Origin of the sequence: Paenibacillus sp. EKM211P, from assembly GCF_011066175.1 — a bacterium.
Classification (GTDB): domain Bacteria; phylum Bacillota; class Bacilli; order Paenibacillales; family Paenibacillaceae; genus Paenibacillus; species Paenibacillus polymyxa.
In genome coordinates, this window is the sequence record NZ_JAAMNS010000011.1 from 1 (window position 1) to 115,343 (window position 115,343).

Below are 115,343 nucleotides of genomic sequence, written 5' to 3' on the forward strand. Positions count from 1 at the left end.
ATCGGGATGTAGCTCAGCTTGGTAGAGCACCTGGTTTGGGACCAGGGGGTCGCATGTTCAAATCGTGTCATCCCGATACTAATTTGCGGGTGTAGTTCAATGGTAGAACTCCAGCCTTCCAAGCTGGTAGCGTGGGTTCGATTCCCATCACCCGCTTTATATAGATGAAAGAAGAGATGGCTTATGCCATCTCTTCTTTTTGTATTTATTAAACTATTGTTACCCGTTAGAGTTCCTGTAAAACGGGTAATTTGTCATTTGAATCAAAACGAGTGTTTCGGTACGATGAGGGCTGTTGCACTGGTTGACCTTGGCTAATATTTATTTTTGTCTTCCATTTTCGCTCTAAAAGGTTTGTAGAAGGCACGAATGTCTTGAGCTAAGAGCTCAGGCTCTTCCATGGCAGTAAAATGTCCGCCGCGATCCATTGAAGTCCAGCGAGTTACATTTAGGTTGCGCACTGCCCATTCTTTAGGCGGTAACAATATATCTGCTGGGAATAATGCAATTCCGGTTGGTACTTTTATGTAGCCCAATGGCGGCAAAGAATGTGAATTTTCATAATACATACGTGTTGAAGACCCAATTGTATTAGTAAGCCAATAAATCATGATATGTGTAATCAGTTCATTCTCGCTAAATCTTTGCCGGAGGTCACCATTACTATCACTCCAAGCACGAAACTTTTCAACAATCCAGCCAGCTAAGCCCGCGGGTGAGTCAGAAAGTCCATAAGCAAGAGTCTGGGGACGTGTCGATTGAAGTGACATGTAACCACCTTCATGAGAAATCCATTCTAAAGCATTTTTCTTGTAATGCATCTCTTCTTCTGAAAGTGTTACCTGTTCATGTGATGTAAGGAGATCTTTTATAATACCAATATCAGTTAGGTGGATTCCATATAAAAGATCAGGATGGTTTGATGCCAGATATCTTGTAACGCCTGAGCCAATATCTCCGCCCGCAGCAGCAAATTTTTTGTATCCTAATTCTTCTGTCATTAATTTAGCCCACATTTCGGAAACACGATAATTGTTGATGCCAGGACGATCAGGGCGACTAGAGAACCCAAAACCCGGTATTGAAGGGACTATAACATCAAAAGAATCCTCAGGATCACCGCCATGGCTGACTGGATCAGTAAGTAGGGGGATGATTCTTTGGTAACGAAGGTAACTGTCTGGCCATCCATGAGTAAGAATAATGGACAGTGGGTTAGATCCTTTACCACGTTCATGTACAAAGTGTACATCAATCCCGTCGATATTGCAGCAAAACTGGGAAAGGCGGTTCAACTGAGCCTCTTGGGTACGCCAATCATACTGGTCACGCCAATACGAAACGAGAGACTTCAAATAATTAAATTCAGTTCCTCGATCCCAACCAGAGTCTTTTAATTGATCTGGCCAGCGGATGTGATGTAGTCTGTATGTTAGATCATCAAGGATTTCATCAGCGATGTGAATATAAAAACGTTCAACAGCCATTATGATTCTCTCCCTTCTTTTGTTATGTTACACCGCAATGATATCCCTAGAACTTCTGTAGTACAATGCCATAAATGAAGCATCTAACTATACTATTTGATAGGTGACTACTATGCCACAAATTGACCGACACAAAAAACGTTCTGTAAACATTGAATTTGTCGCAGTGGAGGACTTTAGTACTCTTCCTTACCCAGGGCGTCTTACTCTGATTTTAATTACGTCTGGAACTATGAGTGGGGTATTAAACGAACATCCGATATCTATTGTTGCACCAGGTGTTCTCTGCTTGGCTGAAGATGATGATATGCAAGTTGTTGAGAAACATAATGTAGCTGCGCAATCCTTTAGTTTTCACCTCGAATTTCTTAACACATTAACGCATTCCGAAACGCAAGGTTACTTCCCAACTGCTCCAAGAATACAAACAGGTCTTTCACTTTTTCAACGTGACCATCTATATGCAGGTGTACCCCGTGTAACTGAAAAAGCATATCCGCTTTTATTTGAATGGTTTTTTGTACTTGGTATGGAAGTGCAGGCACAAAGCGATTCACGTTGGGTATGCAGAATAAAAAAGTACCTTATACAAATTTTGGGGTTGCTTGAGGATTTAAATCAGAATAGTGAACGGTCACCCGTTGATTTAGCTTTAGAATATATACACACTCATTACACGAGAAAGATTTCTTTGGAGGATTTGACGAATTGTGCTCATTTGAACCGTGTAACTCTTAATAAGCTGTTTCAGGAAAGATGCGGAAATACAGCAATAGGTTATTTACTTTCGCATCGTTTGAAGGTTGCATGTGATCTTTTAACACATACAGATATGAAGCTTAATGATATAGCACGCGCTACTGGATTTGAGTATGATACTTACTTTATCAAGAAATTTAAAGCTAAAAAGGGGATTTCGCCTTCGAAGTACAGGAACAGCTCTCGTAAGTTCGCCACTGCTCAATAGAAGATAAAGCCGGATCAATATAAAGTCGGGATTTGAGCATATGACAAGTTAGTAGCAGTGTAGAATGCAGGAGTCAAGGCCAGAGCAGACATCTGACCTCCTGTATTCACAAGCTATTGGCATGCTGCTCATAATCAGTCACTTTAAAACCGAGATTATTGAGCACATAAGCAGGTTCGCTGAGAGGACTACGAGCCTCTAGATAGACTAAAAAGACCCAAAAGACACGGTCTCCAATATGGGAGAACGGGTCTTTTGGCTCTACACAGCAATATGCACGTTAAATATCTGTTGGTCAGATGCGGACTTCCGTCTCGTCTGGAGCGAACTGACGATATTGAAAATACATACGAAGCCGCCAGTGTAACAACGTCCCGAAGGCTAGGATGAAAAATAGCCCTGCTGTTTGCGGAATGGTAATGTAATGCTGAATAAATTCATGCAGCAGCAATCGGACGATCAGTAGGCTGATCAGGATAAAAAAGAAGGTGCGCGAGCGTTGCACGAAAACCAGCCCTTCTTGCAACTCAAATTTAGTGCTGCGGATCAACGGGTAGGAAAAAATAAACCAGCCGACCAGAAAAGCGCCCAGCGCCCAAAGCCAGGGAACCCGTACTTCCGGTACCACGAACATCATAAAACCGGTGCTCATGCCGAGCGGAGGAATGATGATTTTTTTGGCATTAATCGGGCGATGACCTGTCTTCATACGGATGAAAATAGCCGATATAGCGATTAAGATCATACCGAAAGTTGCGCCATATTGCAGCAATGGGGTGCTGATATGAAACATGGACTGGCCCCCTCTATAAGGAATATAAGCGTTATTGGACAGACTGCAAACCTTTTACATTATAGCACATATGCAATGGATATATTTAGTTACAGTCTTTCCTCCGGCAAGCGGATTATACGCCTCTTGGTGGTCACCGGCCCTATAATCGGGTCTCTTTCATCTTATGCGAGTTCTGTTGCTTGTACCTCTCCCGTAGCTGATTTTTTCTCCTGACGTATGATATAACCCATCGCTACAATAATAAGGATAAAAGCAATGAGTGCGAGCAAAGGAATGGTGATGAAATCCAGCCAGTTCAGATAATCCTGTTCACAGGATACTCTACCGCAAGCCGTCGAAGTTTGCGTGGCTGCTTTGGCGGCTGCATGGATACGCTGAATGATAAAATGATAGGCCGAAATCGCACCTCCAATGATAGCTAACGGCATAACGTAAATCCGTATTTTTGTGTCACCTCGAAAATATGCGATTCCGAGTAGAAGGGTCAGGGGATACATCAGAATACGCTGAAACCAGCACAGTTTACAAGGTTCATATCCCAAGATCTCGCTGAGATACAGGCTGCCCAATGTCGCCACACAAGCTACTACCCAGGCGGCAAATAAAGCAATATCCGTTTTTTTAAACGATCCGATCATAGTAACGCTCCTTTTTAAATTCAAATGAGAACAGTATGAACTCATCGTGTCTTGTCCCATCGGCAGGCATTTGCCGATATGCATGTCTTTATCCGTATTGTACTGTATTTTGAGTGCGGGGTCATACTTAAACATATTGACATCATTCACTATCATTTTTATAATTGCAGTAGTTTGGGAAGTTAATGAAGATTCAAGATATATATTAAGAAATTAGGAGTGTGCCCAGAATGTCGAGCAGCCGGAAAAATGAAACCTTATCTGTTATTAGTGAAAGACACGCGGTAAAAAGCTATGTAAAGGATTTTAAAATGCCAGAGGAAGATCTGGAAGCAATCTTGACTGCCGCGGTAGAAGCTCCTTCCGCATGGAACCTTCAACATTGGAAATTCCTCGTTATCGAAAGCGAAGCAGACAAACAAAAATTGTTGCCTATCGCCTACAACCAAGGTCAAGTAGCAGAGAGCTCTGTTACGATTGCCGTACTGGGTGATCTGGAAGCGAACCGTAATGCTGTCATTTATGATCAAGCGGTAGAAGCAGGCGCATTGCCAGCGGAAATCCGTGACGCATTGGTAGGACAAATCAATGGCGCGTACCAAAACCCGCAGGTAGCTCGCGATGCAGCGATTCTGAACTCTGCTCTTGCAGCACAAAACATTATGCTGGCTGCTAAATCTTTGGGCTACGATACTTGCGCAATGGGCGGATTTATTCCAGCACAATTGATCGAGCAATTCAATATTCCGGCACGTTACCTGCCAACCATGCTTATTAGTGTAGGTAAAGCACAAGTACCAGCACGTCCATCAGGACGTTTCCCACTGTCTGACGTTGTTGTAAAAGGCAGCTTCTAAGACGAATAGTGAATATAAAAGGGTGTTCCTGCAACCATTGTGGCGAGGAACACCCTTTTTTTACGTCGTTTTGAACTGTCAAAATCCTTTTATTTCGTACCTCGTTTAGTCTGAGCGTTTGGACACGAGATACACCAGTTCCAGCGTCAGGATCGGTAGAAAAACAGAAGCTGGATAGGCTAGATAGCGCGGCTCCCACTGCGGCTTGAACTTATCCTTGAAGCGTCGGAGCCCCTGGAAGCCGTAAAAATGTCCCCCGTATTGAAAAACGAGTCGAGCCAGCTTTTCCTCGCGCAGTGCCTTTTCGCTTTGTCCTACCTGGGACAGCGGTGCCATGCCCAGATTAAATGTCGTATATCCACTCTCCTTGGCCCACTCGATGACCCGTGTGAATAAGTAATCCATCGTTCCATTGGGTGTGTCAGGCAGGTGACGCATCAGATCGATAGAGACCGTCTGCCCATGATCATAGGCAGGGGCCATCGTGGCAAAAGCAATAACCTTCCCTTCAGAGTCTTTCAGCAATGCAATTGGAGCCAACTGAAGGTAAGGTTCTTTGAACCAGCCGAGTGAATATCCCTTCTCCTTGCGCCCGTCCAGCCAAATATCCGAAATATGACGCATCTCCTCAATCAATGACGCCTCTAGAGGAGGCTGGATCATTTCGAATGAATAGCCTTCGCGGTCAAAGCGATTTTTGGCGCTTCGCAGCGCCTGATTGCTTTTGCCCGTTAGTGTAAAGGACTCCAGCGGCACGAGCGCTTCCTCGCCCAATTTAAAAAAGCGATAGCCGTTCTCGTGATAGATGGACAAATATTCCGGTGATGCTTGATAAAATACAGCCGTCAAAGCATAGCGATCCGCAAACCGTTGGAATTCCTGAATGGCTTCACTCACACGTTCCTTTGGACCGAGGGGGTCACCTAATACAATCAGTTTGTCCCGACTGCGAGCATAGGGGAGAACTACCTGTTCGTCCTTGGTCCAATACAGATATTTATCGCCGAGAAAAAGCATATGAGAAACGAGATTACCACCCTGTCGTTCCAAAAATTCTTTTAGCTTAACCAGCTCCAGTGCGTCGGGTAGATTGCTGATGCTACGTTGAGGACGAAGAAAGAAATACACCGTCAAGAATACCCATGCCAAAATCAAACTAAATACGGCTGTAACTCCGTAATCGCTGCGGTTCATAAAAAAGTCCAGGTGGACCTTGGCATGCAAATGACGCATAAATGGAGTATTGGAGCCTGCCCCGATTATAAAATAAGCACCAGTTACGAGTAGAGATAATCCGCCCCATATTAAAATGTTGTGCCGATTCAGCGGCGCACTGACCCGATAAAATCGTGAACGCGAAATCCACAGCATTAACGCTACGAACAGCAAAAATAAGGCTTCTTCAAAATCCAGACCTTTCGTGAAGGTGAAAATGGCTCCTGTCAGCAGCAGTATCAATGTTAGCCGCAATGCTCTGCGAATACGCAGAGAAATTCCGTGGGACAAAACGACAAGCATAATTCCGATGATGACCGAGATTTCATGCGATAAGCGCATAACGGGTAGAGTGAGCAAATGTTCAGCAAAACGGAGCCGATACAGTAGACCAGGCGTAGCGGCCGACAACAGAAGCACTACGCCAGAGATGAGTACCAGCTTGCCAAGCGCCCACACCCCCAGATCGGCTAAAAACCGAAATTGACCAGGCCAGCCCCATACCTTCTGCCAGGCATTCAGGGAGTAATCCCAGCCTGTCTCAGCGAGCTGGCTCAGGCGCTCGTTACGCGGGATCATTTCCAGCGCGGCTAATACCAGGCCGATGAGCCACGGAATGATGAAATAAAAGACGCGAAAGACCAGCAGCACAGCCAGCGCCCGGTCCGAGTTGGCTCCTGCCATTTGCAGCCCAAGCAAGGCAATAATATCGAATGCGCCGACGCCTCCGGGTGCAAGACTGATTAACCCTGCAATTGCGGCTATCACATAGATACCGAACACAGCATGGAGCGGCAGCTCATGGAGCAAGTGCGAGCCGATCCATGCAAAGGTAAGACCAGCCAGCAGCCATTCCAGCAGAGAGGCGCCAATGGAGGCAGAGATGGTGAACCAGGAGAGCTGTCCTTCTCCCTTGTTGAACCATGTGGCATACCTTTTGGAGCGCTGCATGATCAGAAATAGAGGCAGGTAAAGTGCCATTCCCCATAGCGCCCAATGAAGCCATGGGTGAGCATCCAGCACAGGCTGCACCGGATACAGATGGACAATAGCACCCCAAGCTAGCAAAGATAGTCCGGTAATGACGACAGGCGAAAGAAATACGACTGCCGAGGTAATGACACCCAATGGCACACCGCTCTTTTTATACAGCACAGTGCGCAGTCCAGCTCCCGTAAAGCCTGCAAAGCCGAAGACATTATTGAAGGTATTGGAGATCCAGGCGTACCGAAATGTCGTTCCAGGCTTGACCTGAAGCTTGAAATGATGCCTGATTACATAATCGTAAGCACTCATAGCAGCCACGGCTACCAGTGAGAACAAGCCAATTTCGATGAGAAACGTGGCATCCATTCGCCGTAGCTCATGAAGCATCCGTGCCAGATTAAAGTCTTTTAGCTCTCGTCCAGCCTCCCATATAATAAAAGCCAGTACAGCCAGCGGTAGCAAAATACGCGTCAATCGCTGCCTGTAGATGGTCATCATATACTGTACGATTTTAAAGGATTGGAACGGTTTGTGATTTGAATTCATAGATTCACCTGCTTGAAAAGGATAAGATTGAGACTGATAATGCGCAAAAACTTCCTGCCCAAATAAAAGGCTTCGTTATATTATACCTGTAATAATAGCTTGAATAACAACAGAAGGGTTACGAAATGGGAGTTCAGATTGATTGCTGTAAATAATTCCAATATAATGATGGAATACCTAGTAAATTGCTTGGCAATGGAGCTGACTGAACATGAGTATATGGGATCGCAATCTTTTTATACGTCGATTGGAGCTATTGTGGCCTCCAGATGCTGACAGGAGCCAATACCCTTTTAACTTAAAGGCTCTTCAACAGTGGAATGAACTCAAATTCCATCCTTCCGTTACCTATATTGTTGGAGAAAACGGTGTAGGTAAATCAACGCTTATGGAGGCAATCGCGGTCGCGTGGGGTTTTAATCCAGAGGGTGGCACTAAAAATTTCAACTTTTCTACACAAGCCACGCATTCCTCGCTGCATGAGCATATTCGGTTGGTGAGAGGGGTTGAAAAACCGAGGGATGGCTTCTTTTTCCGGGCGGAGAGCTACTATAATGTGGCGACTCATATTGACGAGCTGGATCGAGAAGGAGGAGGGCGACCCATTCGGGATTCGTACGGGGGGAAGTCGCTGCATGAGCAGTCGCATGGCGAGTCTTTTTTTGCTGCATTTGTGCATCGGTTTGGAGGACAAGGATTGTATATTTTGGATGAGCCAGAGGCAGCGCTATCGCCTTTGCGTCAGATGGCCATGCTTGCCCGGATTCATGAGCTCGTGCAACAGGGATCACAGTTTATCATTTCTACCCATTCCCCCATCTTGATGTCTTATCCAGATTCGGTCCTGTATCATCTGACACATGAAGGGATCGACACACGGACGCTGGAGGAAACCGATCATTATATCATCACCAAACAATTTCTGAATAACAAGGAAAGGTTATTGCAGGAGCTATTCGAAGATTCACCATAAGGATATAGTAAGTTTGGTAGTATCCACTTTGATGAGGAGGAAACCGTATGAGTTCAAATCTCGATGTAGTTATTCAGCGGATATCGGCTTTCAAGGTAGCAGCGCTGACTGCGCAAGCCCCTTTTGCCGAATTGGGTGATGAGGTACGCAGACAGTGGCAACAAGTGCAACAGAACGTCCCAGAGAACCACTCAGGTCGTCTGGACGCGGATATGGGCTATGTGTTAACTCCCCAATGGACAGTTGTTGAGGAGAACGGAAGTACTGCGGTCAAGGTGGGCGTTAAAGTGTCCTCGTGGAATGAAGTACCGGATAGTCTTGAACGCATCGAGGTGCCTGAAGGAGAGTATGCAGTGACCCGTTTTCAGGGAGATCGGGAACGATTAAATACGATCTATGATGACCTATTTGCTTGGTTGGATCGTAATGGCTATGAGCGTAATACGACAGAGGGGGTATATTGGATCGAGTCGAATCGGCTGAAGCCGGTGAACCCTTTTGATATTCCATCCGCAGAAATTCAGAAATTTGATTATGATATTGCGATCGCTATTGTACAAAAATAAAGGATGGTGAAACGTTATAAGAGGGACAACCTCATGATTTAGTGGTTGTTCCTTTTTGCTACCTTGTCAAAGGTAACATTCAGGGTTATCGGAAGTATTTTATGATTGTTATTTGTCTCCCGCTCTATTAATATAATGAAGAGTTTTGCGGAAATGGTTGCAAAATAAGAAATTCGTATACGAAATAAAGAACCTGAGGAGGACAAAACGCAACATGTCGGATTCACAACAGTTGAAAATGGGGCCGCTCGTCATTTTGATGATTAATATGTTTATTGCCATGCTGGGGATTGGACTCATTATTCCGATCCTCCCCAAGTTCATGGGTTCCTTGGGAGGCAGTGGTGAAACGGGAGGCTATCTGGTTGCCGTGTTTGGCTTGACCCAGTTTATGTTTTCGCCGTTAGCTGGGGAATGGTCCGATAAATACGGACGTAAAAAAATGATTATTATCGGTTTGGTCATCATGACGGTATCTTCTGTATTGTTTGCGATTGGCAACTCGTTGACGATGCTGTATATTTCCCGTTTGCTCGGAGGCGCAGGAGCGGCATTTATGATTCCTCCAATGATGGCTTATATTGCCGACATCACAACCGTCCATAACCGAGGCAGAGGAATGGGGCTGTTGGGGGCCGCTATGTCGCTTGGTTTTGTGATCGGTCCTGGTGTAGGCGGTCTGCTGGCAGATATCTCACTTCGTACACCCTTGTACGTTTCGGCGGCGGTATCCGGTTTAGCGGCACTGATTTCATTGATTTTACTGCCCGAAACCCTGTCGTTGGAGAAGCAGTTGAAGTTTCGAAATGTTAAGGTGAAAAGAGACAATGTGATTAAACAATTTGCGCTGTCTTTCCGCAAGCCGTACTTTATGTTGCTGATTATGATATTCACGTTAACTTTTGGCCTGACGCATTTTGAAACGATGTTTCCGTTCTTTGTAACAGGCAAGTTTCATTACAATGAACGTGATATTGCTATCATTATTACGGTAGGTGCATTGGTCGGGACCGTGATTCAAGCTGCGGTCATTAGTCCGATGTTGAACCGTTTTGGTGAAAAAGGTGTGATTATCGGTTCTTTTCTGTTTTCCGCGATTTCCCTTGTGCTTATGCTGCTCTCAGGGAACTTTTATTATGTACTCGGAGTATCACTTATCTTCTTTACCGCTACATCGTTGCTGCGACCAGCCATTAATACGGCCTTATCCAAAATGGCAGGAGATGAGCAGGGAGTTGCAGCCGGGATGAACAATGCTTATATGAGTATTGGTAATATTCTGGGACCTGCGCTTGCGGGTACATTGTTTGAGGTGCATATCAATTTGCCGTACATTTTTGGGGCGGTCATTCTCATGCTTAGTTTGGGGCTGGCTGTAAAATGGAAAAGTAGAGATACGCAATCCACAGCGGTTTAACGTTATTTTCTCTGTAAACATAGTCTCTTTTGGTGTGAACTGTGACGTTCTTATGAACCACAGATTTCAGCGGAAGAGGCTATTTTTTTGCATACATAGCCACTTGTTAATGAAACGGCAGAATCTTGGGTAATAATGCATGATAAGTTTATAACCAGATAAAAAGTAGAACTTAAAAGTCGGATAACTTGTGAGTAATACGCTAAAAGGAGCTGAGATCGGATGGAAGAGCGGAATGAGCAGTTATTTTTTATAGGAACTTATGCGTCTCGTGAGGAAAGAGGAATTTATATAGGCTCTTTGCATACGGACAATGGTGATTTGCGTATGGTTGGAGGTGTGGAAGGAATCGAGAGACCTTCTTTTCTGGCACTGGATCCGAATGGGGCGAAGTTGTATGCTGCCAGTGAAACAGACCAAGGCGAACTGTACACATATCAGGTGAACACCCAGACGGGGGAATTACATCCTTTGGATCGAAAAGGAACGGAGGGAGCACATACTTGCTATGTATCCGTAACAACAGATGGACGCTATGTGCTGGCTTCTAACTATTCTGGGGGCAATGCCTTTGTATTCCCTGCAACAGAAGCTGGAGGGTTGGGAGACATGTCGGGGCAGGTTCAGCATACGGGGTCAGGGATTCGCCAGGACCGCCAGGATGCGCCACATCCACACTCGATTATTCCTGATCCTTCAGGACAGTATGCTATGGTATGTGATCTGGGGCTGGATCAGATTATAGGTTATCGTTTGACAGAGGATGGGAAATTGGTAACCCACCGTGAGACAGATTTGCCACCTGGTTCCGGCCCACGTCATCTGGTTTTTCACCCCTCGGGTCGATATGCCTTTGTTGCCAATGAATTGAATAATACCGTCGCTGTGTTTGGTTATAACGAACGTAATGGTAAGCTTACCTTGCTGCAAAGTCTGTCCACACTGCCAGAAGGCATTATCGATGTAGAAAATACAGCAGCGGATATTCGGATTACACCCTGTGGACGTTTTCTGTATGTATCCAATAGAGGACATGACAGCATCGTACTCTACCATGTCGATCTAGACAGCGGGAAGCTGAAGACGATTGAATGGGTCGAGAGTTTCGGCAGTACGCCGCGTAACTTCAACATCTTGTCTGGTTATTTGCTAGTGGCGAATCAGGAGGGAAACAACATTGTATCCTTTGCGATCCATGAGGATGATGGACGGCTGACCCGAACGGGATATGTATTGGAGGTTCCTTCACCGGTATGTATTGAACCTGTACGTTAATTACACAGCGCATGGCAAAAAAGGGTCGAAGGACCAGTAAAAGAGGATAAAGTAAAACACGGCGCTTTGTCTCCCAAGAAAGGCATGGGCAAAACGCCGTGTTCAGGTTTTGAAGGAGTCTAATGATTACTTGCTGCTCTCGCCAGCTTCTACCGTTGCTGTTTTGGTATGGTTTTCCGCAGGTTTGTAGTACAAACGGAACAGGATATCCTGGTTATAGTTACCGAATCCGGTACCGAACAGGGTTACCCCTCCAATATGCTGGGCATCATCCAAAATAGCGATACGGAATTTCCATTGCTTCTGGTCAATCAGCACGTCGCTTAGAGTCACATCGGATATCTGCTTGCCATCCATAAACGTGCCTTCAGACGTAACGCGAAGTCTCTTAAGTAGGCCATACTGATTGATAAAATCAGGCCACCATGAAGGTGTATATTTACCACGATTATCCCCAAAATCCCCTGGACTGGTCCAAGTGCCCAAATTCACATCATTTAGGAAAAACGTGATGTCTGAAGGCCAATTATCATTGGTAAATGGGGCTTCTGATGATAATTCCATTGAAATTTCCAGTTCCTCAGCTTTTTGACTGGACAATAGGAAATTCGGCACTTTATAATCCATATACCCTTGGCTAAACCACAGAATTTTGGAATTGAAGCGCTCAGGGTCCAAGAATGAACGAGGCTCATCAAATTCTCCGATAATCTTTTCGACGGTGGCTAGACCGCAGGTGGACTGAATCTCAAAATCTGTAAAGTGTCCGACGGAAATCTCCGTCTGATGAAATTGCCGTACATCCTGCTGATAGCGTGGCATGGCGATTTCAATTTTGTCCGTAGCCAATGAGCATACTTTCTGAACCCCGCCTCGTCCGGGCAGCATTTTAGTCGAAATAATGGATGCCCTTTCCAGTTTCTTGACATGCATTGTCATAATCGCACTACTGAGTCCCAGCGCTTCCGCTAGCTCACGTATATTCATCGGTTTCTCCGCAAGCAGAACAATCATATTCAGCCGAACCTCACTGGCCAGCGCTTCATAAACGGGAAGTGATTTTTCAGAAATGTCCAGTTGCATAATTCCTCCAATTCTAACGCACATCATAAATTGATGGTAGTTTAACATATATGGATTTTTTTCAATATTCATACATATAAAACGATATGATTTACATTTATATAAACAATATACCCTTTCCTTGATCGCTGGCACAAGCCTAACCCGGCAAAAAGCCAAAAATTGTTCAAAAAACAGGACACCCCATGAACTCTTTCTGTGTGTGTTGGGATGTCCTGTGATGGTATGTGATTTGCGGGATGTATACGGGATCTATTTCAGGCGCACCTGGTGTTTAGGACCGCATATGTTCATCAGCCACAGAAGAATCAGCGGTTGTATCTTTGTCAGTTGTGTGTAATTCCTGGTGCTGCGAACCATCGGACTTCATCAAGCCGGGATGACCCACATAAGGACGATCACTTCGCGAGCGGCCTCGGGTAAGTCGGAAGCCAATCAAGAACAGCACAAGCTGTACAGTCAGTATGTAGGGAGATGCTTCTGGCCCGAGCCACTGAAACAGGGCGACAACGGCGATGACCATGCACAACAGACTTGTTGGGAAATGGGATGCCGTCACGTCCAGATCATTTTGTCTACGCAGGGTCATCAGCCGATAGACATACAGCAAGGCGATTAAGCCAGAAACGAACCTTATCCATGCATACCCTATAAGCCATGAGGCAGAATGTGTGGTGTCGGGTAGACTAACATCGACATGACTGTAGGTTATCAGTTCTATAACCAATCTTGAGATTAACCAGACCATTCCCGCCAGCGCCAGCGGACCGGCCGCTGGGCGCAATAGTTTCCATAATGCTGTTCCCCAGCCTGGAGCATGGGATTCCAGTAGAACAAGTCGTCGTTCCTCGATCAGTTTGTTCATTTCACGCTCCAGTGATTTGAGAAGCAATTCCCGGCGGAATGGATCACATTCCCGAAGGGATGCTTGAACCTGCTCTTGAAGGTGAGGGGTCAAATAGGGGGCGGCCTTAGCCTCCTGAAGAGCATGGATTAGTCCATTCTGGTGCTGCTGCTTTTCACTGTTGTTGATCGCGTTCTGGGTAGCCGTTTGGAGATAACCAGCTAACCGGCCATAGATACGCAGTGATTCCTGTAATTCTTCGAGCCGCTGCTGACGCGAATTGCGAAGCTGGGCTGCACTGTGAACATACAGCCATACCAATAAGGATAACGCCAGCAGGAAGGCGATCAGACCGGGTGAGATATATGCGGCTAATGCCGCGAAGTCCGTCGGGGACACCCGCAATCCCTCCTTCCATTGTTCTTTCTACACTATTGCACAGACCACACAGGCATTTCAAGGGCTTGTATATCTCTAAACCAAGAACTATGAAGTATTTTTTGGTAAAATAGACAAGATTACAGCAGGAAGGAAGATTCGGCATGAATAAAAAAATTGAATTTGCAACAGAACATCATGAGACATCGAATCAACCGTACGAGCTGCTTCGCGTAGATTACGCCATTCCAGCCGTCGAGGAATATCGGGCTTTACGCAAGGAGGCTGGTTTATCGCAAATTACGGAAGAAGCGGCAGCTAAGGGCCTGCCGAACAGCCTATTTGCTGTAACGCTACGTCTTGGACAGGAATTGATCGGGATGGGCCGGGTGAGCGGTGATGGCGGTGTGTTTTTTCTGGTTACGGATATTGCAGTCAAGCCTTCCCATCAGGGGAAGGGCTATGGGCGTAAGCTTATGGAAGAGATTATGGAGTATTTGAGACGGGAGGTTCCGGCGGGCAGCTTTGCAACGCTGATTGCGGATAAGCCAGCCGACCGGTTATATGCGCAGTTCGGCTTCCAACTGGTCAGTCCGGGGTCAGAAGGGATGTACTGGCGCCAGCCGGGGGGACTGTAAGCTGAAATCCTGTACGAGTTTGAGCTGGTTATAAAACGGATAATTAACAGTAAGAAAATTATAGATAGGAAGAAGGCAACTTAATATGAAAGTAATTATTTTTGGAGCGACAGGAACAATTGGCAAAGCGTTAGTAAAGGAAGCGATCAAGCGTAAGTATGAGGTGACGGCGGCAGTGCGCGATCCGCAACGAGTGACGGAGCAAAGTGAATATTTGACGGTGGTTCAGGCGGATATTCTAAACCCGAATTCCGTTACAGAGGTAGCCAAAGGGCACGATGCTATCATTAGCGCCTATGGTCCCAAGTTTGGAGCTGAGGAGGAACTGCTCGAAGCAACTCGTTCTTTACTGGAAGGAACACGGCGTTCCGGCGCGGAGCGCATACTTGTCGTTGGCGGAGCGGGCAGTCTAAAAACAGAATCCGGTGAGCGTCTCATGGATACCGCTGAGTTTCCGGAGGAAGTGAAGCCGCTGGCGGCTGCGCACGCTGATGCCCTGGAGCTGTACCGTGCTGCGGATGTAGACTGGACCTATTGCAGTCCTGCCGGAATTATTGAACCAGGTAAACGTACAGGACAGTTCCGTATTGGCTTGGATCATTTGGTGGTTGATGAATTAGGTCATAGTCGCATCTCCGTCGAGGATTATGCGGTAGCCCTGATTGATGAGTTAGTAGAAGGGGAATTTGTCAATTCCCGCTTTACAGTCGGATATTAATCAACAGGGATGGCTATATGGGAGGCGAAAAAGCATGTATATGGTGACCGCCGAACAAATGCGGCAACTGGATCGGTACACGATTAACAAGCTGGGAATCCCGGCCCTGACCTTGATGGAAAATGCCGGGCGAGCAGTAGCTGACGAGGTACTGAAGCTTTGTGCTGAGAGACGTGAAACAAGCGATGGCATAAATGTGGTCACACACACAGGACCGGGGGATGTACCAGGACATGGCGGTGTTATACGGACGGATTCATCGAGCGATGGGCTATATGCCGTACGTGAACGAGCACACTGGTATATCCTCGTAGGTAAAGGCAACAACGGCGGTGACGGACTGGTGGCAGCCCGCCATCTGACCGATGCAGGTCTGCGCGTCACCGTTGTGTATGCCGAACCGCCTGCAAAGCTACGCGGTGAAGCGGCTGCCCAGCGCGATATCATCGCGGCGCTGGGTATCCCGGTTATCCTCTATGGTCGGGATAACCTCGACCTGCGCGGTGCCTCTGGCATCGTCGATGCCCTGCTGGGCACAGGCACGCAAGGTCCACCGCGCGAACCTTACGCCTCGCTGATTCGCGAGGCTAATGCCAGCGGCGCGCCGATCGTGTCGGTAGACGTGCCTAGCGGACTCGACGCCGACACAGGTGCGCTGCACGAGCCGTGCATTCATGCGCGTGTCACCGTATGCCTTGCCTACTTGAAGTGTGGGCTCGCCCAATATCCGGGCGCCGGAAACGCTGGGGATGTGGTGGTACGCTACATCGGTATCCCGCCCGGCCTTGCCCGTGAGCGTGGCGTGCAGCTGCGGCTCCTGACCAGCGATACGCTGCGTGACGCGCTGGACGTGGACGTCAGCCGCAGCCGTGTGCCGGACGGGCACAAGGGCACCTACGGCCACGTTCTGGTCGCAGCCGGAAGCCTGCGCATGAGCGGTGCGGGCCTGCTGGCCGCACGTGCCGCCTTGCGCATCGGCAGCGGCCTTGTGACGTGGGCGGTGCCCGAGGCGCTGCTTCCGCGCGTCTTTGGCGCCGCACCAGAGCTGATGCTCGCTGCCGCAGCAACAGGCAGCGACGGCGAATGGAACGCCGACTCCGCAGATGAGCTGCTACAGCTCGCGCAGGCGCGCGATGTGCTGGCCGTCGGGCCCGGCCTCGGCCGCTTCGCAGGGGACACTGGCTGGCTGCGCCGCCTATGGGAGGAATACAGCGGTCCGCTCGTGCTTGACGCGGACGCCTTGAACATCCTCGCCTCGGCGGGGCCTGAGCTGGATGCTTGGAAGTCGAGAGATGCGGCAATCGTGTTAACGCCGCATCCCGGTGAAATGGCACGTCTGCTGGGAATATCGACAGCGGAGGTGCAGCGTGACCGTATCACCCATGCCCGGGAGTACGCCCGGACACGCGGAGTCACGCTGGTGCTCAAGGGAGCACGCACGGTCATTGCGTGTCCCGACGGAGCGACCTACGTCAATACCACAGGCCACGCCGGGATGGCGACAGGCGGTGCGGGCGATGTGCTGACAGGCATCATCGCAGGGTTGTTGGCCCAAGGCTTGAACGCTTCACAGGCAGCAGCCTTTGGCGTGTATCTGCATGGTGCGGCTGGAGAAACGGCCGCGCGCCATCGCCAGCATCCCGCCTCAGTGGTAGCTGGCGACATCATTGAAGCCCTATAATCCATAGCAGCAGTGGCAGGAGGAAGGCCAGCATGATCTGTACCCCATATTCACGGTTCAGCCAGTGCCTTCCGCCATAATAGAGCAGTGTAATCCCTGCACCTGCCATGCCGTTGCTCCACGAGATGCCCGTTCCAGCAGGCGACATCAAAGATCCTAGCAGAAGAAAGACACTGAACCCTACGGCAAGATATAGCGTGAACTGCTCAGGCTTGCGAAGCCAGGGTAAAAGATCACGTAGTGCATCAGCGGCAAGAGCCGCCGGAAGGGCAAAGCCATAGGCCCATAACTGCGCGGTCAGTTCACCGCTATTGCCTGCTATACTCACAGGTAATCCCGTTATTTCCTCTGTCAGATAGCAGTAGACCCATAACAGACCAAAAACCAATCCTCCACAGGCAAGCTTATTCAGCGCATAACAACCAAGCTCCATCCGCCAAGGCATTTTAGAATTAAATTCATTCCAAGGCTGTCTCATCTTGCGACTCCCTCCTCATTTCAATCGGTAAATCAAAACCATTCAAGGAATTTATTCTCAATTACAATCCGCTTACCGTTTACGACATTTGAGTTTACGTTAGCTGTGTATCATGTTCCTAAGCAAAATAAAGATTGCGGATAGCCGCGGTACGGAAAGGCGGGGATTGCATGATACAGGCGGTTATTTTTAATCTGGAAAGTACATTGTTAGACCCCGGAGGTCGGGGCTTAATCCAGGGAATGTGCGACATCTTCAGATGGAAGGGTATACAGGTAACTGAAGAGCAGGTATCTCATGGACGAGGACTGCCCATCCGGGATCATATTGCGAATGTGCTCGGACTTTCAGAGGTTCGTAGAAAATGGTTGGAGTGCTTTGGTGCGCATCCTGGCAGAGTGGATATTGAGCATATTTATCTTGAGCTTGTCCCTGTTCTTCGCTCTTTGATCCAAGGGGCTGAGACTGCTGTCGGTATAGATAGGGCGTTGCAGGAGCTTCAAGATCGCCGCATTCAGTCAGGCGCTACTGCATCCTGCCCGATGGAAATGCTGAGTCATGTATTCACGCCTGCACAGTCACCCTATACGCTGGATTGTATGGTAGCCCCATGTGAAGTTTCGCAGGGGAGACCTTATCCGTGGATGATCTATGAAATTGCACATCGCCTGCAGGTATTCCCGCTTAGCGATATTGTGAAGGTAGGAGACACAGCAGCCGATATGCAAGAAGGACGGAATGCCGGCGTTTGGACGATTGGTGTGTTGAACCATAACGAGAGTGCTTTGGCCGCGAACCACACTACAAGCTGTGAAGTGGACGATAGGGTAGCCGAGGAACGACGCAGACAAAGTATATATGGTTTGAAAAGGGCAGGGGCCCACATCGTGATGAACTCGGTCGCTGACTTGCCGCGTATTTTGCGTGAAATTGAAATGCTCCAGCATACGGGAGGCTATCCTTCTTATATGAAACCGATGAAAAAAGCTGCAATTCCCCCATCATGAGAATAACGGATAACTCTTAAATACTTTAACAGACCTTCTTGGTTATATATGTATGCATCTACCTGGATAAAGGTGTACTCAGCTCGGCTTTCTAACCTCAAAAGGAGCATTCGCTAAGTTAGCGAATGCTCCTTTTGAGTGTACTCCTTTTCGTCTGTAAAATGACCCGTAAGATGGACACTTTCAATTAAGTGTCCATCTTACGGGTCACAGTTCACCGAAATCATTACTGGTCGGAATTCTTCACCCGGAACTGATCAGCATGACGCTGTAGATTGTTGGAGAGTGTGGTCAGATTACGGGCTACTTCGGATAGTTCTTTTACCGCTAGGGCCTGCTTCTGTGCGCTTGCGGATACATCTTCTGTCATTCCGGCAGTTTGCTGCGCCGCGCTGGCTGTGTGCTTCAGATGTTGATCTACGCTGTGACGTACCTCCTGCATTTCTGTGGTCAATTGGGCCAGATGTGCAGCCAGTTCCTCAACTTCCTCTGATACCTGGGTGACTTTATCAACAGACTGTAGACATAATGCAATTTGTTTTTCTTGTTCATTGACAGTGTTTATATTTTCATCAAATTGATCGCCCATTTGCTCAATTTGCTCGACAAAACTACTTAAGATTTCGTCAATTTCACGAATAGATATGGCAGATTGTTGGGCAAGTTGTCCCATTTCATGAGCTACGACAGAAAAACCTTTACCAGCTTCCCCTGCACGCGAAGCTTCAATCGAGGCATTAAAGGATAAAATCTGCGTCTGCTTTACGATGCCCTGTACCTGCTGTCCAATGTTAGCTGCTTCGCGGGACTTTTCAGTTAGCGCGTGTGACATACGCTGCATTTGCTTGATTCGCAGAGCGCTTTCTCGTCCCTTCTCCAATAGCAGTTCATGTTCACTGGCTACCTGATTACGGACTTCATTGAGATGGCGCGCCGTATCCGTAAATTGGTGCACATGGCTTCCGACTTCATCCAGCGTTTGTCCTAAGCGGTCAGATTGCTGAACCGACTCTATCGTTTGATCTGCTTGGTTTGTAGATACATCGGCAATTTGCTGGAGTGTGCGGGACAGTTCCTCGGTTTGGTGAAGGGTTCCTTCTGATGTCACGACGATATTCTCGGATGCTTGCTGAAGTGTACTCGAACTGCTTTGAATGTCCACAATCATATTGGACATGGCTTCTACCATCCGGTTCGTCAAGTCGCTGATTTCACCTAGCTGATCATACGTAACTTGCTGCGATGTAGCCGTAAGATTGCCATCAGCTACTTGCTCCAGTGTATCTTTAATAAACCGCACTTGACGTAGTATTCGACGTGTTACCAGCATCATTGCCGCAATGGAAATGATCAGAATGATGGAGACCACAGGGATAACTAGCCGATAGGCCTCAGGCAAGGTTTTCTCGTATACTTCAGTTACAGAGGCTAGAGATCTGTCGATTCCCAGATAGCCTATGATGGTTCCATCTGTATCCTTAATGGGTGTAAAGGAAGAAAACATCGTTCCCCAATCAGGGTCCGTTGTGATATCTGTAGTTACCGTCTCCCCTTGTTTCAATCTATTTGCCGTTTCTTTACGGGTAAAACTTACAGGACTTCCGAAAGGACTGTAGTCTTTGTCGTCCCAAGCAGCTCCGTCCACTGTAAGCTTCCACTCATCGCCAACACGATTGTACATATACATATACAGGACTCCGCTTTGCAGCCTGAGCGTATTTAACTCGTTCCGAAGTTTTTTATACTCACTGCTCTGCTCGGATGGATTCGTGTTTAAGCTTTTGACGGCTGATTTGTCCAGTAGCTTGGCCGTATTCACCGCCAACGCTTCATTGTTTAGCTGCATGGTTGATAGAGAAGCATTCTGAATAGATAGTTTGGTCGTCCACAGAATCATGACGCCAATCACAACTAAAGGAATGAGCAAGATGAAGTAGAGTTTGGATTGTAATCCCATTCTTTTTTTGACTTTGCTTTTCATAATATGCTCCTTACTATATTATTTCACCTTCCTATATATCGTGTTTAACTAGGAAAATATGAATAGTAATTCATATGTTTCATGAATTTTTTGCATATTTACGCAAGTTTCATCCCATAGAAAAAAGCCTTAGCTCAGCAATAACCGAGTTAAGGCTTGTAGTTTATGATTTACAAATCGTCAAATCCGTTGTCATCTCCGACCTTGCCATAATTGCGTGATTTTGCTTCAAAAAAGTCTGTTTTTGTTGCATTCAGCGCTTCATCGGAAAATGGCTTGATCCAAGGCATACAGTTTACATCTACACCTTCGTATGCTTTGTCCATACCCAGAAGTCTTAGGCGCATGTTTGCCATGTATTTGATATAATCGCTCAGCTCGTTCAAGTCAATGCCGCGAACCTCTTTGAGCGTGTAATGTGCCCAATTCGTTTCCAGTTCCACGGCGCGATTGATCATACGATAGACATAGTCCGTATTTTCCTTGGTATTCAGCTCAGGGAAATCGGACAATAGCTGCTTGAACACTTCAGCAAAGAAGTAGCAATGCTGATTTTCGTCGCGCTGAATATACGAGATCATCTGGCTGGTGGCCATCATTTTTTGGTCACGGGCCAAATTGTAAAAGAAAGCAAATGTACTGTAAAAGAATATGCCTTCCAGAATTAAATCCGCTACCATGGCTTGGAAAAAGGTTTGCGGGTTCTGCTCATCGCGGAACTCTTGATAAATGTCTGAGATAAATGTGTTACGCTCCAACAGGACAGGATCATTTTTCCAGTATTCAAAAATTTCCTTCTGCTCCTGCTCCGATACCAGGGAAGACAGCACGTAAGAGTAGGACTGGTTATGCACGACTTCCTGTTGTCCGATAATGGCCGAAATAGCTTCCAGCGAGGAATCGGTAAAATATCGTTTTACATCTCCGACAAACATGGTTTGCATGGAATCCAGCACAGCCAGCAGGCCGATATTAATTTTGAATGTGCGCTGTTCTTCGGCATCCAGCATAGGGAACTGGGACGCATCCTTGGACATCGGAATTTCATCCGGAATCCAGTGGTTTAGCAGCAGCACCTTATATAGTTTGTACATATGCGGCATCCGAATATCGTTCCAGTTCAGGATACCGGAGTTTTCGCCTTCAATAATACGGGTAGAGCGGTTAGGCGCTTCCGTGTTAAAAATCTTTTGTAACTGCATGAGAGCCTCTCTCCTTTAGTTTAGGATGCGCAGCTTTCGCATTCTTCAATCGTCAGTGCGCGGCTGCGTACATAATAGGTCGACTTCATACCTGATTTCCAGGCATGAATATGCAGCGCTAAAAATTCGGTAGCTTTAATATCTGGGCGTACATACAGATTAAAGCTTTGACCTTGGTCAATATGACGCTGACGTGCAGAAGCCATGTTGATCGAAGCGTGTTGATCCAGCAAGAAAGCTGTTTTGTAGTACCAGATGGTTTTTTCATTCAAATCTGGTGCAGGGTTAGCGATCTTGTAGGTTGTTTTCTCTTCATAGGAAAGCAACTCATACAGTGGATCAATACTAGCGGTAGAGCCTGCGATAATGGACGTAGAACCATTAGGCGCAATGGCGAACAGCCATGCGTTACGGACACCGTTTTGTTGGACTTCTTCCGCAAGCTCGCTCCACTCGGACGTAGTGACGAATTTGCCTTCACGTGTACCGTCTGTATAGCCACGGGAAGTGAAATAATGCCCGGTCGACCAGTCAGAACCCTCGAATTTGGCATAACGGCCTTTTTCTTTCGCCAGCTCCATGCTGGATTTTACGGCCAGGTAGTTAATTTTTTCATACAAATGATCATTATAGGTTACCGCTTCATCGGACTCCCAGCGGATGCCCTCAAGTGCGAGTAGATGATGCAGCCCAAATGTACCCAGGCCAACTGCACGATATTGGCTGTTCGTGTATTGTGCTTGCAGCACCTCAATGTTGTTGATATCAATAACATTATCCAGCATACGTACCTGAATCGGTACGAGACGATCCAACACACCTGCCGGAACGGCACGAGCCAGATGGATGGAGTTCAGGTTGCACACCACAAAGTCGCCAGGAATTTTGGAGATAACAATGCGTGTTTGTCCGTCCTTGGTGACCAATTCTTCTTTTTCTACTACTGTTGCAGATTGATTTTGCATAATCTCCGTACACAGGTTGGAGGAATACACCATCCCATGAGCGCGGTTCGGATTAGCACGGTTTACCGTATCGCGGTAGAACATGTACGGTGTACCTGTTTCCAGCTGTGATTTCATCAGACGCTTCATGATGTCAATGGCAGGCACTGTAATACGAGAGAGGATCGGATGCTGTGACGCCTCCTCATACTTCTCACGGAAGGAGCCTGAACCAAAGGATTCATCATAGAAATCCTCCAGTCCCAGTGGACGACCCTTGTCATCCTTCCAGCCCATCACCTTCTTCACTTCATGCGGACAGAACAGATTCCATTCGCCCCGTGCTTCGACCCGCTCCATGAACAGATCGGGCAGACATACGCCGTGGAATACGTCATGTGCACGCATCCGCTCATCACCGTTATTCAGCTTCAGGTCCAGGAACGCCAGAATATCCTTGTGGAATACGTCCAGATAAACGGCAATTGCCCCTTTGCGTGTACCCAGCTGGTCTACGCTAACAGCTGTATTGTTCAATTGGCGAATCCAAGGGATAACGCCAGAGCTTGTATTTTTATGTCCGCGGATATCGGAGCCGCGCGCACGCACTTTACCGAGGTATACGCCGATACCGCCACCCATTTTACTAAGACGGGCTACATCGGTATTGGAATCGAAAATACCTTCCAATGAGTCGTCTACGGTGTCGATAAAGCAGCTGGAGAGCTGTCCGGCCACCTTTTTTCCGGCATTGGACATGGTTGGTGTAGCTGCGGTCATGTACATGTTGCTCATCGCCCAGTATGCTTCCTTGACCAGCTCCATACGCTTGTCGGCTGGCTCTTGATGCATCAGGTACATTGCAATAATCATGTAGCGCTCCTGTGGAAGCTCCATTACGCGTCCGTCAAAATCATTGGCCAAATAGCGCTCAGACAGCGTCAACAGTCCAATATAGTCGAACAGCAGGTCATTCTGCGGCATTATGGAATCGCCGAGCTCATCAATCTGCTCCTTGGTGTAGCAGTCAAGCAGTTCCTGACGGTAGATTCCTTTTTGCACTAGATCGGTGATCAGTGGATAAAAAGCGCCGTAAGGCTCGTCTGCATAGGATTTGTAACGGCGGTGAGTAGCTGCCTTTTTGTATAAGGAGGTGAGCAAAGCGCGTGCAGCGGCAAATTTCCAGTCTGGTTCTTCCTTGCTAACCAGTTCTAGAGCAGCCATTGCAAATGCGTTGCTAATCTCATCTCCAGTGACTTCGTCCCGGCGGAGCTTACTAGTTACACCGCGAATGAGTCGATCTTTATCCAGCTTGTCCAGCCCGCTGAGTACACGGTCAGCATATACGGATATACGTATTTCATCAAAAGCCAACTGGCGATTGTTTGGTTTGGTTACGAGTTGTGGCATAGGATTAATTCCTCGCTTTCTTGATTTGGAATTCATACTTAGGGAATAGGCATGAAAATGATCTGAGAAAAGAAACTGGTGAAAAAAGCGATGGTCAGACAGCATTTTGGGGCTGTATGTAATCCAATAACATAGAAATAGCGATGCGCCTGCCAATGAAGGGAAAAAGATGGTTTCCGTAGGAATCATCGGCTACATCACTATATTTAGAGGTGTTATGAATATTTAACCCAACATATTGTGTATATAAACTTAAAATTTCAAATAAGTGCAAGGAGTATTATAGCAACATTCGAAGCCATACGTAAAGGAAAAGGAATGGAAAATCAAAATATGCAGAGAAGTCGCGGGCTGTATTTGAATTGAGACGGAGTGAACGGTACAATAAATGATAAAGAGGTTTCCTACTAAAATAAGCCGTATACATATGGAACTTTTTTGAAGAACAAGGTTGCTTTATCGACTGAGTTTTTAGAATTTTAAAAAAGATGATTTTTTCAATTTAAAGGAGGAACTTGGTGATGGCCATTGCAGAAGTGACAGTAATCCCGATTGGAACGGGGAGTACGAGCCTGAGCGACTACGTTGCTCAAATGCAAAAAGTGTTGAAGACGCAAAAGGGAATTACCTATGAACTTACCTCTATGAGTACGATTATTGAAGGTTCGTTGGACGATGTGTTCACTGCTATTGCTGCGCTACACGAAGCGCCATTCCTAGCAGGAGCCAAACGCGTTTCCACCTCAGTCAAAATTGATGATCGCCGTGACAAGCCTTCCTCCAGTCGCCAAAAGCTGCGATCCGTCGCAGATAAGCTATCCGGAACCACGGCAGGGAATGTTACAGAATTAAATCCAAATCTTAGTTGATAAAGTTGATGTAAGAGATTGATTTTTATGTAACTAAGAGTATAATAGTTTTTGTTGTCAGTCACACTGACCTGCTGGTGTAGCTCAGGGGTAGAGCAACGCACTCGTAATGCGTAGGTCGGGGGTTCAATTCCCTTCACCAGCATTCTATAAAACTCAAGCACAGCGCGGTTTCCAAGCTTTTTGGAAGTCGCGCTTTTTTATTGAACTAAGGATTCTTCTACCATTTTTCTACCCTTTAGTCTAATAAAGTGGGTTCTTCGGTGCTAATGCTCTCTCCTGTGATTGAATCGCCAATGTTTTTTAACACCGCTTCTTGGAGATTCGGAAGAACATGTGAATAGGTATCCAGAGTTACATTGATAGACGAATGTCCAAGTCGCTCTTGAACGATCTTTGGATGGATACCAGCTTTGAGAAGTAGTGTTGCATGAGTGTGTCGCAAATCGTGGAAACGAATATGGGGAAAGGTTACCGGAACGACATGTACCCAATTAGTGGGAGTACGTTTGCTGAACGCAGAAGGGCAGCGATAAAAAAGATAGCTCATAGCTTCCAAATACTCGGCTTGTTAGATTTGGTACAAGCTGAATATCAAATTGGAGAACTGTCTAACTTGCAGTTTTTGGAGTTGAGACCAAGGTGAGCTTGTATGAGTCAGATTATAGGGGCTTTCCCCCTTTGGAGGTGTGAACCTTGGCAAATGTTATCGCTGCGATAGAGCAGCTACTGGATATGCGTTTGGAGTTGGATGATACGATACGACTGCTCGGTTTTGACCCGGAAGCATCGGACCGTCAGCAGGCAGGGACGGACGAGCGTGTGTTGCTTCATTTACAGGATATTTATTGGGCACTCAGTCGGGAAATTCCCAGTGTGGATTACGCAAAGGCGCTGGTTCAGGAGGCAGTGACTTTTTGCAAAATTAATTTATTGCAGGAACAAAAAATGAGTAGTCCACATGAAAAAAAATTTATGATTATATAGAATTAGATTTAAATTTTTTTGTGAAATTATACAGTCCCCTATGCTTAATTAACCATAGGGGATAAGGTTAGACGTTCAATTTATCGCAATAAATAATTGTTAGATAAATTTATGGAATCAGCGTAGTTAGTTAAGAAAGAGTAGCAAGAAGTGAATTTATTTTAACTAGAAAACTATAAACAATTTGTGCTTAAAATGGAACTTGAAAGAATTGTCTGGTAAGTCAAAGTTGGAAATACCCAACCGGAAGTGGTACCAAAAGGTCGGCTATTATGAATAAACATATAAAAAGACTGACCATTATTAGTAGTGAGATATGCCCACTTACCTATACAACCAGGTGCATATAAGATGTAAGGGTTTCCTTGAGCATCGGTTGGAGATGGTGTTGGAGAAGGATAGGGAGTTACGCCTGCCGGAAAGGGAGGTTGCGAAACGGTAGATGTAGGTGTTGGAAAAGAGGGGGGAGATGAAATTGATCTTGTAAAGGATTTAGTTTTTTTCTCATTGATAATTAGTCTCCTTGTTAATGAATTTGGTCTACTTTCCCAAGATATGCAGCTTAATTCTTTAAGGGAATAGGTGTCTACCTAAATTCATAAGGGAAAACTGTATATGAAGATTAGTATTTCCAGAAAGTTAAAATGGAGAATGTTATAAAAATCCCCAGATTCCTTGGCCGGGCTCGCGGGGGTCACTAATAGTAAATCATTCCTCCTGACATTATATCATATGACAAAGGGGAATGAGGGGAATGGCGATGGTATGGGAACAAGGGGAGCTCTTCGCGAAAGCAATTAAACAGGAGATCCAGCAGACAAAGTTCCTGCTCGAAAAATATACAGATATGGTTGCACTTATGAAAGACTTTGAGCAGTTTGAGCAGGATCTTCAGCAAGTAGGTATTGATGGCGAAGCAGCTCGCCGCATCGATCAGACTGATTTGCATGCAGACAAGACAGTAAATGCTACGATTCTGATCGAAAAGCAGCGTTGGGTCTACAGCAGGTATAACTTTTATACGAGACAGCTTCGCCGGGCGCACGGTCTGATTAAGGATGATGACGCCCGTAAAGCGATAGAATACCGATATATTCAGGGTTATACCTATAAAGAAACATTGCTTTTCTTCCGTCGCAGTCTCAGTGACAGCACTATCCGACGTAAACTTGGTGAGGGTACTGAGAGTATGGAAAACACATTGAAATTGATGGGATTCTTTGATATGAATAATACGGAGCTTTAAGTAATTTATCCATGGAGTGAAAGAAGACGTAATTAAGTGAGCAGAGTAAGAATTATGCTTTTTTAATCCTATAAGTTATAACAATCAAGTTTAATTATAGATAGAATATTAACAATTACTTACAGAAGCATCAATCGATTTTATGGAGAAATCTTAATTTCGAGTGGGTGCTTTTTTTGATTACAAGGAGGGGGGGATGAAAAAATCGAAGAAGTATCAGCTCAAAAGAGTCTATAGAGGATAGATTAATAATATGTGGAAGTTATCAACAATATAGAACGTTTGTTCCTGTTGATATTGTTGATAACTTGTAATATCATAATCAACACAAGACATCATCCAATTATTACATATGAGGAGTAATACAAATATGAAAAGGAATTCTTTGCAGGAGCATCAGCATTTGAACATAATCAAACTGATTTCTGAAAGACTTCTTAATAGTGGGTACTCCGTGTTAGCTGATCATATAGATTGGCCATATGGTAGACCACTTCCCATAAACGGACAGCACCCAGATATTTTCGCTTTTAATGCCTATGAGACAATTATATACGAAGTACAAACAAAAGACACATATCAAAGCAGATTTGTTATAGAAAAGCTACGTTCATTTAGTCAAAATCCTGAATTTAGAACTTACATGGTTCTTCCATTTACGTTTGGGTTGAATGAGCACATTCCTAAGGCTCAAGAATTACTGAAAAAAGCAGAGCTTAATGTCCATTTAGCTACATGTGATTTAAAGCGGAATGAAATTGAATTCTATTAAATATAGAAAGCATCCGAGGGGAGTCAAAGAAAAAGATGAAGAGATTTACGCTTTATTTAGATGAAATTCTAACTGGTGGCCATTTTGAGCATTTTTGCTTAATGGGACTTGCTATTGCTGAAGAAGACTATGAAAAAAAAGTAATACCCTATGTTAATGAGTTGAAAAAGAAGTTTTTTGGTGATGATAAGGTGATAATTCATGAAATGGATATAAATAGGCATAAGACAGCAACACCATTTAAGGTATTTCAAGACAAGCAAAAACTTCAAGAGTTTTGGAATGATATCACTAATATGTTTAATTCATATGATATTCCTATATTCGGAGTTAGCATTCATGAAGATAACTGCAAAAAATTATATGAAAATGGTCGGGATAAGTATTTTATCGCGCTTCAATTAATTATGGAAAATTTCGTTCACTTTCTTGAACTCAATGATGCAAAGGGTTCTATTTACTTGGAATCGACCAATTCTGATCCGGACCAGAAAGATCAACAATTACAACATCATTTTCATTACCTTATGGCTCAGGGTACTCTATTTTATAGTAATAAAACTGTCCAGAAACGTCTCAGTACGATAAATTTTAGCTTAAAGCCAGACAACGTCATTGGGCTACAAATTGCAGATTTATTACCTAACACATGGAATCGAAAACTTTCCGGTAAGTCGCAAAGAACTTATGGTTTGCTTGATGTCATAGAAAAGCAAGCATATGATGGGGGGTGCAATAAAAAGGACAGATTTGGACTGAAGATTATACCATAAATTATTGACTTCATTGCTATAAAAGGGTACCATATAATTGTGGTGATTGCGAAAGCCTTCTTCACAAATTTCTTGATAAGAACTGCGAAAGCTCTTCTTAGTACTAAAAGACATGTATTTTTTTGGAGCAAGTCGATGATACTGATACTATGATACATGGAGACTGCGAAAGCTCTCTTCTGTATCAATAATTGAGGGAACTGCGAAAGCTCTTTCCTCAAAAGAAGCATCCTTCGGGGTGCTTCTTTTCGTAATTATTAAGAGTTTTTGGTTTTAAATTTTAGTTTCCGCTAACTTTATTCTGTTTTTTATTAAGGTTCAATTTTTTTGTTTTACATTTTATAAAATGAAATGATTTACCAGAACACAACTATAGTCAGAAGTGATTGTCTGTATCATTGGTCGTCTGCTTAGCAACTTCTATTCATAGAAGCGGTGTTTTTTGACTGTAAGATGGGCATAGGATGAACATTTATTGGCTAAAAGTTGAGCACCACATGACGGTTTTCCCATGGTATATTGATAGCGTGGAAATGAAGGAAACAGACGATGGGCTGGCGAATGTGCCGGTCCTTTTTTTGTTGCTCTCTTCCTAATCACATGGCACGCGCAGGCGGCAAGGCACCAGTTAACCAGCGGAAACATGAACAGTTTGGTCAGAACCCTTGCGAGGTTCAATTCCGCAGCGTGTCTATTAAAGTAGCTAATCAACTTCCCTTTTCTGTCGATATAAACAGAAAAGGGAGGGATTGGCAAATGAATAATAGAAAACCGATGTTATTTATTAAATTTGGGCAGAAAGAGCACTTGGAATCGTTGCAAAAAGGAAACTTATATTTAAATAATTTAGACTACTTTATACAAATGGAAAAAAAGAATAACAAAAAGGGAATGGGTGATAAGTCAGAAGCATCTTTGATGTTGACAAATGTATCAATTAAATTTTTTCACCATGATACACATGAGCTTGCTTTTACATTTGATTCTGCCAAAACAAGTTTACGGATGGATGAGGTTCTTACAAAACCCGTTTTCTGTATTATGTGGGTCGCTGCTGAGGATTTCGAAGTAATTAAGGAAGATGAGAATGAAGTAGAAGCTGTGTTATCCTTTGATGCTGAGCAACAGAAGGAAATGCTTTCTGAGTTTGGAGATCATGCTCTAGTAATAGAAGCTGCTAGATTTATAGAGGCTTTGGAGAGAACTTTGGATCAAATGGAGTTATGTTGTGCAACTAGCAAAATTGATTATATAAATTATTCAACTAACAAGAATGCACATCTACCGGAATTAATGAATAATGATCTGTCTGTTTATTTTAAGAAAGATCATTCACTTTCTTATCAAAAAGAGTTTCGTGCTGTTATTTTAAATAAAGATATTGAGGAACCCATAACAATTAATATTGGGGATATGACTTCCTTTTCAGGAATTCTTCCTTCTCCTCATCTACTAAGTGGAGGATTCGGCGTTAAAATTAACCTGAAGCATGAAAGTTCATAAACTGTGAAAAAAGTAGAGTTTCGTAGATAATCAGTTAGTTGTTAACTGTGACGAGTGAATTTATTGATTGACCATTTTCTGAGCGATCAGTAAAATGGTCTTGTTCTTCCTCTCTAGTAACTAAGTACAGATGCTTTTATGCAACAGCGTAGCGTTTTGCATCCCGCTTGCGGGAATAGGCTCTACCGCTGTTTATTTTTTCGGGTTTTAAATAAGCGCCTCAGTTCATTTGGTGCTGTAAATACATAGGCAGATACAAGTCACTCATTTGGGTGGCTTTTTTAATTGCCTTGAAAGGATTTTTGGTTTGAAGAAGAAGCAGAAGAAAGGAATTTTGCTTTACATGAAAGGCCCACCAAAACAGCCTAAAAAATGCAAAGGTTGTGTGTGGGGTAGATGGGATGGGGTTAAACAGTTTTGTCCGAAGCCCGGTAATTGTGTTAAAGAGGGAAAACCTTCCTGAATGTCGAATTTTGGAATTAGACAAAAGCTAGGGGGGAATCCTTTTGAATGTTTTTGAAGGTGCAAATGTAGATATATGGGGTGCTGTAGGAGGAAATAGACTGCTAATACTCATTGGAATGTTAATATTTTGGATCGTAGTATGTGTGTTTATTAGCAAAGTGCTTGATAAAAGGACTACTGGTACAATTGCGGGCGTTGGTGGTTTAGCTATCATGCTTTTTTGGGTCATGCGTTTTCTCAATTAAAAAGGCATCCTTCGGGGTGCTTTTTCTTTTGCTCTCATACGACAATATGCGAGCTATTCTGAGCCTTCTTCCTGTTATACGGACGAATGCCGGAAGGAGTACAGCAAAGAGCAGAGAGAGGGAATATACACGCTTTGACAGCCTGTTAGCCACCTACCCGAATAGTGGAAACCAACTCAACACAATTCCTAACTTTAAAATTCACTTAAATGGAATAAATGAGAAATTTCTTTGGTATAAATGATACTTAACTGTTAGAATAAATTTGAAAAATAATTAATGAAGGAAGTACAAATATGATTAAACTAAGAGATCCAGAAATTAGAGAGGTTTTAATTGAAAGACTCATAAGTGAACACTCTAAATCATCGGAGACTCTGATCATTAATGAAATGAGTGTTAGTCAAGGATTGTCTCGTGTGGATGTGGCAGTTCTTAATGGTATTATGCAAGGTTATGAAATTAAGAGCGAAAGTGATAAGTTAATAAGATTACCTTTACAGGTTACTGAGTACAATAAGGTTTTTGAAAGAATGACTATTGTTACAGCAGATAGTTACTTAGAAGGTGTAAAGGAAATTGTACCATCTTGGTGGGGAATAATAAAAGTCTCCAACAAAAAGGGGATTCCTACTTTACGAACTGTAAAGAAAGGTAGAGTTAATCCTTCATTGGATTCATTAGCCTTAGCACAATTATTATGGAGAGATGAGGCAATTGACCTTCTTAAAAAAAGGGGCTTGGAGAAGGGGGTCCTTTCCAAGCCTAAAAGAGAAATATATAAAAGGATTGCCGATTCTGTTAAACCTGAGGAGCTAAAGTTGGAGGTAAACCAGTACTTGAAGACAAGGAAAGGCTGGCGAGGTCACTTGCTACCTTAGTCAGGTGATGATTAATACCTGCAACGACCCATGCTTCCAAGTTTCCTGTCGTACCTCCGTTTGCACAGTTGTAAATGTAGGAGTCTCCGAAAGAAAAATTTTGTCCAGAAAATCGTGGGTCAGACACTACTGCTACACAAATGTTTCTCATGCATGAAAAACCATTTCCAGTCAGATCGCCACGATGAACCCAGTATTCATTATCACAAGTATACTTCAGACTTGAGATAATTTTATTGAGCAGCCATGGTTCAAGATTTACAAAGTTCGGATTAGTAATAGTGTAGTCGCCAAAAGAAGGTTTCCGTACAAGATTCGTTTTCATAATTTTAGAAAAAATATTCCATTCAGCTCTAGGAACAGATCCTGAGCTGAATTTTTTTATTGTGGTAGAAAAAGTTTTAGGAATACTTGTTGCACAAATCGTGAGCGTTCTCCATGAATTAATGTCAGGGAACTGAATCAAGGAGTTGATAATCTGACTGTAAATAGCTAGTTCTTTTGCTGGATTAATTTGTTCAAAATCGATGACTATATCAGTTTCACTCTTGTCAACGTGAGCCAAAGATAGGAGGTCATCAATGTCAGATTCAAGCTGAGTAATGTCATCCAGCTGTTCTTCATGGATTCTGATGCAAATACCTCTTTGGAATTTTTGTACAACATTATATACAGCACTTTGGTATGAAGCATCTCTTGCTGTTCCTGTAACAGGAATAGTCTGATTACCTTCGTTCTCAATTGAATCAATTATGAATTCAAGAGGATGTTGTCCAGTAGAAAGATAATCATCTTCAAAGTCTTCATTGTCATAAATGGGTGCGGAATCGACAAATACTGGTGCAGTAGATTTCCAACAATTTCTTAAATCCTTTCCAATGTTTGCAAGATGTTCGTCAATAGTCTTAGTGAAATTTTCAGTTCTGTGATTGTATGGTACTGGTTGAATCTCTAGTAAAGGAGTAATACGGCTTTTAATCGTAGGAGTCAGGTGTTCTAGAGCAGTTCTTTCACCTCTTTTCCATTTTATTACTGCTACATAATGATCTGAACTAAACAATGGTCGTTCCTCCTATTTTTTATTTTCTTATGTGTGAAATAAGAACTATTTTTAATCTAACACAAAAGAACCATAATTTACATTTGATTTTTCCTTATACTTCTAGAAGGTACAATATATGAACATCAGAGTCATTCCAATTGATCAGATTAATGCAGCAGCATACAACCCGAGGGTTGACCTTCAGCCAAGTGATCCAGAGTACGAGAAGCTGAAGCGCAGCCTTGAGCAGTTTGGATACATCGATCCGATTATCTGGAACGAGCGCACCGGGAACATGGTCGGTGGCCATCAACGCTATAAGATCATGGTTAATGAGCTGGGGCATACCGAGTTGGCTGTGTCGATTGTCAACTTGGACGACCAGCAGGAAAGGCTTCTCAATCTGGCGCTTAATAAGGTCGTCGGGAGCTGGGATGATCAAGCCCTTTATCGATTGCTTGATGATCTGCAGGTGAGTGGAGCTAATCTAGCCCTGTCCGGCTTCGATTTGGAAGAGTTTGAGGATTTGGCCGCAGAGTTGGCTGTGCCACATGATGAAGCTTTGGACCTTCCGGTTACCGATGATGACTTTGACGTCCAGCGTGCCCTGGATGAAATCAAGGAACCGGAGACCAGGCGCGGGGATGTATGGCAGCTTGGCCGGCACCGCTTGGTGTGTGGAGATGCGACCAATCCTGATGATGTTGCACTTTTAATGGATGGAGCCAAAGCAGCGCTGGTCGTTACTGATCCACCTTATAATGTGGCCGTTGAGAGTGTTTCAGAGCGTCTGGCAGCTGATGGCCGTAGCAGCATAATGAACGACAACATGCCCGCTGAGGAGTTCGCGGGCTTTTTGTATGCCATTTTTTCCAACTATGCAGTGGCGATGCAGCCAACTGCAGCTATATATGTATTCCATCCTTCATCCTATCAACGGGAGTTCGAGGATGCGATGAACGCAGCTAGCATCGTCGTCCGGACACAATGCGTCTGGGTTAAGAATGCGGCCACATTCGGCTGGGCACAGTACCGTTTCAAACATGAACCAGTCTTTTATGCTCATATGAAAGGCAAATCTCCTGCTTGGTACGGTGATCGGACACAGACAACGGTATGGAAGGCTGGCTTACCTGTTGAGGACCCGCTGCCTGAGACAGTATGGGAGGTTTCGAGGGGCGATGTGAACAAGTACGTCCATCCTACTCAAAAGCCTCTTGATCTGTTGGCCATTCCAATTAAAAATAGCAGCCAGCGTGGTGACGAGGTTGTCGATTTCTTTGGCGGCAGTGGTTCCACGCTTATGACATGTGAGCAGATGGACCGGACATGCCGGACATTGGAACTGGACCCGATTTTCTGCGATGTAATTAAAAAACGATTCCTGGAGAGTACTGGCATTGAGCCAGTCTTGTTGCATCGGGCTGAACCCGTAGCATAGGAAAAAGGAGGACGCGCTAACGTCCTCCCCCCAATCCAGGGTATCCCCCGGCTGAGACAGCGGCCCGCCACGCGTGGCATTTTGCGAACATCCGCTGTCTCGCATTCCAGTATATAGGAAAGCCGAGGGATACGACAATGGGAACAGACAACGAACAACAAGATGCATTACTACAACGTGAGATAGAGATCGTCGAGGGAATCCTCGAATCCAAGGCGCAGTACCGGAAGATTGTTAAGGCTGGTATAGCTCAGTGGGTCAAAGACCTGCAAGCTGGAAATATAAAAATGCAGATGGTCCAGGACTTGGATCGTCTGATTGAGTTGGATATAAAGCTTCAAAAGGATGAGCTGTAAAAGCACATAATAGTCTTGCTAGTTGATTCATAAATATGGATTTATTAAACAATAATATGATTATATTGTAAGGATAATTAAAAACATGGAATCTTTTAGTAGGATGAGGAGGTAGTTAAATATACAAATATAGGAGGAATAAGCTTTGAAGAAGAAACATTTAATTGCATCAGCCCTAGCTTTAGGTATTATTGGCGGGGCTGTTGCCGTACCCAATGCAATTTTTGCGGATTCCGATGCTGTGAGTACTTCCGCAAATACATCGACTTACGGGAACCATGATGAAGTGAAAACACCTGGTAATCATGACGTGGGTCTTTTTAAAACAAAAGACCTTTTTAATGTGGTCCTTGACGGCAAGTCGCCATTAACAGAGTTCTCCATATCTCCTGGATATGGTCATGTTAAGCTGCGTGTAAAAAACAACACCAAGGCGACGCTTACTTTTACCTTAAGGCATGTCAATAGTGGGGATTATTTACTTACCAAGTATGTAGGTGCTGGTGAACCATTTACTTGGTATAGCACGGATAGCTTTTCAAACGGAATGCGCGCAGGAGACTATGAAATACAATGGCGTGCTGGCGGAGCTTATGTAGACGCCACAGCTTGGGGTATATCAGCCACTAGCTCAGATGAACTTTAATTAAACCAAGTTATAAAGTTTTGTATAAAAAAAGCTAACTGGTATCTCGCTTGATTGGAGAACTTTTTTACTTATACTGGAACGAGGTGAGAAGAGCTTCAGGCCATTCGGTTTGAAGCTTTTCTTGCTTCGTTTATAACTCAAAGGAGAAATGATATTTATTGAAAAAGAAAACATTTTTTTCATCAGCCTTATCTTTTTGTTTGTTAGGGGCTGTTGTTGTGCCGAGTGTGATCTGTGCAAGTTCAGATGCGTCTGATTCTGCAAATACATCCAGTATTGCGATCAAAAATGCTGGTAAAACAACTACTGGTGACCATGTAATCACTCCGCAAAGAGCAAGAGATGTTTTTAATGACACGTTCGAAAATGAGAAGAACCCAGTATCACGCTTTGTTTTAGATCCTGGATACGGGCATCTTAAAATTATGGTAAAAAATACAGGTGATTCAACAATGACTTTTAGCCTGGTGCATACAGACAGTAATAAACAATATATTGTTAAGACTGTTGGCGCTCATAAAAGTTTGACCTGGGATAGTGTAAATTCTTTTTCACAAGGGCTGCGCTCTGGAAATTATGAAATACAGTGGAGAGCTGGCGGCGATATTGTGCATGTCACAGCATGGGGTGTGTCAGGAACTGATTCTGCCAAAGTAACGCCTCAAAGGGGTATAGGTGTTATTGATGTCAGATTAACCGGAGGTGCTACCGCAGCAACTGGCTTTGTTATCCCTAAGGGGCATGGACATGTCAAACTCAGTATAAAGAACTATTCGGACCATCCTGTCAAAGTTAGTTTGACACATGAAGGTTCAAACAAAGAATACATTAGTGCTTTACCAATCGCTCCTCATGACACAGTTATTTGGAGAAGCACAGATGAAGGCTACTCATCTGGTATGCGTTCTGGATATTATACATTTCAATGGCGGGGTGCCGATTATAAAGTAGATGGACATGTTTGGGGAGTCGTTGGTACACAGCCTGCGGATGTACAATAGCTTGTGAATTATTTTTAACTCAAAGGAGTAATGGAATTGGTAAAAAAGAAAAAAATATTTCTTCCATTAGCCTTATCTATTGGTTTGTTGGGGGCTGTTGTCGTGCCGAGTGCGATCTTTGCAAGATCAGATGCGCCTGATTCTGCGAATACATCCAGTATTGCGACCAAAAATGCTGGCAAATCAACTACTGGCGACCATGTCATTACTCCACAAGCTACTGATGGACAAATTGTCGATCGTCCAGTAGCTGGATTTAATGATTCTGCTGATTTTGACGTTAAACCAGGGTATGGATATGTAAGATTGTATTTGAGAAACACAGGAAACACTACTATATCCTTTACCGTAAATCAGGGAAGTGTATCTGGTGCGGAAAAGTACAGCGGAACGGTAAAACCGGGTAAAACATTCGATGAAATATTAAATTCAAGCAAGGCGTGGTCCTCAGGGAAATTTTATGTTAGTTTAAGTAGCGGTTCTGGTTCCATGTCTGGAAAGCTTGGAGTTCGGACTAGCACTAATACGAATTTTTAAATATATTGCTGGGAAAGCGAGCCAATGAGGCTCGCTTTTTTTGTTGGGGGTGGTGATTGTGTAGCATGGCGAGAGAGCGAAGTCCTGAGCGGGACAAAGCAAAACAGATGTGGCTGGAGAGCGGAGGAGCGATGAAGCTAAAAGACATCTCCGCCGCTCTTTCTGTTCCTGAGGGAAGGGTCCGCAAATGGAAGTCTATGGACCGCTGGCAGGATGAATTGAAAGGGAACGTTTTTGATTCCTCCAATGGGAACGTTCCAAATGGAACGAAAGGGAACGCTCCTAATCCAAGGGGAGCGCCAAAGGGGAATAAGAACGCTGTTGGCAATCGCGGCGGTGCTCCCCCAGGTAACCAAAACGCCAAGGGGAATAGTGGTGGACCGGGCGGTCCCTATCGCAACAAGAAGGCCCTCAAGACAGGGATGTATGAAACTATCTTTCTGGATGCCTTGGAGGAAGACGAGCAAGAGCTGTTTGATCAGATCGATACTTCTCCTTTGGCACAGCTCAACGAACAGCTTATTATGCTGTCTATCCAAGAGCGACGGCACATGCGCCGAGTCAAGCAGCTTGAAGCTGGCCTGACCGACGAGGAAAAGAAGATCAAACAGGAGCTGCACCAGCGCAAGGACAAGGTTCCTTACACTAGCCCGAAAACAGGGAAGCAGATCAATCTGTCCGTTGAAACCGAAGGGATGAAGGTCACGGAAATTACGACCGTCACTACTTCCAAGCTGGATAAGATTTTGAAACAGGAAGAAGCACTGGTCAAAACCCGTGATAAAAAGCTTCGGGTCATTAACCTTATTGCCAGCTTGCAGCAGGAGGAAGAAAAGCTGGAGATTGCTCGCGAACGGCTGGAGCTGGAGAAACGTAAGTTGTTAGGCTATGGCGGCGCGGAAGGGGATGAAGACGACGAAGACGATGAGGAAGATGACGACGAATGGTAATTACTCTTGCTAAGGAGCATCGAAAAAGAGCCAAGCGGCGGCTAAGGGATCGGCCTGGAAAGTTAGACGAGCTAAAGAGGATCCTAGCCGATTTTGAACAGTTCTGCTGGCGTATGCTCAAGATCAAGACGAAGAGCGGCCACATTATGCCGCTGACGCTCAATGATGCTCAACGGACATTCGTCCGTGAAGTATTTAGGCAGATCGAAGCTGGCAAACCTGTCCGTATTATCATTCTTAAAGCCCGGCAGATGGGTTTTTCCACTGTCACTGAAGCGCTGATCTATTATTTCACTTCACTACAAGAGGCGAAGAACGCCTTTATTGTCGCGCAGTCTTCTGATGCCTCTAGCAACTTGTACGATATGTTCCAGTTCTATTATGAAAAGGTGCCGGCAATCATCAAGCCAATGAGCCGAAAAAACAATGCTAAGAAACTCACCTTTGAAAATCCAACGATCCGGACGGCAGACCGTCGGAAGAATCCGGGGCTCAAATCAAAGATCACTGTACAGACTGCGGAAAGCCGGGTGCTTGCCCGTTCGGACACAATCCATTATCTGCATGCTTCAGAAGTGGCGTTCTGGCCAGCCAAGAAGAAAAAGAAGCATCTATTGTCCCTACTGGCAGCCTTGTCCAAGGAACCGGGAAGCTTGGGCGTGATCGAATCTACCGCCAATGGCATGGAAGAGTTCAAAAAAATGTGGGATGCAGCCGTTAAGGGCGAGAGTGATTTTACTCCGCTCTTTTTTGCATGGTTTGAAATGCCTGACTATCGCAAGCCGGTACCGCCAGGCTTTGAGTTAATTGAAGAAGAACGGGAGCTGAAAGCAAAATATGGTTTGGACGACGAACAATTGCAGTGGCGGCGGTATACCATTCGGAACGATTGCGGTGGCGATCCGCGGCAGTTTGACCAGGAGTATCCTTCTGAGCCCGATGATGCTTTCTTACTGTCCGGTGAGGGCATCTTTGATAACAAATTCATCAAGCAGTTACGGGATGGAATCAGTATCATTGGTAGTCAATACGAGATCGATTTTGTTAAAGACAAGATCATCCCGACGCATGCTGGCGAGCTGGTCATCTATCGGCAGCCGGAGCAAGGAAAAAGGTACATTCTAGCGGCTGATACTGCTAAGGGGAAGGAAGACGGCGACTATGATGCTGCTTACGTAATTGAGGAGCGCACAGGTGAAATGTGCGCAGCTCTGCATGGCAAATGGGACACCGACTTGTATGGTAAAAAGCTGAACACGCTTGGTTTGTATTACAACACGGCACTGTTGGCCGTGGAGAACAACAACACTGGGGAATCCGTCCTGAATACGTTATTCAATACTTGCCACTATCCGCTGTTGTTCATGCACAAGAAGAGTTTAGGCTGGAACACCAACCAAGCAACGCGCCCAGTGATGATCAGCGACTTCAAGGAAGCGATCCGCGATCAACTCTACGACATCTATTGCCCAGACTTGTACAGCGAGTGCATGACGTTAATAGATAAGAATGGCAGAGCTGAGGCAGACAGCGGGTGCCATGATGACAGAATCTTGGCGTATTCCATTGCGTTGCAGGTCCGTCAGGTGGCTGATAAATGGTTTGAATGGTTTGAAAAGAAACAGCAGCAGCGGGCAGAGAGGTCCCGTGATGATTACAACGAGGAAGTGGGGTGGATTTAAACAATGAGTGAAGGAAATGCACAATGGTTTCAGATCAGCAAAGCAGACGAGGAACGGCATATACCGTCCAGCGCTCAATTGCCGGATTTATTTGACGATCTGTACGATCTTCACGGTCTGTTACCCTTTGCACTTGGTAATGACCCTGCTTCCTGTAAGCTGCTGGTCAAAAACTCCAACATCATACCGCAATGCATAGAGGCATACAAACGCAATATCGCTGGTTATGGTATTGCTCTAGAGTATTTGCCGGGCGAGAGTGATCAGACAGCCAAGGCCGAGTGGGATAAGGCTGAGAAGTTTCTTGAAACTTGCAATCTGGAGGATACCCCGGACGAAATCATCAGCCAGTTGATTGACGATTTGGAAAGTACGGGGATGGCTCATGTCGAGGTAGCTTGGCCTGTAGGTTCGGAGTTCCCGACTATCTTCCGGATGAACCCGAAATATGTCCGCTGTACGAAGGAAAGTAACAAGGCGACTATCAAACGCAAGAGGCGTATCAGCTCCACAAAGCAAGTAGAGGAGTTTTCACAGGAGATTTACGCCCGACGTTATGCTATGAAGCGCAATACATCTGTTGTGTGGTTCCGGCTGTTTGGGACGGAGGCAGATGAAGGTAATGTTGAAAATCAGATCATCCCGCTGCGCATTGGTCATGATGGGCCCTATGGGGAGCCGCGCTGGTTTGGCAATGCGCCTGGTGTTGTCGGCAGCCGTGAAGCTGAGGAATTGAATGTGAATTACTTTAGCAACGGACGCATGTTGTCCATGATTTTGACCGTCACCAATGGTCGCCTTACCAAGCAATCAATGGAACTCCTTAAAAATGTGAAAGGTTCCAACTCACAGGGCGGCATTCTTTATTTGGAGGCAAAAGGGGAAGAAACAGGCGGCCCGATGGATGAGAAAGTCGAGAAGGTTGCTATAAAGCTGGACAAGCTGAATGACCTTCTACAGCAGGATGCCTTGTTCCTGGAATACGGGAAGGAAAAAAAAGCTGATATCCTGTCCGCTTTCCGTTTGCCGCCTATCTTGGTCGGGCAAAGCTCGGACTACAATCGGGCGACTGCAGATGCCGCGCTACGGTTTGCTGAGGAGCAGGTTTTTGAGCCATACCGCAAGTGGATCATGGCAGAGATATTTAATAAACGCCTGTTCCCGGCTATGGATATATTCCGGGTACGGGCTGTTTTGCGGGGGCCGAAGATCATTGATCCTGCGGATCGCAAGGCTATGCTGGACTTTATCGCTGACCGGGGCATTATGCTGGTGCGGGATCTGATTCCGATTGCCGAGGATGTACTCGGCACAACGATTGATGAGACCAAGTTCAGCGAGGAATACCTGGATACGCCTATTGCCCAGCTCGCAGCCAGTCAGCCAGCACTGCTTGAGCCAGAGCCTGACACAGACACAGACGACATGCAGAATCGTATCGCTACAATTGCCAAACGCTTGTTAAAACAGGCTGACAAGGAGGCAGCTTTGCATGTGTGAGTCCTGTTGGGCGCTGATTGCCAAAGCTGACGATGACGAATTTCTTGATAGCCTTGAGCTGAGCTATGTTGAGCGTAAGGTACTTGAGGAATTGTACAAGCAGGGCGAGGACAAGATCATTGAGATTTTGGAGCTACAGGGGCAAGCCCTTCATGATGCCATTTCGGAACTAAGCGAGGATGCCCTGGGTGATATCGGGGAGCTGGGTAAGGTACTTATTGCCTTGCATACCACGGATGTATTCGCAGAACTGTTTGAGCAAGCCATACAGGAGGCTTTTGAACCGCTGTTTCATTTGGCCGGGGAAACAGAGCTGTCCGCGTTGGACAAGGAAAAGGTCTGGAGCACCAGCAACAAGGCTGCTGGCCGTTTTACTAAGAAGCTTAAAAAGTTGGTTCCTGATATGAACAAAACTTCTACGGATGTGTTGCTGCGTAGCTTCGGCAAAGCCATTGAGGAAGGGGCTACACCTTCCGAGCGTGCATTACTAGTGCAGGAAGTTAGTGCTCAAGCGGCCAGCGGGGAAGATGGTCCATTTAGTATGCAGCGTGCGCAGCGGGTATCACGTACCATGAGCACAGCAGCCGCCAACGGTGGCAAGTTAGAGGGCTGGAAGCAGTCGGAGATTGCCAAGGGAAAGAAATGGCGGTCTGCTGCTGGCACACGTACCCGCAAGAGCCATCGCAAGGCCAATGGTCAGGTGGTTCCGTTGGACGAACCGTTTAAAGTTGGTGACAGCAAACTGATGTATCCCGGCGATCCGTCCGGTGAGGCAAAGGAAATCGTAAACTGCCGCTGCACGATGCAGTTGGTACTCGATTAATTATGAGGGGAGGTGAAAGAGAATATGACCTTTAAATTGAAGGATGCAAAGATTACTCATATTTCGCTGGTTGATAAGGGCGCCAATGGTGTACCGTTTGCAATCATTAAATCTACCGGGAAAAATGCCATCCAGAAGCAAGTACAGATTGCCAAGGTTGACGATGCCAAAAGGGTTGTAATCGGCGTGGTATACCAGCCAGACGTGACTGACGCTCATGGGGATCAGATGGATGCGGAGGAAATTGAAAAGGCCGCGCATCTCTTCATGGAGAAACAGCACACCTACAACATCGATAAACAGCATGATCTAGATACGGACAAAGGCTATGTAGTCGAATCCTATATTGCTCCTTGTGACATGGAGATCGGTGAACAAACTATTATTAAAGGCTCCTGGGTTGCCGGGGTAAAGGTAACGGATGACGACACTTGGGCTGATATTCAGAAAGGCGAGATTACCGGCTTCTCGATGTGGGGTGTCGGTAAGCGGGAAGAGATCAAGGAAGACGGGGAGGTATCCAAAGGGCTCTTGAGTAAAATCGTTAAAGCGCTCGGTGCAATGGGATTGATTGAAAAAGGCGCAGTCGCTGACAAATACAATAAGAACCGTAAGAACCGCGAATTTTGGGCTGCTCAGGATGCCTTGAATGCGGTTCTTTTTCGTTGGGATAGTTGGGAGAGCGGCATGGAGAGTGACCCTCAATTAATCCGCGAAGCCCTTCAGGACTTTGTGGACATCGCTCAGGAAGTGCTCATTCAAGAAGATATTGTTAAGGCAATCGGTAGCCCACCTGAGAAGATCGCCAAAGCTGGGAAGAAGATTTCTGCGGACAATCTGAAACACATTGATGATGCCATTGCTTCATTGACCGAATTAAAAACAAAAACTGCTCCTGCTGAAGAAGCTGAGCCTAAGGAGGACGACGATTTGAACACAGAAGATATTGCAAAGGCTGTACAAGCTGCCGTAGCACCAATTGCCAAACAGGTAGAGGCCCTGTCGACGCAAGTTACTGAATTAAAGAAGCAAGAAGGGGCGGAGTCTGGGCAGCCAGCGGGAACAGAACCACCTGCTGAACCGCAACCAAACGAGCTGACTGACGCGATACAAAAGGCACTAGCACCGCTGACTGAGCAGGTCCAAGCGCTGGCTACTGACGTACAAGTTGTAAAGAACAGCCGTGGTGGTTCCGCTCAAGGCGGTATCGTAGACGAAATTCAAAAATCTACTGGCGGCGTAAGCTTCGGCGGCCTGCTTTAATACCATGAAGGGAGACAAGCAAATATGAGAACAAATGGACAAATCATTCAAAAATCTGCCATCGTTACACCGATGGACCAGACTGCTCTTACTTACGAGCAAGTAGAAGCATTCATGGCGATGGCGTACGAAACTACGGAGTTTTTGAAAGGTATTCGCACAATCAATCGTAAAAGCGCCAAAGGCACAATTGATAAAATTGGTGTAACTGGTCGCAACCTTCGGAGCAAAGTGGAGAATGTCATGGCCTCGAATACAGCCGCACCTACATTTCCACAGGTGCCTTACGCAGTGGCTCCAGTAGTTCTTCCATTCGAAATTACGGAGGAATTTATCCGTCAGACTGGGCGCGTACGCGGTCAAAATGCTGAGGAAATCATCCTGGCAGCTATGACCAAAAACTATGGCGATAACATGCAGGATTTGGGCTTCAATGGGGATACAGCCACCGCTAATACCGACCCGGATTATGATTTCTTGAAAATCAATGACGGATGGCTAAAGCTGGCCAAGACCACGGGGAATTATGTCGACTGGACGACGCTCCCAGCTGAGAAAAAGCTCGGTATCTTTTTTGAATTGGAACGGTCCATCCCGACTCGTCTGCGCACTGGTGGGGTATTTAAATACTTCATGCACCCCAACACCTTCAGCGAACGGCTGCAAAAGCTGGCTGAAAAGGATACCAGCGCTTCAATTCAAATTCAAATTATGGGTGCTCAGAAGACAATTAACTCCTACGACGTTGTGGAAGTGCCACACATACCTGAAGGTAAAGTGCTCTTCACATATCACCAAAACTTTGCCCTGGTGAACACCTATGACATGCAAATCCGCAAGACCACGGAAGGCAAAGAGGCTATTTATGCGGATAAACGTTTCTATGCTATTCATTCCGACTTTGATTCCATTTTCGAAGAGCCGGCAGCAGTGTCTTTCGTAGAAGGGGTGACGTTCTGATGGCATATATCACGTACCGAGGAGAGAACACTTCTTTAATGCTTTACGGCATCCGGTTCCCGGCCAAAGTCCCGGTGCAGGTTGAACAAGGTGAGGTCGTTAAAAAGCTACGTGAACGCTCGGATTTTGATATCAAGGAAGATAAGGTTATTCCGCTGGAAGACCTGACCCTCGTCCAACTTAAAGACAAGGCTAAGGCTGCCAACATTGAAGGATTCGGCAGCATGAACAAGTCTGATCTAATTGCTGCTTTACGTGGCGGTGGTAAGCCTTCCGATAATACGCCACCTGCAGATGATCCGTCGAAACCGGAAGGGGCTGACGGTAAAAGTGCTGACGCCAACAATCCTCCAACAGCGTAGCCGGGTAACCCCGATCCAAGAGGCACCGGCTGAGCTGCTACAGCAATACATTGATGACGCGCAAGTACGTATTGAACTGTATCTGCCAATTCCCTTCCCGGCCGAACCTGATAAGCAGATTATGCTGGCTTGGACCAAGCTGGCGGAGGGATTGGCATTGCAGGACAGCGAGGAATATCTTGCATCCGTGGCGCGTAATTATGCGTCCGAGAGCGATGGTGCTTGGACGTACACCCGTCAGGCTGTGGAAGGCAAAACAACGGGTAATGCTGATGTGGACGCTATCCTGTTTCTGTGGGTGAAAAAGCAGACTGGACCGGATGATGGTAACATCACTGCATACGTGCTATGAATCACCGGTTTAAAACGCCATTGGCCGTGTATCGTGTTGGTCAAAAACGAGATGATGACGACCTATTCGACGATCGGAAATCCGGTAAGATAACTGACGTAAAATGCTTTGTCGTGACAACTACGACGGAAGCCAAAGCAGATTCTAAGCCGGTAATGTACATCGTCAAAAAGACGATAGGTATTCCGAAACAAGCTGACGTTAAACTAAGTGACGAAGTGGTGCTGCTAGGCCGCCGATACCTGGTGATCGACTCCATTCCGCGTCGTTACTGGCGCGAGCTGCTTGTAACATGTGAGGTGAAGGGAAATGACCGTTCATGATTTCGATGGACTGGCCCGGCGGTTCCGTCGTATAGCTGATGAAGGGATGGAACGTATTTTGCGTAACATCGCGGAGGCAGCCGGGGAAACACTGCTCAATCTAATCATTGATGAAATTGACCGTCAGGGCTTGATCGACACCGGGGCCATGTGGCAGTCCTTTTCCCGTGGCGACAATAATAACGTGTGGGAATGGGATGTAGACCGCAATGCGATCACGCTGGAGCTTGGTTCCAACCTGCCTTATGCACAATTGGTCAATGATGGCTACACCATTGAGAAGAAACATTTTGTGCCGGGTTACTGGAGTGGTGGCGGCTCATTTGTCTATGATCCGTCTGCCAAGACTGGGTTTATGGCAAAGCCGCGCAGCTTCATCGGCAGGCATTATTTTGATATTGCTGTGGAGCACCTTGAGGGAGGAATGAACCAACTCATCATGCGGCGGTTAGAGGTTGAGCTGGAAAGGATGTTGCGCTGATGATGGATGTTGGTTTAAAAGCCTGGGCCGAGATCGTGCGACGGGTGTATCCTGAACTTTCTATCTTGCGGGATCGGTCTAAATGGCTGGCTGGTGATTTTAAACTGCCTGCCGTGTTTATCGAGACGGATCTTGTTTCGGACAAGGTTCACACGCCGCGAGCTGATCGGATCATTGAAGATGTGGGGCTGGTGTTCCACTATGACAAGGAACGAGCGGACGAGCAGGACGAGGGGGAGCCTATACCGCTTGATCTTGACCCGTTGTTCCTCTACTTGCGGCAGCAACGGTTTAACGTAGCATCCAAGCGTTTTGGGGTTGTGCTGGTCATTGAGCCGCCACGGACCCGAAAAAAGGCCGACCAAGTAGAGGTCACCTTTAGGTACTCGTATTTGCTCAGTGTACCGAAGCCACTGGTCAATGACGATGGCAGCACAATTCAGAAGATTAACAATTTTTATATCAGTCACAACGGGGAGGAATTTGACGCATGACTGACGATTTAAACAAACGAAATAAGCAGGAATGGATAGAGAGCGCAGCGATCTTGAAGGCAGAGCCTTACGAGATTGCGGGCGCTCTTTTTGATTGTGCTGCTGACGTTTTACTTTCGCGGGCAGAAGTGGAGCGAAGACTGGATGCGTATTTGCATCCGGTCAAGGAAGCCCCTGCTTCTGTGCCTGTTAAACCAGAAGTACCACAAGTGAAAAAACCAAAGGAGGAAACGCCAAATGACAATTCAGCGGGTTAGGCCCAGCGCGTACATTGAATTGCTAGTAAAGGCACGGTCTCGGGTTGTTCCAACAACTGGCCGCGTACTCATTCCCTATCAGGCCGAATGGGGCGCGCCAAACCAAGCCGTAGATATGGCTGAAGATTCAGAGCGCCTAAAGGAGTCCGGCAAGCTTGTTGATGTACTGGAACTTGCTGCCGAAAGCGGGGCGACTGTTATCGGCTACCGGGTTACAAACGGGGAAGAAAAGGCTGCATCTGTCGCTGTTACTGACAGCTACACTATTGAGGCGCGTTATCCAGGAACACGAGGCAACGACTTTGAATATATGGTGCGTCCTGCATTAATAGACGACACCAAAAAGGAGATCGTGGTCCGCGACACTAAAGGTATCTATGATACTGAAACGTATTTAGTGGCTGACAAAGCCGCTGCTGTGGAAGCTCTTAAAAAGTCCGCTATGGTCCGTTTTAAAGATACTGGAGCTGCTGTCCTTGCAGACGTGGCTTACACCAAATTGGATGGCGGTACAACTGGCACGGCCACATTGGCAGCGACCGACTGGAATCGCATATTCAACCGGGTGTACGGCCTGACGTTTGATACTATTTATCTTTCCGCTATTGATCCGGCTGTACAAGCTTCCGCCAAACAATGGTTGCTGGATCGCCGTGATAAGGGCCACAAGCTGGCGACGTTGGTTGTCGCTGGCCCGGCAGCTACGGACGGCGACATTGAGGCGCACAACGCACGTTCACGGGCCATGAATGCCCGTTATGTAATTAACTGTTCGTTGGCTGGTGAACACACCAGCGGCAAGACCTACACATCCGTCGAATGGGCTGCATGGGTGGCTGGGCTGGTTGCGGGTACACCTGCCAATAAGTCATTTACGGGTGTTGAAGTGCCTATGACATTGGCAAAAGTGGACTGGAGCCACACTGAGGCACTAAAAGGACTGGCAGAGGGAACGCTGATGGCTACACGAGATGGTTACAAATATATTATCGAATCTGCTATTAACACTCTGACCACGATCGGACCAAATGAGCGTGAGGACTTTGGGAAGATTCGCGTATCCGCTACGATTGACCAAGTAATGAACGATATCTACGAAGCGGGCAAGCGTTGGAAGGCCAAGCTGGATAACGACAAAGAAGGCCGCGGCATGTTTATTGCTGCTGTGTTGGAATATCTCAAAATCCGTGCTCAGCAGAAGGCCATTGCAGACAAATTCAGTTTTGCAGAAAACCCTGATAAGACAAGTGAAAATGATTATGCATATTTCAAGCTCGGCGCCAAACCGCTTGATGCTATCGAAATTTTCTATACTGACTGGGAGGTGGAATAATAGATGGAACGCGAACTTATTGGACGAAATCTCTCGTTACAGGATGACAACGGTGAGGACGTACAGACGGTGAAAGAAGTGGAAGTGCTACTGAAACCAGAAAACTTGGACATTGTTCGAGCACGGCGCATGGCTAAAACGAAGCAACTCACAGGATACGAAATTTCAGTTAAAATTGTCATGTCAAAACTTGAATCGCGATTGCGGTACCGACTGCTGGACGACTTTAAAGCAGGTCGTACAATGTTTCTTCCTCGTATTACAGGTTCCTTGGAAGACCGTATCACGGGCAACACGGAACGTGTCCTTATCACAGGGATTCACATTCATGAGGAAATAGATATTCTTGTCGCGAAAATTGATGATAACAATGGTATAGACATTACCTTGTCGGGTACAGCAACGGATTTCGATTTCGTTGACAAGTTTCCGGATTACATGGCTTAAGTGGAACAAAGGGTTCTTTTCCGCAATGTTGATAGGCCTTTAGCAAAGATGGTCTAAAAAAATATGAATATTCATATTAGTTTTACAAGTTTTGATTTCATCCATGAAGTAGCCCATAAAAAATTCGAAAATCTAGCGATAATTTTACCAAAAGCTATTTATATTTGGATATATATTCTATATAATAGGTGTGTATTCCAAATATGAAAGGATGATGTAAGGTGAAAAAGAAACTATTGATTGGACTTTTAACTGTTGCAGCATGCTTCTCTTTAGGATCGACATCATTTGCTTCTCCGGCTGCCGCCGCCGCTCCAGATTCTCAAGCCGCAATTACGCAAGGGGTTACTACGAACGCAGTTATCAGTCGATTAACTCTTAAAGTAGGCGAATCGAGGTATCTGACTGGTTCAAGTTTTTGGATTAGTGGGGATCAGGGGGACAATAACCCAATCTATCTCAATGTTGATGGTCTAGTAGTTGGTCTGAAGCCTGGAGTCGCTTTGGTTGTGGCTGATCTACCAGATGGATCGGGGCAAATTGAGTATTACATTACTGTAAAATAATAAATTCCTAGATCATTTAAGCCTGTAGACTGACTCCAATAGGAGTAGTTTGCAGGCTTTTTACATGCAGTGATTATTCAAAATACCTGTGTTTTGATGAAAGAAGACTAATAAATTGGAGGAATCACAATGAGCGACAAATTACAAAAATATCTTGCGGCTGGCACGGCGGCGGCAAAGCCGGAACAAATCGAAGTGGAAGTGGCAGGAGATAAATGGTCTGTACGTCGTTTGACGACAATGGACATCCGACGTTGCTATGATGTGGCATTTAATGACGATGGTTCACCAAAGGAAACGTTCAATGAAATCGACGCTATGATTGTGCGGGCGACTGACCATGACTTCGACTGGAACAACATAGAGCTTCTGAAAGCTTACAACTGCATAAACAAGAATGAGTTGCCGCCACGAATGTTCAGCAACCCAGACCATTATGCAATCCTCAGCAAGGCGGTACGTAACTTCCAAGAAACTAAGGAAGAATTGCTGAAAGAAGCAAAAAACTCATACGGCAAGACGGAGAAGCAAGCTGGATAGCTCACTTTTGGGTGAACCAGAAAAAACTGCCTTCTGAGGTCTTGCCATATGAAATAGATGAACAGCGCCAGTATTATTTTTGCCTGGCTGCGTCGATGATCGCTGAGGAAGAGATGGCGCGTCTAAATAGGAAATAACCATGTCGAAACAGGAAGGGGGTGGGAACAATAGCAACTAAGTCAGTTACGGTGCCATTTGAGGCACGGGATATGATAACCGGCGCTGTCCGAAATATGCGTCGTATGCTTCAGGGCGCTCACGATGATCTGATGAATTTTCGTCGGGCTTCGGGCAACATGTTTGATGATTTTGTATCCGGTAGCCGCCGGGCGAGGGAATCTGCGGACGATCTAGGCAGACGGATCAATGGCGCGTCCGATGAAGTACGGCGTATGAATCAGATCCACTTGGACGATATCTTTCGTCGTGCACGTGCTGGAGCTGATGATCTTAGGCGTTCTGCTGATCGTGCAGACGCGGATATCCGCAGCATTCGTGATGCTAATGTGAAATTACGTGCTGAGGATTCTATAAGTCCAGTCGTTGACCAGGTATCTGACAAGATTTCAGCCTTGGCAGCTTTGGCGGGCGGGATTATGCTCGGTAGCGGTGTGAGTGATTCTATGTTTGGAGGCGTGTCCGATTACAGCCGTGAGGCGGCGCGAAGTGCAGCTTACATGCCCGAGAACATTCGTCAGCAGAGTCTTAATACGGTGGATGACTTGGTTAAAAAGGCCATTATTCCAGATCGTATAGAAGGAACCCGGCAACTTGCCGATGCAGCTCCTCTAGTACAGGACAAATCCAAGATGAGTGACTTCGTAAGTGCGTCTGCTAAAATCCAATACATTCGCCCGGATGCCGGAGCTGAGGAAGTACAGCGGGCGTTGTCTCAAGCGTCGAACAGTTTTAAAGAATCCTACAGTCAAGTGGCAGATTCAATGATGTATGCCTATAAGGAAGTAGGTGACAAACAACAGGACCTGTTCGATACGTTTTGGGAATACAGCCCATATTTCTCCAGCAGCGGCACCGACTCAGAGCAAATGAGTAATTTTCTAACACAGACGGTGAAGGGTGGGGCCTTTAATTTCGACAAGCCTGCCGACTTTTTCAAGGAGACGTTTGGTGTCAAAGCTCTGAATACAGGGGATATGGCGAATTACTTTACAAGTCGTGGGGCAGGGAAGGATGAGGCCCAACGTCAGGCGACGGCTTTCACAGACGATATCAATTCAGGTGACAAACAGCGTGCGCAAGGAGCCATAGCCGCATTGGTTGGTGATTTGGCTAGTCAAACGCGGAGCCAACTAAAACAATCCCTTGTAACTTTGGGTTCTGGCGCTGGTGAAGACAACGCTGATTCCATCCTGAAGACGTTCGGAACAGCGTTTCAAAAAGCACCAAACATGAAGGGCACTACTGATAATTTGCTTCGTAAGCAGCAAGCTGCTGACCCAATGACTGAAATGAAGCAAACTCGCGCTGAAATGAGCTTGCAAATGCAAGAGATTGGAACCAACATTGCTCAGGCAGCCCTTCCAGCTTTTAAGGAGTTTAACGCCTTGCTAGTGCAGAATAAGGACAACATTCAAGCGCTCGGTACTGGAATAACCAGTGCGATAACCGGAGCGACTAGCTTCTATAAAGATCATTTTAAAGCCATAAATACTGCCTTAATCGGGTTGGCTGCTGTACTGGTAGCTAAAAAATTATGGGCCTTTGCACAAGGAGTAAAGAAGTTCAACGATGATCTTTCAACTGCCGCTAAATGGGTAGGAGAGAAGGGAAAAGCGGGGGCAAATGCCACAGGCAGAGGAGTCAAAGCCGGTTGGAATTGGATTCGACGGAAACCTCCTGAACCTCCAGCTCCACCACCTGAAGAAACCCCAGCCCAACGAGCTGCCCGAATACGGGAGCGGATGGGCGGACGCGGTATTAGACGCCAATTGAGTGGAAACCGTAACCCTGTCGATGATCGTATTGGCGGTTTACGCTCTATCGCTTCCATGACTGTTAACGCTACGAAAGTCTATATAAATGGCTCTGTGTCTAGTGGCGGAGACGGCGGGGCAGGTGATGGTGGTGGCGATGGGGGCGACCAAGACAGAGATCGCCGCCGTAGACGAAACCGTCGTGGAGGGCGTAGGGGAGCGGGAGGCGGTGGCGGTAGACGTCGTATACGTATTAATGGTCCCCGTCCCACTCCACCAAGTCCACCTAACCCGAACCCAAGCCCAAGGGGATCGCGTGACAATCCTTATCGTATTCGTCGTCCAGCTCCACCAAATCCACCGCCACTACCGAGTCCGCCATCTGGCGGTGGCCGTCTGCGAGGTTTCCTGAAAGGAGCAGGCAAAGCGGCTAAAGTTGGCGGTATCGTTGGTACGGTTGCAAGCGTAGCAGCCGGTGCATATGACCTCTACCAAGCATCCAAGGATAAGGGATTGCGTGAGGCTGTATCTACGCAAGGCGGCGCGATGGTTGGCGGCGTGGCTGGTGGTGCTATTGGCGGGGCTTTAGGGTCTGCTCTTGGACCACTCGGCACAATGGCCGGTGCATACATCGGAAACATTGTCGGTGAAAAGATCGGGAAATTTGCCGATGAAAGCGGATTGACCCGGAAAGTGGTGGATGGTGCGGTTGGAATCTTTAATTCTGCCAAGGATACCTGGACTGGCGTGAAGAACTGGTTCACGGGCGACAAGAAGGAAGAGAAGCCCGCCCCCCCTCCTGAAGCAAAAATTACGATCAACAATCTGACTGAGCAGAAGCAGAAGCGTCTTCAGCAGATTGGCGACGATGTGCGCAAAAGCATAGTCGATAAAGGTCTTAAAGAGGGACTAAAAACCGTTGCTGAGCAACCAGAAGTTAAGCAGCGCCTTAATGCACTTAAAAATGCGTGGGGTGTTGTCTGGAAAATGGGTGACAGCAGCAAAGCCCAGAAAAGTATTAAAGATGTAGGAACCGCTTCTAAGAGCAGCGCGGATGAAGTGGCCAAAGGGGCAGCAAAAAATAAACAGAGTTTTAATAGTGTCAGCGCTGCGGCTAAATCGGCCGTGGACAAAACAAGACAGTATTTGTTGTCACTCAAAAATGTTTCATCCCAGGGCAATAGCTGGGGAAGTGATCTTATGTCCCGTTTTATTGCTGGTATGCGCAACCAGTTCCCAACACTATCCTCTGTTGTCAGTAGTGTTGCCGTCGTCCTTAAAAAGATGAAGGATGCGAAAGACGCTAATTCTGGCGGCGGTGGAATTACACCGAAACCTAAGCCAAAACCATATGCTCAAGGTGGATATATCAATCGTCCGCACGTCGGCTTGGTCGGCGAAGCTGGTTCGGAAATGATCATTCCGCTGTCAGCCAGCCGCCGCAGTCGGGGCCGCGAGCTTTGGGAACGAGCTGGAATAATCATGGGTGTACGTCCTTATGCAAACGGCGGCCAAGTCGGACGGCCAAGCCTGATAGGTGCGTCCAGTATGATGCCAATGGCACAGATGCTTAATCCATCAGCTTCGACTGCCCCGAAGTCTGTCAGCATTGAGAATATTAATATTGATTTTGGTGAACTCGCGAAAGGAATAACCAACTTTGTAGAGTTTGCAAAAATGCTTAGTAGTCCGCAAGGTCGAGCTCTGATCCGCAAGGTGGTTGGCGAAGAGGTATTGAAAGCATTAGAGAATGGAGGATAAGCGATGCTGGCACTATCGCAAGGAAAGATCCGTCTTACCTTTCCGATCACCCCGGCAGAGATTCAAATAACTGGAGGCAATGAAGTTGAAGCCTTCACTGTCATAACTGGTCAGGAACGCACAGGGAAACCCGTATCGAAGGTGAAACGGGTCTCTTTTTCTGCAATCCTTCCACGCTATTGGGAAGAGATTTGGGAGACGGATAGCAAACAAACGGTCACCTATAAAACACCAGAAGTAACGTGGAAGCTGCTGGAGCAATGGAAAGGAAAGCCTGTTGTACTTAACTTTGAGAACCTATTTAGTCAAACGATGCTCTTGGAGGGGATGGATCAGACGTACAAGGATGGACAGGGGAATCTTCATGGTAACTATTCATTTGTGGAGTATAAGCCTGTTAAAATCGTCTCTTACTCTAACTCTAAACAGGTTCTCAAGCCTGGAACCGTGATTACTAAACCGTCCAAAAGCCGCCCTAATACTACGGGCAAGAAGGACAAAAAGAACGATAAGAAAAAAGATGATAAAAAAAAGAAGGCCAAGGATAAAAGCAAAAAAGCCAAGGAGGACCCGAACGCTAGGGGCGCTTTTGACTATACCGGTTCCAAAAAGCGAATATCAGACAAGGTTTCCAAGGCGAAAGGGAAGTGATGCATTATGGACGGGTTTGCGGTTGTGTATGGCAAGGAGAACGCCCGGCAAATGCTGACGGATGGCATCGAGGAAGTGTCCTGGTCCTCTGGCCGGGATGAGATTGCCCGCAGCGCTACGGTACGACTTCGCAATGCGAGCAATATAAAGGTAGCTGGTATGCTGATGTGCTTTTCGCAAAAGGTCGGTGGTGCATTATATCATCACAAAAACCAATTTTTTCACGGACCTATTATCAAATACGAGCAGGACGAATTTACAGACGCTTGGGAAATTGAGGCGCGGGAGATCGGCTGGTATTTGAGCAAGAACAAGGGTACGAGGCCATACCTTAAAGGCGAGGCTGGAGCGGAGCTGCAACGATACATCAAGAGCACGGGCATTGACTTTCGCTGCCCTGCTCTCGGCTTTAATTTGGACGAGCGTTATGGAACGATGGCTCATTCGGAAATTGTACTAGACGTATTGCAAAAGGCATATGAGCGTAGCGGCTACAGATATTATATAGACCTTGTAAGGACTGAAAAGAGCTTTTATCTGCAAGTGATGCGCGAAGGGACCAATACCAAGGTCCCTATTTTTGTACCCGAACAGATGACCTCCAGCACGGAAGGATACAGCATCGAGGAAACATATACAGTCGTAACCGCACAAAAATGGAAGGATGATAAGATCGCTTCTGCTGTTACTAAAACGGCAGCAGGTGCGTTGAAGGCGATGGGCCGAATGGAAGAGATCATTGAAGTTGGTGAGGATGAAAAGCCGGAGACCATCGCTGCTCAGCGGTTAAAGGTTTTGTCTGCTGCCAAACAGATCAAGAAAATTACAGTTCGGCACACGGACCATACGTTATCCGGCTTGCGTTCCGGTTGGCTTGTCCTGACTAGGACCGATCATACTTCAAAATGGATTGTCGTCACGGCTGATAGCAGCTACAAGAATGGAACATATACCGTAACGCTGGAATTGGAAAGGAGGGAATAGCCGTGCTGAATGAAGCGCTCAAGCTTCTAAAAGATCAAACCAAAGACAAAATCGACGCACGGGACACCGAAAGGGCTACGCTTCTAAGTTGGCCAGGTAGTCCGTCAATAGAGGTGGATGGTGACCTTACTCCCTATCCAGCGGATAAACTGGTGTTTGCTGAGTATTTGTTGGATCGGGAAGTTAAAGCGGATTTCATAGCTGCTGAATATCTGGAGGGCAATGAAGCCAAAGGCAGCGTTACAGGCGTATTGGCTAACGGTGTAGTTTACGAAACAGGTGAGCCATACAAGCAGACCCCTCGCAGCTCGTTACGTGGCAAGCTGGTTATTCCAAGCCCTTTGCAGGTCGGAGATCGCCTGATTGTCTCCAGGCTGAGCGGTCAGCGGTATTATGTTCACGGGAAGGATGTGGGTGGACATGGCTGATGAGGAAAGCCTATTTCCCGTTTTGGATCTTTCCGAGCTAGATGAAGTAGAACTGACCGAAACCGTAGCATCTGAAACTAAATGGACGTATGTTATCGACTATCGCACACGGCAGATGGCAACCAACGACGATGGTCGTCCCAAAAAAACAGCTACTTATAGTGAATACCTTGTGCAGACGGCGATGAAAATCCTGAACACCGAGCGGTTTCAATACGTTGTGTACGACGAGGAAATAGGTGTAGAACGGTCTGAATGGGCCAACTGGGAGGATGTCGAGATCAAGCGAGACATCGAGGAAGCATTGACCGCGCATGCTGAAATATCTCAAGCAGAAGTGCTGTCTATGGAACGGGACGGCCAGAACATGTACTTGAAAATTAAATTAACTGGCTTAGCCGGAGAAGCGGAGCTGAAGGAGGCGATTGAACTGTGAATGTGAAATTAACGGATCTGCCGGCACTGCCACCTATGGCAATTTTGGAGGAAACCCCCGAGGAAGTCTATCGCCGATGGGTTAACCGTGCAATTACATTGGCACAGGAAAAAGGCTTGCCCCCGCCTCCTACTGATCCGGGAGAATATTTCTATGATCTGTGGTACCCGATAGCTATGGAATATTCCGAACAGCAGGAACTGTTAACGTATGCTTTCCTTCAGGGCTTCCCCATTTGGGCAGATGGCGAATTTCTGGATGGTCACGGGTGGTCGGATGGAATGCCCCGTAAAGTGGGCGAGGACGATGATACGTACCGATTGCGAATACTTGATCGTGCGTTTACTGAGGAAGGCAGTGGACGTCGTAAGGACTATGAAGCATGGGCGAAGGAACTGGAGGGTGTCGGTGGTGCTGTGGCTGTTGAGAAGGCTCGTAATGATGTATCCATAGATTTGTACCTGACTGACCTGCAGGGCAAACCAGTAACAGAAGAGTTCGCCGCTAAAGTTAAGACGGATTTATGGGAAAGTAAGCGGATTGCCGGGCATGATCTGGCCGTTCATCCTGCCCCAGTGTTCACGTTGCAAGTAGCAGCGAAATTAAATACTGTTCTTCCGCTTACTGAACTGATCGAACCAATCAGAAAGCGCATTGCTGATTATGCTCTTGGCCGTACAAAGCTTGTCTTTAATTACGTTGGTGCTGCTTTGTTGGTCAAAGGCGTGGAGGATTATGAAAATCTTACGCTTAATGGAGCGACCAAAGACGTTGAGGTTCCAGTAACGTCCGTATTACAAATTGAGGTGAACCTGACATGATGCCTCTTCGCTATAGGCAAATGTTGCCCCCGCACATGTATGAGATCGACATGGCCGAGCGGCATTTTGGTGTTATAGAGCTGGTGGTGGATGAGCGTGAAAAGTCGATTGACGATCTTGGAAATCAATTTGTTTTGAAGACCGCTACCTGGTCATTACCCATTTGGGAATGGATATATTTCCGACAGGAGCATGTTGGGACACTGGAGCAGCGCCGTGACGCGATACGTCGCAAACGTTGGGCCAAGCGGCCATTTACGCTGCCTACGTTACGGCTGATCGGTAACAAGTATGGCAATCTGTTGGACGTACAAGAGGATTTTCTCGCTAAGCAAATTCGTTTTGTTTACTCAGTCGAATCGGATTTGGATATTAAAAGCCTGATGGAAGATTTTGAGTACATTCGGCCTGTCCACATCAATAAGGCTTTGCCCTCAATTCACATTGAATTTCATCATGCACATCAGATCCATTCCCGCATACATTTTCGTTCGCGTGTTCGTTTTTTTGGTGGTCGTCCTTGGTATCTGGATGGTGTTGAGTTACTGAGCGGTGCTGCATCCTTGTCTGGATGGACCAACGAGCGCCAGCGATATCGAAACCAGGTGAAGCTCAGGACGCAGCATCAGGAAGAGAATCGACAGGAAAGCGTTGTAAAGGTTCGGCAGAACTATTGGCTGTTGAACGGAAGTGTTCCGCTAGATGGCAGCAGGTTGCTCAGCTCCACAGAGAAAATATCTACAATATAGGAGGTCAATATGGCAGATCAGATTTTAACCATTACAACAGCATACGCTAGGGAGCAGATGGCCCGCGCTCGTGCCGAAGGTGGCACGCTAACCAAGGTGGTCAAAATGGCATTTGGTAGTGGCGGGGTGGATGCAGAAGGCAAGCCGCTGCCGTTGGATGGTACTGAGCAGGCTTTAAAAGCGGAGTTGCTGCAAAAGGATATTACCAGTTGTGAATTCATTGCCCCCGCAACTATTCGTTATGTCTGCTCGCTTGCAGAAAACGAGCTAGCCGGGAAAACGATCAATGAGCTGGCGTTGGTTGATTCGGCGGGCAAGCTAACTGCTGTTCGCACCATGACCAATAAAATCAAGGATGCAGATATGGAGTTTATTTTTGAGATCGATGATATCTACTGATAAGGAGGGATAGATCATGCCAATAAAGCAACCAAGGCGTTTTGTTACCACAGACCAAGGACATGCAGACGTTCTGAATGTATCGATTGATACGCTTTATGAAAACGACCAGGCGTTGGCTGCACAGATTGAAAATATTAAAAACGATCCGGCCGGAAATGACATTGCATCCAAGGCTGCACTGGACAATCACGTCTCTAATACAGACCTGCATGTTACGGCAGCAAAGCAAGCAACATGGAATGCAGCAGAGGGCAACGCCAAGAAGTATACGGAACAGTATGCAGCACCCAAGGCGCATACGCATCCTGCATCGGATTTACCTTCTGCGTCAACACAGGGGCGCGGAATTGTGCAGATTAATACATCGGTAAGCAGCACTTCTACAGATCAGGCAGCCGCGCCGATCGCGGTCAAGACGGCATATGATCGAGCCAATGAAGCATACAGCCGGGCAGACCAAGCTTTTACGCAAGCCGTTGATCTGAAAAATAAAATCGTAGGCGCGATCAACGGCAAGGGAGGAAGCGCCAATACTGATATGACTGCCGATCAAATAGTCGCCTCATTAAATAATATGCCAGTTAAAAAATATGCTAACGGCAATTTAAATCTGTCGATTAGCGGTGAGCCTAATGGGGGACAAACTGCAGCTCTACCTGCCGTCATGACAAGGACATTCCAGCTACCCACAGGATTTAATATAGGTAGGTTGTTCATTCGGGTATCAGCATCCGTCTACGCTATAATTTCGATGAGCAGTGGGTGGAATCAGTTTTCGTTGCCGTCAGGACTTATAACGGTAGCGCCGGATGCACAAGGAGATATCAGCAATACAAACGGGAGTATAGCGGTCAGTTTGTCGGGTACCACTGTAACTGTATTTATCAAGTCTGGAATCTATAGCGGAGCACCTCGCAGATATGAAGCGGGAATATCTTTATGGTGGGCAATCGAATAAGGAGGAGAAAAAGATGACTAAATTTGGAAGACGTATTTTTTATCGGAAAACTACAGGGGAAGTCCTCTTGATTCGTGGAGAAGCACAGGGGGATGTAATCGAATCAACGATCGATGATGATTTCGGTTTTTACCCTGAAATAAAAGCTTTGGACAGGGATCAAGTAGGCGTATTGCAGTTAGAATATGGGCAACACACAGAGGACTTCGCTCTGGCAATTGCTTACCGAGTAGATCCAGCTACACAGAGTATGCTTTTTACTTTTCCAACAGATAAACCCGACGATTCAGTCCCTGTGCCTCAGAAACCTCTCGCGGATCAGGTGGCAGAGCTCAAGACGCGCCAAGATAGCACGGAGGCCGCTATGCTTGCTCTTATGGATGTTACAACCAAATCTTAACGGGGGAGGTGAAATAGATGTATTCATTTTTACTTAACATGTGGACCATGAAAAAAGTTGATGAGCAACGGCTAATTTTGTACACTCCAAAATTTATTAGCGAAGAAGAACAAAAGACAATATTAGCAACACCACAGAATGTTTAGCCAGCGTATCCAATCGGATGCGCTATTTTTATGCCCTCGGAGTGCTCGGGGGCTTTATTTTTTAAGGAGGAAAAGGTAGTGGGCCAAATAAAAATGTTTGGCAGCACCGTATGGACCGCAATGGTTGGGGCATCGGAGAAGGAGGCGGCGGCAGGGGGAGTTACGGCGCTGACTGGTCTGATTGTTACATTTTTGGGTGGGTGGGACAAGCCGCTGAAGGTGCTGTTTTATATGATGGTGGCAGATTATATTTTCGGAGTTATCGCAGCTTTTAAAAATAAGAAAGCGGACAGTAATGTGATGTTTTGGGGAGGAATCCGTAAGGCTACTGTTTTAATGGTGGTGGGTTTATCTGCACAAATTGATGATTGGTTACAACCAGATGCGCCTATTTTTAGGATCGCAGCGATTTATTTTTACGCCGGTCGTGAAGGGCTGTCACTGGCCGAGAATCTTGGGGCATTGGGAATCCCATTGCCGTTCAAGCTTAAAAGTTTCTTGCGGCAGTTGAAAGACAAGGGAGATGAAACAGATGCAACAACGAAATAGACGTAATGCACAAGGGATTGACGTATCTCATCATCAGGGCAGCATTGATTTTAAAAAGGTTGCTGCAGACGGGATCAGTTTTGTTTTCATTAAAGCTACACAGGGACGCTCGTTCCGTTCAAAAACATTTTTGCAGTTTGTGAAAGATGCGAAGACGGCTGGCCTGCTTATCGGGGCGTATCACTACATTGACGACTCTGCCAATACGCCAGAGCTGGCCCGACGAGAGGCGGAAAACTTTGCAAAGGCAATAAAGGACGCTGGAGGCGCGTCCACGTTTGACCTGCCGCCCGTGATGGACTACGAGTCCCATAAGTCCAACCTTAGCAAAACGGCGATTACAGCCGTAGCCAAGGCGTTTTTACAGGAGATTGAGCGGCTTACTGGAGTGCGTCCGATTGTTTATACGTATCCGTCATTCATAGGCAATTTTTCGGGGCTGTCCAGTTATCCATTATGGATTGCAAGGTACAGCGCTACACAAGTACCACCAGATGCGTCCGGTTGGACACGTTGGGACTTTTGGCAGTATTCCGATGGTTCCGCAGGCGGAACGCTGCCGAACGGGAGAATGCGGGTCAATGGCATTGGCGGACCAGTGGACCTTAACGAGTACAACGGAACAGTGGATGAGTTACGTAATTGGATCAAGGGAATGAAAAAGGAGGAAAAAACAGTGTCAAAACAACAAAGAGACATTAACAAAGTTAGCCCATGGGCAGCCGATGCGTGGAAGGAAATGACCCAAAACGGGTATTTTGATGGAACCCGTCCAGGTGCGCCAATTACTCGGGAAGAAGTTGCTGTTGCTCTTAATCGTCTACGTAAAAACATTCTAAAAGGGGATAAGTAATTATTATGATCGAACAATACATTACAACCATTGCACTATCCGCTATTGGCCTGGTTACAATCGGAGCGCTGACTCTTGGCACGGCGGTATACCGAAAGCTAAAGCCATTGTATGAGGCTCGTTTTACAGCAGAGCAGCGCAAGCGAATTGAGCAACTGGCACATGATGCCTATGCTTATGCCGAAACCAAATTTGCAGGCCAAGGAGCTGCTAAATTCCACGGGGCAACTAAGTACCTCGCAGATAAGCTGGGGGCGGTTGGAATACAGGTTGGTTCGGATGAAATAGAATCGGCAGTGCAATTGGCTTGGGAACGTTTTAACCCTGGTAAAACCAAGCGCGTTGATTCTGAATTACAGCCACCTGAAGATGTAGCTAAAGCGGCTGTTTCGGCTTTTGCAGCTAAAGTTAGCGAATTGGTAAACCAAGCTGTGGGAGATAATAAAGTACCTACAGTTTCTACTAAAGAATCAACTGCTGTTCCGGCTACACAACCGCCTGTTACTGCCGAATAATCACAAACGTTTGGGAATACGAAGCGCCCTACTGGCTTAAAGCCGGTGGGGTGCTTTTTTTGTTTACAGGAGTACCCTTATGACAAACGTAGCTTTTCCACATGATTCGCAAAAAAGATATTGACAATTGGTTAATTTCTGTACAAAAATAGTAAATGATTATAAAATACTGGAATTTCTATGCGAAGGGTGGCTATGACATGAAGCATACACCTACGATTCGAGCAGAATTAGACAGATACCTACAACAAAAGGGCTGGAGCTTATCGCAATTTGGGCAAATTACAGGGATGAACAGGGGAATAATAAGTAGCATTATAACAGGCAATAAATCTATGTCTGTTAACCAACTTGACCTACTGACTGAGGGCATGGGTTTACCAGAAGGTCACTTTTATGATCTATTTATAGAAAACTACATCATCGACACGCCCCCGAATATGAGACGAATCGAGCCATTTTTATTTCGCTGTGCGGAGTTGGATAAGCTGGATGCAATCCGTCGAGTGGTGGGGGCCATCATGGACAATCTACTGTATTCGCCCAAACTATTTGACATTGCGGAGGAATTATCGGCACAGGGACGACATGCGGCTGCATTGTTGCTCTATGAGGGTGTAGCTGAAACGGAGAAATATCAACATTCTGAGCGTTTGGCAGTTTGCCAATATCGTATTTTCACGATTCAGATTGGGGACGACCAAAGTCAGAATCTCAAGGCAGCTATTTTGTTTGAGCCTTATGTTGAGCGTTTGGACGAAATTGACCAGCTTGACGCACTGAAGGATTTAGCCAACGTGTATAGGTCATTGCGTAAATGGGACAAGGTAGAGGAAGTAGCAAAATTAATGAGGGCTAAAGCAGAAATTCAATATAATTTGAAACATGAACATAAGAGTCGAGGAAATACTGAATGTACTGATAAGCTAAGTCGTCCATTGTTTGTATACATTTCCTATGCTGACCTGCTGTGTGCAGGTGTCTACGAAGCCCAAGGCGATTATCACCAAGCTCTACAATATACATACGCCTATGCTAATTTAGATTGGGTTAAAGAGACAGACAAAGATACCCAACACTGGATTGGCTTGTTTAAGCACTGGTCAAAAGCTAATATTATTGTCAATAAGCTTTTATCCGGAGAAATAAAGGTGCTACAAGATTATATTGAATACATCGATGCAGCAGAGGATACAACTCAAGAAGATAAGGTCATCCAGCTGCTGAATATTATGATAGCAGCTAACCGATATGATATTGATGTTAGTAACATAATTAAACGCTTTGAAGCGGACGTTTTATTATTATCGCAACACTCACCAAGTGATATGTATACTCATCAAGTGGTACCAGATTATTTTGCTTGGTGCGGGTACGAGTTGGCTCATTATTATTTACATCGAAGTTCTTACGATGATGGTTTTAAACATTTGATGTATTCTATGGTAAGTTATCATACACTAAATAATGAGACTTATTTCATAAATTGTATGGGGCTATTTCTACATTTTCGAGAACATGCGACTCCTGAAACCAAAGCAAATTTTTTAAATCTTATTGAAAAGGTGTGGATGAACAATGTTAAAAAAAATGGCACTGATGATCGTCGCGGCTAGCTTTTTGTTAATTGTTACTGTACCTATTCATTCGAATGGCATAGAGCCTCAAGTACAGCATGGAGGGGCTTAAAAGTCAGTAGAAGCAAATCCCGCTAACCTTAATTGGTTGGCGGGATTTTTGTTGAACGATCTGAGGAAACAGTGTGTTTAACGAATCTAAGGACAGTGTATTGAACAGGACCCCTTTCAAAACCTCTCCTTCTTTATATATGATTCCCAAAACTGAAGAATTAATGTGTAATTAAAAGCAATACTGCATTACAAGTAATGTATATAAAATAAGCTGTCTGTTATGATTAATTGAATTAGCAGGTTAAGATAAAGTAACCATAAAGATCAGATAAATAGTCGAAAGGGTACGCTTTATAATATGGTTATTTACCTGCTTATTAACCAAAAGAAAAAATAGGTACTAACTATAAGCCCTTCTCTTTTTCTTCCGAATTAGCATGGTCAGGAAGAGGAGGACAGGCAGAGCAATCTGAAAGATAGGCCAGATTTGAATCAAAGCTACATGAAGACCGAACCACAAAAATTCGGTTAACCTTGGGGAGAGAAACGTAAGACCGTATATGATGATGCTTAGCAACAGTAGCGCAGGCTTATATCTAAAGGGGGTTATCGTTTGAAGTCCAATGACGGCCCCATACATAAAACCAGCTGTTTTGACTCCGATTCCAATAAATAGAATCATCGAAAATAGGACATCAGCTCTCTCAACGATTTTCGGTAGCTGAATTAGTTGTGTAACCTCAAATAATGGATAGGTGCTTGATGCTGCCCATTCCGGACCTAGAACCAGGATTGTAAGTTCATTCATTACAATAAGGAACACAGCAGTAATCCAGTAAACAATGACGATCGATCGCTGTAATTTACGTTTATCCGTGACAATCTTGAACAGCACAAGAAAAAGAACCGTCTGCCCGAAGGGAAAAGACACGATCTCGGGAATAGCAGCCTTCACTACAGGAGTTAAACCATTCTCCAATACAGGAAACAAAAATTCATAGTGAATGATTCCCGTAAAAGGAGTAAGGAATAGTAGCATACCGTAACCAAAAGCCAAAAGAGGCAGAAATATATGACATGAAAGGAACCAGACTCTCGGTCCAAACCGTACTCCATCAGCACAGACAGCTAACGCTATAAGCGTAATAACTTCGGTAGGGGTTCTGTTCAACAATGTCAATGCGCCGAGCTCACCAATGTCCCTGACACTCCTGGAAGCTTCATAAGCAAAGTAGCCGATGAACAAAAGCCCCCCCAGACTACCAACCCATTTTCCCCAATAATGGCATAGAAGCTCATACAAATCCCGGTGTGGGTCAAGCTTATGCATGTATAAGTACATGATTAGCAGTACGAAGCCTGCAAGTGCACCGATCAGCATGGCTAACCATGCATCTTGCTTGGCTTTAGCTCCCAATAGGAATAATGTTGTACTGCCAACCTGAAACAAGGAAAAGGCGATAGCTAATCCGGATACCTTGGTGACGGTTCCACTCATACTCTTTGAGTCCCTTCATACAAATTGGTTTAGGTTTGACTTCCGATATGCTTCTGCAGGAGTCCAGGACGCTTAATCCGTGCATCCACTCGAATGTCCAGTTCTATCCTCTTGAACTCTTGATCCCAGTCTTTTTTTACCGTTTCCCACTCCCTTGGGAAACTCCGGTGAATCCGGTCAGCAAAACCCGTTGCATCTACACCAAGTTCCTGAAGTTTAGCCCAGCCCTCATTTATCGTACGGGTCACTTCTTTTGCAATCTCTTCTTCCAAATCGTGTACGGTCTTTGTCTTGGAAATATCCTTAGTGCATGTTGTTTCATTTAAAGTCCCGTTAATTTTCACTCCAACCTGCATAGTGTAGTGAGAACTGGTTTTTCTGGGTGTAAGCTTTACATGAGCAGAGCTTACTAGTAGGGAAGAGTACATTTCCCTACCGGGTTGTTCGCCGCATGGGAACGAAATTTCAGTGTTGTTAACCTTTTGAGACAGATAAGATACACCCAGACTCTCTTCCTTGTTGAGAAACCCTTTGAGCTTTCCTTTTTGGAATATCGCCAATTTAGTCAGTGCCAGCTTGAGCGGAGCTGAAGTTTTTTTGAAGACATCCAGACTCTCTGCTTCCTTCTCGTTCTGATAGTCCCTTTCTCCAATCAACTCGGCGACAGGTACCCCGATGGATTTGGAATCCGAGTTCATACTTAATACGAACTCATAAACCCTAACTTTCGGAAACAACGATAAAATATCGCTCTCTTTGTCGATTAATTCAGCCATGGCGGCACCTTGAAGTTTTTCTGGCGGCAACAATTTCTTTAATAGATCGGATGCTAATCCATCTGTTACAATCATATTGACCATTTCCCTCGCTTCCGTATTACGAAGATAAAAATCGATTAAACGGTCCATTCCCTTCTCAGCCGCTCTTTTGCCGATAAATACAACACGATTATGTGCTACGTAAATTCGTCTTGATGTTTTTAAATTGCTGTACAATAATGCCTGGCTATAGGTTTTGGACTTTACAGAGAATACATGGGATGCCGGTTGAGAAGACCCTCCGGTTCCTCCTCCGGTACCACTTGCAAGGGCGGAGGGAACAATAAGCTGATAGGACATCATCCACTGTCCGTCGTCCATCATATCTACCCCTGTAGCTGCAGTTACCCACAACTCATTCAGTTCGGTTCGGTTCCAGCAACCCGGCAAAATGAATAATATGACCAAGACCAAAAAAAACCTGCCTAATTGGGACATATCGGTTCCTCCTTACGCCATGGGATCTCGGCCGTGTTCCCCCGCTTGTTCTGCAAATGATTCCTGTTCCGTTGCTTGTCTTACTTGATTGGAACTCCCCATCATTTTCGGCCGTTTCTTCATTTTCCACCAAGGTACACGCACTAACATGTCCTTCATATTGCTCTTATAGAAAGGTGCGATCGGTACCATATAAGGAATGCCGAACGAATTCATAGATACTAATCGAACGAGGATGGGAACCAAACCCGATAAAACTCCGTATAATCCAAATAAACCCGCTAACAGCATGAGTCCAAATCTGAGCAAACGAACAGACCCCGCCATATTGATCGCAGGCATCACAAAGTTGCAGATAGCTGTGAATGACACCACAATCACCATAGCTGCGGAGACCAAACCCGCCTGAACGGCAGCTTGTCCAAGAACCAACGCCCCGACAATAGAGATTGCAGGTCCTACTGCACGTGGCATTCGTACACCTGCTTCGCGGATAACCTCAAAGGTCAGCTCCATTAACATCGCCTCAAGCAGGGCTGGGAATGGTGTATTTTCTCTCTGTGCAGCCAGAGTGATAAGCAGTGTTGTAGGCAGCATTTCCTGGTGAAACGTAGTTGTTGCAATGTAGAACGAAGGTAATAGCAATGCCAAGAAAAAGGATGCCATCCGAACGATCCGAAGAAAAGATGCCAAATCATAACGTTGGTAGTAGTCCTCACTGGAAGAGATGAACCGAAAAAAGGCTACGGGAGCAATCAATACAAATGGAGTCCCATCAACCAATATCGCTACCAACCCTTCAAGCAAGCTGCCTGCTACAGCATCCGGGCGTTCAGTGTTATATATAGTTGGAAAAGGTGTCCATACCCCATCTTGAATAAATTCCTCGATATAGCCACTTTCGAGAATACTGTCAGTGTTGATGGAATCTAATCGTCTGGAGATTTCCTTAACCACCTCCGGATCTGCTAAGCCTCGAATAAATGCTACCGATACCTTCGTCTGCGTATATGATCCGATAATTCGAGAATCAATGTGGAGGTCAGTTGATTTGATCCTTCTCCGGAGGAGCGCGATATTGGTGGATATATCCTCCGTAAACCCCTCTTTAGGGCCGCGAATTACTGTCTGCGATGTTGGCTCCTCAACTGCTCTCTTAGCCCCCCCGCTGATAGAAGCTGCATAGGCCTTGGAGCAGCCTTCAACGAGGAGAACTGCTTGTCCATAAAGAACGGCATGGATAAGTGATTGCTCATTTTCCAGGCAAGTGATCCCCCCAATAGGGATAAGACCCATCAACCAAGTTTCAGCATTGCGATCAGAGACATCTCCATTTCGAATACCTGCAGTGAGTTCCTCCAGCAGTGTCGTTAAAATTTGTTGATCAATCAGACCTTGAAGAAAACCTACAGCGAGAACCGGATTTCCCTGTTCATCGTTCAAACAACGAAGATTGAAATCCGTACTATGTCCTATTTTCTGCTTCAGCAGGGTCATGTTGTCCTTAAGCGTACCACTCAGCTTTTCGGATAGATCAGTCGATTTTTCGTCATTAACTGGTTCAGGGCTCGTGCCACTATTAGATCGTGAAGGCTGCTTAAACAACCATTTTTTTAACTTATCAACCACAGGAATACATTTCCTTTCTATTTAGCAGTCAACTATAATATGTTGTTATTTCACGATTTGTATGTACGGATCTTGTGAAAAATGATTGCATACCAATCCACTGTGTTTATTGTAAAGATGCCCGTAAGCTTAACGTTAACATGCTTTAATTTGTGGGTAGCATGAGTGATTGCTGTTGTAGCCATTACAAAAATGCTTCATATAATGTGTTATGAATTAAAGGAAGGAGAATGGCATGCTGAGTGAGTTAGAGTACAAAATACTCCAAGTACTTTATGACCTTTGGGAGCAAAAGCGAAAGTTAGAAAGGATTGAGGAGTTAGAGTTTAAAACAGGAAGGAGTAAAAAAGACATTGAGAGGGCGTTGTCTGATTTAGAACAAAAGAAGTATATTATTCGAAGTGGTAAGTGTTCCAAGCGCGATTATATTTTTGTTTGGAAGTTAAGAGACACTAAAAATTAAGCTCCTTCACTACACTACGTGCTCCCAAAATTTCAAGTACATAAACCCTATTTATATCAGGAGCTATAACAAGGATAAGTTAACTAGATAATATACTGATATAATATACTGATAAACGAAAGTGGGATTATTGTTAAACAGTAAAAAGCTCTACTAACTTAATTGGTCGGCAGAGCTTTTTTTACTTAAAGAAATTGCTTACAGAAAGAAGACATTCTAGGTAGAAATAATATGAGTCCAATTTTTAAATGTTCGGTGAAAATTCAGCCCTTAGAATGGCTGTTGCATTGAATAACGTTTCCCGTTAGCGTAATGGGTTCATTGTCATTAGCCTCAACCGCTTACCTGTTTGCTCAGACTCGTGGCAACAGCTGGGGCATGATGCTTTTGCCATAATCCAAGACGTACCTATTAATCTCTGAGACAAGTTTTGTGTCCTTAGTTTTGTAGTGCACCTTGTTAATTACGAAGTAACCTGTACTAGAATATTGCTCATCACTCGAAAACATCAACGTAAAACGATAAAACAAAAAAGCCGCTAAAATAGCGACTTCAAATGGGACTATGCTCTTGTCCCCCGACAGTTAATCCAGATACAAAATCTCAATCTCGCCCGGAGCGAAGGATTGCTCTGCATAATTCCCCCCCCAATCACAAAGCGATCTCAAAATGGGTTCAAGTGATTGACCCAGTTCCGTCGTTGAATATTCCACCTTAGGCGGTACCTGATTGTACATCTTTCTGCGAATTAATCCGTCTGTTTCCAGTTCCCGAAGAGTTTGAATCAGCATCTTTTGCGATATATTATGAACGAGTCGCTTAAGCTCTCCCGTCCGTTTAGGTCCTTTTATTAAATAGTAAAGAACAAGCCCCTTCCACTTTCCTCCGATAACCTCTAGTGTAACTTCCAGTTCACAGAAAAATGTTTTCATATCAATTCACCATCTCCCGATCTAAGAATATCCCCTTCATGTATCGCTTAATCCTTCAAGGATCACTGAAGGAAAAATTGAACGTTACATGGAGGGGATAATACAATCGCATTTAAGTTGATTTAAAAGTCTTTGTCGTTTGAAAATTATTATGACCTGGTTAAACTTGAGCTACTCCGCCATCTACGAATAATTCAACGCCGTTTATATAGCTGCTTTCATTAGAGGCTAGGAACATGACAGCATTGGAGATCTCTTCAACCTGCCCCACTCTGCCGAGCGGAATATCATTTTTTGCCTGTTCAAGTAAATGATCTAGTTCAGAGCCAAATAACTCATCGTACGCCGGCGTTACGATTGTTCCCGGACTAAGGATGTTTATACGAATTTCGGTCCCTCTCATATCAAGAATCCAGCTGCGGACGAGCTGTCTGATCGCTGCCTTGGATGCACCATAGATACTAAACGCTGGCATCCCCGTCGAGCCAGCAGTGGATCCCGTTAGAATAATCGAACCTCTTTTATTTGGAAACAAAGCTAATGCCTTTTGTACTGTAAAGATGGTTCCTTTCACGTTGACATCGAAAGTCTTGTAGTATTGTGCTTCTGTAATTTCTCCTAATGGAAGAAATGACCCTAGTCCGGCATTTGCAAAGAGAATGTCCAAGTGTCCCTTTTCTCGCTTAACTGTTTCGAATAAAATATCTAGATCTTCCGATTTAGATATGTCACCTCGGACACCTGTAACATTCTTTCCGATCTGCTTTACTGCTTCATCCAGTTCACGTTGTCTGCGTCCCGTGATAAAAACGTAAGCCCCTTCTTTTACGAACTGTTGTGCCGACGCGAGACCGATGCCGCTTGTACCTCCGGTTACAACAGCTACCTTCCCGTCAAATTTCCCCATTCTATTACACTCCTTTTATAATGATTTATATGGTATAGGATGCTCTGTCTGCTTCATGAACCTCCTATGAACGATAGTATGGGGGAAAAGTTACAAGAAAAACAGTACCCACTTTTTTGTGATATAGTCACCAAAAAGTGATAATTGAGGCGGCACAAGCGCTTGTTTTTACAGCCTAACAGATGGAAGTGAGCTCCATTAAGTTTGAGATTGTATATGTGCTTTTAATTTCTGCCGGACTTATTTGTCCGGTTCTGTTGACCCAACAGGTGTCAATGCCCGACTGAAGACCACCTTTGATATCCGTATTCAATGAATCTCCAATGACAAGCGCATCCTTTCTATTAAATTCTGAAATATGACTTATGGCGTAATTGAGAAATTCTTCCTTCGGTTTTTGATAACCAATGCTTTGCGAATCAAAGATATCCTCGAAAAACTTATATAGCCCAGACTGCTTCAAGCGTTTGATTGCGTGTGAGTGATACCATTCGTGATTACGAACATTCGATGGGTCTTTGATAAGCGATGACAGACATCCATTGCGCCTTCCATAAGCAATGGGTTTCCATCTCCCAACAATTCTCTATACAAACCTCCCCATTCCAAGCCGACCACGATTTCCCCCATTCTCAACATTGTAAAAGAGGGCTCCAATTAATTACTCACCACATGATACCACGTATTTGAACTATCCTGCCCGTTAACTTAACGTCGCGGTTCAGTCTACAGTTTTCAGCAGGCGACCGTAGGATGCTGCTATGAAGGATCTGGAGATGAGACGGAGGGACTTGAGACCATTAAGGCATCTGCCTTGTACTTGTTGCCTCAATTATTTTCTTCTACCAAATCTTCTACCGAAATACGGATATCTGTAATACCTGACGGAACCCTATTTATTGTTGGACAGGCTATAGAGGCCTTGTAGAACCCATCAAAACTCTATTTCAACGCACTCGTAATGCGTAGACCGGGGGTTCAATTCCCTTCACCAGCATCTTATAAAATTCAAGTGCAGCGCGGCTTCCAGGCTTTTTGGAGGTCGCGCTTTTTGTTGGAGCGAGCATTTTTCTAACGTTCTCTTATGGTGGATGAATACCGAAAGCGGGTTGCACCAATGGCTGCCAAGTGGAATGAATAGCGCAAAAGCAAAGTCAATACGGTACCGCCGAAAGATGGGGAGCCAGTAAACGGTCAGCAAGAAGAACAACAACATGACGACGGTGTCGCGATGAAGGAAAGACATGGATGCAGATAAGCATCGGCTTGAGCAGCGGCCAGATAAGGATTCCAAAACTGGGCTAAAACACAAATATTAACTATGCATTAACGCCTAAGGGAAAATTGAATAGCATACACCGTAACGAAAAAATTCCTGAGGGAGTGGGTAAAATGAAGAATGCAAATCAGAATAGACAAAGTGGGAAACGTGGGTTAGGAGGACCGACGTATCTACTAAATCCAAATCAAGTGGCCTCGTTTATAAATCAAACGGTTGACTTTACACTTAATAGTGGGCAAAGAGTTTGTAGAGTCTTTATACATTCTGTATCACCCGAGACTAACCCTCAAAACTCAACTTATGGAGACTTCACCTATCTAGTTTTCCAAAATGGGAAGTTCTATATGATATCAAATAATGCAGCTAACATCTCACAAATAGGATTGGCCGGTTCAATTTGTATGTAAAATAAAGTGAGCACTCTAAACGGAGTGCTTTTTCTTTTGCATTTATTCGACAGGATGTAAGCCATTTTGAGTGCTCTTTCCGTTACATGGGAATGCCGGAAGGAGTGCAGAAGAGAACAGAGAGAGGGCATGCACACGCTCTGACAGCCTATTAGCCACCCACCCGAATAGTGGAAACCAACCCCAATAACCTTTTGAACATTTACACTACCTCTTTCATAGTATACGGCAGTTGATAAAGAGAGGAGGCTACTGATGGAAATACCAATAACAGGTTTTGTTGTTCATTCCGGTGATTCCGGTTCTAACCATTCGCATAAGCTTTTTATTAGTTCGTGGGATGGTAGACCAGTTAATGTTCACGTACATCCTTTTAAAGGGAATACATCACTTGATGTGGGACACTACCATCATTACGCTGGGGTAACAGAACCAGCTCCAAGTGGTGTTCCGCATGTTCATAATTATTATGCAGAAACATCATTTAACGATCAACATACGCATTTAATTAGAGGAACTACAGGACCAGCTATTCCCTTGACTGGTGGCGGGCATTACCATCATTTTGAAGGGTATACAACAGTAAACGGTAGAATTCCTCATGCCCATAGGTACAGTGGAAATACTGGAGATGAGAAAGAATATCGATAGTAATCAATTAGAAAAACTCAACCCGCTACAAATAGTGGACTGATGGAGTTGGTGCTGACGCTCAGATAGCAATTTGGATGGGAGTTTCAATTTAGAAAGCACTAGAATTTTAACTGCAAGGACTTATTGATGAAATGAGTGTATATTTAGCTCCTGTAGTAGAGGCAGGTACGAACCAGCAAACAATTGTTGAAGTAATGCCCAAATATGGTGAAGCTGCGGCCGCTATACTGTAACGTCCCCCTGATTATCAGCGTATCCTCCGGCTGAATAGCGGCCCGCCACGCGTGGCATTTTTGCGGACTTCCGCTATTGCCGTGCCCCAGATGAACTTTAATTAAACCAAGCTATCAAACAAAGGAAGAAAGCTCCAACCTTTTCTGGTTCGGGGCTTTCTTTGTTTTGCCAAAGGTCACATCATATTATTAAATAAATTAAAATAATTGCATTTACATTCGTGGGGGTGGTGATTGTGTAACATGGCGAGAGAACGGAGTCCTGAGCGGGACAAGGCAAAACAGATGTGGCTAGAGAGTGACGGAGCGAAGTTAGCATTGGAGGAGCTTAAACATAAGCAGAGTAACTCCTCGCTAACCTTAACTGGTGGCGGGATATTTTCTTTCTATTTACCTGCATGCCCAGTCACAGTGTGTATTCACACATATATTAAGGTGACGACAAATAAAGGAGGGCTAAAGTTATGAGTGGATGCGCAGGTCCAGCTGTTTGCGGTGCGTGGACTTCTACAACAGCAATCTTGGTGCTCTATATCCTTTTGGTTATCATCCTTAAATCATGTTGGGTGTAACTTTTTGAAAAGATTGTATACATCCCGCATTCATCAAGTTTCTTCCGAGATTTGCCCGAAATTAAATTAGATAGAGAGCTCTGCTAACCTTATGGTTGGCAGAGCTTTTTAATTAAAGAAATTGCTTACGTTACGGAGAATTTTAGTTCGCCTGGGTTCGTAGGCGCCGTTTGTTGGTCCCTGTGTTTATGGAAAAGAACGGGGAACAGGGTAATAATTGAGAGAGGACAAGTTAGGGAATTATCTACGAGACAGACCCTATAATCCGAGGTCTAGGATACCCGTTACGGATTACTGCCGGTTAGTTTAACGGTGTACTTTACTTCCAAATTACAGGGCGATGGGCTATTTATTATTTAAGGCAGAACCAATATTGAATTCTATGTCACGCAGGTGACTGATATCTCTCATCGGTGGGCGTCCGAATAAGCGGGCGTATTCTCGGTTGAACTGGGAAGGACTTTCGTAACCGACGCGAAATCCTGCCGTAGCAGCATCGTAGCCTTCCTTGAGCATCAGCCGACGTGCGCTCTGCAATCGAATGATCTTTTGATACTGTAGTGGGCTCATACCCGTTACTCTTTTAAAATGCTTGTGAAAGGTTGTTGGGTTCATGTTCACTTTTTTTGCTAACTCTTCAATGACTAACTGTTCAGAATAGTCACGATTGATTACATGTATTGCATTTGAAATACCTTGTGCATAGCTTCCGATCACAACGAACTGCCTGAGGAGCGCTCCTTGCTCTCCCTCCAGCACACGATAAAATATCTCCCGGATGTAGAGTGGAGCTAGTATCTCGATATCCGTGGGTGAATCTAAAAGATTGACGAGGCGTAGAATCGCATCTAACAGAAAGGAAGTGGACGGATTAACCAAAATGCCCCTTCCTGTGTCTCCCTTTTTCTGTGAACTAGATTTCTTGCTTATATCTATAATGACATCAGGGCTAAGTGTTAATTGTAAACTTAGGTACGGCAACTGCGGAGAAGCATGAGTAATTTTCCCAATCACTGGTAGATGTACGGATGCGACCATATAACTGGACGAATCGCATATGAAGCTTTCCCCAACAAATGTGACGGTTTTAGAGCCTTGGGCAATTACGTAAAGAGAGGGCATGTTGAGGGTATGCGTCGGTTCCGTTTCCGCGGATGTGCGCCTGAAACAAAGCTCTGAAATCGCAGTTTGGTGTAAACCGTCCGTAGACGTATGCCGTGCAATTTGCTTAGCTAACTCCGTAATGAGTTGGTTCAAACTTATTCACCAATCCTTTTTCATTTAAGCTGATATGAATATTGTAACTCAAACTAGACAGGATTAGGCAAGGAACGCGTATGAATCGTCTACCTGCTTTATTTTGATATTTCTTATAATTCAAGGCGAAAGACAATTTCCAGATGAAAGAAGGATTCGACTATGAGATTAATCCAGAATACAACCTTGTCCGGAATCAAAGATAAAGTTGTTGTTATTACGGGTGCAAGCAGTGGGATTGGTGAAGCGACTACGCTTTTACTGGCTGAGCATGGGGCAAAAGTCGTACTTGGGGCACGACGACCTGATCGTCTTGAAGCTCTTGCGGCCCGTATCGCGGAGGCTGGGGGTGAAGTCGTGTATGCTAGCACAGACGTCAGACGGCGGGAGGACGTAAACAAGCTCATCCATTTGGCATGTGAGCGATTCGGCACGATTGACGTTCTCGTGAACAATGCCGGCGTGATGCCGATTTCCCCCCTTGATGACTTGCGTGTAGAGGATTGGGAGAACATGATCGACGTCAACATTAAAGGTGTTTTGTACGGCATCGCCGCAGCACTGCCTGTCTTTCGCAAGCTGGGTTCCGGACATTTCGTCAATATTGCTTCTACAGCGGGACATAAAACTGTACCAAACCAGTCCGTTTATTCCGCCACGAAATTCGCCGTCCGCGCCATCTCCGAGGGTTTGCGACAGGAAGCTGGTGATAAGGTGCGGGTAACGATCATTTCACCCGGTTTGGTTCGGACGAATTTCGCTGAAGGTGTGACGAATCTGGAGGTGAGGACCCGGCTCGAAGAGTCTCGTGACCAGTTCGCAATGCCACCGGAGGCGATTGCCCGTGCCATTGCGTACGCGATCGAGCAGCCGGTTGACGTTGATGTGAACGAGATCGTAATTCGCCCCACATCTCAAGTGTAAGGTATAAGGGGGATGATAAGTAAGCCAAACGAGCAAATGTACTCGTTGAGGCTTGCTTTTTTTTGCCCCTATAGGAGCTGAGCAACCCACATTAAGAACCGGCTGAATGGCTTTTATTTATTTTTAAAAAGGCATTGAAATCTTTGTAACCCTTAGTTATAATACAAGACATAACAAATTAAAGCGCTTACATGAGAGGGGGTGAAGCAAATGAAGATTGCGGGAATGAATATTACGTATAGGCATTTTCCTTTCGAGCACTTCCTAGATCACGTGACTGAACTCGGGATCGAGCACATCGAGTTGTGGGCGGGCGAGCCTCATTTATACGTCTATCGGAATGTTCTTGGCAACTTGAGGCACATAAGGCAGCAACTGAAATCCCGAGACATGAAGGTCGTCTGTTATACGCCGGAACAGTGTGTCTATCCCTTCAATATTGCTGCTTCCGATTCCCAACTGCGGCAGAAGAGTATCGTATACTTCATAGATAATCTGTACGCGGCTCTGGAGCTGGAGACCAATATGATGCTTGTGACTTCAGGAATAGGGGACTTCGCTGTATCACAATTGGAATCATGGAAATATGCAAGCGACTCCATCTATCAGATATCCAGGGTGGCGGAGAAGGAAGGGGTGACTTTAGCGTTGGAACCTCTGACCCGATTCGAATCGAATCTAATTATCGATGCTAAGGGAATCAAGAGGATGCTGGAGGAGATCCGTTCTCCGTCATTAAAAGGGATGATCGACACCGTAGCGATGCAGCTCGCTAACGAGACACCCGAAGATTATTTCTCCCTACTTGCGGAGATGGTTCATTTCCACCTGATTGACGGTGACGGCTTGTCTGATGCGCATCTTGCTCTGGATGATGGGGTGCTGAATTGGCGGGAATATCTAACCAGTCTTCAGAGCCATCATTACGAGGGAGCTTGTACACTAGAGATTATGGGGTTCAATTATTATCAGAATCCACAGGAAGTACTTAGGGAATCAGTCAGGAAAATAAGGGGAATGGAAGTCTTATCACCTTGATTTGGAGGAACTCGTTATGAGTAATGACTCTCTTACACGAAAACTGGGCTTTTGGTCGGCCCTAGCCATCGCTGTTGGAACTACGGTAGGTTCCGGAATCTTCGTCTCTTCCGGTGATGTCGCAAAAGCTGCGGGTATGCCTTCGATCTCAATTCTAGCCTGGATTATTGGTGGAGTTATTGCGATTCCTCAGGTCATGGTGCTGGCTGAGTTGGCGACTGCCTACCCGCAAAATGGAAGCGGTTACGTATACTTGAATAAAGCAGGATGGAGGCCTTTGGCTTTTCTATACGGATGGGCAACCTTCTGGGCCCTCGATCCTCCGTCCATTTCAATTATGGCTCTGGCCATTGTTGCATACCTGGCGAGCTTCTTCCCTTTCTTCGTTGGAATTGCCGGTAAACTGCTAGGAGTAGCGATCATTCTGATCATCACGTCCATCCATTACCGTAGTGTTAAGGCAGGCGGTAGTTTTCAGGTCATTATTACGGCTATCAAAATCATCCCTTTCCTGATTGTCATTGTGCTGGGCCTCATGTATATGAACTTTGACAACTTTGCTTACACGCCCGTCGCAGGAGCGACAAGTTCAAGCTTAATTGGTGGCGTATCTGCCACGACGTGGGCTTACACGGGAATGGCCGCCATTTGTTTTATGGCTGGAGAATTCAAAAATCCAGGGAAAGTTCTCCCTCGGGCCTTAATTAGTTCGGTACTGATTGTATTGGGTTTATATACGCTGCTTGCGGTATGTGTCACCGGCCTAATGCCGTTCGATAAACTGATGGGTTCCAGCTCCGCTGTGTCCGACGCCGTCAAGTACATCCCCGGATTATCCGGCATGGCCTCATCTTTTGTAGCTGTTACCGCGATTATTGTTATCCTGGGTTCCTTGAGTTCTTGCATTATGTTTCAGCCTCGCCTGGAGTATGCCATGGCGAAGGATGGGCTGTTCTTTCAGCGTTTTGCGAAAGTTCATCCCAAATTCGAAACACCAAGCTTTTCGATTATTGCTCAGGTTACGTTGGCCTGTATTCTTGTGTTCTTCAGCAATTTAACCGAACTGCTGGGTTATTTCACGCTGATTCAGCTGGTCATTAACATTCTGGACTTTGCCGCGGTCTATAAATGCCGTAAGAGAGAGGATTATAACCCGATTTACCGCATGCCAATGTGGAGAGTAACTACTATCCTGGCTATCCTTGGGGCAGGATGGCTGGCTTGGGGAACCTTTACGTGGGCTCCAGTGCAGGGCATGATTGCCGCGGCGATAGTCATCGCAACGGGGTTGCCTGTGTATTACTACTGGGAGAAGAAGTATGGATCTAAAAGCAGTCATGACAGTAGTAATATAGTGACTTAGTCCGGATGAACTGAAGGGGGCCGATGCTGACTCGCTGATTTCCTTCAGATTTTACAAAAATAGTTGTTATAATTGTACTGTCTGGTTATGATACTATATATAATAAATAAAAATGGATGATATTGGAGAGGAACCGATCCAGTATAGGGAGGGAACGTAAATGTTGAATTTTGACGAACAGTTATTCCTTAAGCTTGTGGAACAAGAGGGCCTGGCCTTTAGAGGACAAATTGAAGAGATTGTAGACGGGATTGCCAAGAAAGGGTACAGCAATATTTTTCTGATTGGTGCGGGTGGCACAATTGCGATGATGTATCCTTATGAGTATATTCTGAAATCAAGCTCGACCATCGATGTGCATGCGGCGATTGCTGCTGAGTTTATGGTGATGAACAACAGACATTTCAGTAAGGATTCCGTATGTATTTTTACGTCTGTGTCGGGAACCACGCAGGAGACTGTTGCGGCAGCCGAGTTCTGTAAGGAACGGGGAGCGACTACGATTGCACTTGTGGCAGAAAGGGATACTCCATTAACCAAAATTGTAGATCACTGTATCACAACCGGCTCGGAGAAACATTCCTTCGATACATTCTTCATGCTCCTGTACATGGTTGTGTTCCGGTTCATGTATAACAACAATGAGTTCCCTCAATATGAACAGTTCACGAAGGAAGTTGCCTTATTGCCGCGTGCGATTCTGGACGCAGTCAAAACCTTTGACCCTAAAGCGGAAGCTTTTGCAAAAGAACATAAAGATACTGACTATCATATGATGGTTGGCTCCGGCAACCTGTGGGGGAACACGTACTCCTACGCGATGTGTATCCTGGAAGAAATGCAGTGGATTCATGCGAAGTCGATTCATGCGGCGGAATTCTTCCATGGCACGCTTGAGCTTGTGGTTGAAGATACCAGTGTTATTCTGCTGAAAGGCGAAGATGAGACAAGACCTCTAATGGATCGGGTGGAAAGATTCGCTGAGAAGATTACGAAGAAGCTGACCATTATTGATACCAAAGACTTTGCCATGGAAGGCATTAGCGAGGAGTTCAGAAAGCATTTTGCCGTAAGTATCAACTGGTCTGTACTAAGCCGTATCAGCGCCTACCTGGAGCGTGAGAGAAATCATCCGTTAACACTTAGAAGATACTATCGCCAAATGGAATATTAAGATACGCAGCCTTAGTTCATTCTATATTGATGCATTTGATTTGAGCACTACTTCGTAGTGCTCATTCTTTAATAGCAGGGAAGGCGGGAGCAAGATGAGAATCATTACAGTCGGGGATAATTGCATGGATGTCTATCAAGCAAGCGGCAAAGCCTATCCTGGAGGCAATCCGGTGAATGTTGCCGTCTATTTAACTGAAATGGGTGCAAAGACGGCCTATCTGGGCTGGGTGGGCACCGACATTTATGGGGAGATCATGATCCAGGCTATTCAGGACAAGGGTGTGGATACTTCCCGAATTTTAAAAAAGGACGGAAAAACAGCGGTAACCCACGTGGAGATGGTGGAGAATGACCGGAGGCTCGGCGAATACGACGAGGGAGTTATGGCACAGTTTTTCCTTACAGCAGAAGAGATCGATTTTGCTGGCCATTATCAGCTTGTCCACTCAGGGATATGGGGCCATGCCGATCCGTACTTTCCTCTCTTTAAGGAAAAGGGCCTGATCACTTCCTTTGATTTCTCGGATCAGTTGCAGGATGATCGGATACAGACATTAACGCCCTACGTAGACTATCCATTCTTTTCGTACACTCAGGATGATGACTATATCCGCCAACTTTTGGTAGAGGTCAAGCAAAGAGGAGCGCAGATTGCTGTAGCTACCTTGGGGGAGAACGGTTCGCTTGCTTACGATGGGGAACAATTCTTTCCGCACGGCGTGGGTAAGGTGAACGTCGTGGATACGATGGGAGCTGGGGATTCCTTCATTGCCGGGTTCCTTTACGGCCGATTGAAAGGGCTTTCAGCAGAGGACTGCCTGGAGCTTGGGACAATTACAGCTGGGAAGACGATAGGTTATTTCGGTGCATGGTGACTGGAGATGATCATCAATGTATAATACTTATTATAATCATTGATGGATAAGGATGAATTTACCATGAATTTGAATCCTTCAACCCCCCAGCCGCTGTATATGCAGATCAGGCAAATGTTGAAGAACGATATCCAGGACGGACGGTACAAACCGGATGAACAGATTCCAACCGAAGCAGAACTCTGTGATACTTATAGTGTAAGCCGAATCACTATACGGAAAGCAATTGAGGAGCTCGTGCGGGAAGGAACCCTGACGCGAATTCCTCGTAGAGGCACCTTTGTAGCCTCCAACAAATTTCATAATGAACTGTTATCCGTAAGCGGTTTCTCAGAGTTCAGCCACCAGCTGGGCATGATTCCAAACTCACGGATATTAAGAAGCGAAGTAATCCCGGCATCTGAAGAGGTGGCTGGACATCTTCTTATTGAAGAAGGCAGCCCTGTGTTGGAGCTTGAACGCTTGATGTATGTAGATGACCGCCCGCTTTTTTATGATATAGCCCATTATTCACTGACCCGGTTTCCGGATTTGGAAAAAAAGATCGCAATGAAAGAATCGACTTACAAGATTCTGGCGGAGGATTATAACACCGAGATCGTGAGCAATGACAAGATCATTGATGTGATCGGTGCGACTAAAGATTATGCGAAATTTCTGGAATGTGATATCGGGGCGAACTTATTCCGGATATTGAAGATTGCTTTTGATGCAAACGATGAGCCTGTTCATCTCTCCACATTTATGTGTGAGACGAATCGGGTCAACCTGACGGTCCACCGGGCAAAATAGGTTATGCCCATCAGGCTTATTTTCCAAAAAGGATTTAGCTTCGAAACGATTATACGGGTACTCCAGGACGTAGCTTTATTCATCAGAATTGCTTCTTTTACTTGGACCATGGAGTCATAGGCTCTGCTGGCTTACCACCGGCAGGCCTTTTTTGTGTGTTGAAATACGAAATCAAGTTTTTGTAAGATGATTGCAGGGGTGGTATAGAATTAGATATTTCAACCATAATAAGACAGCCTGTTTAATCCAAACGTAAGAGGAGCAGAAGAATGTGAAAAATAAATGGTTACTGGCATTGTCGTTAACCTTGGCGCTCGTTTTTAGCATGAATCCACTAGTTGTCGTGCAAGCGAAGGCGGGGGAGGATAAGGGGAACATTTGCCTAATCCCCAAAATGGTGCAACTGAAAGTCGATATGCAGAAGGTATGGATCGATCATACGATATGGACGAGAAGCTATATTGTCAGCGCCATATCTAATCGTCCAGACCAAAAGGATGTATTGGACCGACTTTTACGGAACCAACAGGATATAGGTAATGTGATCAAGCCTTATTATGGGGAAGCTGCCGGTAATGAGCTGGCTGATCTTCTGAGAGAGCATATTCTGATCGCAGGGAAAATCGTAGCGGCTGCCAAAGCGGGCAATCAGGCGGACGTGAAAAAGCTAGAGGCGGATTGGCATACAAACGCCGATGATATCGCCAAATTTTTAAGTGAAGCGAATCCGAACTGGCAGTTCAAAACGCTACAAGATATGCTGTATACGCACCTTCAGTTGATTACGGAAATAGTCCTTAACTGTATCAAAGGAGACTGGAAAGCAGATATTGCCGCAACCGATAAAAATGAGATCCATATGATTCATTTAGCGGACTTCCTGACAGAAGGTATTGTCAAACAGTTTCCAGAAAAATTTTAAGCGAGCATTATAGACGCTGCAAAGCAGATTAGCTTTTTATAATCACCCCAAAGGTGGCTATGGAAAGCTTTTTTTTCTATCCAATTCTCTACCGAAATACGGACAAAGGAAGAAAGCCCATCTAGCTAACAGCGAGGCTCCAAACTTTTTGAAGATCGCATTTTTTGTATGAAATTGGGACGTAATATGGTGCTAAAAAAAATAAATATTTTATATTATTTGTTTGTGCTAATATATCTCTATTCCATTACAACTAGAAATGAGGATATTGTGTGCACCATGACAAGGAATTAAAGCTTGTAGAAACAAATATTGCGAAAGGGATTGCTGTAGTACTACTTTTGATTCATCATCTTTTTGCTTTTCCTGACAGACTAAAGTACGACTATGTTTCATTATTTAGTTTATTTCATGAAAGAGGGGAGTTCTATTTAGGGCATTTTGGCCAGATCGCAATATCTATTTTTCTATTTTTAAGTGGCTATGGCTTATATAAGAGCAATGTTCAGAATCCACAGCATTTAATGCAGAAAAGCTTTACAAGATTAAGCAAAATCATGATAAACTACTGGGTTGTTTTTTTGCTTTTTATTCCGGTGGGTTTATACTTCTTTGGAACTTCCGATAGATTTCAACATAATTCAATAATGGATTTTTTGCGGAATTTTATAGCGCTGTCCAGTTCATATAATGGTGAGTGGTGGTTTTTATATGACTATATTCTGCTGCTATTAATTTTTCCGGTCACCTTCCAAGCCTTCCAACGTAACGCATGGGTAACTCTTCTAATTGCTGGCCTTGTTTTTTATAATTCATATTCACAAGGAAACTATTACAGTATTATGTATTGGCAGCTGCCTTTTATGATAGGGCTGTTCTTTGCAAAATATAAATTGTACTCATGGATGAGTAAGATTTATGATTCCATTATTTTCAATAATATACTATTTGATGTTATTGTTCTTGTGCTATTATTCCGTTTTCGTACTACGAGTCAATGGTTTGAGAAGACAACGATTGATATGATAATAGCCCCTATAGTTATCCTCGTTAGTATTCATTTAATGAATAAATTAAAACTAACCAAACCTTTCGTTTACCTAGGTAAAAATTCAATGAATATTTGGTTAACCCATACCTTTTTTTGTTATTATTATTTTCAGAGCATTGTTTTCTTCCCCAAGGTATCTATCTTGATTTTGTTGTGGTTAATTCTGTTAACGATACTTACCTCAATTATTGTTAACAGCATCATCAGTCTCATTAATAGCAAGGTGTACACTAAAAATATGGATCTTAATCCAAACCAAGTTGGAAGCCAAGTCTAGGTTGGTTTTTTGCACTCATTCAAGAGCAGTTTAGTTAAATACAAGCGCAGCGTCCATGCTTTTTGGAAGCTGCGCTTTTTTATTGAAATGAGCAGGTTGCAAACCCTATATTTATTTGGTTGAATACTCACTTACTTCGAATGTGAGAATTTTGTTGAAGATTACGTAGTCTTTGCGATTGCTGAACGGGCCTTTGTTATTATTATGCTTATCGATGGCAAAGAATGAAGCACCTCTGCCCGCATCCTTAGCGTCATACCAAGCGATGAAGGCATTCAATTCTTTTTTACTCAGATCGAATTCTTTATCAAATCCATTGTCCATCGTTACAGTTAGAATGGCGCGGTCACCAGTTGGTTGTGAGGAACCATCTGTATCCGACGGATCAGGTGTTGTAGACGGATCGGGCTTTGTCGATGGATCAGGCGTTGTAGATGGGTCGGGCTTTGTCGATGGATCAGGCGTTGTAGACGGATCGGGCTTTGTCGATGGATCAGGCGTTGTAGATGGGTCGGGCTTTGTCGATGGATCAGGCGTTGTAGATGGGTCGGGCTTTGTCGATGGATCAGGATTTGTAGATGGGTCAGGTGTTGTAGATCCACCTGTAGCTTGATAAGGCAAAAATCCTTCAGGAACTGGATATTTAAAATCACTTGCCCCAAAATTAGCAGTAAGTTTTTTTTCTGATCCAGTACCATTGTAGATTAGTGGGAACACTTGTGATCCAGTAAGTTCTGAAGGTTTTGCGATGCTTGTTCCTTGAGAAACCCCATTTTTATACCATGTGACTTTATCGTTGTCCAAATCTAAAGCTATACCAATCACGTCATTGCCGCCAAATATACTACCATAAGCAGTTCTTTGAATATTGTTTGATGTGTTCTTTGTTCTAATTAAAAGTTGACCATCCACGCCATATTTAGCCATCATTTCCCATGACGATGTGGGTAGTGTGCCTGTTTCGCCAGTAATTCCTATTAGAGTTATAGAATCGTATCTATTATCATTTACGCTTACTTCCCAGTACCATTTTCCTGAGGTTTTCCCAACAGTTGCTTTGTCGGCATCACCGTTACTCCCAAGAATTCTTACTAAAGAACCATTTGTCCAAGTTACATTTGTAGTCTCAGCTTTTGTAACTGTGGGGAACAAAGCGAACACCGAAGCTCCAATAAGAAGAGCTAACGCTATTGTTCCTAGTTTTTTATAAATATTTTTCATGACTTCCTCCTAAAATTATGTAATAACAAGAGAATTATAGAACTGTGTTGGGATAATTGTCCAAACATTAAATGATATATATTCAAATGAAAGTAATATATTGGAATTTATTTTTTCGTGAGGAATATGGGGGAATAGTAGAGGAGATTAAGCTAGAATCGGTCAAGATTGCAGGTAAAATTTTTATGAGAGACCAGCTTGAATTTCGGGTAGACTTGGTAACGGAAGAAAACCCTGAATGATTTAATAACTCCGGCTCAATTTCGGAATTGGATTCGTATGAGACGTTGAACTTCGATATTCATAATGACCTGTCATATCCCATATGACTAAGTAAGTACTTTTTTGCTCATTTAGAGGAGGGATATCATTGGATGCATTTGTTTCACGCTCATTAGATGAAATACGTTTTTGGTCCAGGATTATGAAGGAGCATTCCTTTTTTCTGGGGTTAGGCTTTAGAGCGGAAGATACTCAACTTAAAACAGAAGCCAATCGGTTTTACGCTATCTTTGAGGATATTGAGAAAAGATCGTATGAATTTAATATCAATACAGATCCTTATACAATCAAAGAGTTTAATACGGAAGTACAGAATGCGGCGACAAATATTTGGGCATTTAAGAGGATGGTATTGGGGCTTATATTACAATGCAAACTTCCTGGACAAACCAATTTCCCCTTGCTGGTAGATCATGTAAGCCGGGAAGCGAATTATTTCAGAAATCGTTTAGGGGAACTCAATTCAGGAACGCTTGAACCCTTACCTGATGCTATTATTGATGAAAATATTTTTTTCTTAAAGATCATGGCTGATCACGCAAAATTCATAGGCCATTTGCTGGATCCATCCGAACGCAAACTGGTTGAACAAGCTAGGGAGTTTAGTAATGACTTTGATACACTAATGTTTCAAGCGATTGATTTAAGTTATATGCGCCCACAGTCGCAGACCGTTCCACTTCTGAGTCAATTTGTGGATGAAAACCGTATCTCTGTTAAGTCCTTGCGAGATTTTAAGAAAACAGCGCGTGATTTGATTGACGAGTGCCGAATAAAAAGCATTATTCACCCTTTATTAGCTGATCATGTATTTCGTGAAGCTGAGCGCTTCCTCTTTATTCTCGAAATGTTTGATCAGTCCTTATCCGGCGTTAAGGTGAATAAGAAAGAAATCATGCACTGAGATTCCCAGCAAAACGAATATAGTTTCTGTAAAATGTGCATTGGAAATAAAGTTTTAGATTGAGCAAAAATTCAAACAGCGGCAGAACAAGACTTAAAAAGTAAAGTCTTAGACTGTCGCTGTTGTCATTCAACTAACGCATTCTAATAGGTGGTCATAACTTTTCTTTTCCATTAACTTTCAAGACCAATATTCACTAAACTTAGATATCCTCTGATGGATTGATAATCGCCAGAACCTGATGGTCCTCCCACTTTCCATTAATTTTTACGTTGCTTCGAGAAATGCCTTCTTTGTGAAAGCCAGCCTTCTCAAGCACACGGATGGACCCTGGATTCCGAGGAGAGGCTTCTCCGACGATCCGATGAAATTTTAGTTCATCGAAAGCGTAGCGAACCACCTGCTTCACCGCCTCCGTCATATAACCCTTGCCGTTATAGGCTTGGTCTAGGCTGTATCCGATCATACAGCTCTGAAGTGGTCCCCTTACTACAAAAGATAGACCTATGCTGCCTATAATCTGATTGTCTTCCTTGTGGCACACCACGAAGGAATATTTCCGATCCTCTACCATGTCAGCCTTACTCTTAATAATCGTTTGGAGCTGGTGCTCCTCCGTATAGTGCTCTTCTTGGTGGTTTGGCGAAAACGTATCAAAGAATTCCCGATTGCGTTTGTACATTGCTGTCAATTCTGTGACGTCCACTTCTTCTGGGAACCGGACGTATACTTGCTGCTCCGACATCTGTATCCTCCTTCCATACGATAATACTGAGAGAATTATATCATAGGGTGAAGATGTAGAATTGATTGGATGAGTGGTGTATGCCAGGTAGCATTTCTCAAGATTTCAACTAAAAATATATAGCGAAATGATCATATTGGATATAGTATTTTCTAAAAAAGGGAGGTTAGGAATTATGAATAATGCTTACGAAGTGCTCGAAGAGCGAATATTCGAATGGGAAACTTCTAATGATGAAATATAGCGATTTATATCGTAGGGTCCCGGGCAAGAGAATAAGCCCTTTGATGAGTTTTCTGACTCGATAAGACGGGAAATGGCAACCACATCATCCCTCAAACCACAATAATCCCAGATACTCCTCCGATATCTGAAGAGGCTTATCTACAGGTTGTTAATATAAGAGTATAAATATGCGTATCCGGATGAATTGTTTTCCCATATTCAAACCTAGGGGGGCAACATGATAAGCATAGATAAGAAGTCGGACACCCTCATTGTCGTGCTGCATGAGATTTATGGAATTAACCAGCATATACAAAATTATTGCAGCTTATTATCGGATGAGAATTACGACGTCATTTGTCCAAATTTAATAGGCAAAGAAACGCCTTTTAACTATTCGCAAGAGGAAGCTGCCTATGCCCATTTCATAAAAAATATAGGATTCGAACGTGCTTCTTATCATATTGAAAGTTTATTGTTAAGTATTCAAGCTCGCTATAAAAAGGTATTTATCGTCGGGTTTAGCATCGGGGCAACGATTGCCTGGCTGTGTAGCAAAGAAAAATATGTTGATGGAATCGTAGGATACTACGGCTCTCGTATTCGAAATTATTTGGAAATAACTCCACATTGTCCAACACTACTTTTTTTCCCACAGGAAGAAATATCATTTAATGTGGATGAGCTCATTTCAGCTTTAGACAACCATAATATCCGGGTACATAAATTCAGCGGACAGCACGGATTCAGTGATCCGTACTCTCCCCGATATCACGTACATTCAGCTCAGCAATCATTTATCGAAATGGTAGAGTTCTTCAGGAAGACTGATCAATAAAAGCAGTCGTTTGCTTCCAGCCCACACCTTTTTCACTGTTCTAGGGAAACGCACAGTCATAATGTGCGGATTAGTCATATGTATATACATCATTGACTATGAAAAGGAGATGTATGTGGCTGTGGCTACCTTTTATCAAGCTTTCAAGCTGAAGAGTCGGATATGGCGAACGATGCTCAAACGGAACGGAGTAACAGGGATTGGAGTAGGTTATGCTGATCCCAATAGACCGGCAAAGGGCGCGGCGATTGTGGTATACACCTTGAGAAATCTTTCGGCTGTGACGCAAACCAAATTGCAGGCAGTAACTCATAATATAAGTCAGGCTTCTGCGGTACCTATCCGAATTTTAGGTGTGGGTTCTTTCAAAAGGGAAGCGGCGACTCCTACCCAAACGAACCCACGCCAAAGATGGCGCCCCGTGCCCGGTGCGGTCAGTGTAGGAACAACGGTTCCCACCACTGCAGGAGGAACCGGAGGACTCATTGTTATTAAGAATAATACTTTGTTTATTTTGAGTAATGCCCATGTCCTAGTCCCGACGAATACAAATCAATTTCACAATACCATTCAGCCTTCTCCGGCAGATGGCGGCAGAACGGCGGATCAGATCGGGAGAGCTTTTCAATTTGTCCCGCTTACTACGACAGGTGTTAACTTTCAGGACTCTGCCATAGCTATTGCCAATTCAAATAGTCTGCTTAATCCGAGGTATCTGATTAACCAAAGTGGTGGTCTTATTACCGTGCCTGGGCACTTATTAAGTTATCGTCTGGGGATGACGTTTAAAAGAATGGCTAAAACAAACGGCTTCGCCAGAGGAGTCGTGGAGGCGATTGGCGTGGAACAAAGAGTGAGGGGCGATTCGGGAATCGAGATTTTCCGTGATCAAACCGTCATTCGTTTTACCCAGGGACGAACTGGACCTGGAGATTCGGGTTCCGTATGGCTGAATGACAGTAACGATCGGCTGAACAATTATGCAGCCGCAGTTCATTTTGCCGGATCTACTGATGGAATGCGTTCTGTATCTTTCCCAATTGAACGGGCGATGAGAACCTATGGAACCTTGGTTGCCATTCCGGCTGCTGCTGGAGGATATAAAGCAGGTGTGGCAAAAGGAAAGGCTCCAAAAAACAATTATGCCTATGTCCGGCCATTGACGAGAAAACAAAGGTCCTTGTCTCCAGTCATAACATTCAATGCGGGACAAGAAAAGCATTAGAACTATGATTACTTAGCCGATCTCTATCGAAAATACCTCTTTAAAACCTCTTTTACCCTCGGCTGTAATGCGTATCGCTCGGGTTGTGGGCAGATGCTCGACCCAATGTAATTCGAATAATCTGTCTAGAAGAGCACTTCCTAAAGCACCGGCAAGATGATGGCGTCGTTCACTCCAATCCAGGCATTTATGTGAGAAGGAGCGACGCTTTTGTCTTGTGTTCTTGAGGTTGATCTGAAAGTCAGCAAAGAAAATCTCTCCTTGTTGGGTGATATGAAGTCCGTCCTGATCCTCGGAAAGAATCCCCTTTTGCATGAAAAAACTCATGAGCTGTACGCCTAAATGACCCGCAACATGGTCGTAGCAAGTTCTTGCCAACCGTATGGCCTCGTTTTCGGAGGCTTGCTTGAATGACTTGATTGGAACAGGTGGAGCTATGGACAAAAGTGACTCCATCACCTGGGCAACCTCGGGGTCTTGAATGCCATAGTAACGGTGCCGCCCTTGTTTTTCTACAGTAATGACTTGTGCTTCGGTCATTTTAGCCAGATGGAAACTGGCGGTTTGCGGTTTGATGCCTGCCATATGGGCCAGTTCACTTGCCGTGTGGAATCTGCCGTCTAATAGAGCGGTGAGAATGGCTGCACGGGAAGGCTCGCTGACAAGAGAAGCAATCATGGCTACATTCGATTGGGTGCTCATGGCACGGTTATCCCCCTTTGTAATCCATACTTCGATGAAGGTTGAAATGTTTACATTTTACAATAAGGAGGCAGATCTGAACAGAAGGAGAATAAAACATGGACCCAATGAATCCAATAAATCAGATGAATCGTACCCCAAGCATAAAAACGATAAACCCTAGCATTTTATATTACGGAACCCCTGTGATTTTACTCAACACGCTGAATGAGGATGGAACGACCAATATTAGCCCTATTTCCTCCTCGTGGGCATTAGGAGATTGTGTGGTGTTAGGTATTGGAACAGGTGGCAAAGCATTAGAAAATATGGAGCGTCATCCCGAATGTGTAATCAATGTTCCTGGGCCTTCCATGTGGGAAAATGTAGAGCGTTTGGCTCCTTTTACAGGCAAGAATCCCGTTCCAGCGGAAAAAGAGAAAAATGGATTTTCATATCAAAAAGATAAGTATGAGATCAGCGGACTGGCTGCGATTGAATCGAATAGAGTCAAGCCCACCCGAATCAGGGAGTGCCCTATTCAAATTGAAGCCAAGGTGAAGGAGATGCGGATTCCTGACCATTCTCCTTATTTTGCGATCGTCGAAACCCAAGCCATACAGGTGCATGTTCATCAGGATATCATCCTCGGAGAGAATCATATTGATCCAGCAAAGTGGAGTCCGCTCATCTATAATTTCCGCCATTATTTTGGTCTGGGTGAGCATTTGGGCAAAACCTTCCGATCCGAAACTTGATGTTTCAATAAAACAATAATATCATACCTGAATAATGAGAATTATCTTCCCAAATAGTTCTTTTTGTGCGAGAATAGTTGAAAAATCATCCAAGACTACGCATACAGGAAGAGACGATTCATACAGCACGTATAACAAGGGAGGCAATAATCATGTCAGAAGAACGCAAGCTGTCATTCGAAACCCTCGCTGTCCATGCCGGACAAGAGATTGATCCTAATACCTTTGCCCGCGCCGTTCCGTTGTACCAGACCACTTCATATGGATTTCGGGATGCCGAGCATGCGGCTGATTTGTTCTCGCTGAAAGAATTCGGCAACATTTATACGCGTCTGATGAATCCGACTACGGATGTATTCGAGCAACGAATTGCCGCACTGGAAGGCGGAGCTGGCGCGTTGGCCACAGCTTCGGGAATGGCGGCGATTTCCTTCTCCATTCTGAACATTGCCGGAGCTGGAGATGAAATTGTATCGGCCTCCAGTCTGTATGGCGGTACATATAATCTGTTTTCTACTACACTGCCGAAATTGGGTATTAAGGTGCATTTTGTCGATTCGGATGATCCGGAGAATTTCCGCCAAGCCATCACGGATAAAACGAAGGCCATATTTGCCGAAACGATTGGCAATCCACAGGGCAATGTGCTAGATGTGGAAGCTGTAGCGGCGATTGCACACGAATATGGTATTCCGCTGATTGTGGACAACACGTTCCCAAGCCCCTATTTATTACGCCCTATCGAACATGGAGCGGACATTGTTGTGCATTCGGCAACCAAGTTTATTGGCGGACACGGTACGTCTCTTGGCGGGGTAATCGTGGACAGTGGCAAGTTTGACTGGAAAGCGAGTGGTCGTTTCCCCGGACTGACTGAGCCGGACCCAAGCTACCATGGAGTTGTATACACCGAGGCGGTGGGACCTATCGCGTACATTATCAAGGCACGGGTGCAATTGCTGCGTGACTTGGGAGCAGCCATTTCTCCGTTCAATTCATGGCTACTGCTTCAAGGCTTGGAAACATTGCATCTGCGGCTGGAAAGACATAGTCAGAATGCCCTGAAAGTAGCGCAATACCTCGAAAGTCACAAGGATGTGGAGTGGGTCAGCTACTCTGGATTGCCGAGCCATCCATCCTATGAGTTGGCCCAAAAATATTTGCCAAAAGGACAAGGGGCAATCTTGACCTTTGGTATCAAAGGCGGGAGTCAGGCGGGAAGCAAGCTGATTGCGAATGTAAAGCTGTTTTCTCATCTGGCGAATGTGGGCGATTCCAAGTCTTTGATTATTCATCCGGCAAGCACAACCCATCAGCAGCTGAGCGCAGAAGAACAGGTGGCTGCTGGAGTCAAACCGGAGCTGTTACGTTTATCTGTCGGGACCGAAGCGATAGACGATATTTTGTATGATCTGGAGCAGGCAATCGCGGCCAGTCAACAGTAATAAACAGTAGTTGGCGGCTAGTTAGCCCAGTGAGATAGGGCATTTTTGCAGCAGTCGCAAGTGATTTGTGATTCCAATCGGGTTTTGTTTAGGGTTTGAGCAGGCGGGGGTAACCTCTGCCTTTTTTGTTTGTTGACAATCATACCCCCATAGGTATATATTATACCCCATAGGGTATATGAGGAGGGGAAGAAATGGGTAAGAGGATAGTTATTATTGGCGGGGTAGCAGGTGGAGCTTCTGCTGCGGCGAGATTGCGTAGATGGAATGAGGAAGACGAGATTATTCTGTTTGAACGCGGTGAGCATGTTTCTTTTGCAAACTGTGGTCTTCCCTACTATATTGGGGGGACAATTCAGGCACGGGAGAAGCTGTTTCTCCAGACGCCTCAAGGCATTAGAGACCGATTTAATATAGATGTTCGGGTGCTGAAAGAAGTAATACAAATAGACCGCGAGCATAAGCTTGTCCGTTACCGCGATATGATCACAGGAGAGATGGATGAGCAGGCGTACGATATTGTGGTATTGTCGCCGGGAGCCAAACCGATGATACCAGACATTCCCGGACTACATGAAGCTACAAATGTATTTACGTTAAGAAACATTCATGACACCGACCTTATTAAGGCATATGTAGATGAAAGGCAACCCAAGCATGCCACGATAATTGGTGCTGGATTTGTTGGGCTGGAGATGGCTGAAAATTTGCGGGAGCGTGGACTTGCAGTAACCGTTATGGATAAAGGACAACAAGTGTTGAATCCGCTTGACCCTGAAATGGCCAAACTGGTGGAACAGCATATGCAGCTGAACGGGGTGGAGGTGCGTTTAGAGGAAGGAGTCGCAGCTTTTGAAGAACAGGGTACACGGTTACGTTTGACCTCTGAGGAGACGCTTCAGACGGATATGGTTATTTTGGCGATTGGCGTGGTACCTGAAAATGAGTTGGCCAAGCAATGCGGATTGGAACTAGGTTTTCGCGGCGCTATTCAGGTGAATGCACAGCTGCAAACCAGTGATCCGTCCATTTATGCGGTAGGTGATGCCATCCAGGTCAAAGACCGCAATCATGGGTTTGTAACGATGGTATCGCTGGCCTGGGGAGCCAATCGGCAGGGGCGTTTGGCAGCGGATCATATTAATGGTCAGCCGATTTCCTATGATGGTGCGCTCGGAACATCCGTAATTAAGACATTTGCATTGACCGCAGCTTCTACAGGTAACAATGAAAAAACATTGCAGCGGCTGGCTGTTCCTTATCAGACTATTCATATTCATCCTGGTTCACATGCCGGTTATTATCCTGGCGCGTCACCCATTTCTATGAAGCTGCTCTTTCATCCGAAGACCGGGATGATCTACGGAGCGCAGGCTGTTGGGGCTGACGGAGCCGACAAAAGGATTGATGTTATTGCGACGGCGATTCGCGGCCATTTAACCGTCCGTGAGCTGGCAGATATCGAGCTTGCTTATGCACCTCCTTATTCTTCAGCTAAAGATCCAGTGAATATGGCGGGTTACGTAGCTTCGAACATCATGGATGGGCTGGTCCAGACGATACAGTGGCATGAAGTTGACGATTTTCACCGCAATGGTGGTCTTGTTATTGATGTCCGGGATGCGATGGAGCTACAGGGAGGAGCGATTCCAGGTTCTATTCATATTCCACTGGCCGAGATCAGAGAGCGGATGTCGGAAATTCCTCGTGATCTGGAGATCGCGGTATCCTGCCAAGTCGGGTTGCGCGGCTATCTAGCGGCCAGAATTCTGACCCAATTCGGATATCGGGTGAGGAACGTTGATGGCGGCTACAAGACGTACTCAGTTATGGCTAAACGTGATCATCTTTTAAAATAGTTCATCACCCATCCAATTTGATTAAGATGATCCGTTACTTCGCCGTGCAGCGCACCAAAGAAGGTATCTTGTAGCTCTACAGTGATGGTGCCTTTTTCGGATAGTACATGGTAAGCCTGTTTAAGCTCCTCCTCACTCTCACAGTCGAGAATGATTTGGACATGCTGTGCTTTCAGTGGTTTACCGTAGGAATCGGAAAAATGGATATGGCTGCTGCCCAGGTGCAGTTCGGCATGTAAGAGCCTGCCGTCCTGCTTGTTCAGTACTTTGATTTTCCCGCCTAAAACAGATTGGTAGTAGTCAACCGACTGCTGCACATCGTTCACAATGACAAAAGGACTTGCACTTCTCATAAGATCAATTCCTTTCATTTCTTCTATGTAGGGTTGTCTGCTACTATACATTATTTACATTGTCGGCAGGGTTTAGCCCTTTTCTAATCAAATTATGGCTTGGTTCACTGTGTGACGTCTGTTACAATAGAAGAGGTATATATGATGGATAGAAAAGAGGTCGAACAGGTGGGCACTTCAGCGATTTGGGAAGCAGTTATCTATTGGGTGATCTTGGTGATTTCTGCTCTGTGTGTAATTGCAGTATCTGGTAGTCGTAAGACCGCAAGCACAATTATTTTGGCACCCGTTGTTTTGTTCTGTACCATATTTATGATGCAGGGCTCGGTGTTTACTGCTATGAAGCATCCGACCATGGGGGCTAATGTCGGCTTGGGTATGGCGTTTCTGACCACATGGGTAGTCAGCGGAATATTGTTTGCTATAGCGCTTGTGATTGCTTTTATTAAATATAGCAAAAAGAACAAGGCGTAGTTCAGCCTTAACCTCAGATGAACAAAGGCTTTCGGTGATGTACCGAAAGCCCTTTTTGTATTCTCAGTTAACCATAGAGGATGTCTTCGTTCATCTGCGTCTTCTCATGAGCAAAACAACGATCAGCGCAATGATGATTACGATCAATAGAAACTTCATATTCGATAACCTCCTTGATCTGTCTCCTATTTGATATTAACCATTTTTGATAAGTGTGCACCGATGCATCCTAAGCAAGTATCTATTGTCAAATGTTTGGCGAAAATGTGATTGTGGGATCAAAAAGAGGTTTACAGGCTTAGCTGGAAAGTGTATACATAAAGTAAGGAGGCGATTGCCATGAGTGATCGTACATTTCATTTGTTTTATATTATTTTCTTGACGGTTTTGGCGCTTGGAAGCGTTGGAGGAATCTCTTGGTGGTTGCGCTCTATCGGTCGTCAGGAAAAGGAAAAAAACTAAATTCAGCATGGGCATACAAGCCCGTATGCATCTTCCAGTAGGAGGGTGCATTTTTATGTGTTATAATGGGAACATATGTTCTTTAGGAGGGGTAACGATGTTGCCGGATTTGGAACGGAAGCTACTACGTATTTTGTATAATTATTTTGCTCAGCATCGCCATATGCCTACAATGGCTGAATTGTCAGCAAAAACGGGTAAGCGAGACCCTGAAATTACAGCTGCATTGCGACATATGGAACAAGAGCGCTATATCACATGGGAAACTAACACAGGTACCCAGCATATTGTTTTACTGGAAGGATGGGAGCGTCCTTCCAGCTACAAGTCTGCCCAAGTGGAAGCTGGACGCCCTACTACTCAAAAGGTACAGTCCGGTAGTATGGAATATTGGACGAATTATTAGTAGCCATATAAAGCTGGAAAATTAATGAGTTTTTAAGGTGCATATCATTTTGTTTTAAGAAAGCAAGACTATAATGACCCTATTAACCCCTTTTTGATCAAGCTATAGGCCCTGTCGATGTATCGGCAGGGTCACTTTTTTGTTCATAGATGCGTTTTCCGTATATGAAAAATCCCCCGGGGATCATCCGGAGGATCTGCGCAGCTTGCGTATACTGCACGGCCTGCTCAAACTTCATCGTTTGACGGCATAATATATATTTAACCCCTGCTACCTTGTATTATATGGTCAGCATGTTCATAAGGGGCAGTCTGATTCCTCTGTTTATTTTCCAAACGACAAAAGCCCTACCTCTCTTTCGTCCTTGCGGCTCCGATGACCGCGCCAGTGTGAATGTGAAAATCTTCGGCAAAAGCTCAAAATTCTACATTAGGGTTATACATAAAATTTGGAGAAGCTCCATGCGGTGATAGGAGTATAGCTTCTTGCGTGGAATCCTATGGGGTTAATACATACTAATACAGTATAACAATAATGATTCTAAAACACAAGGGATTTTTGGTTTTTTTGATTGTAGACTGGAAATAATGCACTTTCTGCAATGGATTAGACTTATTTTCATTTGCAGAGAATAGAGGCTGTGATAAATTGCCCTGACAGAGCGTACGAATTTTGGAATAGTGTAGTTACACGAAAGATGGAAGGAAACAAGAACTATGACTGCCTCAAGGAAAGACAAAAAAACATCACAGAATAACTCGCCCTCAGTCTGCACATGCATTAATCTGCGTCGTGCCTCGATGGCTGTAACAGGGCTGTATGACCAGTATCTGGCTCCAAGTGGACTCCATATCAGCCAGTTTTCGCTGCTCAAGCACTTAACGGTACTGGGACCGGTAAGCGTAAGCGAATTAGCATCGGAGATGCGACTCGACCGAACCACGCTTGTGCGCAATTTGAAGGCCCTGGAGCAAAGTGGGTATGTGGAGGATACATCCGCTGAGGGAAGCCGGAACCGCTGCCTTACCCTGACAGAGAGAGGAAAAGCGTTATATAACGATGCAGCAGAGCTCTGGGAGGAGGCGCAGTTATTTTTACAGAAGTCACTGGGAAGCGCCGATTTGCAGATATTGACCGCACTGTTATCCAAAATTGAAAAATTGAGACTGTGATTAGCCTTCGCCTAATAAGGGAGGTCATGCTGACCTATTCGTGTATATACACGAATAGGGATTCAGATATGTAACGCAGCCATTCATCGGTAACCGGGTATCCGCCAGGAATTCGAGAGAATCACAATAACTTAAGAAGAGGGATGTGGATAGGATGGTAACGCCCGTACCAGACATGAAAGAACTTATCGCAGCCGAGATGAAGGCCTATGTGAGCGAAGACAAGGGCAATTTCTGCGAAGAATTACAGAGCCCTTACTACGAGGAACCGATTATTCAATTTGCAGAGGCCAATGATCCTTTGTTTGAGGATTATAAAAGAGTGGTGGGCCCCGACCATGCTACGCCGCAGGAAGCCTTCGAACGGACCTTCGGCACAGGAAGTTTTGGTGGAGGCACCGTTGTCAGTGTTGTGCTGCCGATCAGTGAGACGATTCGCAAGGCCAATCGTGCGCAAAAAGCAAGAGCCTCCAGAGAGTGGGCGCTGCTGCGGACCTTTGGCGATGAATATTTTGTGCGGTCGGCAAGGTACCATTTGGCGGGATATCTGACTGGACTTGGCTATCGAGCTGTGGGGCCGCTGGATACGGATTGGTACAACATCCACGGTGCCACAGGTGGTCCGGTCTCTAATTGGTCAGAACGGCATATCGCGTATGCAGCCGGTCTCGGCACCTTCAGTATCAACGATGGCTTCATCACCGAAAAAGGAATTGCCATCCGCCTGCTGTCTGTAGTAACGGATCTGCAGGTGCCGCCTGATGTCAGAGTATCCTCGAACCTGAGCCATACCGGTAACTGTCTGCTGTGCAGCAAAGGCATTTGCGGTGTGTGCATTACCCGCTGTCCTGTACAGGCCATCAGCAAGGAAGGCGGTCATGACAAAATCGCCTGCATGAAATTTGTGTACGGCGAGGAATCTCGAAAGTGGGCAGTGTTAAACGGCGGTGAGGCTGAATCGGGTGCCGGTTGCGGACTTTGCCAGACCAAGGTGCCCTGCGAAAGCCGGAATCCGATGCGGACCGCTCGCTAGTGTTATTTTCCTAGGATTCATGCAAATTGCTCATAGAAGAAGGTTAACTTTTGACGGCTGGACTCCGATATTGAATACAAAGATATTTTATGAGCGTACGGATGAAAAGAGGGGTAGCATTTTGCCGATCTATAAGCGCTTTATTCAGCATGTTATCCTGAACTATATTATAGGTTCATTTATTGCTGTACTACTGGTATGTATGATTTTTGTATTTTCCACGTTAAATGTAGCCCACTATGAGCTTTTGGGTCTTGTCAAAATTGTTGCATTTTCCAGCGTCATTATGATTGTCTGTGAAACCATAGTGTTTCGAATGCACTTAAGACCCGTTCATCGTTTTTTCCAAGGCAATCAGGAGACACTCAAGGATGTAGAAGCGGTGTATATCCGGGTTCATCATCTGCCTAATTTGTCAGTTTTACGTATTGTCGGACCGCATTTGCTAGGCTTCTCTATCCCGGCAGCCGTCATTGCATTATGGATGATACATACTGGACAACTTACCTTTCCCTTTTATTATGTAGGAATCGCCTGTATAGGAGCTTGTTTGGTCGCTTCCATGCATGCACTGGTTGAATTTTTTCTGACCATGAGAGCAATCAAACCGCTGCTGGAGGAGATTCGGGATCGAACCTATCAGCAATATGGATTGAACCTGTCCCTGCGAGGTCGAGTTTTGCTGTCACTTCGGCATAAATTTCAGTTAAGTGCAACGTTAATTGGTGCTTTTCCTCTATTTCTGTTTTGTTTAGCTACGCAGATTCGGCTGGAACATTTGGAGGCGACGGATTCCGGCTCCTATTGGGCATGGGCGGGTACGATTTTAATATCTGGTGTAGCCTTTGCTTATTTGGGAGGCAGGCTGCTAACCCGTGAGATCGAACAGCCGATCCATCACTTGTTGGAAAAAATGAATGAAGTGAAGGAAGGCCGCCTGAACAGTAACGCCAGTGACTTGTATTCGGACGAATTTGCGGAGCTGGTCGAAGGATTTAACATGATGATCGAGGGCCTGAAGGAACGAGAGGAAAAAAACGGTCAGCTATTAGACAGTTACTTTGCCACTTTGGCTGCAGCGTTGGATGCGCGGGATGCCTATACCGCAGGACATTCGTTGCGCGTGGCTGAATACTCTGTACTCATTGGGCGAAAGGGCGGTTTGGGCGAGACGGACCTCGACTTGCTGCGTAAAACAGCCTTGCTGCATGATATCGGTAAAATCGGTGTGGCTGACGCTGTGCTGTTTAAGGATGGCAAGCTGACGGACGAGGAGTTTGACCAGATTAAAATGCACCCGGTTATGGGGGAGAGTATTCTTCGGCAAGTGGAGCCTGCTTATGCTATGGCCCCTTATCTACCCGGCGTGCGCTCGCACCATGAGCGTTACGATGGCAAGGGATACCCTGACCAGCTCTCCGGGGAAGACATCCCACTATTTGGGCGCATCATAGCCGTAGCAGATGCCTATGATGCGATGACGTCGGATCGTCCCTATCGGAAAGGTATGAAGGAAGAGAAGGCGGTTATGATATTGGAAGAGGGTAAAGGAACCCAGTGGGATCCTTACTTTGCCGAATTATTTGTCAAGGAGTGGCGCCGGAACAAAGGCATTCCAAGCTGACTCTATAGATACTCCCACTAGGGCGAGCCGTTGCGGTTCGCTTTTTTTATACACACACGCAAGCCTCTTGGATATGTCGAAAGATGGGGCTTCATGTTATGATGTACGAGTAAGGCAAAATCGGCTAGCATAGGCCTGGCATCCAATTTCTCGCGCAATGGGAGTGTGAATCCATGCAATTTTCAACGATGTTTATAATGAATTTGGGGATGCTGATTGCCGTTGCCTATGTGGCGAACGTGATTTATAAATATGGTTTGAGTCGTACGTCTACGCGGTTCAAATATGTCAGCTCAGTGTTGCTGGTGGTATTTGGCGGATGGGTCAGTTCTTGCTTTGGCTTTAATTTCAATGAAACGGTTATTTTCGATCTGCGTTTTGTTCCGCTCATTATCGCAGCATTGGTGTATCCCCGTTCCTACACGCTGATTATTATTGGGGTAGCAATCGGTCTTACAAGATTTACCTTCGGTCTGAATATGGCGGCGTGGGTCGGCTTTCTGAATATGAGCATTTTGGGCATATTATGCGCCGGTTTGAACTACTGGATGCGCCGCTCCACTTGGCGCTTGATTATTAAGGCATCTGTAACCATTTTAGCGGTTAATATTGTAAATACGTTAAATATTGCCTTCCTGGGCGTCATTCCCTGGCGCTATTATGTAGCAGAGGTCGTTCCTCTTACACTGCCTATCGGCGTTATCCTTAGCTTTTTATTTGCACTGATATTACGTGATTTTCAGATGGAGCAGCAGCGAAACTATCAGATTCAGCAGGCGAATGAGTTGTTGTCAGAGCAGCGTGATCAGCTGCAAAAGGCAAAGATTATTTTAGAGGAACGCGCCAAGCAGCTGATGATGGCTTCCCAGTATAAATCGGATTTTATGGCAACGATGTCGCATGAGTTACGTACACCTCTTAACAGCATCATTAACCTGGCACAGATTATCAATGAGCAGGGAAAAGAGCTAGATGAGGACGAGCTATACCAGTACAGTGATCTAATTTATGCCTCGGGCCATGATTTGCTCCAACTGATTAATGACATTCTGGACTTATCCAAGGTCGAGGCTGGGCACATGGAAATCGTAAGTGAGCCAGTCAGTGTGCGTGAAATTGCGCATGGGATGATGATGCATTTTGATGTCACAGCGAAGGATAAAAACCTGGAATTCAGCCTGAACGTGCATGAACATGTACCGGATGAAATCCGATCCGATTCCAAACGAGTACAGCAAATTTTACGCAATCTATTGTCCAATGCCTTTAAGTTTACTCATGAAGGGCGTGTATTGCTGGAAATCAGCACACAGCATCTGGATCGAAAGGGTCAGGAGGGAGACTGGGTTGTATTTGCTGTAAAAGATACAGGCATCGGTATATCCAAGCTTCAGCAGCATGTTATTTTTGAGGCATTCCAGCAGGCGAACGGTTCGATTAATCGTAAATATGGTGGAACTGGGCTGGGGTTGTCCATCAGCCGTGATTTTTCCCGCTTGTTAGGCGGATTTATCCGTCTGGAGAGTGAAGAAGGCAAGGGAAGTACTTTTTCCCTGTACCTGCCTATGTGTCCGTCCGACAGCAAGGAGGCGGACGAACAGCCGTTTAAATTAACCTGATCACAATCATGGGACAAGGAGCGTTAGGAGGTATATCATGGAACGTAAAGCGGTCGTTGTGGGTGGCACAGGGCTTGTCGGGGGTTATGTTGTACGGGAGCTACTGGTGCAAAAAGAATACACCCGCGTCATGGTTTTGGGCAGGCGTCCATTGGACATCAAGCATCCCAAGCTAGAGCAGGCGCTCATCGACTGGGAACAACCACAGAAGTCGGCCTTCGCCCTCGAAGGGGTGGATGATGTGTTTTGCTGCCTTGGGACAACGATGAAAAAGGCTGGCTCTAAGGAGCAGTTTCGACAGGTGGATCTGGACTATCCGGTTCTGACAGCCCAGTTGGGCAAAGAGGCTGGAGCAGTACAGATGCTTGCGATCTCTGCGATGGGCGCTGACCCGGATTCACGTGTGTTTTATAACCGTACTAAGGGTGAGGCTGAAGAGGCGCTTGCCGCGATCGGATTGCCTGCACTGCATTTGTTCCGTCCGTCGCTTATTTTGGGAGCGAGATCTGAACGACGATTTGGCGAAGCCGCTGCCACGATTGTCATGAAAGCGCTAGATGGCCTAATGACGGGCAGGTTCGCTTCCTATCGCGCCATTCCCGCTTCGTTCATCGCACGAGCTATGGTACGAATTGCTCTCGCGCAGGCGAGCGGTGTACATATTTATCCGAATGACATCATTCGGGTCATCGGTGCAGAACTAACCTCCGATGATGAGGAACCTGGTACAGGAACGACTCCTGATGACAATGTCTAAAACCACGCTTAGGATTAGAAATGATAATAACGCCGCTGTTGCCCGATCATTCGGACAGCAGCGGCGTTATTCGTGTTTTATGGGTGGTTTGTATTTTGTGGCACATCGATCGTAATTTCTAATTCATCGATGTAATGGCGTGTCCAGTTACCTTTAGCATCGAGTAGGGCGCTACCTCCTGATTGGGTTGGCAAGATATATGGCTTGAAAATGATCTTCTGGGGAGTGTCCACAAAAGGAGTAAACAGTGTGATCATTTTGCTGTCACGTTCTTGGGTATGGGGAACTCCAGAACCGCTCAGCAATTGAAGTTCTCTTCCCTGCTCGTCGAATACAGCATAATCGAGTATATCCAATTCCTTTTTGGTGTACTGGTTCGTGTGTCCATTCTTCATGTTATTGTACTCTCGTTCCACGGTGTACTCATCCGGCATATGTGCAATATCAGTCAGCATTTTGAACGATGTTGTAATCTTGGTCGTGATAGGGGTCATTTCTAACTTTTCTACCGTAAATGCAAGATACGGATTAGATTTGCTCATTTGCGGCTGAAGTATCTTGTTGTTTATTTTAGTTTTGTGAACCGTGGTTTGTATGCGGAACGGCTCGGATACACCTTTTAACTTTGCATATACCTCTAGCTCAAACTGATCTGGTAAGGCGGCTTTACCACTGGCAGGGTCACGCATATACGCAATCAGCATAGAATTATTGTCTTTGCCCGGACGACCATACATGAGATTAAAGGCGCTACTGTTGCTGTCGACCGACGTCCCATTGATGAACAGGTCTATTTTCTCCACTATATCCTCTTCCTGCCCTTGCGTATTGGTAGTGGGATACAGGGGTTCATGTTGTGAATCCCCACCGCTTTTTTCCAACGCTACGACCAAGCGTGTCCCGTCAAATATGATTTGAGGTACTTCCAATGTAATACCGCCATGGGTAACGCTGAGATTCGATGAAGTGGCCAATCCTTTCTGATCAGCGGTTTGCAGCCCCAGATCCCCAGCGAGCTTGAAGACGCTATCGACAAGGGGGACCTGTTTCAATGATTCCGCCATTGTAGGCGAAACATAGGCGCTGCCAATGATCATAACGCCAATGAGCGCTGCAGAAGCAGCGGTAATTGCAGTTCTCCGAAGAAACCTTTTAACGGGTCGATGAGAGGATGAACGGTCGGGTAGCAGGTCAGAATCTGATTCCATTTGTGCATAAAATGCGTCTAGGCGTTGCCTTACCAAATCAGGGATGTCTGCCATATCTGCTTCCAAGTTTTCTTTTTCCAATTGTAATTTCTCATCCAGCTTTTGTTCCTGATTCTCATACTCTGAAGGATTCATTGAAAGGTCACCTTCCTTTCTCCGCGATTTTGTAGCAGATCCATTAATGTTCTGCGAGCACGGTGCAATCGTGTTTTGACGGCACCCTCTGATAGGTCCAGTAGCTCTGAAATTTCCCTGATCGGCATATCACGCAAATAGTGCAGGGAAATCACGGTTCGCATGGATTCCTCCAAGTGGTCGATGGCCTCGCGCAGCTCGATTTTTTCGTATCCGCCCGAGGTGGACGGTTCCTTTATAAATTCCGCGACGGGTACAACCCGTTTTTGCTTGCGGATCATGAGATGGCATTCATTAATGAGAATACGAAGCAGCCATGTTTTAAAATAGCGAGGTTCACGCAGCTCACCCAGAGACTTGTATGCTTTGAGCATCGCTTCTTGTATTGCGTCCGCGCAATCCTCATTGCTGCGAAGAATGGAACGCGCCATGCCATACATATCGGATTCCATCTGTTTCATCAAGGCGACGAACGCCTTGCGATCCCCGTGCCTTGCTTGGTATACGTTTGTTTCGAGATTCAAAGGATGGTGCTCCTTTCCCGTCTATACTAGCTATGATCAATGTAATTGTACCTGTATTTGAATTTGTACAATCTATTGTGTAGCAGGTTACAAGAATTAGATGATACATGGGCGCTAAAGGTTACAGCGGAAATAAAATTATGTAGCACCATCGCAATAAGGTTTCTTTAGAGAAACCTAACGTGTCAAACCGTCGCACGGAATAGTGGCTTTGGACTTCACATGCTATAATACGGTGAACCAGTATCAGGAAGGAGAATCCAACCCCTATGAAAAAAACAATTGCTACTGAAAAAGCCCCCGGCGCGATCGGGCCCTATAGCCAAGCGGTAGAGGCAGGCGGGTTTATTTACACATCAGGACAGCTTGGGCTGAATCCAGCAACAGGTGAGTTCGGCAAGGATGTACAGGAGCAGGCTCGCCTGTCCTTGAGCAATGTACAAGCCATTCTGGAAGCGGCAGGCAGCAACATGAACCAGGTTGTGAAAGCGACTGTATTCCTGAAGGATATGAACGATTTTGTCAGTGTCAATGAGGTGTACAGTTCCTTCTTCGAGCAACCATACCCAGCACGGAGTGCGGTGGAGGTAGCTCGTCTGCCTAAGGACGCACTGGTGGAGATTGAAGTCATTGCATTGAAGGGCGAATAAGTTACCAGGGTTCGTTTATTAAATACAAAGTCTGCATGGAACCGGGTGTCACTACTATAGTGGCATCCGGTTGTTTTGAATGTAATGCGTGTTGTTCGGAGTGTCCAATACATAGGCTCTGAACAAGGGATTGAAAGAAAACTGATCTCTGGATTAGAAGATGTGTGTTATTTTAGTGTCGCAACCGGGAAATTACGCAGATATTTTGACTGGAATAATGTTAAGGACCCTTTTAAAGTGCTTAAGGGAATTTCTCAAGCATACCGAATTATAAAGAAAGAAAAACCGAATATTATTTTTTCAAAAGGCGGGTTTGTTTCCGTTCCTGTGGTATTGGCTGGGTGGTTGAACAGAGTCCCCGTCATCATCCACGAATCCGATCTTACCCCTGGATTAGCGAATAAAATTTCCAGCATGTTTGCTACCGAAATTTGTACTACTTTTCCTGAAACAGCTGAATATTTTCGCTCAAAGAATACCCGATATATTGGTGCTGTTGTGAGAGATGAGCTAAAAGAGGGGAAGGCGGCCAAAGGGTTAGCCTACTGCGGTTTTACTCGAAATAAGCCCATCATGCTCATCATGGGTGGGAGTTTAGGCTCCAAGAAGATCAATGAGCTGGTTTGGCTGAATTTAGAGGCTTTGCTCGCTCAATTTCAAATCGTGCATATTTGTGGTAAGAACCAAGTGAATGATTCTATTCGTACGAATGGTTATCAGCAATTTGAATACATAAACGATGAACTGGCGGATGTAATGGCGATGGCAGATATGGTTGTTTCCAGGGCAGGTTCAAATTCCATTTTTGAATTCTTGACGTTGCGTAAGCCTATGCTGTTGATACCTCTTTCAAAAGCAGTCAGCAGGGGGGATCAGATTCTAAATGCAAAATCATTTAAAGCACAAGGCTTGTGTGAAATTTTAGAAGAAGAAGAGCTGGAATCTGAACGCTTTGTCGATATGATTCTTCGTTTGTATGAAAAAAGGTTGGATTACATTCACAATATGGAGAAAATTAATACGGATCAATCGACAAGCAAGCTTTTAGATTTGATTAAAGTCTATGCCTGATCATATTTTAGAAAAAACAAAGCAAGCGAGCTTGGGCTAAATGATTCAGACCCATGCTCGCTTGTGCTTGTGCTAGGAGATGATATTCGTTTCCTTTAATCCCGGTCTCGATTACGGGCAAAGAATAGCCATAGCGCGTACACCAGGATGATTGCCGACAAGACCCATGCAGCCAGCCGTACATTTTCATTGTTTGGATGCTCGATGGCGATGGCGACATAGGCCCATACAAATACAAGTGGGTAGATGCTGTCACGATAAGGAAAGCTGACCAAGATGGCCAATACGGTGCCAATAAACAGGATGATGATCGCCCATAGCGTATCGCTGAGACCCCAGCCACTCCATTCATTCTTTTCCAATGCTACTGCAATGTTGATGATGGTAGCCACAGATACCCAACCGAGATTCAGACTGAAAGGAAGCTTGACGAACCACATTTCTCCGCGAGTTGGCTGCGGTGTACGAGTACGTGTATATACGACGAATAGGGAGAGCAAGTATAAAATAATGACGATCACGCATAGTTCTACGTATACATACTGCCATAGGAAAATCCAGATGATGTTGAAGAGACAGCTCAAAATAAAGAAAATACCGATAGATTGAACGCTTGTCCTGGCTTGCCCTGTAGATGTAGATTGGTACACGGCAAAACAGGCGAGCAGCACGTAGATGACCGACCAGATGGAAAAAGCGTAACCTGCTGGCGTAATTAAGGTAGGGTACATGTTGGATACAGCAGCGGTGCTTCTTCCGCCAATAGGAAGTGTAGAAGCCAAAATATTAACGAGAACGACAGCGATGAATGCAATAATATTCCACCATTTATACGGATGGCTTCGTGACATAGGAATAACTCCTCCTCAACGAATGATATTCAAAATGACCGACTGGTCACTATCTTCTACTATGAATATACCCACTTTGCTTTCAAATATGTCCGAACGGGGAAAAGTTTCTTGATCCCAATAAAATCATAAAAAGTAGTATGTATATGCATTCATATGTAGTACAATGGTAAAAATTTTAAGCACTATATAAGCTGAAGGAAAAGTTCACATGGCGTGCCAACTATGCAGCCAGAAGATGCTTCCGATGTGCATTTTCTCAAATCAGCTTATATAGAAGTAAGGGGATCAGTAGAATGAGAGGATTAGAGAAAGTAGGAAAATTTGTAGGTGGGACCTTTTCCATCTGGGTGCTTTTATTTGCATGTTTGGGATTTTTCTTTCCTACGGCGTTTACAGGGTTGAAAGGATACATACAGTTATTTCTGGGCATTGTCATGTTCGGGATGGGGCTGACTTTATCTGCGGCCGACTTTCGTGAAGTGTTCCGGCGTCCAGTGGATGTGGCTATAGGAGTGGTAGGGCACTATCTGATCATGCCGTTTCTCGCCTTTGTATTGGCATTAGTATTGCAGCTTCCACCGGATATTGCGGTGGGTGTCATTTTGGTCGGCTGTTGTCCAAGTGGAACTGCATCCAACGTAATGACGCTCTTATCCAAAGGAGACGTGGCGCTTGGCGTATCGATCGCTTCAGTGTCGACGCTGGTTGCTCCACTGGCAACCCCAGCGATGATTAGTCTGCTTGCCGGACGCTGGATGAATATTGATGCGAAGTCGCTGATCATGGATATTCTCATCGTGGTTATTGTCCCTATTGTGCTGGGTGTAATCGTCAAATCGCTATTCCGCAGACAAGCGGAAGCCAGTGTCAAGGCGCTGCCGCTCATTTCAACCATGGCGATTGTACTTATCGTGGCTATTGTGGTTGCAGGCAGCAGAGGCAAGATTTTGGAGACAGGTCCGATTATTTTTGCTGTGGTTATTTTGCATAACGGTATCGGCTTTCTGCTCGGATATTGGTTTGCCAAGCTATTCGGCATGGATCTTTCCAAGCGTAAAGCCGTTACGCTGGAAACAGGAATGCAGAATTCCGGGCTGGGCGCTGTGCTGGCAGCGGCTCATTTTAATCCGATTGCTGCTGTACCGAGTGCGATTTTTAGCGTGTGGCATAATATTTCCGGCTCGTTGCTCGCGACCTGGTTTTCACGCCGGGAGGAGAAAGATAGCATAGCCGGAAGCAAATAAGCGACTGTCAATAGCTGATGTAAAGTGGCTAAATTTCGGACTTTTCGGACAGTTTAAGGGAGGTCAAAAAGGTTGGATTTGACTTTATAGGGGCGGATCATTATACTGTGGTTATTATAACCACTGTATTTAAGTAAGCAACAGCAAAGAGGCTTCGTCATGGAAGGAAAATGACATTGAATTCGTATTCGTTTCATGCTCAATAGCCCTATATGATCTGATCTGACTTAAACTGAAGGAGAGAGAACGAATGAACCCGAAATATAATCCTTTATTTGAAGCTTATACCCTGCCATCCGGTGTTACATTGAAGAACCGCATTACGATGGCTCCTATGACTAACTTTGCTTCCCACGAAAATGGCGAAGTCAGTGACCAGGAACTGGCATACTACCGTGAACGCTCCGGTGGTGTGGGCGCGGTTATTACCGCTTGTGTGTATGTAACTCCAGATGGCAAAGGATTTGTTAATGAGTTTGGTGCGGACAAGGATGAAATGATTCCTAGCCTGCGTCGTCTGGCGGATACGATTCATCAGGAGGGCGCGAAAGCGATTCTGCAAATTTATCATGGTGGCCGCCTGTGCCCACCGGATCAGATTCCAGACGGACAACCGATCAGTGCAAGCGCAGTAGCTGAGGAAAAAGAAGGCGCACCTGTGCCGCGTGAAATGACATCTGACGATATCCACCGCGTCATCCGCGCCTATGGCGAAGCAACTCGCCGCGCGATTGAAGCAGGCTATGATGGTGTAGAGCTTCACGGAGCGAACGGTTACCTGGTGCAGCAATTCTTCTCTCCGCATTCCAACATTCGTACCGATGAATGGGGAGGAAGTCTTGAGAAACGCTTGACCTTTCCGCTGGCAATTGTTCACGAAGTGAAGAAAGTAATCACAGAGCATGCGAAGCGTCCATTTATCTTCGGATACCGCTTGTCTCCTGAGGAAGGACACACGCCAGGCATCACGCTGGATGATACGATGGTGCTTGTAGACCGTCTGGCGGATGAAGGGCTGGATTACCTGCACATTTCCGTAAATCATTTCTTCGGCGGTTCGTTCCGCGACCGTAGTGACGAACGTTCACGTACGGTTCTGATTCATGAGAAGGTTGGGAACCGTGTACCAGTCATGGGAGTGGGTTCCCTGAATACACCAGACGAGGCGCTTGCAGCACTGGAGACAGGTGTACCGCTTGTTTCACTGGGACGTCCGTTGCTGATGGAGCCGCAATGGGTTCAGAAAGTGCAGAACGGTACAGAGGATACCATTCGCACGACATTGTCCAAGCAAGCCCAGCAGGAGCTGGTCATTCCTGACTACTTGTGGGGTGCGCTGACGACTATTCCTGGCTGGATGCCTGTTACGGACTAAATTTTAAATAATAATACCCTAGGCTGCTTTTATACGCCTGGGGTATTTTCTTGTCTCGTGACTGTGAATTACAATTACGTAGGAATAACACAGAGAGAAGGTAATGATAATGTCCCATGAAACGAATGGTGTGATTTCGATGAAGTCCACCCATCCAGGTCTACAGATTCGGCTTTTACAAGTAAAGGATGCAGAACGTTTATTAGAAATTAGACGCCAACATTTTGAGTTTTTCAAACCATTCGAGCCAGAACGACCTGAACATTACTTTACCCTGGAAGAACAGGTGCGTCTGATTTCCAACGGCTTGGAAGCTGCACAAGCCGGACAGGGATATACGTTTGGACTTTTTTTACCGAAAAATGATAAGCTGATCGGCAGAATGGAGCTGTCTGGTGTCGCTAGAGGTCCCTTCCAAAATGCCAATCTGGGCTACTTCGTAGATCCTGCATATCATGGACAAGGCTATGCTACCTCCGCAGTGCAGGATATTGTCCGCTACGCCCTGAATGAGTTGGAATTACACCGTATTCAAGCTGGAGTCATGCCAAGAAATTCGCCTTCCCATCGAGTGATGGAAAAGGCGGGATTTCGCCGCGAGGGGCTGGCTCTCAACTATTTGAAGATTAATGGTGTGTGGGAAGATCATGTGTTATATGCGATAACGGCTGAGGATTTGCAGAATGACGCCTTCTGAATTCGCCAGGCGTAACTCCCTCAAGTTTTTTGAACACCTTGCCAAAGTATTTCTCATCCTGATATCCGACCATACCGGCAATATGGTGAAGGCGCAGCTTGTCATTCAGCAGTAACAGCTTTGCCTTGCTCATCCGGATCTGGCACAAATAATCGGACAGATTAACCCCGTACTCCTGCTTGAATTTACGAGAAATGTATTCCCGGCTGAGGTAAAAGCGGCTCGCTATATCCTGTAGGGAAATATCCCCGTCATAGTGAGCATCCAGATAGCGGGCAATATCACGGATCGTCGGGTTGTTTGGGCTATGGCTTGGCGTAAGTGCCTGACCGGCTGCCAGCAATCGATTTTCGATCTGTTTTTTCCATAAAGGTAGGGAAAGCACCCCACGGTTGTCGACTGGCAGGGCAGGTATGGAGTTGGACTCATCTGTCAGCTCCTCGCCTTCGGCATCTCCAGGTCTGTCATTCAGCCAGCGAGCCAGCATCCAATCCAGCTCTTGATTCCAGCCAGCGAGCTGCTCTGCTGTAACCGAAGGCAGCACGGCTACGGCTGCCACCCAGTCGCCTACCGCTGTAGATACGCGACTGGCATTACAGCTGAGCGCACTAAGCCGTAGTTCCTCTTCCATTTCAGACAACTGGGGAAGACGAACGGTCTGCCGGGCCGGAGAACTCTCATGTATCCAGTCGGTGGCCTGCAACATATCCCGTTTCCAGAGCGCTTGCCGTGCTTCTTGGTAGGCTGTGGCTGCCCCCATCGGAAAGGTTCCGAAAGAACCAACCCCGATGTGCATATAGCAGCGCAGCGCCGTTCTAATCCCTGTGTGAATCTCCTGCAAGAGCACTGGCCAACGAGCCGGCTCGGCCCAATACAGCAGAATAATTTCGTCCGTACGCTCCAGATGACGGAATGCAATTCCGGTTTGAGAAGTACCCAGAAATTCGTTGCAAATGTTAATGAGGGAAAAGCCTAGAAGCGCGCGGCGCGTTTTATATTTGTCCAGTATATCGGCATCCAGTTGAGTGGTACTCATCACTGCTGCATTACAGATCTGAATAGCTGTGGGAAGACGTAGCTCCTCACGTAAGGGAGTGATGGATAGCGCCGTACCGGAAATGAGTTCGGTCAGGAGTTTATCAGCATAGTGAGGCCGCATCCGATTGACCTCCATTGCCTGCATGGTCTGCCTGTTCCGGTCTTGCTCCGCAGTCCGCCAAGCTTGAGTAGCTTTACTGAGCGCCTCATTAATCTCTACCGGATCTACGGGCTTAAGGATATAGTCCATGCCTCCCCGGCGAATGGCCTGCCGAACCAATTCAAAATCATCATAGCCGCTGACCACCACGACTCTGGTAGCTGGAGAATTGGCTTGAATCCACTCCATCAAGGCTACTCCATCTCTACCAGGCATTCGCATATCCGTGAGTACCACGGGTGGGGAAAATGCGGTAATGACCTCAATCGCCTGATCGCCTGATTCAGCCTCGATCACCTCGGTCACACCGTAAGCTTCCCAATGTACAAGCATCCGAATGGCGTGACGTACATGCCTTTCATCATCCACAATCAGGACCTTCATTGACAGATCACTCTCCCTTAATATGAATTTCTGTATGGGGCTCGGTGCGAATTTCAAGTGTGAAACGAACGCCATGAGGCAGAATATTGTCTACACACAGGGTATTAGAACCATCATCCGAGTGAAGCTGGATACGTAATAGAACATTACGAAGACCAATAGAGTTTTGCTCATCAGTGTCTGATTCTTCATGGGCTTTCAGCGGACGTTGCAGCATATGCTGAAGCTGCTCCAACTCGGTTGGTGGAATCGAAGCGCCGTTATTTTCCACTTCAATCCTCACAATGCCTTCCCGGATTCGGCAGGCTGTAATACGAATCTTACCGGGTCCCAGCCGGGGATCGGCACCGTGTTTAAAGTAGTTTTCCACCAACGGCTGGAGAATCATTTTAGGCACCCGATCATTCAGAACTTGATCATCCCATTGATAGGTGACTTCTAATTGCTCACCGAAGCGTTCCTTTTGCAAATCAAGATATTGTTTTACATGCTCAGCCTCTTCCTTGAGTGTAACAATCGTATGGTCCCGCATGTTATAGCGGAGCATTTTGGCAAGGGAAGAGAGCAGCGAATAGATTCGCGGCACCTCATGCTGTAGAGCCAGTGTTCCAATAGACTGTAGCGTATTATATAAAAAATGAGGATTAATCTGTGCCTGAAGCGCTTTCAATTGGTGTGTCTTGTTTGCCAGTTCCAGCTTGTATTCCCGCAAAATGAGGTTGTTGATGGTATCCATCATCTGTCTAAAACGACGCGAGAGCACTCCAATCTCATCGTTGCTCATGGCCCGGATGTCTACATCCAGTTGACCAGACTGAATCTGGTTTATGTAGCGAGTCAGCCGCTTAATCGGTTCCGTAATTTTTATTGAAATCCATAACGTGGCGACAATAACGAGCAGCAATGCGGCGCCTGTAATGACCGCATTGATCTGGGTCAGTTGGGTAGCTCGCATATAAAGCGTCCGATGAGGGATTTTCTTGACGAGTGTCCAGCCTGACAGGTTGGCATCCAGTTTGCCATATACGTGCAGTGCTGTATCATCTTCAATTACACCGTGCTCGTCTTCTTTAGAAATTCGCTTGAGTAGGCCAGATTCCTTCCAGTGTGTTCCAATGGATGATTCTTTTCCACTATAGATGATCGTTCCGTTCCGATCAATTAAAAACAGCTCCTCTGTATCTGCATCATACAATTGACGGCAAATACTGCGCAGTGCCTCCAGATCAACGTCTATAGCCAGTACCCCAAGCGTTTCTGAAGACGGAATGTTCCGAATCGCCCGGTGGAGTGTAAATACCTGCCGCTCTGTGCTGTGCTCCGCATAGGAAACCGCCGAAAAGCCGTACAAATGCTTTATATGCGAGGGTTGTATGAACAGTCCGGAAGGGCCGTAATGGATAGAACCGGTAAAGGGCTCCAGCCGGAACTCCCGTAAAGGAACCGTGCTGGTAATCAGCGTAGATTGCCCAGCCTCAAACGAATGCAAGTACACCTGGTCAATACCTGAGGAAGCATTCATCATCGTTTGCAGCGTGGTGTAAATCTCGGCAACGGCCCGGTAATCATCTGGAATTTTAGCCAGGTTGCGCAGAAAATGAGGGTCATTATAGACTCCGATCGATGCGCGATTTAATCCCTGTAAATAGTTATCCAGATTCGTAATTCCCTGAAAAATAAGCCGCTCATTTTCTTGGGTGGCCTGCTCCCGTAAGGATTGCTTGGTGAGGATGAAGGTCATGGTCATTGAAAGCAGCAACGGAATGGTGACCGCAATGAGTAGAAACCAGATTAGGCGAGAACGAATGCTATGAAATTTCATGCAGGTAAGCTCCTTTCACAATTCAAGGCAGGCCTGAGGTCAATATTTTCCCCCTTAATGGTTCACGATCTTGCGTGTTCTCCAGAGCGCTAATTCGACATAATGAACATGTGAATTGCATATCCATACGGATTCAACGTCCACACTGCTTGCAAGGATGCCGTAGAGGAGCGTTCCAGACACCAAAGAGAACAAAGGGGGGATCGGTTTGAATCGCGCCAAGTCGTCGCAATGGCTCCAGCAATGGATTTTTGTAGGGCCATCGACGTTATTTTTCGTTATCATTATTGTAATCCCTTTCATGCTAGGAATGTACTATTCTTTTACAGAGTGGAATGGGGTAGCCAATCAGGCAAAGTGGGTCGGGCTGGATAATTTCAGTCACATTTTATTAAATGACGACAAATTCGGGACAGCGTTCTGGTTTACCGTCCGTTTTACGGTGATTGGAGTGGTGGCAGCCAATATCTTTGGTTTTCTGCTGGCGTATTTTCTAACCAAGCCGCTAAAAACAAAAAATGTGCTTCGAACTATTTTTTTCATGCCTAATGTGATCGGAGGTCTGTTGCTCGGTTTTATCTGGCAGTTTATTTTCGTCAAGGGATTTGCAGCGATCGGCGAGAGTACGGGGTTATCCTTTTTCAACCTGTCCTGGCTGGGAGATGAGATTACGGCCTTCTGGGGCATTGTGATCGTGTTTATCTGGCAAACAGCCGGTTATTTAATGGTGATTTATATCTCTTCCCTGACCAACGTGCCCCGGGATATGCTGGAGGCAGCCGAGATTGACGGAGCGAGCCGGATGCAAATCTTGCGGTCGATTATACTGCCTTTGATCATGCCCGCCATTACGGTATGTCTCTTCCTGGCGATATCATGGTCGTTTAAAATGTTCGATCTCAACCTGTCATTGACGAAGGGTGGTCCTTTTGGTTCAACAGAGTCAGTGGCGCTCAATATATACAATGAAGCGTTTGTCAATAATCGTTATGGGTTGGGAACGGCTAAAGCACTTATTTTCTTTATCATTGTTGCTCTCGTTACGAGCCTTCAGGTACGCCTGACGAAAAGTCGGGAGGTGGAATCGTAGATGGAAACAAACAATCGCTACCGCGTTGGAACCTGGGCGACTGAGTTGGTGATGATCCTCGTCGCATTGGTATTCCTCGTCCCGTTTTACTTTTTGTTCGTGAATTCGGTCAAAAGCTTTGGTGACCTGCTCACGGATTCTGCGGCCTGGCCACAAACATTTGTATGGAGCAACTATGCTAGAGCTTGGAGCATTACGCGTTTTCCTGAAGCGTTATGGAACTCATTCGTGGTTACGGTGGTCAGCAATCTGCTGCTCGTACTGATCAGCTCAATGGCTGCTTATCGAATGGTTCGGCATCCAACACGTTACAATCGGGTGCTGTTCAGCCTGTTCGTGGCCGCGATGGTCATTCCTTTTCAATCGGTGATGATCCCTTTGGTCAAGGTTGTAAGTACGCTGGATTTAATGAACAGTATTAGTGGTCTGGTAATCTGTTATCTGGGATTTGGGGCTCCTATGTCCATCTTTCTCTTTCACGGATTCGTCAAAGGTGTGCCAGTCGAGGTGGAAGAAGCAGCTACAGTAGACGGTTGCACGCCTTACGGGGTGTTTTTCCGGATTGTATATCCGTTGATGCTGCCCATGATGGTAACAGTTATTATTTTGAATACACTCTGGATTTGGAATGACTATCTACTGCCTTCTCTCGTGCTGCAAAAGGCTGAATTGCGCACCATTCCGATTGCAACCTATGCCTTTTTCGGACAATATACGAAGCAGTGGGATTTGGCATTACCTGCTCTGGTGCTGGGTATCTTGCCGGTCATCGCGTTCTTTCTGGCCATGCAAAAATATATTATACAAGGGATTATGGCAGGTTCGGTTAAAGGTTGAGTGTTGATTATGGTGCTATGAAACCTAGAATAGAAAGGAACATAAATATGAAAACGCATACTTTTAAAAAGAAAGCCCAAGCACTGATTTTGCTTTTTGCAGCTTTTGCTCTGGTTTTGGCGGGGTGTAACAGCAGTGGGGGGCAAAATGCAAGCAATGAGGAAGTTAAGGAGAAAACCATTCACATTTTTCAGTTTAAAGTAGAGATTGCAGAAGCACTAAATCGCATGAAGGGGGAGTATGAAGCGACTCACCCCGGGATTAAGCTCGACATTCAGACCGTAGGTGGGGGTAGTGACTATGGGGCGGCGTTGAAGGCCAAGTTTGCTTCTGGTGAACAGCCGGATATTTTTAATGTCGGCGGATATCGTGAGCTGGATACGTGGATGGAATATTTGGAGGACCTATCCGACCAACCTTGGGTTGGTGATGTGGTCGATGTCGCCAAAGAACCGATGACCAAGGATGGCAAGCTGTACGGTCAGCCAATGAATCTGGAAGGATACGGCTTTATTTATAACAAGGATTTGTTCAAAAAGGCTGGAATCACCGAGCCTCCTAAAACGCTGTCTGAGCTGGAGGTTGCTGCGCAAAAGCTGCAAGCCGCAGGGATTACACCTTTCTCCAATGGATACCAGGAGTTTTGGGTGCTGGGCAATCATTTGCTGAACGTGGCATTTGCTAATCAGCCAGACCCGTCGGGCTTCGTCAAGGGACTGAATGATGGCACAGCCAAAATTCCGGGCAATGCTGTATTCGCCGAGTGGATCAAGCTGCTCGATCTGACGCTCAAGTATGGCAATTCGAAGCCGCTCACGACTGATTACAATACGCAGGTAACGAACTTTGCCACTGGCAAGGCTGCCATGATGCAGCAAGGGAACTGGACTCAGGTCCAAATTGACGGAATTAATCCGAAACTGAATCTGGGTATTCTGCCTATGCCGATTGGTGAAGATGCAACAGCCGGAGATAAGCTGTTTGTAGGTGTCGCCAATAACTGGGTGGTTAATAAAAATTCGTCTGTCAAAGCTGAGGCCAAAGAGTTCTTAAATTGGATGGTGACATCCGAGCAAGGGAAAAAGTATATCACCAAGGAATTTAAGTTCATTCCAGCGTTCAAGAGCATCAAAGGAGAAGAGGCCGATATGGGCCAACTGGGTGCCGAAGTGGTGAAATACAGTCAGGAAAATAAACTGCTGGGCTGGTTCTTTAGCCGTTATCCTGAAGGAGCGCAGCAAGAATTCGGAAGTCAGATGCAAGCTTATGTGGCAGGTAAATCGGATGCTGGGAAGCTGTTCGAGGATTTCCAGAGAACATGGGATAATTTGAAGACCAAATAATTAAATAAAATACGCAGAAGAGCCTTCGTATGTCAGGGAGATTGCATGATCCTGAACATCCGAAGGCTTTTTTTGTTAACATAATTATACATTATAATAAAGCAGTACAATATCCCCGCGGCGTTCTATTTCTTGGAGTTCAAATGTACTTGGCAGTGTTCCTTCTGGAAATAACGGTATTCCTTGTCCAAGCACTTTAGGAATGATCGCAATGATCGCCTTTTCCAGCAGTCCAGCCTGCATGAAGGCCTGAACTAACTGACCTCCACCTACTAGCCATACCAAACCTTCCGATTGTTTTTGCAGACGCGGAACTAGCTCAGACAGAGCCTCGTCCGTAAATGTAACATGCGGTGCTTGCTCATGCTTCGCTAAAGACCGGGTGAGTATATAACAAGGCTTGCCAGCATAGGGGAAATCATCGGAAAGCTTCAATACCTCTTCATACGTCAGCCTGCCCATCAGTAGCGTGCCTACAGTGTCGTAAAAGTCGGCATATCCATTGTCGCCACCATCCCCTTTGACATCAAACAGCCAGTCCACCGAGCCATCCGGCAGTGCAATATACCCGTCAAGACTCACGGCAATATACAATACGACTTTGTTGGATTTTATAGCATCCATGGTTCATCACTCCTTTCTATCACCTATGTTACAATCTATTTATGACATACTTTGTCGTAGTAAAATAATCGTTTAAACTTTATTTTTATTAGAGGAGTACCTTATGAACGAACGCAGAATCGCACTTATGAGGATACTGGATTCCCGAAAAAAATATACGGCACGTGAGCTGGCCGAGCGGTTTGGTGTCTCCGTCAGGACGATTCAAAGAGATCTCGACTATTTGCAGCAGACCGGGTTACCCCTGTATACCGAAACCGGACCTCATGGCGGCTATCGGGCACTTCCCA

Annotated in this window: 118 protein-coding genes, 3 tRNA genes and 1 pseudogene (1 of these 122 running past the window's edge); 93 read left to right on the forward strand and 29 right to left on the reverse strand. The window is 45.5% G+C overall.

Features of this window, described 5'->3' with window-relative positions:
* The first annotated feature begins 2 nt into the window (after positions 1-2).
* Positions 3-76: transfer RNA gene (locus G9G57_RS15735), tRNA-Pro, on the forward strand.
* 9 nt (positions 77-85) lie between these two features.
* Positions 86-156: transfer RNA gene (locus G9G57_RS15740), tRNA-Gly, on the forward strand.
* 158 nt (positions 157-314) lie between these two features.
* Here G9G57_RS15740 and G9G57_RS15745 read toward each other — a convergent pair.
* Entirely contained in the window at positions 315-1,487 is a 1,173-nt protein-coding gene (locus tag G9G57_RS15745) for an epoxide hydrolase family protein (RefSeq protein ID WP_044788289.1), read from the reverse strand.
* Positions 1,488-1,599: 112 nt separating this feature from the next.
* Between G9G57_RS15745 and G9G57_RS15750 the strand changes: the two genes are divergently transcribed.
* Complete coding sequence (locus tag G9G57_RS15750; RefSeq protein ID WP_164965197.1) at positions 1,600-2,454, forward strand: helix-turn-helix domain-containing protein; 855 nt, start codon at positions 1,600-1,602, stop codon at positions 2,452-2,454.
* Positions 2,455-2,749: 295 nt separating this feature from the next.
* Here G9G57_RS15750 and G9G57_RS15755 read toward each other — a convergent pair whose 3' ends face one another.
* Both G9G57_RS15755 and G9G57_RS15760 read right to left on the reverse strand, forming a co-directional pair.
* The gene (locus G9G57_RS15755) at positions 2,750-3,247 is read right to left on the reverse strand and encodes a CcdC family protein (RefSeq protein ID WP_102998289.1); all 498 of its coding nucleotides are present in this window, start codon (positions 3,245-3,247) and stop codon (positions 2,750-2,752) included.
* A 164-nt stretch (positions 3,248-3,411) separates the two neighbouring features.
* On the reverse strand, positions 3,412-3,888 hold the full coding sequence (locus G9G57_RS15760; RefSeq protein ID WP_016819435.1) for a disulfide oxidoreductase: 477 nt from the start codon (positions 3,886-3,888) through the stop codon (positions 3,412-3,414).
* A gap of 230 nt (positions 3,889-4,118) precedes the next feature.
* Here G9G57_RS15760 and G9G57_RS15765 point away from each other — a divergent pair, with 230 nt between their 5' ends.
* Positions 4,119-4,745, forward strand: coding sequence for a nitroreductase family protein (locus G9G57_RS15765; RefSeq protein ID WP_013369121.1), 627 nt, complete (start codon positions 4,119-4,121; stop codon positions 4,743-4,745).
* A 105-nt stretch (positions 4,746-4,850) separates the two neighbouring features.
* On the opposite strand, the gene mprF is transcribed toward G9G57_RS15765, so the two are convergent.
* Positions 4,851-7,493: a bifunctional lysylphosphatidylglycerol flippase/synthetase MprF gene (mprF, locus tag G9G57_RS15770; RefSeq protein ID WP_164965198.1), complete on the reverse strand. Its 2,643-nt coding sequence runs from the start codon at positions 7,491-7,493 to the stop codon at positions 4,851-4,853.
* A gap of 211 nt (positions 7,494-7,704) precedes the next feature.
* On the opposite strand from mprF, the gene G9G57_RS15775 reads away from it, so the two are divergent.
* The 4 genes from G9G57_RS15775 to G9G57_RS15790 all read left to right on the forward strand — a co-directional run bounded on the left by G9G57_RS15775 (position 7,705) and on the right by G9G57_RS15790 (position 11,724).
* Entirely contained in the window at positions 7,705-8,466 is a 762-nt protein-coding gene (locus tag G9G57_RS15775; protein ID WP_019685961.1) for an AAA family ATPase, read from the forward strand.
* Between the two features lie 47 nt (positions 8,467-8,513).
* Positions 8,514-9,032, forward strand: a complete 519-nt coding sequence (locus tag G9G57_RS15780; RefSeq protein ID WP_019685962.1) for a GyrI-like domain-containing protein — start codon at positions 8,514-8,516, stop codon at positions 9,030-9,032.
* A 214-nt stretch (positions 9,033-9,246) separates the two neighbouring features.
* Positions 9,247-10,449 carry an MFS transporter gene (locus tag G9G57_RS15785; RefSeq protein ID WP_016819439.1) on the forward strand — a complete coding sequence of 401 codons (1,203 nt, stop codon included), beginning with the start codon at positions 9,247-9,249 and terminating at the stop codon, positions 10,447-10,449.
* 222 nt (positions 10,450-10,671) lie between these two features.
* Positions 10,672-11,724: a lactonase family protein gene (locus G9G57_RS15790; protein WP_164965199.1), complete on the forward strand. Its 1,053-nt coding sequence runs from the start codon at positions 10,672-10,674 to the stop codon at positions 11,722-11,724.
* A 126-nt stretch (positions 11,725-11,850) separates the two neighbouring features.
* Here the strand turns inward: G9G57_RS15790 and G9G57_RS15795 are convergent, their stop codons facing one another.
* Both G9G57_RS15795 and G9G57_RS15800 read right to left on the reverse strand, forming a co-directional pair.
* A complete protein-coding gene (locus G9G57_RS15795) occupies positions 11,851-12,807 on the reverse strand; it encodes an ArsR/SmtB family transcription factor (protein ID WP_016819441.1) in 957 nt (318 codons plus the stop codon).
* 274 nt (positions 12,808-13,081) lie between these two features.
* A complete protein-coding gene (locus G9G57_RS15800) occupies positions 13,082-14,050 on the reverse strand; it encodes a hypothetical protein (protein WP_164965200.1) in 969 nt (322 codons plus the stop codon).
* A gap of 143 nt (positions 14,051-14,193) precedes the next feature.
* Between G9G57_RS15800 and G9G57_RS15805 the strand changes: the two genes are divergently transcribed.
* From G9G57_RS15805 to G9G57_RS15815, 3 genes are all read left to right on the forward strand, one after another.
* Complete coding sequence (locus G9G57_RS15805) at positions 14,194-14,667, forward strand: GNAT family N-acetyltransferase (protein WP_019685965.1); 474 nt, start codon at positions 14,194-14,196, stop codon at positions 14,665-14,667.
* Positions 14,668-14,752: 85 nt separating this feature from the next.
* On the forward strand, positions 14,753-15,385 hold the full coding sequence (locus tag G9G57_RS15810; RefSeq protein WP_016819444.1) for an NAD(P)-dependent oxidoreductase: 633 nt from the start codon (positions 14,753-14,755) through the stop codon (positions 15,383-15,385).
* Between the two features lie 34 nt (positions 15,386-15,419).
* Complete coding sequence (locus tag G9G57_RS15815) at positions 15,420-17,066, forward strand: NAD(P)H-hydrate dehydratase (protein ID WP_164965201.1); 1,647 nt, start codon at positions 15,420-15,422, stop codon at positions 17,064-17,066.
* Here G9G57_RS15815 and G9G57_RS15820 read toward each other — a convergent pair.
* Positions 17,050-17,544, reverse strand: coding sequence for a hypothetical protein (locus G9G57_RS15820; RefSeq protein ID WP_019685967.1), 495 nt, complete (start codon positions 17,542-17,544; stop codon positions 17,050-17,052). The two genes, G9G57_RS15815 and G9G57_RS15820, sit on opposite strands and share 17 nt — an antisense overlap.
* Positions 17,545-17,714: 170 nt before the next feature.
* Here G9G57_RS15820 and G9G57_RS15825 point away from each other — a divergent pair, with 170 nt between their 5' ends.
* The gene (locus G9G57_RS15825) at positions 17,715-18,551 is read left to right on the forward strand and encodes an HAD hydrolase-like protein (RefSeq protein ID WP_151255722.1); all 837 of its coding nucleotides are present in this window, start codon (positions 17,715-17,717) and stop codon (positions 18,549-18,551) included.
* A 226-nt stretch (positions 18,552-18,777) separates the two neighbouring features.
* On the opposite strand, the gene G9G57_RS15830 is transcribed toward G9G57_RS15825, so the two are convergent.
* From G9G57_RS15830 to G9G57_RS15840, 3 genes are all read right to left on the reverse strand, one after another.
* Positions 18,778-20,532: a methyl-accepting chemotaxis protein gene (locus tag G9G57_RS15830; RefSeq protein ID WP_017428084.1), complete on the reverse strand. Its 1,755-nt coding sequence runs from the start codon at positions 20,530-20,532 to the stop codon at positions 18,778-18,780.
* A 170-nt stretch (positions 20,533-20,702) separates the two neighbouring features.
* A complete protein-coding gene (locus tag G9G57_RS15835) occupies positions 20,703-21,734 on the reverse strand; it encodes a ribonucleotide-diphosphate reductase subunit beta (RefSeq protein WP_164965202.1) in 1,032 nt (343 codons plus the stop codon).
* A gap of 20 nt (positions 21,735-21,754) precedes the next feature.
* On the reverse strand, positions 21,755-24,088 hold the full coding sequence (locus G9G57_RS15840; protein ID WP_102998296.1) for a ribonucleoside-diphosphate reductase subunit alpha: 2,334 nt from the start codon (positions 24,086-24,088) through the stop codon (positions 21,755-21,757).
* A 521-nt stretch (positions 24,089-24,609) separates the two neighbouring features.
* Between G9G57_RS15840 and G9G57_RS15845 the strand changes: the two genes are divergently transcribed.
* Together G9G57_RS15845 and G9G57_RS15850 are read left to right on the forward strand one after the other, a co-directional pair.
* Positions 24,610-24,957: an MTH1187 family thiamine-binding protein gene (locus G9G57_RS15845; protein WP_016819451.1), complete on the forward strand. Its 348-nt coding sequence runs from the start codon at positions 24,610-24,612 to the stop codon at positions 24,955-24,957.
* 73 nt (positions 24,958-25,030) lie between these two features.
* Positions 25,031-25,102 (forward strand) — tRNA-Thr (locus G9G57_RS15850).
* Between the two features lie 93 nt (positions 25,103-25,195).
* Here G9G57_RS15850 and G9G57_RS15855 read toward each other — a convergent pair.
* Positions 25,196-25,417: pseudogene (locus G9G57_RS15855) on the reverse strand (tyrosine-type recombinase/integrase); the annotation flags it as partial.
* Here G9G57_RS15855 and G9G57_RS15860 point away from each other — a divergent pair.
* From G9G57_RS15860 to G9G57_RS15895, 8 genes are all read left to right on the forward strand, one after another.
* A complete protein-coding gene (locus tag G9G57_RS15860) occupies positions 25,388-25,603 on the forward strand; it encodes a hypothetical protein (protein ID WP_164965195.1) in 216 nt (71 codons plus the stop codon). The pseudogene G9G57_RS15855 and the gene G9G57_RS15860 overlap by 30 nt on opposite strands.
* A gap of 50 nt (positions 25,604-25,653) precedes the next feature.
* A complete protein-coding gene (locus tag G9G57_RS15865) occupies positions 25,654-25,944 on the forward strand; it encodes a hypothetical protein (protein ID WP_225683720.1) in 291 nt (96 codons plus the stop codon).
* 754 nt (positions 25,945-26,698) lie between these two features.
* Entirely contained in the window at positions 26,699-27,190 is a 492-nt protein-coding gene (locus G9G57_RS15870) for a hypothetical protein (protein ID WP_164965203.1), read from the forward strand.
* A 370-nt stretch (positions 27,191-27,560) separates the two neighbouring features.
* Entirely contained in the window at positions 27,561-27,962 is a 402-nt protein-coding gene (locus G9G57_RS15875) for a hypothetical protein (protein WP_164965204.1), read from the forward strand.
* 35 nt (positions 27,963-27,997) lie between these two features.
* Positions 27,998-28,735: a DUF3800 domain-containing protein gene (locus G9G57_RS15880; RefSeq protein WP_164965205.1), complete on the forward strand. Its 738-nt coding sequence runs from the start codon at positions 27,998-28,000 to the stop codon at positions 28,733-28,735.
* Between the two features lie 756 nt (positions 28,736-29,491).
* Complete coding sequence (locus G9G57_RS15885; protein WP_164965206.1) at positions 29,492-30,238, forward strand: hypothetical protein; 747 nt, start codon at positions 29,492-29,494, stop codon at positions 30,236-30,238.
* A gap of 506 nt (positions 30,239-30,744) precedes the next feature.
* Positions 30,745-30,948, forward strand: a complete 204-nt coding sequence (locus G9G57_RS15890; RefSeq protein ID WP_164965207.1) for a hypothetical protein — start codon at positions 30,745-30,747, stop codon at positions 30,946-30,948.
* Between the two features lie 296 nt (positions 30,949-31,244).
* Entirely contained in the window at positions 31,245-31,829 is a 585-nt protein-coding gene (locus G9G57_RS15895) for a sce7726 family protein (protein ID WP_164965208.1), read from the forward strand.
* On the opposite strand, the gene G9G57_RS15900 is transcribed toward G9G57_RS15895, so the two are convergent.
* On the reverse strand, positions 31,750-32,889 hold the full coding sequence (locus G9G57_RS15900; RefSeq protein WP_164965209.1) for a beta family protein: 1,140 nt from the start codon (positions 32,887-32,889) through the stop codon (positions 31,750-31,752). The two genes, G9G57_RS15895 and G9G57_RS15900, sit on opposite strands and share 80 nt — an antisense overlap.
* A gap of 118 nt (positions 32,890-33,007) precedes the next feature.
* Between G9G57_RS15900 and G9G57_RS15905 the strand changes: the two genes are divergently transcribed.
* The 35 genes from G9G57_RS15905 (at position 33,008) to G9G57_RS16075 (ending at position 62,391) form a co-directional block, all read left to right on the forward strand.
* Positions 33,008-34,312, forward strand: coding sequence for a site-specific DNA-methyltransferase (locus G9G57_RS15905; protein ID WP_164965210.1), 1,305 nt, complete (start codon positions 33,008-33,010; stop codon positions 34,310-34,312).
* A gap of 137 nt (positions 34,313-34,449) precedes the next feature.
* Positions 34,450-34,668 (forward strand): hypothetical protein, encoded by a 219-nt coding sequence (locus tag G9G57_RS15910; RefSeq protein ID WP_164965211.1) that lies wholly within the window; start codon positions 34,450-34,452, stop codon positions 34,666-34,668.
* Between the two features lie 145 nt (positions 34,669-34,813).
* Entirely contained in the window at positions 34,814-35,314 is a 501-nt protein-coding gene (locus tag G9G57_RS15915) for a hypothetical protein (RefSeq protein WP_013372023.1), read from the forward strand.
* A 161-nt stretch (positions 35,315-35,475) separates the two neighbouring features.
* Positions 35,476-36,318, forward strand: coding sequence for a hypothetical protein (locus tag G9G57_RS15920; RefSeq protein ID WP_164965212.1), 843 nt, complete (start codon positions 35,476-35,478; stop codon positions 36,316-36,318).
* Positions 36,319-36,348: 30 nt separating this feature from the next.
* A complete protein-coding gene (locus G9G57_RS15925; RefSeq protein WP_238799302.1) occupies positions 36,349-36,855 on the forward strand; it encodes a hypothetical protein in 507 nt (168 codons plus the stop codon).
* Between the two features lie 65 nt (positions 36,856-36,920).
* Positions 36,921-37,805, forward strand: coding sequence for a phage terminase small subunit-related protein (locus G9G57_RS15930; RefSeq protein WP_164965214.1), 885 nt, complete (start codon positions 36,921-36,923; stop codon positions 37,803-37,805).
* Positions 37,799-39,487 carry a DNA packaging protein gene (locus G9G57_RS15935; protein ID WP_164965215.1) on the forward strand — a complete coding sequence of 563 codons (1,689 nt, stop codon included), beginning with the start codon at positions 37,799-37,801 and terminating at the stop codon, positions 39,485-39,487. The genes G9G57_RS15930 and G9G57_RS15935 overlap by 7 nt, the downstream gene beginning before the upstream one ends.
* A 3-nt stretch (positions 39,488-39,490) precedes the next feature.
* Positions 39,491-40,987: a phage portal protein gene (locus G9G57_RS15940; RefSeq protein WP_164965216.1), complete on the forward strand. Its 1,497-nt coding sequence runs from the start codon at positions 39,491-39,493 to the stop codon at positions 40,985-40,987.
* Positions 40,980-41,810 carry a phage minor head protein gene (locus G9G57_RS15945; protein ID WP_164965217.1) on the forward strand — a complete coding sequence of 277 codons (831 nt, stop codon included), beginning with the start codon at positions 40,980-40,982 and terminating at the stop codon, positions 41,808-41,810. Before G9G57_RS15940 ends, G9G57_RS15945 begins: the two co-directional genes overlap by 8 nt.
* A gap of 24 nt (positions 41,811-41,834) precedes the next feature.
* A complete protein-coding gene (locus G9G57_RS15950; RefSeq protein ID WP_164965218.1) occupies positions 41,835-43,073 on the forward strand; it encodes an XkdF-like putative serine protease domain-containing protein in 1,239 nt (412 codons plus the stop codon).
* Between the two features lie 24 nt (positions 43,074-43,097).
* The gene (locus G9G57_RS15955) at positions 43,098-44,033 is read left to right on the forward strand and encodes a phage major capsid protein (protein ID WP_164965219.1); all 936 of its coding nucleotides are present in this window, start codon (positions 43,098-43,100) and stop codon (positions 44,031-44,033) included.
* Entirely contained in the window at positions 44,033-44,395 is a 363-nt protein-coding gene (locus G9G57_RS15960; RefSeq protein WP_164965220.1) for a Rho termination factor N-terminal domain-containing protein, read from the forward strand. The genes G9G57_RS15955 and G9G57_RS15960 overlap by 1 nt, the downstream gene beginning before the upstream one ends.
* Entirely contained in the window at positions 44,364-44,747 is a 384-nt protein-coding gene (locus tag G9G57_RS15965; protein WP_076158954.1) for a hypothetical protein, read from the forward strand. The genes G9G57_RS15960 and G9G57_RS15965 overlap by 32 nt, the downstream gene beginning before the upstream one ends.
* On the forward strand, positions 44,744-45,070 hold the full coding sequence (locus G9G57_RS15970; protein WP_164965221.1) for a hypothetical protein: 327 nt from the start codon (positions 44,744-44,746) through the stop codon (positions 45,068-45,070). Before G9G57_RS15965 ends, G9G57_RS15970 begins: the two co-directional genes overlap by 4 nt.
* Entirely contained in the window at positions 45,057-45,551 is a 495-nt protein-coding gene (locus G9G57_RS15975) for an HK97 gp10 family phage protein (protein WP_164965222.1), read from the forward strand. Before G9G57_RS15970 ends, G9G57_RS15975 begins: the two co-directional genes overlap by 14 nt.
* Entirely contained in the window at positions 45,551-46,045 is a 495-nt protein-coding gene (locus G9G57_RS15980; protein WP_164965223.1) for a hypothetical protein, read from the forward strand. Before G9G57_RS15975 ends, G9G57_RS15980 begins: the two co-directional genes overlap by 1 nt.
* Entirely contained in the window at positions 46,042-46,302 is a 261-nt protein-coding gene (locus G9G57_RS15985; RefSeq protein ID WP_164965224.1) for a hypothetical protein, read from the forward strand. The genes G9G57_RS15980 and G9G57_RS15985 overlap by 4 nt, the downstream gene beginning before the upstream one ends.
* A complete protein-coding gene (locus tag G9G57_RS15990) occupies positions 46,283-47,635 on the forward strand; it encodes a phage tail sheath subtilisin-like domain-containing protein (protein ID WP_164965225.1) in 1,353 nt (450 codons plus the stop codon). The genes G9G57_RS15985 and G9G57_RS15990 overlap by 20 nt, the downstream gene beginning before the upstream one ends.
* 3 nt (positions 47,636-47,638) lie before the next feature.
* The gene (locus tag G9G57_RS15995; RefSeq protein ID WP_029517829.1) at positions 47,639-48,082 is read left to right on the forward strand and encodes a phage tail tube protein; all 444 of its coding nucleotides are present in this window, start codon (positions 47,639-47,641) and stop codon (positions 48,080-48,082) included.
* A 221-nt stretch (positions 48,083-48,303) separates the two neighbouring features.
* The gene (locus G9G57_RS16000) at positions 48,304-48,648 is read left to right on the forward strand and encodes a hypothetical protein (protein ID WP_058830635.1); all 345 of its coding nucleotides are present in this window, start codon (positions 48,304-48,306) and stop codon (positions 48,646-48,648) included.
* Between the two features lie 129 nt (positions 48,649-48,777).
* A complete protein-coding gene (locus G9G57_RS16005) occupies positions 48,778-49,188 on the forward strand; it encodes a hypothetical protein (RefSeq protein WP_029517827.1) in 411 nt (136 codons plus the stop codon).
* Positions 49,189-49,346: 158 nt separating this feature from the next.
* Positions 49,347-52,883, forward strand: coding sequence for a tail tape measure protein (locus G9G57_RS16010; RefSeq protein ID WP_238799303.1), 3,537 nt, complete (start codon positions 49,347-49,349; stop codon positions 52,881-52,883).
* Positions 52,884-52,886: 3 nt separating this feature from the next.
* On the forward strand, positions 52,887-53,534 hold the full coding sequence (locus G9G57_RS16015) for a hypothetical protein (RefSeq protein WP_164965226.1): 648 nt from the start codon (positions 52,887-52,889) through the stop codon (positions 53,532-53,534).
* A gap of 6 nt (positions 53,535-53,540) precedes the next feature.
* Entirely contained in the window at positions 53,541-54,518 is a 978-nt protein-coding gene (locus tag G9G57_RS16020) for a hypothetical protein (protein ID WP_164965227.1), read from the forward strand.
* 2 nt (positions 54,519-54,520) lie between these two features.
* A complete protein-coding gene (locus G9G57_RS16025; protein WP_164965228.1) occupies positions 54,521-54,946 on the forward strand; it encodes a hypothetical protein in 426 nt (141 codons plus the stop codon).
* Complete coding sequence (locus tag G9G57_RS16030; RefSeq protein WP_164965229.1) at positions 54,939-55,382, forward strand: DUF2634 domain-containing protein; 444 nt, start codon at positions 54,939-54,941, stop codon at positions 55,380-55,382. Before G9G57_RS16025 ends, G9G57_RS16030 begins: the two co-directional genes overlap by 8 nt.
* The gene (locus G9G57_RS16035; protein WP_164965230.1) at positions 55,379-56,203 is read left to right on the forward strand and encodes a baseplate J/gp47 family protein; all 825 of its coding nucleotides are present in this window, start codon (positions 55,379-55,381) and stop codon (positions 56,201-56,203) included. Before G9G57_RS16030 ends, G9G57_RS16035 begins: the two co-directional genes overlap by 4 nt.
* The gene (locus tag G9G57_RS16040; protein ID WP_164965231.1) at positions 56,200-56,952 is read left to right on the forward strand and encodes a putative phage tail protein; all 753 of its coding nucleotides are present in this window, start codon (positions 56,200-56,202) and stop codon (positions 56,950-56,952) included. The genes G9G57_RS16035 and G9G57_RS16040 overlap by 4 nt, the downstream gene beginning before the upstream one ends.
* 9 nt (positions 56,953-56,961) lie before the next feature.
* On the forward strand, positions 56,962-57,351 hold the full coding sequence (locus G9G57_RS16045; protein WP_164965232.1) for a phage tail-collar fiber domain-containing protein: 390 nt from the start codon (positions 56,962-56,964) through the stop codon (positions 57,349-57,351).
* 16 nt (positions 57,352-57,367) lie between these two features.
* Positions 57,368-58,312, forward strand: a complete 945-nt coding sequence (locus G9G57_RS25925) for a phage tail protein (RefSeq protein ID WP_238799304.1) — start codon at positions 57,368-57,370, stop codon at positions 58,310-58,312.
* 13 nt (positions 58,313-58,325) lie between these two features.
* The gene (locus tag G9G57_RS16055) at positions 58,326-58,712 is read left to right on the forward strand and encodes a hypothetical protein (protein ID WP_164965233.1); all 387 of its coding nucleotides are present in this window, start codon (positions 58,326-58,328) and stop codon (positions 58,710-58,712) included.
* A gap of 224 nt (positions 58,713-58,936) precedes the next feature.
* Positions 58,937-59,407, forward strand: a complete 471-nt coding sequence (locus G9G57_RS16060; protein WP_164965234.1) for a phage holin family protein — start codon at positions 58,937-58,939, stop codon at positions 59,405-59,407.
* Positions 59,391-60,260 (forward strand): glycoside hydrolase family 25 protein, encoded by an 870-nt coding sequence (locus tag G9G57_RS16065; protein ID WP_164965235.1) that lies wholly within the window; start codon positions 59,391-59,393, stop codon positions 60,258-60,260. Before G9G57_RS16060 ends, G9G57_RS16065 begins: the two co-directional genes overlap by 17 nt.
* A 5-nt stretch (positions 60,261-60,265) precedes the next feature.
* The gene (locus G9G57_RS16070; RefSeq protein WP_164965236.1) at positions 60,266-60,775 is read left to right on the forward strand and encodes a phage holin, LLH family; all 510 of its coding nucleotides are present in this window, start codon (positions 60,266-60,268) and stop codon (positions 60,773-60,775) included.
* A 200-nt stretch (positions 60,776-60,975) separates the two neighbouring features.
* Complete coding sequence (locus tag G9G57_RS16075; protein WP_164965237.1) at positions 60,976-62,391, forward strand: helix-turn-helix domain-containing protein; 1,416 nt, start codon at positions 60,976-60,978, stop codon at positions 62,389-62,391.
* 415 nt (positions 62,392-62,806) lie between these two features.
* Here the strand turns inward: G9G57_RS16075 and G9G57_RS16080 are convergent, their stop codons facing one another.
* From G9G57_RS16080 to G9G57_RS16090, 3 genes are read right to left on the reverse strand one after another with little or no spacing between them, the layout of a single operon-like run.
* Complete coding sequence (locus G9G57_RS16080; RefSeq protein WP_164965238.1) at positions 62,807-63,904, reverse strand: GerAB/ArcD/ProY family transporter; 1,098 nt, start codon at positions 63,902-63,904, stop codon at positions 62,807-62,809.
* 29 nt (positions 63,905-63,933) lie between these two features.
* Positions 63,934-65,160: a Ger(x)C family spore germination protein gene (locus tag G9G57_RS16085; protein ID WP_164965239.1), complete on the reverse strand. Its 1,227-nt coding sequence runs from the start codon at positions 65,158-65,160 to the stop codon at positions 63,934-63,936.
* A 12-nt stretch (positions 65,161-65,172) separates the two neighbouring features.
* Positions 65,173-66,789, reverse strand: a complete 1,617-nt coding sequence (locus tag G9G57_RS16090) for a spore germination protein (protein WP_164965240.1) — start codon at positions 66,787-66,789, stop codon at positions 65,173-65,175.
* 235 nt (positions 66,790-67,024) lie between these two features.
* Here G9G57_RS16090 and G9G57_RS16095 point away from each other — a divergent pair, with 235 nt between their 5' ends.
* Complete coding sequence (locus G9G57_RS16095; protein WP_164965241.1) at positions 67,025-67,252, forward strand: hypothetical protein; 228 nt, start codon at positions 67,025-67,027, stop codon at positions 67,250-67,252.
* 584 nt (positions 67,253-67,836) lie between these two features.
* Here G9G57_RS16095 and G9G57_RS16100 read toward each other — a convergent pair.
* The 3 genes from G9G57_RS16100 to G9G57_RS25930 all read right to left on the reverse strand — a co-directional run bounded on the left by G9G57_RS16100 (position 67,837) and on the right by G9G57_RS25930 (position 69,554).
* On the reverse strand, positions 67,837-68,184 hold the full coding sequence (locus G9G57_RS16100) for a winged helix-turn-helix transcriptional regulator (protein WP_019685981.1): 348 nt from the start codon (positions 68,182-68,184) through the stop codon (positions 67,837-67,839).
* 160 nt (positions 68,185-68,344) lie between these two features.
* A complete protein-coding gene (locus tag G9G57_RS16105) occupies positions 68,345-69,091 on the reverse strand; it encodes an SDR family NAD(P)-dependent oxidoreductase (protein ID WP_164965242.1) in 747 nt (248 codons plus the stop codon).
* Positions 69,092-69,266: 175 nt separating this feature from the next.
* Positions 69,267-69,554, reverse strand: a complete 288-nt coding sequence (locus G9G57_RS25930) for an HAD-IA family hydrolase (RefSeq protein WP_238799305.1) — start codon at positions 69,552-69,554, stop codon at positions 69,267-69,269.
* Positions 69,555-71,035: 1,481 nt separating this feature from the next.
* Here G9G57_RS25930 and G9G57_RS16120 point away from each other — a divergent pair.
* The 3 genes from G9G57_RS16120 to G9G57_RS25935 all read left to right on the forward strand — a co-directional run bounded on the left by G9G57_RS16120 (position 71,036) and on the right by G9G57_RS25935 (position 72,239).
* Entirely contained in the window at positions 71,036-71,431 is a 396-nt protein-coding gene (locus G9G57_RS16120) for a YmaF family protein (protein ID WP_017428058.1), read from the forward strand.
* Between the two features lie 479 nt (positions 71,432-71,910).
* The gene (locus G9G57_RS26430) at positions 71,911-72,135 is read left to right on the forward strand and encodes a phage terminase small subunit-related protein (protein ID WP_017428057.1); all 225 of its coding nucleotides are present in this window, start codon (positions 71,911-71,913) and stop codon (positions 72,133-72,135) included.
* Entirely contained in the window at positions 72,132-72,239 is a 108-nt protein-coding gene (locus tag G9G57_RS25935) for a hypothetical protein (protein WP_017428056.1), read from the forward strand. Before G9G57_RS26430 ends, G9G57_RS25935 begins: the two co-directional genes overlap by 4 nt.
* Before the next feature lie 345 nt (positions 72,240-72,584).
* Here G9G57_RS25935 and G9G57_RS16130 read toward each other — a convergent pair whose 3' ends face one another.
* Positions 72,585-73,496, reverse strand: a complete 912-nt coding sequence (locus tag G9G57_RS16130; protein ID WP_107734773.1) for an AraC family transcriptional regulator — start codon at positions 73,494-73,496, stop codon at positions 72,585-72,587.
* Between the two features lie 162 nt (positions 73,497-73,658).
* Here G9G57_RS16130 and G9G57_RS16135 point away from each other — a divergent pair, with 162 nt between their 5' ends.
* From G9G57_RS16135 to G9G57_RS16170, 8 genes are all read left to right on the forward strand, one after another.
* The gene (locus G9G57_RS16135) at positions 73,659-74,420 is read left to right on the forward strand and encodes an SDR family oxidoreductase (protein ID WP_107734774.1); all 762 of its coding nucleotides are present in this window, start codon (positions 73,659-73,661) and stop codon (positions 74,418-74,420) included.
* A gap of 210 nt (positions 74,421-74,630) precedes the next feature.
* Positions 74,631-75,458: a TIM barrel protein gene (locus G9G57_RS16140; protein ID WP_017428054.1), complete on the forward strand. Its 828-nt coding sequence runs from the start codon at positions 74,631-74,633 to the stop codon at positions 75,456-75,458.
* 16 nt (positions 75,459-75,474) lie between these two features.
* A complete protein-coding gene (locus G9G57_RS16145) occupies positions 75,475-76,821 on the forward strand; it encodes an amino acid permease (protein ID WP_017428053.1) in 1,347 nt (448 codons plus the stop codon).
* A 160-nt stretch (positions 76,822-76,981) separates the two neighbouring features.
* Positions 76,982-77,995 carry an SIS domain-containing protein gene (locus tag G9G57_RS16150; RefSeq protein WP_016819460.1) on the forward strand — a complete coding sequence of 338 codons (1,014 nt, stop codon included), beginning with the start codon at positions 76,982-76,984 and terminating at the stop codon, positions 77,993-77,995.
* A 94-nt stretch (positions 77,996-78,089) separates the two neighbouring features.
* Positions 78,090-78,872, forward strand: a complete 783-nt coding sequence (gene frlD / locus G9G57_RS16155; RefSeq protein ID WP_164965243.1) for a fructoselysine 6-kinase — start codon at positions 78,090-78,092, stop codon at positions 78,870-78,872.
* A 63-nt stretch (positions 78,873-78,935) separates the two neighbouring features.
* On the forward strand, positions 78,936-79,664 hold the full coding sequence (locus tag G9G57_RS16160) for a GntR family transcriptional regulator (RefSeq protein ID WP_016819462.1): 729 nt from the start codon (positions 78,936-78,938) through the stop codon (positions 79,662-79,664).
* Positions 79,665-79,935: 271 nt separating this feature from the next.
* A complete protein-coding gene (locus tag G9G57_RS16165) occupies positions 79,936-80,586 on the forward strand; it encodes a hypothetical protein (RefSeq protein WP_017428051.1) in 651 nt (216 codons plus the stop codon).
* Positions 80,587-80,858: 272 nt separating this feature from the next.
* A complete protein-coding gene (locus tag G9G57_RS16170; protein WP_164965244.1) occupies positions 80,859-81,914 on the forward strand; it encodes an acyltransferase family protein in 1,056 nt (351 codons plus the stop codon).
* A 111-nt stretch (positions 81,915-82,025) separates the two neighbouring features.
* On the opposite strand, the gene G9G57_RS16175 is transcribed toward G9G57_RS16170, so the two are convergent.
* Complete coding sequence (locus G9G57_RS16175; protein ID WP_164965245.1) at positions 82,026-83,135, reverse strand: SPRY domain-containing protein; 1,110 nt, start codon at positions 83,133-83,135, stop codon at positions 82,026-82,028.
* An 86-nt stretch (positions 83,136-83,221) separates the two neighbouring features.
* On the opposite strand from G9G57_RS16175, the gene G9G57_RS16180 reads away from it, so the two are divergent.
* Complete coding sequence (locus G9G57_RS16180) at positions 83,222-83,377, forward strand: hypothetical protein (RefSeq protein WP_164965196.1); 156 nt, start codon at positions 83,222-83,224, stop codon at positions 83,375-83,377.
* A gap of 128 nt (positions 83,378-83,505) precedes the next feature.
* Positions 83,506-84,321, forward strand: a complete 816-nt coding sequence (locus G9G57_RS16185) for a DUF2935 domain-containing protein (protein ID WP_016819466.1) — start codon at positions 83,506-83,508, stop codon at positions 84,319-84,321.
* A 202-nt stretch (positions 84,322-84,523) separates the two neighbouring features.
* On the opposite strand, the gene G9G57_RS16190 is transcribed toward G9G57_RS16185, so the two are convergent.
* Positions 84,524-85,066, reverse strand: a complete 543-nt coding sequence (locus tag G9G57_RS16190; protein ID WP_016819467.1) for a GNAT family N-acetyltransferase — start codon at positions 85,064-85,066, stop codon at positions 84,524-84,526.
* Positions 85,067-85,529: 463 nt separating this feature from the next.
* On the opposite strand from G9G57_RS16190, the gene G9G57_RS16195 reads away from it, so the two are divergent.
* Positions 85,530-86,129: a dienelactone hydrolase family protein gene (locus G9G57_RS16195; protein WP_164965246.1), complete on the forward strand. Its 600-nt coding sequence runs from the start codon at positions 85,530-85,532 to the stop codon at positions 86,127-86,129.
* A 109-nt stretch (positions 86,130-86,238) separates the two neighbouring features.
* The gene (locus tag G9G57_RS16200; RefSeq protein ID WP_238799309.1) at positions 86,239-87,354 is read left to right on the forward strand and encodes a hypothetical protein; all 1,116 of its coding nucleotides are present in this window, start codon (positions 86,239-86,241) and stop codon (positions 87,352-87,354) included.
* 12 nt (positions 87,355-87,366) lie between these two features.
* Here the strand turns inward: G9G57_RS16200 and G9G57_RS16205 are convergent, their stop codons facing one another.
* Positions 87,367-88,056, reverse strand: a complete 690-nt coding sequence (locus G9G57_RS16205) for an ArsR/SmtB family transcription factor (RefSeq protein WP_019686005.1) — start codon at positions 88,054-88,056, stop codon at positions 87,367-87,369.
* Positions 88,057-88,154: 98 nt separating this feature from the next.
* Between G9G57_RS16205 and G9G57_RS16210 the strand changes: the two genes are divergently transcribed.
* From G9G57_RS16210 to G9G57_RS16220, 3 genes are all read left to right on the forward strand, one after another.
* On the forward strand, positions 88,155-88,793 hold the full coding sequence (locus tag G9G57_RS16210; RefSeq protein WP_019686006.1) for a flavin reductase family protein: 639 nt from the start codon (positions 88,155-88,157) through the stop codon (positions 88,791-88,793).
* A gap of 152 nt (positions 88,794-88,945) precedes the next feature.
* On the forward strand, positions 88,946-90,238 hold the full coding sequence (locus tag G9G57_RS16215) for a homocysteine synthase (RefSeq protein ID WP_019686007.1): 1,293 nt from the start codon (positions 88,946-88,948) through the stop codon (positions 90,236-90,238).
* A gap of 194 nt (positions 90,239-90,432) precedes the next feature.
* Complete coding sequence (locus G9G57_RS16220; protein ID WP_019686008.1) at positions 90,433-92,097, forward strand: CoA-disulfide reductase; 1,665 nt, start codon at positions 90,433-90,435, stop codon at positions 92,095-92,097.
* Here the strand turns inward: G9G57_RS16220 and G9G57_RS16225 are convergent.
* On the reverse strand, positions 92,082-92,450 hold the full coding sequence (locus G9G57_RS16225) for a VOC family protein (protein WP_019686009.1): 369 nt from the start codon (positions 92,448-92,450) through the stop codon (positions 92,082-92,084). The two genes, G9G57_RS16220 and G9G57_RS16225, sit on opposite strands and share 16 nt — an antisense overlap.
* A 141-nt stretch (positions 92,451-92,591) precedes the next feature.
* On the opposite strand from G9G57_RS16225, the gene G9G57_RS16230 reads away from it, so the two are divergent.
* The 8 genes from G9G57_RS16230 to G9G57_RS16260 all read left to right on the forward strand — a co-directional run bounded on the left by G9G57_RS16230 (position 92,592) and on the right by G9G57_RS16260 (position 99,997).
* The gene (locus G9G57_RS16230; protein ID WP_016819475.1) at positions 92,592-92,924 is read left to right on the forward strand and encodes a hypothetical protein; all 333 of its coding nucleotides are present in this window, start codon (positions 92,592-92,594) and stop codon (positions 92,922-92,924) included.
* Between the two features lie 339 nt (positions 92,925-93,263).
* Positions 93,264-93,386: a hypothetical protein gene (locus G9G57_RS26235; protein ID WP_016819476.1), complete on the forward strand. Its 123-nt coding sequence runs from the start codon at positions 93,264-93,266 to the stop codon at positions 93,384-93,386.
* Positions 93,387-93,483: 97 nt separating this feature from the next.
* Complete coding sequence (locus tag G9G57_RS16235; protein WP_019686010.1) at positions 93,484-93,792, forward strand: hypothetical protein; 309 nt, start codon at positions 93,484-93,486, stop codon at positions 93,790-93,792.
* Between the two features lie 716 nt (positions 93,793-94,508).
* Positions 94,509-94,964, forward strand: coding sequence for a MarR family winged helix-turn-helix transcriptional regulator (locus tag G9G57_RS16240; protein ID WP_019686012.1), 456 nt, complete (start codon positions 94,509-94,511; stop codon positions 94,962-94,964).
* Between the two features lie 154 nt (positions 94,965-95,118).
* The gene (locus tag G9G57_RS16245) at positions 95,119-95,997 is read left to right on the forward strand and encodes a (Fe-S)-binding protein (RefSeq protein WP_019686013.1); all 879 of its coding nucleotides are present in this window, start codon (positions 95,119-95,121) and stop codon (positions 95,995-95,997) included.
* Positions 95,998-96,118: 121 nt separating this feature from the next.
* Positions 96,119-97,621: an HD-GYP domain-containing protein gene (locus tag G9G57_RS16250; RefSeq protein WP_029514805.1), complete on the forward strand. Its 1,503-nt coding sequence runs from the start codon at positions 96,119-96,121 to the stop codon at positions 97,619-97,621.
* 173 nt (positions 97,622-97,794) lie between these two features.
* Positions 97,795-99,240, forward strand: a complete 1,446-nt coding sequence (locus G9G57_RS16255) for an ATP-binding protein (RefSeq protein ID WP_016819482.1) — start codon at positions 97,795-97,797, stop codon at positions 99,238-99,240.
* A gap of 37 nt (positions 99,241-99,277) precedes the next feature.
* The gene (locus G9G57_RS16260) at positions 99,278-99,997 is read left to right on the forward strand and encodes an NAD(P)H-binding protein (RefSeq protein WP_016819483.1); all 720 of its coding nucleotides are present in this window, start codon (positions 99,278-99,280) and stop codon (positions 99,995-99,997) included.
* 77 nt (positions 99,998-100,074) lie between these two features.
* On the opposite strand, the gene G9G57_RS16265 is transcribed toward G9G57_RS16260, so the two are convergent.
* Positions 100,075-101,340: a DUF4179 domain-containing protein gene (locus G9G57_RS16265; protein WP_016819484.1), complete on the reverse strand. Its 1,266-nt coding sequence runs from the start codon at positions 101,338-101,340 to the stop codon at positions 100,075-100,077.
* Positions 101,337-101,864: a sigma-70 family RNA polymerase sigma factor gene (locus G9G57_RS16270; RefSeq protein ID WP_016819485.1), complete on the reverse strand. Its 528-nt coding sequence runs from the start codon at positions 101,862-101,864 to the stop codon at positions 101,337-101,339. The genes G9G57_RS16265 and G9G57_RS16270 overlap by 4 nt, the downstream gene beginning before the upstream one ends.
* A gap of 269 nt (positions 101,865-102,133) precedes the next feature.
* On the opposite strand from G9G57_RS16270, the gene G9G57_RS16275 reads away from it, so the two are divergent.
* Both G9G57_RS16275 and G9G57_RS16280 read left to right on the forward strand, forming a co-directional pair.
* Entirely contained in the window at positions 102,134-102,514 is a 381-nt protein-coding gene (locus G9G57_RS16275) for a RidA family protein (RefSeq protein ID WP_013308546.1), read from the forward strand.
* 84 nt (positions 102,515-102,598) lie between these two features.
* A complete protein-coding gene (locus G9G57_RS16280; protein WP_019686015.1) occupies positions 102,599-103,585 on the forward strand; it encodes an undecaprenyldiphospho-muramoylpentapeptide beta-N-acetylglucosaminyltransferase in 987 nt (328 codons plus the stop codon).
* A gap of 95 nt (positions 103,586-103,680) precedes the next feature.
* Here the strand turns inward: G9G57_RS16280 and G9G57_RS16285 are convergent, their stop codons facing one another.
* Complete coding sequence (locus tag G9G57_RS16285; protein WP_019686016.1) at positions 103,681-104,436, reverse strand: tryptophan-rich sensory protein; 756 nt, start codon at positions 104,434-104,436, stop codon at positions 103,681-103,683.
* A gap of 296 nt (positions 104,437-104,732) precedes the next feature.
* On the opposite strand from G9G57_RS16285, the gene G9G57_RS16290 reads away from it, so the two are divergent.
* The 3 genes from G9G57_RS16290 to G9G57_RS16300 all read left to right on the forward strand — a co-directional run bounded on the left by G9G57_RS16290 (position 104,733) and on the right by G9G57_RS16300 (position 107,755).
* The gene (locus G9G57_RS16290) at positions 104,733-105,683 is read left to right on the forward strand and encodes a bile acid:sodium symporter family protein (RefSeq protein ID WP_164965248.1); all 951 of its coding nucleotides are present in this window, start codon (positions 104,733-104,735) and stop codon (positions 105,681-105,683) included.
* A 250-nt stretch (positions 105,684-105,933) separates the two neighbouring features.
* Entirely contained in the window at positions 105,934-107,058 is a 1,125-nt protein-coding gene (locus G9G57_RS16295; RefSeq protein ID WP_016819487.1) for an NADH-dependent flavin oxidoreductase, read from the forward strand.
* Positions 107,059-107,167: 109 nt separating this feature from the next.
* Complete coding sequence (locus tag G9G57_RS16300; RefSeq protein WP_016819488.1) at positions 107,168-107,755, forward strand: GNAT family N-acetyltransferase; 588 nt, start codon at positions 107,168-107,170, stop codon at positions 107,753-107,755.
* Here G9G57_RS16300 and G9G57_RS16305 read toward each other — a convergent pair.
* Together G9G57_RS16305 and G9G57_RS16310 are read right to left on the reverse strand one after the other, a co-directional pair.
* On the reverse strand, positions 107,685-109,337 hold the full coding sequence (locus tag G9G57_RS16305) for a response regulator (RefSeq protein ID WP_016819489.1): 1,653 nt from the start codon (positions 109,335-109,337) through the stop codon (positions 107,685-107,687). The genes G9G57_RS16300 and G9G57_RS16305 overlap by 71 nt on opposite strands.
* 7 nt (positions 109,338-109,344) lie before the next feature.
* A complete protein-coding gene (locus tag G9G57_RS16310; protein WP_016819490.1) occupies positions 109,345-111,159 on the reverse strand; it encodes a sensor histidine kinase in 1,815 nt (604 codons plus the stop codon).
* 208 nt (positions 111,160-111,367) lie between these two features.
* Between G9G57_RS16310 and G9G57_RS16315 the strand changes: the two genes are divergently transcribed.
* Genes G9G57_RS16315 through G9G57_RS16325 form a run of 3 tightly spaced genes read left to right on the forward strand, consistent with a single transcriptional unit; the run spans position 111,368 to position 114,429 of the window.
* The gene (locus G9G57_RS16315) at positions 111,368-112,249 is read left to right on the forward strand and encodes a carbohydrate ABC transporter permease (RefSeq protein ID WP_016819491.1); all 882 of its coding nucleotides are present in this window, start codon (positions 111,368-111,370) and stop codon (positions 112,247-112,249) included.
* Entirely contained in the window at positions 112,250-113,086 is an 837-nt protein-coding gene (locus G9G57_RS16320; RefSeq protein WP_016819492.1) for a carbohydrate ABC transporter permease, read from the forward strand.
* 47 nt (positions 113,087-113,133) lie between these two features.
* On the forward strand, positions 113,134-114,429 hold the full coding sequence (locus G9G57_RS16325; RefSeq protein WP_017428031.1) for an ABC transporter substrate-binding protein: 1,296 nt from the start codon (positions 113,134-113,136) through the stop codon (positions 114,427-114,429).
* Positions 114,430-114,513: 84 nt separating this feature from the next.
* Here the strand turns inward: G9G57_RS16325 and G9G57_RS16330 are convergent, their stop codons facing one another.
* A complete protein-coding gene (locus tag G9G57_RS16330; protein ID WP_017428030.1) occupies positions 114,514-115,053 on the reverse strand; it encodes a dihydrofolate reductase family protein in 540 nt (179 codons plus the stop codon).
* Positions 115,054-115,156: 103 nt separating this feature from the next.
* Here G9G57_RS16330 and G9G57_RS16335 point away from each other — a divergent pair, with 103 nt between their 5' ends.
* On the forward strand, positions 115,157-115,343 hold the beginning of the coding sequence (locus tag G9G57_RS16335) for a helix-turn-helix transcriptional regulator (protein ID WP_017428029.1). Its footprint extends 758 nt past the window's final position; only the first 187 of its 945 coding nucleotides appear in the window; it begins with the start codon at positions 115,157-115,159; its stop codon lies beyond the right edge, outside the window.

Bases quoted from the DNA above. Each gene is read 5' to 3' on its own strand.
- G9G57_RS15745 (WP_044788289.1), bottom strand. From the start codon at position 1,487: ATGGCTGTTGAACGTTTTTATATTCACATCGCTGATGAAATCCTTGAT.
- G9G57_RS15750 (WP_164965197.1), top strand. From the start codon at position 1,600: ATGCCACAAATTGACCGACACAAAAAACGTTCTGTAAACATTGAATTT.
- G9G57_RS15755 (WP_102998289.1), bottom strand. From the start codon at position 3,247: ATGTTTCATATCAGCACCCCATTGCTGCAATATGGCGCAACTTTCGGT.
- G9G57_RS15760 (WP_016819435.1), bottom strand. From the start codon at position 3,888: ATGATCGGATCGTTTAAAAAAACGGATATTGCTTTATTTGCCGCCTGG.
- G9G57_RS15765 (WP_013369121.1), top strand. From the start codon at position 4,119: ATGTCGAGCAGCCGGAAAAATGAAACCTTATCTGTTATTAGTGAAAGA.
- mprF (WP_164965198.1), bottom strand. From the start codon at position 7,493: ATGAATTCAAATCACAAACCGTTCCAATCCTTTAAAATCGTACAGTAT.
- G9G57_RS15775 (WP_019685961.1), top strand. From the start codon at position 7,705: ATGAGTATATGGGATCGCAATCTTTTTATACGTCGATTGGAGCTATTG.
- G9G57_RS15780 (WP_019685962.1), top strand. From the start codon at position 8,514: ATGAGTTCAAATCTCGATGTAGTTATTCAGCGGATATCGGCTTTCAAG.
- G9G57_RS15785 (WP_016819439.1), top strand. From the start codon at position 9,247: ATGTCGGATTCACAACAGTTGAAAATGGGGCCGCTCGTCATTTTGATG.
- G9G57_RS15790 (WP_164965199.1), top strand. From the start codon at position 10,672: ATGGAAGAGCGGAATGAGCAGTTATTTTTTATAGGAACTTATGCGTCT.
- G9G57_RS15795 (WP_016819441.1), bottom strand. From the start codon at position 12,807: ATGCAACTGGACATTTCTGAAAAATCACTTCCCGTTTATGAAGCGCTG.
- G9G57_RS15805 (WP_019685965.1), top strand. From the start codon at position 14,194: ATGAATAAAAAAATTGAATTTGCAACAGAACATCATGAGACATCGAAT.
- G9G57_RS15810 (WP_016819444.1), top strand. From the start codon at position 14,753: ATGAAAGTAATTATTTTTGGAGCGACAGGAACAATTGGCAAAGCGTTA.
- G9G57_RS15815 (WP_164965201.1), top strand. From the start codon at position 15,420: ATGTATATGGTGACCGCCGAACAAATGCGGCAACTGGATCGGTACACG.
- G9G57_RS15820 (WP_019685967.1), bottom strand. From the start codon at position 17,544: ATGAGACAGCCTTGGAATGAATTTAATTCTAAAATGCCTTGGCGGATG.
- G9G57_RS15825 (WP_151255722.1), top strand. From the start codon at position 17,715: ATGATACAGGCGGTTATTTTTAATCTGGAAAGTACATTGTTAGACCCC.
- G9G57_RS15830 (WP_017428084.1), bottom strand. From the start codon at position 20,532: ATGAAAAGCAAAGTCAAAAAAAGAATGGGATTACAATCCAAACTCTAC.
- G9G57_RS15835 (WP_164965202.1), bottom strand. From the start codon at position 21,734: ATGCAGTTACAAAAGATTTTTAACACGGAAGCGCCTAACCGCTCTACC.
- G9G57_RS15840 (WP_102998296.1), bottom strand. From the start codon at position 24,088: ATGCCACAACTCGTAACCAAACCAAACAATCGCCAGTTGGCTTTTGAT.
- G9G57_RS15845 (WP_016819451.1), top strand. From the start codon at position 24,610: ATGGCCATTGCAGAAGTGACAGTAATCCCGATTGGAACGGGGAGTACG.
- G9G57_RS15860 (WP_164965195.1), top strand. From the start codon at position 25,388: ATGAGTGTGTCGCAAATCGTGGAAACGAATATGGGGAAAGGTTACCGG.
- G9G57_RS15870 (WP_164965203.1), top strand. From the start codon at position 26,699: ATGGCGATGGTATGGGAACAAGGGGAGCTCTTCGCGAAAGCAATTAAA.
- G9G57_RS15875 (WP_164965204.1), top strand. From the start codon at position 27,561: ATGAAAAGGAATTCTTTGCAGGAGCATCAGCATTTGAACATAATCAAA.
- G9G57_RS15880 (WP_164965205.1), top strand. From the start codon at position 27,998: ATGAAGAGATTTACGCTTTATTTAGATGAAATTCTAACTGGTGGCCAT.
- G9G57_RS15885 (WP_164965206.1), top strand. From the start codon at position 29,492: ATGAATAATAGAAAACCGATGTTATTTATTAAATTTGGGCAGAAAGAG.
- G9G57_RS15895 (WP_164965208.1), top strand. From the start codon at position 31,245: ATGATTAAACTAAGAGATCCAGAAATTAGAGAGGTTTTAATTGAAAGA.
- G9G57_RS15905 (WP_164965210.1), top strand. From the start codon at position 33,008: ATGAACATCAGAGTCATTCCAATTGATCAGATTAATGCAGCAGCATAC.
- G9G57_RS15910 (WP_164965211.1), top strand. From the start codon at position 34,450: ATGGGAACAGACAACGAACAACAAGATGCATTACTACAACGTGAGATA.
- G9G57_RS15925 (WP_238799302.1), top strand. From the start codon at position 36,349: ATGGAATTGGTAAAAAAGAAAAAAATATTTCTTCCATTAGCCTTATCT.
- G9G57_RS15930 (WP_164965214.1), top strand. From the start codon at position 36,921: ATGGCGAGAGAGCGAAGTCCTGAGCGGGACAAAGCAAAACAGATGTGG.
- G9G57_RS15935 (WP_164965215.1), top strand. From the start codon at position 37,799: ATGGTAATTACTCTTGCTAAGGAGCATCGAAAAAGAGCCAAGCGGCGG.
- G9G57_RS15940 (WP_164965216.1), top strand. From the start codon at position 39,491: ATGAGTGAAGGAAATGCACAATGGTTTCAGATCAGCAAAGCAGACGAG.
- G9G57_RS15945 (WP_164965217.1), top strand. From the start codon at position 40,980: ATGTGTGAGTCCTGTTGGGCGCTGATTGCCAAAGCTGACGATGACGAA.
- G9G57_RS15950 (WP_164965218.1), top strand. From the start codon at position 41,835: ATGACCTTTAAATTGAAGGATGCAAAGATTACTCATATTTCGCTGGTT.
- G9G57_RS15955 (WP_164965219.1), top strand. From the start codon at position 43,098: ATGAGAACAAATGGACAAATCATTCAAAAATCTGCCATCGTTACACCG.
- G9G57_RS15960 (WP_164965220.1), top strand. From the start codon at position 44,033: ATGGCATATATCACGTACCGAGGAGAGAACACTTCTTTAATGCTTTAC.
- G9G57_RS15970 (WP_164965221.1), top strand. From the start codon at position 44,744: ATGAATCACCGGTTTAAAACGCCATTGGCCGTGTATCGTGTTGGTCAA.
- G9G57_RS15975 (WP_164965222.1), top strand. From the start codon at position 45,057: ATGACCGTTCATGATTTCGATGGACTGGCCCGGCGGTTCCGTCGTATA.
- G9G57_RS15980 (WP_164965223.1), top strand. From the start codon at position 45,551: ATGATGGATGTTGGTTTAAAAGCCTGGGCCGAGATCGTGCGACGGGTG.
- G9G57_RS15985 (WP_164965224.1), top strand. From the start codon at position 46,042: ATGACTGACGATTTAAACAAACGAAATAAGCAGGAATGGATAGAGAGC.
- G9G57_RS15990 (WP_164965225.1), top strand. From the start codon at position 46,283: ATGACAATTCAGCGGGTTAGGCCCAGCGCGTACATTGAATTGCTAGTA.
- G9G57_RS15995 (WP_029517829.1), top strand. From the start codon at position 47,639: ATGGAACGCGAACTTATTGGACGAAATCTCTCGTTACAGGATGACAAC.
- G9G57_RS16005 (WP_029517827.1), top strand. From the start codon at position 48,778: ATGAGCGACAAATTACAAAAATATCTTGCGGCTGGCACGGCGGCGGCA.
- G9G57_RS16015 (WP_164965226.1), top strand. From the start codon at position 52,887: ATGCTGGCACTATCGCAAGGAAAGATCCGTCTTACCTTTCCGATCACC.
- G9G57_RS16020 (WP_164965227.1), top strand. From the start codon at position 53,541: ATGGACGGGTTTGCGGTTGTGTATGGCAAGGAGAACGCCCGGCAAATG.
- G9G57_RS16030 (WP_164965229.1), top strand. From the start codon at position 54,939: ATGGCTGATGAGGAAAGCCTATTTCCCGTTTTGGATCTTTCCGAGCTA.
- G9G57_RS16040 (WP_164965231.1), top strand. From the start codon at position 56,200: ATGATGCCTCTTCGCTATAGGCAAATGTTGCCCCCGCACATGTATGAG.
- G9G57_RS16045 (WP_164965232.1), top strand. From the start codon at position 56,962: ATGGCAGATCAGATTTTAACCATTACAACAGCATACGCTAGGGAGCAG.
- G9G57_RS25925 (WP_238799304.1), top strand. From the start codon at position 57,368: ATGCCAATAAAGCAACCAAGGCGTTTTGTTACCACAGACCAAGGACAT.
- G9G57_RS16055 (WP_164965233.1), top strand. From the start codon at position 58,326: ATGACTAAATTTGGAAGACGTATTTTTTATCGGAAAACTACAGGGGAA.
- G9G57_RS16065 (WP_164965235.1), top strand. From the start codon at position 59,391: ATGCAACAACGAAATAGACGTAATGCACAAGGGATTGACGTATCTCAT.
- G9G57_RS16070 (WP_164965236.1), top strand. From the start codon at position 60,266: ATGATCGAACAATACATTACAACCATTGCACTATCCGCTATTGGCCTG.
- G9G57_RS16075 (WP_164965237.1), top strand. From the start codon at position 60,976: ATGAAGCATACACCTACGATTCGAGCAGAATTAGACAGATACCTACAA.
- G9G57_RS16080 (WP_164965238.1), bottom strand. From the start codon at position 63,904: ATGAGTGGAACCGTCACCAAGGTATCCGGATTAGCTATCGCCTTTTCC.
- G9G57_RS16085 (WP_164965239.1), bottom strand. From the start codon at position 65,160: ATGTCCCAATTAGGCAGGTTTTTTTTGGTCTTGGTCATATTATTCATT.
- G9G57_RS16095 (WP_164965241.1), top strand. From the start codon at position 67,025: ATGCTGAGTGAGTTAGAGTACAAAATACTCCAAGTACTTTATGACCTT.
- G9G57_RS16100 (WP_019685981.1), bottom strand. From the start codon at position 68,184: ATGAAAACATTTTTCTGTGAACTGGAAGTTACACTAGAGGTTATCGGA.
- G9G57_RS16105 (WP_164965242.1), bottom strand. From the start codon at position 69,091: ATGGGGAAATTTGACGGGAAGGTAGCTGTTGTAACCGGAGGTACAAGC.
- G9G57_RS16120 (WP_017428058.1), top strand. From the start codon at position 71,036: ATGGAAATACCAATAACAGGTTTTGTTGTTCATTCCGGTGATTCCGGT.
- G9G57_RS26430 (WP_017428057.1), top strand. From the start codon at position 71,911: ATGGCGAGAGAACGGAGTCCTGAGCGGGACAAGGCAAAACAGATGTGG.
- G9G57_RS25935 (WP_017428056.1), top strand. From the start codon at position 72,132: ATGAGTGGATGCGCAGGTCCAGCTGTTTGCGGTGCGTGGACTTCTACA.
- G9G57_RS16135 (WP_107734774.1), top strand. From the start codon at position 73,659: ATGAGATTAATCCAGAATACAACCTTGTCCGGAATCAAAGATAAAGTT.
- G9G57_RS16140 (WP_017428054.1), top strand. From the start codon at position 74,631: ATGAAGATTGCGGGAATGAATATTACGTATAGGCATTTTCCTTTCGAG.
- G9G57_RS16145 (WP_017428053.1), top strand. From the start codon at position 75,475: ATGAGTAATGACTCTCTTACACGAAAACTGGGCTTTTGGTCGGCCCTA.
- G9G57_RS16150 (WP_016819460.1), top strand. From the start codon at position 76,982: ATGTTGAATTTTGACGAACAGTTATTCCTTAAGCTTGTGGAACAAGAG.
- frlD (WP_164965243.1), top strand. From the start codon at position 78,090: ATGAGAATCATTACAGTCGGGGATAATTGCATGGATGTCTATCAAGCA.
- G9G57_RS16160 (WP_016819462.1), top strand. From the start codon at position 78,936: ATGAATTTGAATCCTTCAACCCCCCAGCCGCTGTATATGCAGATCAGG.
- G9G57_RS16175 (WP_164965245.1), bottom strand. From the start codon at position 83,135: ATGAAAAATATTTATAAAAAACTAGGAACAATAGCGTTAGCTCTTCTT.
- G9G57_RS16180 (WP_164965196.1), top strand. From the start codon at position 83,222: ATGAAAGTAATATATTGGAATTTATTTTTTCGTGAGGAATATGGGGGA.
- G9G57_RS16190 (WP_016819467.1), bottom strand. From the start codon at position 85,066: ATGTCGGAGCAGCAAGTATACGTCCGGTTCCCAGAAGAAGTGGACGTC.
- G9G57_RS16195 (WP_164965246.1), top strand. From the start codon at position 85,530: ATGATAAGCATAGATAAGAAGTCGGACACCCTCATTGTCGTGCTGCAT.
- G9G57_RS16200 (WP_238799309.1), top strand. From the start codon at position 86,239: ATGTATGTGGCTGTGGCTACCTTTTATCAAGCTTTCAAGCTGAAGAGT.
- G9G57_RS16205 (WP_019686005.1), bottom strand. From the start codon at position 88,056: ATGAGCACCCAATCGAATGTAGCCATGATTGCTTCTCTTGTCAGCGAG.
- G9G57_RS16210 (WP_019686006.1), top strand. From the start codon at position 88,155: ATGGACCCAATGAATCCAATAAATCAGATGAATCGTACCCCAAGCATA.
- G9G57_RS16215 (WP_019686007.1), top strand. From the start codon at position 88,946: ATGTCAGAAGAACGCAAGCTGTCATTCGAAACCCTCGCTGTCCATGCC.
- G9G57_RS16220 (WP_019686008.1), top strand. From the start codon at position 90,433: ATGGGTAAGAGGATAGTTATTATTGGCGGGGTAGCAGGTGGAGCTTCT.
- G9G57_RS16225 (WP_019686009.1), bottom strand. From the start codon at position 92,450: ATGAGAAGTGCAAGTCCTTTTGTCATTGTGAACGATGTGCAGCAGTCG.
- G9G57_RS16230 (WP_016819475.1), top strand. From the start codon at position 92,592: ATGATGGATAGAAAAGAGGTCGAACAGGTGGGCACTTCAGCGATTTGG.
- G9G57_RS26235 (WP_016819476.1), top strand. From the start codon at position 93,264: ATGAGTGATCGTACATTTCATTTGTTTTATATTATTTTCTTGACGGTT.
- G9G57_RS16235 (WP_019686010.1), top strand. From the start codon at position 93,484: ATGTTGCCGGATTTGGAACGGAAGCTACTACGTATTTTGTATAATTAT.
- G9G57_RS16240 (WP_019686012.1), top strand. From the start codon at position 94,509: ATGACTGCCTCAAGGAAAGACAAAAAAACATCACAGAATAACTCGCCC.
- G9G57_RS16245 (WP_019686013.1), top strand. From the start codon at position 95,119: ATGGTAACGCCCGTACCAGACATGAAAGAACTTATCGCAGCCGAGATG.
- G9G57_RS16255 (WP_016819482.1), top strand. From the start codon at position 97,795: ATGCAATTTTCAACGATGTTTATAATGAATTTGGGGATGCTGATTGCC.
- G9G57_RS16260 (WP_016819483.1), top strand. From the start codon at position 99,278: ATGGAACGTAAAGCGGTCGTTGTGGGTGGCACAGGGCTTGTCGGGGGT.
- G9G57_RS16265 (WP_016819484.1), bottom strand. From the start codon at position 101,340: ATGAATCCTTCAGAGTATGAGAATCAGGAACAAAAGCTGGATGAGAAA.
- G9G57_RS16275 (WP_013308546.1), top strand. From the start codon at position 102,134: ATGAAAAAAACAATTGCTACTGAAAAAGCCCCCGGCGCGATCGGGCCC.
- G9G57_RS16280 (WP_019686015.1), top strand. From the start codon at position 102,599: ATGCGTGTTGTTCGGAGTGTCCAATACATAGGCTCTGAACAAGGGATT.
- G9G57_RS16285 (WP_019686016.1), bottom strand. From the start codon at position 104,436: ATGTCACGAAGCCATCCGTATAAATGGTGGAATATTATTGCATTCATC.
- G9G57_RS16290 (WP_164965248.1), top strand. From the start codon at position 104,733: ATGAGAGGATTAGAGAAAGTAGGAAAATTTGTAGGTGGGACCTTTTCC.
- G9G57_RS16295 (WP_016819487.1), top strand. From the start codon at position 105,934: ATGAACCCGAAATATAATCCTTTATTTGAAGCTTATACCCTGCCATCC.
- G9G57_RS16300 (WP_016819488.1), top strand. From the start codon at position 107,168: ATGTCCCATGAAACGAATGGTGTGATTTCGATGAAGTCCACCCATCCA.
- G9G57_RS16305 (WP_016819489.1), bottom strand. From the start codon at position 109,337: ATGAAGGTCCTGATTGTGGATGATGAAAGGCATGTACGTCACGCCATT.
- G9G57_RS16310 (WP_016819490.1), bottom strand. From the start codon at position 111,159: ATGAAATTTCATAGCATTCGTTCTCGCCTAATCTGGTTTCTACTCATT.
- G9G57_RS16320 (WP_016819492.1), top strand. From the start codon at position 112,250: ATGGAAACAAACAATCGCTACCGCGTTGGAACCTGGGCGACTGAGTTG.
- G9G57_RS16325 (WP_017428031.1), top strand. From the start codon at position 113,134: ATGAAAACGCATACTTTTAAAAAGAAAGCCCAAGCACTGATTTTGCTT.
- G9G57_RS16330 (WP_017428030.1), bottom strand. From the start codon at position 115,053: ATGGATGCTATAAAATCCAACAAAGTCGTATTGTATATTGCCGTGAGT.